The 109,336-nt window shown below is 67.7% G+C and carries 113 protein-coding genes and 1 pseudogene (1 of these 114 running past the window's edge); 46 read left to right on the forward strand and 68 right to left on the reverse strand.

Annotated features, from left to right (window positions below):
- Positions 1–226: the end of a LysR family transcriptional regulator gene (locus C1933_RS04860; RefSeq protein ID WP_108752363.1), read on the forward strand. It extends 647 nt beyond the left edge of the window; the window shows 226 of its 873 coding nt (coding positions 648–873); the start codon falls outside the window, past its left edge; the stop codon is at positions 224–226.
- A 93-nt stretch (positions 227–319) separates the two neighbouring features.
- Here C1933_RS04860 and proC read toward each other — a convergent pair whose 3' ends face one another.
- Together proC and C1933_RS04870 are read right to left on the reverse strand one after the other, a co-directional pair.
- Complete coding sequence (proC, locus tag C1933_RS04865; RefSeq protein ID WP_108752364.1) at positions 320–1,141, reverse strand: pyrroline-5-carboxylate reductase; 822 nt, start codon at positions 1,139–1,141, stop codon at positions 320–322.
- A gap of 20 nt (positions 1,142–1,161) precedes the next feature.
- A complete protein-coding gene (locus tag C1933_RS04870) occupies positions 1,162–1,839 on the reverse strand; it encodes a YggS family pyridoxal phosphate-dependent enzyme (protein ID WP_108752365.1) in 678 nt (225 codons plus the stop codon).
- An 87-nt stretch (positions 1,840–1,926) separates the two neighbouring features.
- Between C1933_RS04870 and C1933_RS04875 the strand changes: the two genes are divergently transcribed.
- The 5 genes from C1933_RS04875 to C1933_RS04895 all read left to right on the forward strand — a co-directional run bounded on the left by C1933_RS04875 (position 1,927) and on the right by C1933_RS04895 (position 6,809).
- Positions 1,927–2,964 carry a type IV pilus twitching motility protein PilT gene (locus C1933_RS04875; protein ID WP_108748780.1) on the forward strand — a complete coding sequence of 346 codons (1,038 nt, stop codon included), beginning with the start codon at positions 1,927–1,929 and terminating at the stop codon, positions 2,962–2,964.
- Between the two features lie 95 nt (positions 2,965–3,059).
- On the forward strand, positions 3,060–4,202 hold the full coding sequence (locus C1933_RS04880) for a PilT/PilU family type 4a pilus ATPase (protein ID WP_108748781.1): 1,143 nt from the start codon (positions 3,060–3,062) through the stop codon (positions 4,200–4,202).
- Positions 4,203–4,270: 68 nt separating this feature from the next.
- Positions 4,271–4,918: a PIN domain-containing protein gene (locus C1933_RS04885; RefSeq protein ID WP_159093943.1), complete on the forward strand. Its 648-nt coding sequence runs from the start codon at positions 4,271–4,273 to the stop codon at positions 4,916–4,918.
- Between the two features lie 198 nt (positions 4,919–5,116).
- A complete protein-coding gene (locus C1933_RS04890) occupies positions 5,117–5,722 on the forward strand; it encodes a hypothetical protein (protein WP_108752367.1) in 606 nt (201 codons plus the stop codon).
- Positions 5,723–5,825: 103 nt separating this feature from the next.
- On the forward strand, positions 5,826–6,809 hold the full coding sequence (locus C1933_RS04895; protein WP_108752368.1) for an aldo/keto reductase: 984 nt from the start codon (positions 5,826–5,828) through the stop codon (positions 6,807–6,809).
- A gap of 67 nt (positions 6,810–6,876) precedes the next feature.
- On the opposite strand, the gene C1933_RS04900 is transcribed toward C1933_RS04895, so the two are convergent.
- Complete coding sequence (locus C1933_RS04900; RefSeq protein WP_108748785.1) at positions 6,877–7,773, reverse strand: LysR family transcriptional regulator; 897 nt, start codon at positions 7,771–7,773, stop codon at positions 6,877–6,879.
- A 332-nt stretch (positions 7,774–8,105) separates the two neighbouring features.
- Here C1933_RS04900 and C1933_RS04905 point away from each other — a divergent pair, with 332 nt between their 5' ends.
- Positions 8,106–8,318, forward strand: a complete 213-nt coding sequence (locus C1933_RS04905; RefSeq protein ID WP_108752369.1) for a DUF4287 domain-containing protein — start codon at positions 8,106–8,108, stop codon at positions 8,316–8,318.
- A 360-nt stretch (positions 8,319–8,678) separates the two neighbouring features.
- On the forward strand, positions 8,679–9,386 hold the full coding sequence (locus C1933_RS04910) for a YitT family protein (RefSeq protein WP_108748787.1): 708 nt from the start codon (positions 8,679–8,681) through the stop codon (positions 9,384–9,386).
- A 43-nt stretch (positions 9,387–9,429) separates the two neighbouring features.
- On the opposite strand, the gene C1933_RS04915 is transcribed toward C1933_RS04910, so the two are convergent.
- Both C1933_RS04915 and C1933_RS04920 read right to left on the reverse strand, forming a co-directional pair.
- Positions 9,430–9,975 (reverse strand): DNA-3-methyladenine glycosylase I, encoded by a 546-nt coding sequence (locus C1933_RS04915; protein WP_108752370.1) that lies wholly within the window; start codon positions 9,973–9,975, stop codon positions 9,430–9,432.
- Positions 9,972–11,747, reverse strand: a complete 1,776-nt coding sequence (locus tag C1933_RS04920; RefSeq protein WP_108752371.1) for a DUF4153 domain-containing protein — start codon at positions 11,745–11,747, stop codon at positions 9,972–9,974. Before C1933_RS04920 ends, C1933_RS04915 begins: the two co-directional genes overlap by 4 nt.
- 79 nt (positions 11,748–11,826) lie before the next feature.
- Here C1933_RS04920 and C1933_RS04925 point away from each other — a divergent pair, with 79 nt between their 5' ends.
- The 3 genes from C1933_RS04925 to C1933_RS04935 are packed head-to-tail and all read left to right on the forward strand — an operon-like array spanning position 11,827 to position 13,820.
- Positions 11,827–12,393 carry a YqgE/AlgH family protein gene (locus C1933_RS04925; protein ID WP_108748790.1) on the forward strand — a complete coding sequence of 189 codons (567 nt, stop codon included), beginning with the start codon at positions 11,827–11,829 and terminating at the stop codon, positions 12,391–12,393.
- Entirely contained in the window at positions 12,386–12,853 is a 468-nt protein-coding gene (gene ruvX / locus C1933_RS04930) for a Holliday junction resolvase RuvX (protein ID WP_108748791.1), read from the forward strand. Before C1933_RS04925 ends, ruvX begins: the two co-directional genes overlap by 8 nt.
- Positions 12,854–12,869: 16 nt before the next feature.
- Positions 12,870–13,820, forward strand: coding sequence for an aspartate carbamoyltransferase catalytic subunit (locus C1933_RS04935; protein WP_108752372.1), 951 nt, complete (start codon positions 12,870–12,872; stop codon positions 13,818–13,820).
- A gap of 109 nt (positions 13,821–13,929) precedes the next feature.
- Here C1933_RS04935 and C1933_RS04940 read toward each other — a convergent pair whose 3' ends face one another.
- The 17 genes from C1933_RS04940 to C1933_RS05020 all read right to left on the reverse strand — a co-directional run bounded on the left by C1933_RS04940 (position 13,930) and on the right by C1933_RS05020 (position 27,845).
- Positions 13,930–14,421 carry a transposase gene (locus C1933_RS04940; protein WP_108754740.1) on the reverse strand — a complete coding sequence of 164 codons (492 nt, stop codon included), beginning with the start codon at positions 14,419–14,421 and terminating at the stop codon, positions 13,930–13,932.
- Positions 14,422–14,703: 282 nt separating this feature from the next.
- Positions 14,704–15,501, reverse strand: coding sequence for a prolyl oligopeptidase family serine peptidase (locus C1933_RS04945; protein WP_108752373.1), 798 nt, complete (start codon positions 15,499–15,501; stop codon positions 14,704–14,706).
- Between the two features lie 70 nt (positions 15,502–15,571).
- On the reverse strand, positions 15,572–15,838 hold the full coding sequence (locus C1933_RS04950; RefSeq protein WP_108752374.1) for a hypothetical protein: 267 nt from the start codon (positions 15,836–15,838) through the stop codon (positions 15,572–15,574).
- Positions 15,839–15,922: 84 nt separating this feature from the next.
- Positions 15,923–17,284 carry a magnesium transporter gene (mgtE, locus tag C1933_RS04955; protein ID WP_108748796.1) on the reverse strand — a complete coding sequence of 454 codons (1,362 nt, stop codon included), beginning with the start codon at positions 17,282–17,284 and terminating at the stop codon, positions 15,923–15,925.
- A 163-nt stretch (positions 17,285–17,447) separates the two neighbouring features.
- Positions 17,448–19,217, reverse strand: a complete 1,770-nt coding sequence (gene ptsP, locus C1933_RS04960; RefSeq protein WP_108752375.1) for a phosphoenolpyruvate--protein phosphotransferase — start codon at positions 19,215–19,217, stop codon at positions 17,448–17,450.
- Positions 19,218–19,219: 2 nt separating this feature from the next.
- Positions 19,220–19,489, reverse strand: coding sequence for an HPr family phosphocarrier protein (locus C1933_RS04965; RefSeq protein WP_108748798.1), 270 nt, complete (start codon positions 19,487–19,489; stop codon positions 19,220–19,222).
- The gene (locus tag C1933_RS04970) at positions 19,482–19,874 is read right to left on the reverse strand and encodes a PTS fructose IIA subunit family protein (protein WP_108748799.1); all 393 of its coding nucleotides are present in this window, start codon (positions 19,872–19,874) and stop codon (positions 19,482–19,484) included. Before C1933_RS04970 ends, C1933_RS04965 begins: the two co-directional genes overlap by 8 nt.
- Positions 19,875–20,157: 283 nt before the next feature.
- Positions 20,158–21,042 (reverse strand): RNase adapter RapZ, encoded by an 885-nt coding sequence (rapZ, locus tag C1933_RS04975; RefSeq protein WP_164274231.1) that lies wholly within the window; start codon positions 21,040–21,042, stop codon positions 20,158–20,160.
- Positions 21,043–21,064: 22 nt separating this feature from the next.
- Complete coding sequence (hprK, locus tag C1933_RS04980) at positions 21,065–22,015, reverse strand: HPr(Ser) kinase/phosphatase (RefSeq protein WP_108748800.1); 951 nt, start codon at positions 22,013–22,015, stop codon at positions 21,065–21,067.
- Positions 22,012–22,464, reverse strand: a complete 453-nt coding sequence (locus C1933_RS04985; RefSeq protein ID WP_108752376.1) for a PTS sugar transporter subunit IIA — start codon at positions 22,462–22,464, stop codon at positions 22,012–22,014. The genes hprK and C1933_RS04985 overlap by 4 nt, the downstream gene beginning before the upstream one ends.
- 21 nt (positions 22,465–22,485) lie before the next feature.
- A complete protein-coding gene (gene raiA, locus C1933_RS04990; RefSeq protein WP_108748802.1) occupies positions 22,486–22,803 on the reverse strand; it encodes a ribosome-associated translation inhibitor RaiA in 318 nt (105 codons plus the stop codon).
- 58 nt (positions 22,804–22,861) lie between these two features.
- Entirely contained in the window at positions 22,862–24,292 is a 1,431-nt protein-coding gene (locus C1933_RS04995; RefSeq protein ID WP_108752377.1) for an RNA polymerase factor sigma-54, read from the reverse strand.
- Between the two features lie 39 nt (positions 24,293–24,331).
- On the reverse strand, positions 24,332–25,051 hold the full coding sequence (gene lptB / locus C1933_RS05000) for an LPS export ABC transporter ATP-binding protein (protein ID WP_108748804.1): 720 nt from the start codon (positions 25,049–25,051) through the stop codon (positions 24,332–24,334).
- Positions 25,051–25,566 carry a lipopolysaccharide transport periplasmic protein LptA gene (gene lptA, locus C1933_RS05005; protein WP_108752378.1) on the reverse strand — a complete coding sequence of 172 codons (516 nt, stop codon included), beginning with the start codon at positions 25,564–25,566 and terminating at the stop codon, positions 25,051–25,053. Before lptA ends, lptB begins: the two co-directional genes overlap by 1 nt.
- A 105-nt stretch (positions 25,567–25,671) precedes the next feature.
- Positions 25,672–26,247, reverse strand: coding sequence for an LPS export ABC transporter periplasmic protein LptC (gene lptC, locus C1933_RS05010; protein WP_108752379.1), 576 nt, complete (start codon positions 26,245–26,247; stop codon positions 25,672–25,674).
- Positions 26,244–26,792, reverse strand: coding sequence for an HAD hydrolase family protein (locus tag C1933_RS05015; RefSeq protein ID WP_108752380.1), 549 nt, complete (start codon positions 26,790–26,792; stop codon positions 26,244–26,246). Before C1933_RS05015 ends, lptC begins: the two co-directional genes overlap by 4 nt.
- Before the next feature lie 51 nt (positions 26,793–26,843).
- Complete coding sequence (locus C1933_RS05020; protein ID WP_108752381.1) at positions 26,844–27,845, reverse strand: KpsF/GutQ family sugar-phosphate isomerase; 1,002 nt, start codon at positions 27,843–27,845, stop codon at positions 26,844–26,846.
- A 54-nt stretch (positions 27,846–27,899) separates the two neighbouring features.
- Between C1933_RS05020 and C1933_RS05025 the strand changes: the two genes are divergently transcribed.
- From C1933_RS05025 to C1933_RS05035, 3 genes are read left to right on the forward strand one after another with little or no spacing between them, the layout of a single operon-like run.
- On the forward strand, positions 27,900–28,130 hold the full coding sequence (locus C1933_RS05025) for a BolA family protein (protein WP_108748809.1): 231 nt from the start codon (positions 27,900–27,902) through the stop codon (positions 28,128–28,130).
- Between the two features lie 21 nt (positions 28,131–28,151).
- Entirely contained in the window at positions 28,152–29,426 is a 1,275-nt protein-coding gene (gene murA / locus C1933_RS05030; RefSeq protein ID WP_108752382.1) for a UDP-N-acetylglucosamine 1-carboxyvinyltransferase, read from the forward strand.
- Entirely contained in the window at positions 29,423–29,740 is a 318-nt protein-coding gene (locus C1933_RS05035) for a hypothetical protein (protein ID WP_108748811.1), read from the forward strand. The genes murA and C1933_RS05035 overlap by 4 nt, the downstream gene beginning before the upstream one ends.
- Positions 29,741–29,826: 86 nt before the next feature.
- On the opposite strand, the gene C1933_RS05040 is transcribed toward C1933_RS05035, so the two are convergent.
- The 6 genes from C1933_RS05040 to purM form a co-directional block, all read right to left on the reverse strand.
- A complete protein-coding gene (locus C1933_RS05040; RefSeq protein ID WP_108748812.1) occupies positions 29,827–30,510 on the reverse strand; it encodes a DUF3108 domain-containing protein in 684 nt (227 codons plus the stop codon).
- Between the two features lie 2 nt (positions 30,511–30,512).
- Positions 30,513–31,316, reverse strand: a complete 804-nt coding sequence (locus tag C1933_RS05045; RefSeq protein WP_108752383.1) for a DUF3108 domain-containing protein — start codon at positions 31,314–31,316, stop codon at positions 30,513–30,515.
- A 67-nt stretch (positions 31,317–31,383) separates the two neighbouring features.
- On the reverse strand, positions 31,384–32,037 hold the full coding sequence (gene purN / locus C1933_RS05050; protein WP_108752384.1) for a phosphoribosylglycinamide formyltransferase: 654 nt from the start codon (positions 32,035–32,037) through the stop codon (positions 31,384–31,386).
- Complete coding sequence (locus C1933_RS05055) at positions 32,034–32,471, reverse strand: hypothetical protein (protein WP_108752385.1); 438 nt, start codon at positions 32,469–32,471, stop codon at positions 32,034–32,036. The genes purN and C1933_RS05055 overlap by 4 nt, the downstream gene beginning before the upstream one ends.
- A 7-nt stretch (positions 32,472–32,478) precedes the next feature.
- Positions 32,479–32,973: a hypothetical protein gene (locus C1933_RS05060; protein ID WP_108752386.1), complete on the reverse strand. Its 495-nt coding sequence runs from the start codon at positions 32,971–32,973 to the stop codon at positions 32,479–32,481.
- A 20-nt stretch (positions 32,974–32,993) separates the two neighbouring features.
- Positions 32,994–34,052: a phosphoribosylformylglycinamidine cyclo-ligase gene (purM, locus tag C1933_RS05065; RefSeq protein ID WP_108748817.1), complete on the reverse strand. Its 1,059-nt coding sequence runs from the start codon at positions 34,050–34,052 to the stop codon at positions 32,994–32,996.
- A gap of 112 nt (positions 34,053–34,164) precedes the next feature.
- Between purM and C1933_RS05070 the strand changes: the two genes are divergently transcribed.
- From C1933_RS05070 to hda, 3 genes are read left to right on the forward strand one after another with little or no spacing between them, the layout of a single operon-like run.
- Entirely contained in the window at positions 34,165–35,292 is a 1,128-nt protein-coding gene (locus tag C1933_RS05070) for a DUF2066 domain-containing protein (protein WP_234414654.1), read from the forward strand.
- Positions 35,289–36,461 (forward strand): AI-2E family transporter, encoded by a 1,173-nt coding sequence (locus C1933_RS05075; protein WP_108748819.1) that lies wholly within the window; start codon positions 35,289–35,291, stop codon positions 36,459–36,461. The genes C1933_RS05070 and C1933_RS05075 overlap by 4 nt, the downstream gene beginning before the upstream one ends.
- Positions 36,461–37,168 (forward strand): DnaA regulatory inactivator Hda, encoded by a 708-nt coding sequence (hda, locus tag C1933_RS05080; RefSeq protein ID WP_108754742.1) that lies wholly within the window; start codon positions 36,461–36,463, stop codon positions 37,166–37,168. The genes C1933_RS05075 and hda overlap by 1 nt, the downstream gene beginning before the upstream one ends.
- 476 nt (positions 37,169–37,644) lie before the next feature.
- Here the strand turns inward: hda and murU are convergent, their stop codons facing one another.
- The 4 genes from murU to C1933_RS05100 all read right to left on the reverse strand — a co-directional run bounded on the left by murU (position 37,645) and on the right by C1933_RS05100 (position 41,282).
- Entirely contained in the window at positions 37,645–38,355 is a 711-nt protein-coding gene (gene murU / locus C1933_RS05085; protein WP_108752388.1) for an N-acetylmuramate alpha-1-phosphate uridylyltransferase MurU, read from the reverse strand.
- Between the two features lie 10 nt (positions 38,356–38,365).
- Complete coding sequence (locus C1933_RS05090; protein ID WP_108752389.1) at positions 38,366–39,391, reverse strand: phosphotransferase; 1,026 nt, start codon at positions 39,389–39,391, stop codon at positions 38,366–38,368.
- A gap of 57 nt (positions 39,392–39,448) precedes the next feature.
- Positions 39,449–39,718: a GlsB/YeaQ/YmgE family stress response membrane protein gene (locus C1933_RS05095; RefSeq protein ID WP_108748822.1), complete on the reverse strand. Its 270-nt coding sequence runs from the start codon at positions 39,716–39,718 to the stop codon at positions 39,449–39,451.
- A 70-nt stretch (positions 39,719–39,788) separates the two neighbouring features.
- A complete protein-coding gene (locus tag C1933_RS05100) occupies positions 39,789–41,282 on the reverse strand; it encodes a M20 family metallopeptidase (protein WP_108748823.1) in 1,494 nt (497 codons plus the stop codon).
- Positions 41,283–41,408: 126 nt separating this feature from the next.
- Between C1933_RS05100 and C1933_RS05105 the strand changes: the two genes are divergently transcribed.
- The 4 genes from C1933_RS05105 (at position 41,409) to C1933_RS05120 (ending at position 44,578) form a co-directional block, all read left to right on the forward strand.
- Positions 41,409–41,807 (forward strand): helix-hairpin-helix domain-containing protein, encoded by a 399-nt coding sequence (locus C1933_RS05105; protein WP_108752390.1) that lies wholly within the window; start codon positions 41,409–41,411, stop codon positions 41,805–41,807.
- Positions 41,808–42,142: 335 nt separating this feature from the next.
- Positions 42,143–43,219, forward strand: a complete 1,077-nt coding sequence (locus tag C1933_RS05110; RefSeq protein ID WP_108752391.1) for a L,D-transpeptidase — start codon at positions 42,143–42,145, stop codon at positions 43,217–43,219.
- A gap of 17 nt (positions 43,220–43,236) precedes the next feature.
- A complete protein-coding gene (locus tag C1933_RS05115; RefSeq protein WP_108752392.1) occupies positions 43,237–43,950 on the forward strand; it encodes a murein L,D-transpeptidase catalytic domain family protein in 714 nt (237 codons plus the stop codon).
- A gap of 22 nt (positions 43,951–43,972) precedes the next feature.
- Positions 43,973–44,578, forward strand: coding sequence for a HutD family protein (locus C1933_RS05120; protein WP_108754743.1), 606 nt, complete (start codon positions 43,973–43,975; stop codon positions 44,576–44,578).
- A 58-nt stretch (positions 44,579–44,636) separates the two neighbouring features.
- Here the strand turns inward: C1933_RS05120 and C1933_RS05125 are convergent, their stop codons facing one another.
- The 12 genes from C1933_RS05125 to C1933_RS05180 all read right to left on the reverse strand — a co-directional run bounded on the left by C1933_RS05125 (position 44,637) and on the right by C1933_RS05180 (position 57,382).
- On the reverse strand, positions 44,637–46,241 hold the full coding sequence (locus C1933_RS05125) for a sulfite reductase subunit alpha (protein WP_108752393.1): 1,605 nt from the start codon (positions 46,239–46,241) through the stop codon (positions 44,637–44,639).
- Positions 46,238–47,209 carry an FAD:protein FMN transferase gene (locus tag C1933_RS05130; protein WP_108752394.1) on the reverse strand — a complete coding sequence of 324 codons (972 nt, stop codon included), beginning with the start codon at positions 47,207–47,209 and terminating at the stop codon, positions 46,238–46,240. The genes C1933_RS05125 and C1933_RS05130 overlap by 4 nt, the downstream gene beginning before the upstream one ends.
- A gap of 54 nt (positions 47,210–47,263) precedes the next feature.
- Positions 47,264–48,067, reverse strand: coding sequence for a DUF4198 domain-containing protein (locus C1933_RS05135; protein ID WP_108752395.1), 804 nt, complete (start codon positions 48,065–48,067; stop codon positions 47,264–47,266).
- Positions 48,068–48,183: 116 nt separating this feature from the next.
- The gene (locus C1933_RS05140; protein WP_108752396.1) at positions 48,184–48,702 is read right to left on the reverse strand and encodes a DUF2271 domain-containing protein; all 519 of its coding nucleotides are present in this window, start codon (positions 48,700–48,702) and stop codon (positions 48,184–48,186) included.
- 29 nt (positions 48,703–48,731) lie between these two features.
- Positions 48,732–49,370, reverse strand: a complete 639-nt coding sequence (locus tag C1933_RS05145; protein ID WP_108748831.1) for a PepSY-associated TM helix domain-containing protein — start codon at positions 49,368–49,370, stop codon at positions 48,732–48,734.
- 221 nt (positions 49,371–49,591) lie between these two features.
- A complete protein-coding gene (locus tag C1933_RS05150; RefSeq protein WP_108752397.1) occupies positions 49,592–52,018 on the reverse strand; it encodes a TonB-dependent receptor in 2,427 nt (808 codons plus the stop codon).
- A gap of 144 nt (positions 52,019–52,162) precedes the next feature.
- The gene (locus tag C1933_RS05155) at positions 52,163–52,555 is read right to left on the reverse strand and encodes a hypothetical protein (protein WP_108752398.1); all 393 of its coding nucleotides are present in this window, start codon (positions 52,553–52,555) and stop codon (positions 52,163–52,165) included.
- A 175-nt stretch (positions 52,556–52,730) separates the two neighbouring features.
- Complete coding sequence (locus tag C1933_RS05160; protein ID WP_108752399.1) at positions 52,731–53,408, reverse strand: Fe2+-dependent dioxygenase; 678 nt, start codon at positions 53,406–53,408, stop codon at positions 52,731–52,733.
- A 49-nt stretch (positions 53,409–53,457) separates the two neighbouring features.
- Positions 53,458–55,776 (reverse strand): catecholate siderophore receptor Fiu, encoded by a 2,319-nt coding sequence (locus tag C1933_RS05165; RefSeq protein ID WP_108752400.1) that lies wholly within the window; start codon positions 55,774–55,776, stop codon positions 53,458–53,460.
- A 140-nt stretch (positions 55,777–55,916) separates the two neighbouring features.
- Complete coding sequence (locus C1933_RS05170; RefSeq protein ID WP_108752401.1) at positions 55,917–56,318, reverse strand: hypothetical protein; 402 nt, start codon at positions 56,316–56,318, stop codon at positions 55,917–55,919.
- A 195-nt stretch (positions 56,319–56,513) separates the two neighbouring features.
- A complete protein-coding gene (locus C1933_RS05175) occupies positions 56,514–56,846 on the reverse strand; it encodes a non-heme iron oxygenase ferredoxin subunit (RefSeq protein WP_108752402.1) in 333 nt (110 codons plus the stop codon).
- On the reverse strand, positions 56,843–57,382 hold the full coding sequence (locus C1933_RS05180) for a GNAT family N-acetyltransferase (protein WP_108752403.1): 540 nt from the start codon (positions 57,380–57,382) through the stop codon (positions 56,843–56,845). The genes C1933_RS05175 and C1933_RS05180 overlap by 4 nt, the downstream gene beginning before the upstream one ends.
- A gap of 217 nt (positions 57,383–57,599) precedes the next feature.
- Here C1933_RS05180 and C1933_RS20315 point away from each other — a divergent pair.
- Positions 57,600–57,854 (forward strand): annotated as a pseudogene (locus C1933_RS20315) (transposase); the annotation flags it as partial.
- Positions 57,855–57,921: 67 nt separating this feature from the next.
- Complete coding sequence (locus C1933_RS20320) at positions 57,922–58,251, forward strand: hypothetical protein (RefSeq protein WP_234414658.1); 330 nt, start codon at positions 57,922–57,924, stop codon at positions 58,249–58,251.
- A gap of 26 nt (positions 58,252–58,277) precedes the next feature.
- Here the strand turns inward: C1933_RS20320 and C1933_RS05190 are convergent, their stop codons facing one another.
- From C1933_RS05190 to C1933_RS05210, 5 genes are all read right to left on the reverse strand, one after another.
- Positions 58,278–59,534 carry a cysteine desulfurase gene (locus C1933_RS05190; RefSeq protein ID WP_108752404.1) on the reverse strand — a complete coding sequence of 419 codons (1,257 nt, stop codon included), beginning with the start codon at positions 59,532–59,534 and terminating at the stop codon, positions 58,278–58,280.
- Positions 59,531–60,793, reverse strand: a complete 1,263-nt coding sequence (sufD, locus tag C1933_RS05195) for a Fe-S cluster assembly protein SufD (RefSeq protein ID WP_108752405.1) — start codon at positions 60,791–60,793, stop codon at positions 59,531–59,533. The genes C1933_RS05190 and sufD overlap by 4 nt, the downstream gene beginning before the upstream one ends.
- Entirely contained in the window at positions 60,793–61,557 is a 765-nt protein-coding gene (sufC, locus tag C1933_RS05200; protein WP_108748841.1) for a Fe-S cluster assembly ATPase SufC, read from the reverse strand. The genes sufD and sufC overlap by 1 nt, the downstream gene beginning before the upstream one ends.
- Positions 61,558–61,621: 64 nt before the next feature.
- The gene (gene sufB / locus C1933_RS05205) at positions 61,622–63,097 is read right to left on the reverse strand and encodes a Fe-S cluster assembly protein SufB (protein WP_108748842.1); all 1,476 of its coding nucleotides are present in this window, start codon (positions 63,095–63,097) and stop codon (positions 61,622–61,624) included.
- Between the two features lie 18 nt (positions 63,098–63,115).
- Positions 63,116–63,571: an SUF system Fe-S cluster assembly regulator gene (locus C1933_RS05210; RefSeq protein WP_108748843.1), complete on the reverse strand. Its 456-nt coding sequence runs from the start codon at positions 63,569–63,571 to the stop codon at positions 63,116–63,118.
- Positions 63,572–63,775: 204 nt separating this feature from the next.
- Here C1933_RS05210 and C1933_RS05215 point away from each other — a divergent pair, with 204 nt between their 5' ends.
- A complete protein-coding gene (locus C1933_RS05215) occupies positions 63,776–64,243 on the forward strand; it encodes an SET domain-containing protein-lysine N-methyltransferase (protein WP_108752406.1) in 468 nt (155 codons plus the stop codon).
- Between the two features lie 149 nt (positions 64,244–64,392).
- Here C1933_RS05215 and C1933_RS05220 read toward each other — a convergent pair whose 3' ends face one another.
- From C1933_RS05220 to C1933_RS05235, 4 genes are all read right to left on the reverse strand, one after another.
- Positions 64,393–64,989 (reverse strand): DUF1439 domain-containing protein, encoded by a 597-nt coding sequence (locus tag C1933_RS05220; RefSeq protein WP_108754744.1) that lies wholly within the window; start codon positions 64,987–64,989, stop codon positions 64,393–64,395.
- A gap of 80 nt (positions 64,990–65,069) precedes the next feature.
- A complete protein-coding gene (locus C1933_RS05225) occupies positions 65,070–65,612 on the reverse strand; it encodes a hypothetical protein (RefSeq protein WP_108752407.1) in 543 nt (180 codons plus the stop codon).
- A gap of 55 nt (positions 65,613–65,667) precedes the next feature.
- Positions 65,668–65,976, reverse strand: coding sequence for a DUF3861 family protein (locus C1933_RS05230; RefSeq protein ID WP_108752408.1), 309 nt, complete (start codon positions 65,974–65,976; stop codon positions 65,668–65,670).
- 319 nt (positions 65,977–66,295) lie between these two features.
- On the reverse strand, positions 66,296–66,694 hold the full coding sequence (locus C1933_RS05235) for an HU family DNA-binding protein (RefSeq protein WP_108748848.1): 399 nt from the start codon (positions 66,692–66,694) through the stop codon (positions 66,296–66,298).
- 359 nt (positions 66,695–67,053) lie between these two features.
- Between C1933_RS05235 and C1933_RS05240 the strand changes: the two genes are divergently transcribed.
- Entirely contained in the window at positions 67,054–67,485 is a 432-nt protein-coding gene (locus tag C1933_RS05240) for an OsmC family protein (protein ID WP_108748849.1), read from the forward strand.
- Between the two features lie 40 nt (positions 67,486–67,525).
- Here C1933_RS05240 and C1933_RS05245 read toward each other — a convergent pair whose 3' ends face one another.
- Positions 67,526–68,404, reverse strand: a complete 879-nt coding sequence (locus C1933_RS05245) for a PhzF family phenazine biosynthesis protein (RefSeq protein WP_108752409.1) — start codon at positions 68,402–68,404, stop codon at positions 67,526–67,528.
- Between the two features lie 97 nt (positions 68,405–68,501).
- A complete protein-coding gene (locus C1933_RS05250) occupies positions 68,502–69,374 on the reverse strand; it encodes a PhzF family phenazine biosynthesis protein (RefSeq protein ID WP_108752410.1) in 873 nt (290 codons plus the stop codon).
- A 75-nt stretch (positions 69,375–69,449) separates the two neighbouring features.
- Between C1933_RS05250 and C1933_RS05255 the strand changes: the two genes are divergently transcribed.
- The 4 genes from C1933_RS05255 (at position 69,450) to C1933_RS05270 (ending at position 75,547) form a co-directional block, all read left to right on the forward strand.
- Positions 69,450–72,044 carry a bifunctional aspartate kinase/diaminopimelate decarboxylase gene (locus tag C1933_RS05255; RefSeq protein WP_108752411.1) on the forward strand — a complete coding sequence of 865 codons (2,595 nt, stop codon included), beginning with the start codon at positions 69,450–69,452 and terminating at the stop codon, positions 72,042–72,044.
- 90 nt (positions 72,045–72,134) lie between these two features.
- Complete coding sequence (gene murL, locus C1933_RS05260) at positions 72,135–73,487, forward strand: UDP-N-acetyl-alpha-D-muramoyl-L-alanyl-L-glutamate epimerase (protein ID WP_108752412.1); 1,353 nt, start codon at positions 72,135–72,137, stop codon at positions 73,485–73,487.
- Positions 73,468–74,877, forward strand: a complete 1,410-nt coding sequence (murD, locus tag C1933_RS05265) for a UDP-N-acetylmuramoyl-L-alanine--D-glutamate ligase (RefSeq protein ID WP_108752413.1) — start codon at positions 73,468–73,470, stop codon at positions 74,875–74,877. Before murL ends, murD begins: the two co-directional genes overlap by 20 nt.
- A 136-nt stretch (positions 74,878–75,013) precedes the next feature.
- Positions 75,014–75,547 (forward strand): hypothetical protein, encoded by a 534-nt coding sequence (locus tag C1933_RS05270; protein ID WP_108752414.1) that lies wholly within the window; start codon positions 75,014–75,016, stop codon positions 75,545–75,547.
- A gap of 34 nt (positions 75,548–75,581) precedes the next feature.
- Here the strand turns inward: C1933_RS05270 and C1933_RS05275 are convergent, their stop codons facing one another.
- Positions 75,582–76,160: an SMI1/KNR4 family protein gene (locus C1933_RS05275; RefSeq protein ID WP_108752415.1), complete on the reverse strand. Its 579-nt coding sequence runs from the start codon at positions 76,158–76,160 to the stop codon at positions 75,582–75,584.
- A gap of 125 nt (positions 76,161–76,285) precedes the next feature.
- Here C1933_RS05275 and C1933_RS05280 point away from each other — a divergent pair, with 125 nt between their 5' ends.
- Positions 76,286–77,071, forward strand: a complete 786-nt coding sequence (locus C1933_RS05280; RefSeq protein ID WP_108752416.1) for a dienelactone hydrolase family protein — start codon at positions 76,286–76,288, stop codon at positions 77,069–77,071.
- A 180-nt stretch (positions 77,072–77,251) separates the two neighbouring features.
- Here the strand turns inward: C1933_RS05280 and C1933_RS05285 are convergent, their stop codons facing one another.
- On the reverse strand, positions 77,252–78,250 hold the full coding sequence (locus C1933_RS05285) for a polyprenyl synthetase family protein (RefSeq protein WP_108752417.1): 999 nt from the start codon (positions 78,248–78,250) through the stop codon (positions 77,252–77,254).
- Between the two features lie 214 nt (positions 78,251–78,464).
- Between C1933_RS05285 and C1933_RS05290 the strand changes: the two genes are divergently transcribed.
- The 3 genes from C1933_RS05290 (at position 78,465) to C1933_RS20415 (ending at position 81,188) form a co-directional block, all read left to right on the forward strand.
- Complete coding sequence (locus C1933_RS05290; protein ID WP_108752418.1) at positions 78,465–80,078, forward strand: alpha-glucosidase; 1,614 nt, start codon at positions 78,465–78,467, stop codon at positions 80,076–80,078.
- 153 nt (positions 80,079–80,231) lie between these two features.
- Positions 80,232–81,035 carry a hypothetical protein gene (locus C1933_RS20325; protein ID WP_234414660.1) on the forward strand — a complete coding sequence of 268 codons (804 nt, stop codon included), beginning with the start codon at positions 80,232–80,234 and terminating at the stop codon, positions 81,033–81,035.
- Positions 81,036–81,053: 18 nt separating this feature from the next.
- The gene (locus tag C1933_RS20415; protein WP_267896393.1) at positions 81,054–81,188 is read left to right on the forward strand and encodes a hypothetical protein; all 135 of its coding nucleotides are present in this window, start codon (positions 81,054–81,056) and stop codon (positions 81,186–81,188) included.
- A gap of 222 nt (positions 81,189–81,410) precedes the next feature.
- Here C1933_RS20415 and C1933_RS05300 read toward each other — a convergent pair whose 3' ends face one another.
- Together C1933_RS05300 and C1933_RS05305 are read right to left on the reverse strand one after the other, a co-directional pair.
- Complete coding sequence (locus C1933_RS05300) at positions 81,411–84,161, reverse strand: TonB-dependent receptor (protein WP_199911415.1); 2,751 nt, start codon at positions 84,159–84,161, stop codon at positions 81,411–81,413.
- Between the two features lie 222 nt (positions 84,162–84,383).
- The gene (locus C1933_RS05305) at positions 84,384–86,438 is read right to left on the reverse strand and encodes a glycoside hydrolase family 97 protein (protein WP_108752419.1); all 2,055 of its coding nucleotides are present in this window, start codon (positions 86,436–86,438) and stop codon (positions 84,384–84,386) included.
- Between the two features lie 235 nt (positions 86,439–86,673).
- On the opposite strand from C1933_RS05305, the gene C1933_RS05310 reads away from it, so the two are divergent.
- The 4 genes from C1933_RS05310 (at position 86,674) to C1933_RS05325 (ending at position 92,606) form a co-directional block, all read left to right on the forward strand.
- Complete coding sequence (locus C1933_RS05310; protein ID WP_108752420.1) at positions 86,674–88,866, forward strand: Six-hairpin glycosidase-like protein; 2,193 nt, start codon at positions 86,674–86,676, stop codon at positions 88,864–88,866.
- Positions 88,863–90,350: an MFS transporter gene (locus C1933_RS05315; RefSeq protein WP_108752421.1), complete on the forward strand. Its 1,488-nt coding sequence runs from the start codon at positions 88,863–88,865 to the stop codon at positions 90,348–90,350. Before C1933_RS05310 ends, C1933_RS05315 begins: the two co-directional genes overlap by 4 nt.
- The gene (locus tag C1933_RS05320; protein ID WP_108752422.1) at positions 90,350–92,065 is read left to right on the forward strand and encodes an alpha-amylase family glycosyl hydrolase; all 1,716 of its coding nucleotides are present in this window, start codon (positions 90,350–90,352) and stop codon (positions 92,063–92,065) included. The genes C1933_RS05315 and C1933_RS05320 overlap by 1 nt, the downstream gene beginning before the upstream one ends.
- 160 nt (positions 92,066–92,225) lie before the next feature.
- Entirely contained in the window at positions 92,226–92,606 is a 381-nt protein-coding gene (locus tag C1933_RS05325; RefSeq protein WP_108752423.1) for an SseB family protein, read from the forward strand.
- 190 nt (positions 92,607–92,796) lie between these two features.
- On the opposite strand, the gene C1933_RS05330 is transcribed toward C1933_RS05325, so the two are convergent.
- Positions 92,797–93,828: a LacI family DNA-binding transcriptional regulator gene (locus C1933_RS05330; RefSeq protein WP_108752424.1), complete on the reverse strand. Its 1,032-nt coding sequence runs from the start codon at positions 93,826–93,828 to the stop codon at positions 92,797–92,799.
- 408 nt (positions 93,829–94,236) lie between these two features.
- On the opposite strand from C1933_RS05330, the gene ssb reads away from it, so the two are divergent.
- From ssb to C1933_RS05355, 5 genes are all read left to right on the forward strand, one after another.
- Positions 94,237–94,842: a single-stranded DNA-binding protein gene (gene ssb / locus C1933_RS05335; protein ID WP_108752425.1), complete on the forward strand. Its 606-nt coding sequence runs from the start codon at positions 94,237–94,239 to the stop codon at positions 94,840–94,842.
- Positions 94,843–95,044: 202 nt separating this feature from the next.
- Positions 95,045–95,947, forward strand: coding sequence for a TIM barrel protein (locus tag C1933_RS05340; protein WP_108752426.1), 903 nt, complete (start codon positions 95,045–95,047; stop codon positions 95,945–95,947).
- 27 nt (positions 95,948–95,974) lie between these two features.
- Entirely contained in the window at positions 95,975–97,660 is a 1,686-nt protein-coding gene (locus tag C1933_RS05345) for a GMC family oxidoreductase (protein ID WP_108752427.1), read from the forward strand.
- The gene (locus C1933_RS05350; protein ID WP_108752428.1) at positions 97,660–98,235 is read left to right on the forward strand and encodes a gluconate 2-dehydrogenase subunit 3 family protein; all 576 of its coding nucleotides are present in this window, start codon (positions 97,660–97,662) and stop codon (positions 98,233–98,235) included. Before C1933_RS05345 ends, C1933_RS05350 begins: the two co-directional genes overlap by 1 nt.
- A gap of 14 nt (positions 98,236–98,249) precedes the next feature.
- Positions 98,250–98,984: a DUF1080 domain-containing protein gene (locus tag C1933_RS05355; RefSeq protein WP_234414662.1), complete on the forward strand. Its 735-nt coding sequence runs from the start codon at positions 98,250–98,252 to the stop codon at positions 98,982–98,984.
- A 9-nt stretch (positions 98,985–98,993) separates the two neighbouring features.
- Here C1933_RS05355 and C1933_RS05360 read toward each other — a convergent pair whose 3' ends face one another.
- Genes C1933_RS05360 through C1933_RS05380 form a run of 5 tightly spaced genes read right to left on the reverse strand, consistent with a single transcriptional unit; the run spans position 98,994 to position 103,629 of the window.
- Positions 98,994–99,272: a cytochrome c gene (locus tag C1933_RS05360; protein ID WP_108754747.1), complete on the reverse strand. Its 279-nt coding sequence runs from the start codon at positions 99,270–99,272 to the stop codon at positions 98,994–98,996.
- A 36-nt stretch (positions 99,273–99,308) separates the two neighbouring features.
- The gene (locus tag C1933_RS05365) at positions 99,309–100,175 is read right to left on the reverse strand and encodes a sugar phosphate isomerase/epimerase (RefSeq protein WP_108752430.1); all 867 of its coding nucleotides are present in this window, start codon (positions 100,173–100,175) and stop codon (positions 99,309–99,311) included.
- Positions 100,176–100,194: 19 nt separating this feature from the next.
- Positions 100,195–101,319, reverse strand: coding sequence for a Gfo/Idh/MocA family oxidoreductase (locus tag C1933_RS05370; RefSeq protein ID WP_108752431.1), 1,125 nt, complete (start codon positions 101,317–101,319; stop codon positions 100,195–100,197).
- Positions 101,320–101,331: 12 nt separating this feature from the next.
- Positions 101,332–102,549 (reverse strand): nucleoside permease, encoded by a 1,218-nt coding sequence (locus C1933_RS05375; RefSeq protein WP_108752432.1) that lies wholly within the window; start codon positions 102,547–102,549, stop codon positions 101,332–101,334.
- 27 nt (positions 102,550–102,576) lie between these two features.
- Complete coding sequence (locus C1933_RS05380; RefSeq protein ID WP_108752433.1) at positions 102,577–103,629, reverse strand: sugar phosphate isomerase/epimerase family protein; 1,053 nt, start codon at positions 103,627–103,629, stop codon at positions 102,577–102,579.
- A 95-nt stretch (positions 103,630–103,724) separates the two neighbouring features.
- On the opposite strand from C1933_RS05380, the gene C1933_RS05385 reads away from it, so the two are divergent.
- Positions 103,725–104,732: a LacI family DNA-binding transcriptional regulator gene (locus tag C1933_RS05385; RefSeq protein WP_108752434.1), complete on the forward strand. Its 1,008-nt coding sequence runs from the start codon at positions 103,725–103,727 to the stop codon at positions 104,730–104,732.
- A 27-nt stretch (positions 104,733–104,759) separates the two neighbouring features.
- Here the strand turns inward: C1933_RS05385 and C1933_RS05390 are convergent, their stop codons facing one another.
- Positions 104,760–105,161 carry a hypothetical protein gene (locus C1933_RS05390; RefSeq protein WP_108752435.1) on the reverse strand — a complete coding sequence of 134 codons (402 nt, stop codon included), beginning with the start codon at positions 105,159–105,161 and terminating at the stop codon, positions 104,760–104,762.
- 92 nt (positions 105,162–105,253) lie between these two features.
- Here C1933_RS05390 and C1933_RS05395 point away from each other — a divergent pair, with 92 nt between their 5' ends.
- Both C1933_RS05395 and C1933_RS05400 read left to right on the forward strand, forming a co-directional pair.
- A complete protein-coding gene (locus C1933_RS05395; RefSeq protein ID WP_108752436.1) occupies positions 105,254–106,279 on the forward strand; it encodes an AI-2E family transporter in 1,026 nt (341 codons plus the stop codon).
- Positions 106,280–106,378: 99 nt separating this feature from the next.
- Positions 106,379–106,810 (forward strand): pyridoxamine 5'-phosphate oxidase family protein, encoded by a 432-nt coding sequence (locus C1933_RS05400; RefSeq protein ID WP_108752437.1) that lies wholly within the window; start codon positions 106,379–106,381, stop codon positions 106,808–106,810.
- 35 nt (positions 106,811–106,845) lie between these two features.
- Here the strand turns inward: C1933_RS05400 and C1933_RS05405 are convergent, their stop codons facing one another.
- Both C1933_RS05405 and C1933_RS05410 read right to left on the reverse strand, forming a co-directional pair.
- On the reverse strand, positions 106,846–108,237 hold the full coding sequence (locus C1933_RS05405; protein WP_108752438.1) for a DUF2867 domain-containing protein: 1,392 nt from the start codon (positions 108,235–108,237) through the stop codon (positions 106,846–106,848).
- A 13-nt stretch (positions 108,238–108,250) separates the two neighbouring features.
- A complete protein-coding gene (locus C1933_RS05410) occupies positions 108,251–108,562 on the reverse strand; it encodes a metalloregulator ArsR/SmtB family transcription factor (RefSeq protein ID WP_108748880.1) in 312 nt (103 codons plus the stop codon).
- A 130-nt stretch (positions 108,563–108,692) separates the two neighbouring features.
- Between C1933_RS05410 and C1933_RS05415 the strand changes: the two genes are divergently transcribed.
- The gene (locus C1933_RS05415) at positions 108,693–109,286 is read left to right on the forward strand and encodes a hypothetical protein (RefSeq protein ID WP_108752439.1); all 594 of its coding nucleotides are present in this window, start codon (positions 108,693–108,695) and stop codon (positions 109,284–109,286) included.
- The last annotated feature ends 50 nt before the right edge of the window (positions 109,287–109,336 follow it).

Genomic DNA, 109,336 nt, shown 5'->3' on the forward strand with positions numbered 1-109,336 from the left:
CAGTAATGATGGCCTGGCCTTGCGCGAGGCCGCAGTGGCCGGCGCGGGCCTGGTGTTGCAGCCGACCGCCCTGCTGGCTGCGGAGATCGCCGCGGGGCGGCTGAAGCCGGTGCTGCGCGACTATCTTCCCGAGCCACGGCCGATGCACCTGATCTATCTGCCCGACCGCAGGCCCAGGCCGCGATTGCAGTGCTTCGTGGAGTACGTGATGGAACAGCTGGGGTAGTTCAGGGTCAGGTCAGAGCCCTTTGCTGGCGCAAAGGGATCTGACCCCAGATGGATGATCGGTGGGTGCCGACCGTTGGTCGGCACACCGGGCTCAATCATTGGCGGCAGACAATTCCTGTCCACGTTGCTGTGCGGCGCGCAGCGCCTTGCCGACCAGCCGTTCAAACCCATCGGCCTGGAAGCTTTCGATCGCGGCCTGGGTGGTGCCGTTGGGCGAGGTGACCCGGCGGCGCAGTTCGGCCGGGCTCTCGCCGGCTTCATCCAGCATGCGCGAGGCGCCCAGCAGGGTCTGCACCACCAGCGTGCGCGCGGCGTCGGCTGGCAGGCCCTGGGCAATACCGGCCGTTTCCATCGCTTCTGCAAGCAGGAACACATAGGCCGGGCCGCTGCCGGAGACGGCGGTGACCGAATCCATCAGCGCTTCATCGTCGATCCACACCGTGCGCCCGGCGCTGGCCAGGATCTGGTCGGCCTGGGCCTGCTGCTGCGCGCTGACCGCGGCGGTGGCATACAGGCCGGTCACGCCGGCGCCGAGCAGGGCCGGGGTGTTGGGCATCGCACGCACCACCGGCAGGGCGCCGCCCAGCCAGCGCTGCAGCTGCGTGCTGGTGATGCCGGCGGCGATCGATACGACCAACGGCGGGTGCTGCTGTGCCAGCCCCTGCAGGCTCTGGCAGACCCCGCGCAGTACCTGCGGCTTCACCGCCAGCAGCCACACGCTGCCCTGCGCGGCCGCATCGGCGGCGTTGTCATGGGTCTGCACGCCGAAATCATCGGCCAGCGCCTGCCGCAGTTCAGCGACCGGTTCGGCCACGTGAATGAGCGCAGGTGCCGTGCCCTGGCGGATCAGCCCGGCGATCAGGCTGCGCGCCATGTTGCCGCCGCCGATGAAGGTGATGGATGCCGCTGCCATGGAACAGTTCTCCTTGCGAATCAGGCCGGGCGCGGGCGCGCGCCGAACAGGGCGGTGCCGATGCGCACCAGGGTGGCGCCTTCGGCGATGGCTTCGGCGTAGTCGCCGCTCATGCCCATCGACAGGGTGTCCACGTGCGGGTGGCCGGCGGCCAGTGTCTCGAAAAGTGTGCGCATGCGCACGAAAGCTTCACGGCGCCGCGCGGCCTCGGGCCACGGCGCAGGAATGGCCATCAGCCCGCGCAGGCGCAGCGACGGTTCGGCGGCGATGGCCTGGGCCAGCGCATCCACCTGCTGCGGGCTGCAGCCGTGCTTGCTGCCTTCATCGTCGATGTTGACCTGGATGAGCACGTTCAGCGGCTCGCGCCCGGCCGGCCGATGGCGGGCCAGTGCGGTCACCAGCTTGGCCCGGTCCACGCTTTGTACCCAGTCGAAATGCGCCGCCACGGCCTCGGCCTTGTTCGACTGCAGGTGACCGATCAGGTGCCATTCCAGCCGCAGGTCCTGCAGCGCCTGCATCTTGGCCAGGGCTTCCTGCACGTAGTTCTCGCCGAAGGCCTGCTGGCCCTGCGCGGCCAGCGCGGCCACGGCCTGTGCCGGCTGGGTCTTGGAAACGGCCAGCAGGCGCGGGGGTGGCCGCCCGGCGGCCTCGGCGGCGTTGTGCAGGTTGCTCAGGATTTCGGGCAGGGGAGTGGGCACGTAACGCGTTCCGGTGTGACAGGAGGCTATACTGCCGCCCGGGGAAAGATCCTTCCAGTCGCAGCCGTTATTGGGGAGTAGCCGCTCATGGATATCGCCGAACTGTTGGCGTTTTCCGTAAAGAACAAAGCGTCCGACCTGCACCTGTCCGCAGGCCTGCCGCCGATGATCCGCGTGGACGGCGATGTTCGCCGGATCAACATTCCAGCCCTGGACCACAAGCAGGTCCACGCGCTGGTGTACGACATCATGTCCGACAAGCAGCGCCGCGATTACGAGGAATTCCTCGAAGTGGACTTCTCCTTCGAGATTCCGTCGCTGGCGCGCTTCCGTGTCAATGCCTTCAACCAGAACCGTGGTGCCGGTGCGGTGTTCCGTACCATTCCCTCGGAAGTGCTGACCCTGGAAGACCTGGCCTGCCCGCCGCTGTTCCGCGAAGTGATCCAGCAGCCGCAGGGCCTGATCCTGGTGACCGGGCCGACGGGTTCGGGCAAGTCGACCACGCTGGCGGCGATGATCGACCACATCAACAAGAACGAATACGGCCATATCCTCACCGTCGAGGATCCGATCGAATTCGTGCACACCTCGCAGAAGTGCCTGATCAACCAGCGCGAAGTGCACCGCGATACGCATGGCTTCAACGAAGCACTGCGCTCGGCGCTGCGTGAAGATCCGGACATCATCCTGGTGGGCGAACTTCGCGATCTGGAAACCATCCGCCTGGCGCTGACCGCCGCGGAAACCGGCCACCTGGTGTTCGGCACGCTGCATACCAGTTCGGCGGCCAAGACCATCGACCGTATCATCGACGTGTTCCCGGCCGGCGAAAAGCCGATGGTGCGCTCGATGCTGTCCGAGTCGCTGCGCGCGGTCATTTCGCAGGCGCTGCTGAAGAAAGTGGGCGGTGGCCGTACCGCGGCGTGGGAAATCATGGTCGGCACCCCGGCCATCCGCAACCTGATCCGCGAGGACAAGGTGGCGCAGATGTACTCGGCCATCCAGACCGGCCAGCAGTACGGCATGATGACCCTGGACCAGCATCTGCAGGACCTGGTCAAGCGCAGCCTGATCACCCGCAACCAGGCGCGCGAGTACGCCAAGGACAAGCGTCTGTTCGAGTAAGGACGGCTTCGGCGCGGCGGCCCGCACAGGCGTGGTCGCCGCATTGACGTTCCGCCATCGACCGATCTCTGGCACATGCCCATTGGGAGCCCGCCATGAACAGCACCGCCAGCACCATCGATTTCACTTCGTTCCTCAAGCTGATGGCGCACCAGCGCGCCTCCGACCTGTTCATCACCGCCGGCATGCCGCCGGCGATCAAGGTGAACGGCAAGATCTCGCCCATCACCCAGACACCGCTGACCCCGCAGCAGAGCCGCGACCTGGTGCTGAACGTGATGACCCCGGCGCAGCGCGAGGAGTTCGAAAAGACCCACGAGTGCAACTTCGCCATCGGCCTGGCCGGGGTGGGGCGCTTCCGCGTCAGCTGTTTCTACCAGCGCAACCAGGTGGGCATGGTGCTGCGTCGCATCGAGACGCGCATTCCCACCGTGGAAGAACTGAGCCTGCCGCCGATCATCAAGACGCTGGCGATGACCAAGCGCGGCATCATCCTGTTCGTGGGCGCCACCGGTACCGGTAAATCCACCTCGCTGGCGGCGATGATCGGCTACCGCAACCAGAACTCGACCGGCCACATCATCACCATCGAAGACCCGATCGAATTCGTGCACAAGCACGAAGGCTGCATCATCACCCAGCGTGAAGTGGGCATCGATACCGACAGCTGGGAAGCGGCGCTGAAGAACACCCTGCGCCAGGCGCCGGACGTGATCATGATCGGCGAAGTGCGCACCCGCGAAGGCATGGACCACGCCATCGCCTTCGCCGAAACCGGCCACCTGGTGCTGTGCACCCTGCACGCCAACAACGCCAACCAGGCGATGGACCGCATCATCAACTTCTTCCCGGAAGACCGCCGCAACCAGTTGCTGATGGACCTGTCGCTGAACCTGAAGGGCGTGGTTGCGCAGCAGCTGGTGCCGTCGCCGGACGGTCGCTCGCGCAAGGTCGCCATGGAAATCCTGCTGGGCACGCCGCTGGTGCAGGACTACATCCGCGATGGCGAGATCCACAAGCTGAAGGAACTGATGAAGGAATCGGTCCAGCTGGGCATGAAGACCTTCGACCAGAGCCTGTTCGAGCTGTACCAGGCCGGCGAGATCAGCTACGAGGATGCACTGCGCTACGCCGATTCGCAGAACGAAGTGCGCCTGCGCATCAAGCTGAGCCAGGGCGGCGACGCACGCACGCTGTCGCAGGGCCTTGATGGGGTGGAGATTTCCGAGGTGCGCTGAGCGCCCGGACAATGCCGGGGTGAACGCACCCCGGCGGCGGCTGCAACCTGACGGGGATGCATATGGACATGCCGGCGCAGCGCAACATTGTGCTGATCGATTACGAGAACGTGCAGCCCTGTTCTCTGAAGGGGCTGGTCGCGCCAGGCTTCAAGGTCATCGTGTTCGTGGGCAGTGCGCAGACGAAGATCCACATCGACGTGGCCGAGGCGATCCATGCTCTGGGCAGTCACGGGTGCTACGTGCGCTGCAAGGGGCAGGGACCCAATGCGCTCGACTTTCATATTGCCTTCCACGTCGGTGAACTGCTCAGCAGCGACTCGAAGGCGCGCATCCACATCATTTCCAAGGACACCGGCTACGATCCGCTGATCGCCTATCTGCGCGGGCGACAGTTCGCGGTGTCCCGCAGCGTGTCGATAGAGGCGCTGCCGATGTTCCGCAGTGCGGCCGCGAGCACGCCGGTTGCGGCCAAGCCCCAGGCAAAAACAACGGCCAAGCCGATGAGTGGGCAGGAGTGCCTGAAGTATGTTCATGGGTGGCTGGTCAAGGTGGGCAGCAAGCGCCCTGCGTCGATCAAGTCGTTGGGCAATGCATTGGCTGGGCATGTGCCGCAGGAGCGGATTCCCGGCGTGATTGCCGAGCTTCAGCACAGGAAGTGGATGGTGGTGGCGGGAGGCAAACTTCGTTACCAGCTGGGCAAGTTCAGCGCCTGAGGCGGCTGCAAAGGCGGGGTTTCGCCCGGTTGACCGCGCTTTCGTAGCGTCGAGCTTGCTCGACTGATGGCCCGCGTAGCGCAGGGCAGTCGAGCAAGCTCGACTCTACCGGGGGGTTCTGCGATAGTCGCGCCGTCACCGCGTTCGCGGGACAGGGGGAGCCGGCACCGCGCCGGCGCGACAACAACAGGTTTGCACATGGAATTGCACGACCCGTACCGTGCGCCGGCGGCTGCGCCTGCGCGCCCGCCGGTGCTGCCGGCCACGCCGGCGCCCGCGCCGACGCCGCTGGCCAGCCAGACCGCGTCCACCGCGGCGGTCTACTATTCGCCGCCCACCATGAAGATCGTCGCACTGTCCCTGTCCACCCTGGGCGTGTACCCGATGTACTGGTTCTGGCGGAACTGGCGGGCGATCAAGCGGGAGAGCGGGGGCGAACAATGGCCCTGGGCACGCGCGCTGTTCTCACCCATCTGGGCGTACTTCTGCTTCCGTGAACTGCAGGCCGTGGCCGAGAACCGGCGGCGCATCCTGGCGTTCACCCCGGGCATGCTGACGGTGTTCTACATCCTGCTGTGCCTGGTTGGCCAGGTACGCGGCGGGGTAGGGCTGCTCTCGGTGCTGGCGTTCATGCCGGTGCTGCCGATCAACAGCCTGCTGCGCCGCTACCACCAGGATGAGCGGGTGGACATGCAGCAGATGGACCGTTTCGGTGGTTGGCATGTCCTGCTGTTGATCGTTGGCGGCAGCGTGCTGCTGCTGGCACTGGTGTTCGGGGTGATGCTGGCCGGTCGTCGGTTCTGATACCGATTGATGAATTCCAGTCATGACTGACTGCCATCCAGGCCGTTCAATCCGGCGGCCTGGCAGGCGTATCGTCGTCGTTCCCCCTTTCAGGAACACGACGATGCAGACACGTGAACTCGGCCGCAGCGGATTGAAGGTTTCCACGCTGGGCCTGGGCTGCATGGGCCTGAGCCACAGCTACGGCACGCCGGTGGCGCAGGAGCAGGGCATTGCCCTGCTGCACGCGGCGGTCGAACGCGGCGTGACCTTCTTCGATACCGCCGAAGTCTATGGCCCGTACACCAACGAAGAACTGGTCGGGCAGGCGCTGGCGCCGTACCGCGACCAGCTGGTGATCGCCACCAAGTTCGGCTTCAAGCAGGCGCGCACCGATACCGGCCTGGACAGCCGACCGGAGAACATCCGCGCGGTGGCCGAAGCCAGTCTGAAGCGCCTGCGCACCGATCGCATCGACCTGTTCTACCAGCACCGCGTGGACCCGAACGTGCCGATCGAGGACGTGGCCGGTACCGTGGGCGAGCTGATTGCCGAAGGCAAGGTGCTGCACTTCGGCCTGTCCGAAGCCAGCGCGGCCACCGTGCGCCGTGCGCATGCGGTGCAGCCGGTGACGGCGGTGCAGAGCGAGTACTCGCTGTGGTGGCGTGAGCCCGAGCGCGAACTACTGCCCACGCTGCAGGAACTGGGCATCGGCTTCGTGCCGTTCAGCCCGCTCGGCCGTGGTTTCCTGACCGGTGCGATCACCGCCGACACCACCTTCGCCGAGAACGACTTCCGCAACACGGTGCCGCGTTTCGAGGTGGAAGCGCGCCGTGCGAACCAGGCCCTGGTGGACCGCATCAGCACCCTGACCGCGGCCCGTGGGGCAACGCCGGCCCAGGTGGCGCTGGCCTGGTTGCTGGCGCAGGCACCGTGGATCGTGCCGATTCCCGGCACCACCAAGGTGCACCGCCTGGAAGAGAACCTGGCCGCTGCGGACCTGCAGTTGTCGCCGCAGGAACTGCAGCACATCGCCCAGGTGTTGGACGAAGTGGCAATCGTCGGCGAGCGTTACAACGCGCAGCGCGCGGCGCAGGCCAAGGGCTGACCTGATCTGCGGTGGATGCGGAGCGGTGCTGGTGGGTGCGGACAGTTGGTCCGCACTCCTTGGCCGTTCACCCCATCGGCCCGCGCAGCGCGTCCAGCACGGTGCGCATGGCCACGCTGACGTGGCGGCGTGACGGGTAGTAGGCGTAATAGCCGTCGAAGGTGGGGCACCAGTCATCCAGCGTCGACTGCAGGCGCCCGTCGTCCAGCATGGCCTGCACCTGGTCTTCGGGCAGCCAGGCCAGGCCGCTGCCGGCCAGCGCGGCGGTGCGCGTCATGCCCATGGTGTTGAAGGTCCATTGTCCGGACACCCGCACGCTGAGCTCGCCGCCGTCGCGGCCGAAATCCCAGGGCATCAGCCCGCCATGGGTGGGCAGGCGCAGGGTGATGCAGTTGTGCGCGGCCAGATCGTGGGGGTGCACCGGCGCCACGTGCTGGCGGAAGTACGCCGGTGCGCCGACCACGCGCATGCGCAGCGGTGGGCTGATCGGCACCGCCACCATGTCGCGGGCCAGGCGTTCGCCCAGCCGGATGCCGATGTCGTAGCGCTCGGCGACGATGTCGGCCAGGCCGTAATCGGTGGTCAGTTCGACGTTCAGGTCCGGGTGCTGCTGCAGCAGCGGCGCCAGCCGTGGCCAGGCCAGGTATTCGGCGGCGTGGCCGGTGGCGTTGATGCGGATGGTGCCCGCCGGGCGCTCGCGGTACTGGGCCAGGGCGGCCAGTTCATCTTCGATTTCCGCCAGCCGTGGGGCCAGCGACTGCAGCAGGCGCGCGCCGGCTTCGGTGGTGGACACGCTGCGGGTGGTGCGGGTCAGCAGGCGCACGCCCAACCGTTCTTCCAGCCCGCGCATGGCATGGCTCAGTGCCGACTGGGACACGCCCAGCTGCGCGGCAGCGCGGGTGAAGCTGCCCTCGCGGGCGACGTGGACGAAGGCCTGCAGGTCATTGAGGTTTTCACGGGGCATGAGGGGATGATACGGCCGGGCTGCGCCCGGCACCTGCCGAATCAACGTCAACGTCAACAGCAACGTCAAAAGCTGGCTATCCGTGGGGTGGCGGGGTGGGTCCGGTTGAGGGGGACGCTGCAAGTACGTCCCTGTAAGCTCGGTCGCCGCATCCATGCGGCTCACGCCCCCTCAACCGGACCCACCCCGCCTTCGACAGGTTCCCGCGATCTGTCGGGCCTGGCGGGGTCGGATCCCGTTGCTGTGCAACGGGCTCCGACCCCTTGGTAGTGGGGTTGTCGAATTGTGATGGTGTGGTTCGTCTAATGAATGACGTTCAACAGGAGCTGCACATGAGTACTGACACCCCGCCGAAAGGCCCGGCCTCGTATTTCCCTTCCATCGAGAAAACCTACGGGCAGCCGGTGGCGCACTGGCTGGGACTGCTGGCCAAGCAGCCGGGCCTGAAGCACATGGAACTGGTCAGCTACCTGAAGGCCGAGCACGGCCTGGGCCACGGCCACGCCAACGCCCTGGTCGCCCACCATCTCAAAGCCGCGCGCTGACCCCCGCTCGGGAGCGAAGCGACCCGCTTCTGATTTTTCTTTTTTCTTCTCACGTGGCTGGACGGCGTCCGCGGCATGGATGCCGCGGCCAAGCCCCCATGGGTGAGGGCGCTTTGCTTGCGAAGCACTGCTTCGCAAGCGCCCGAACGCACAGCCGCCAGCGGCTGGGCTGGACCCCGGAGGGGGGGGTACGGCGTGTCCCGCGGTCCCACCCCGCCCGGCCAAGCCGACGAACCACCGCAATGCCGACCAGCCACGAGGGGCTGCGCCGTTCGCCGGCCACCCAACTGAATCGATTTCATCTGCAACTGTCATCGGGATCGTGTCTAATACGCGTCCCCACTGCTGCACCCCACACCCATGTCCCTGCATTCCCATGGCCCCGCGCCGTGCGACGACGCTGACGGCCACCTGGTCACCGCCGGTCCGCTGACCCCGCCGCCCGACAGCGCCGGCACCCCGGCCGACGACAAAGCACTTCGCCATTCCGTCGCCGAAGACGTGCAGGGCATGGTGCTGGCCATGCTGGTGGCGTCGCTGGGCCTGGCCATCTTCGCCAAGGGCGGGCTGATGATCGGCGGCATGGCCGGGGCAGCCTTCCTGCTGCACTACGCCATGGGCTGGAACTTCGGCCTGGTGTTCGTGCTGGTGAACCTGCCGTTCTACTGGGTGGCCGTGCGCCGCATGGGCTGGGAATTCACCTTGAAGACCTTCGCCGCGGTCACCGCCTGTGGCGTGCTGACCGACATCCTGCCGCGCTGGGCCGATTTCTCGCACATGGCACCGCTGTATTCGGCGCTGGTGGGCGGCGCGCTGTCCGGTCTGGGCATCCTGTTCTTCATCCGCCACCGGGCCAGCCTGGGCGGCATCGGCATCCTGGCGGTATACCTGCAGCGCACCCGCGGCTGGAGTGCCGGCAAGGTGCAGATGTCCTTCGACGCCTGCCTGATGGTGGCCGCGTTCTTCGTGCTGTCGCCGTCGAAGGTGATGTATTCGGCCATCGGCGCGGTGGTGCTCAGCCTGGTGCTGATGTTCAACCACCGCCCCGGCCGTTACATGGGAGTGTGACCGCACATACTGCGTTCGCCGGGTATGGCCCGGCGGATCTGCATCAGCGGCCGGCCGCCTGCAGCCACGGCGGGGCCAGCTTCACCAGCCGCGCATGCACCGGGCAATCCTCGGCGTGCGCACCGGGCAGGTAGCCCAGGCTCATCAGGAATTCGCCGGTGATCTCGCCGCCGGTGAAGCGGAACGTCTTCTTGAACAGCTTCACCCAGTCGGCCTTGCTGCGCGGGTGGTGCGCATCCAGCCACGCGGCGAAGCTGCCATGTTGCGCGCGCAGCTGCTGGATCACCTGGGCGTTGTGGATCGCGGCCTGCACCTTCAGCCGGTTGCGGATGATGCCGGTGTCCGACAGCAGGCGTTCGATGTCCTGCTCGGCATAGGCCGCCACGCGGTCCACGTCGAAGCCATCGTAGGCGGCACGGAAGCCCTCGCGCTTCTTCAGGATGGTTTCCCAGCTCAGCCCGGCCTGGTTGATTTCCAGCACAAGGCGTTCGAACAGTTCGCGTTCGTCGCGCTGCGGGAAGCCGTATTCATGGGCGTGGTAGTAATCGTGCACCGGATGGCCCGGGGCGATGAGGCAGTATCCGCTCATTTGCTGCGCCTTTTACCGAAGTCGTTGTTGTACTGCAGGGTGGACGCCTGGTCATCCAGCAGGAACTCCGGCCAGCGGCTGTCCCGCAGTTGTAGACGGCCTTCACGCAGCGCCTGGTTGGCGGCCTCTGCGCCGAAGTGGATCTGCCCCACGTCCGTCCATTGTCCCTCGTCCAGGGTGTGCAGGTCGCACTGCGGACCCCATGCCCTTCGGATCTGGCACAGCAGCACGTCCGGCTGCCCGTCGCCGTCCAGGTCGCGCTGCAGGGCGATGCAGCCCTCGTTGCTGGACAGGCACTCGGTGCTGTCCAGGTCATCCAGCACCGCCTGCCACCAACTGTCTGGCGGCGATGTGCTGCCCTTGGCCAAGTGGATGCGCGCCTTCAGCGTGGCCAGGTCGTAGACGCCGGCGTCCGCCAGGCTCTCCATTTGATAGCGGTGCAGCTTCTTGCCGCTCAGTTGCTGGGCAATGATGCTCGAGGCGCGGCGGTCGGCCTGGATGGCGGGGTCCTGCTGCAGCCTGCGCAGCGCTTCCACGCCCTTACGTCCGCTGTGTTCGCGCAGGTAATTGACGTCGCGCACCACCAGTTGCGCGGGGTTGCTGCGCAGCCGCTCGGCCACACTGGTCGCGGCGATGCGCGCCGGGTCCAGTACGGGGGAATTGCCCAGCACCGCCACAGCGACGACCACCCAGCTCATCACCCGGTTCACCGGTTCCACGCCCTGCAGCCAGCGCTGCCCGGGCCGGACCACGGCCAGCGCGTAGCCCAGGGCGTAGCCGGCGGTGATCAGCGCGGCGGCCGTGGCCCAGAAACGATCAATGGTCCAGCCGTACTGGCCGATGCGCAGCGCCAGTGCGTACAACGCCAGTCCGGCGTAGATCGGCAACGTCAGCAGGCTGGCTTCCACCGCACGCCGCAGCAGGCGCGGGTAGGGCAGTTCACTGTCGCTGCGCTGGTACACGGCATTGACCAGGCAGATCAGCAGCAGCGCCAGGGTCAGCAGCTCCTTGGCTGGCGAACGGTGACCTGCGCTGCTCATCAGCCCGGTGAAGGGCAGCGATACCACGAACAGCACGGCGATGAAGGCCAGCAATGGCAGCAACGCGCGGCAGATCGCGAACAGCACCTGGCGGGTGATCTGGATGGCGCGGTGCTGGGTGCGCCCGATCAGCACACCGAACCCGGCCAGGGTGCCGGTGGCCAGTGCCACGAAAGCGCGCTCGGCGAACAGTTGCTCGAAGAAGGTCACGCCTACCAGCGTGAACAGGGCGGCCCACAACCACAGCAGCATCCAGCCCAGGCCGGTGAACACCGCCGCCTGCAGCAGCACCAGCCCGTTCTGCCAGGCACGCTCGAACAGGGCGGCGTGGTCGGCGCGCCAGGACCCGTGCTGCAGCCGGAACTGCCACCAGGGCAGGGCCACGAAGGTCGCCACCGCCAGGCCCAATGCCAGCGGATCACGCAGCGCGGAAATCCAGATGCCTTCCATGCCGCGCAGGTTCCAGCCCACCCAGCCGGCCAGCGCCACCACCAGCAGCGATGCCAGCGCCGCATGCAGCCACAGCCGGCGGTCCTTCAGGTCGACCAGGGTCAGGCCGAGCGCCGTGGGCACGGTCAGCACCCAGGCATTCCAGCCGTAGCGGCAGGCAATCTCCTGGAAGGGCGTGGTGTCGTTCAGTTCCTGCGCGGCGTACAGCGCCAGACCCTGCAGCAGTGCGATCAGTACGATCATGCTGCGCGTCGGCCACGCCAGTGGTGCGTCCTGTTGCATGGGGTTTCCTCCTTGGATGCGGCCATCCTAGACCATGCCTTCGCGCCCGCGTGCGGCCCCAGCAGGTAGAATGGCCGCCATGCCTGTAACGCCTACTTCCCTTGCCGACCACCTGCTCGTCGCGCTGCCGTCGCTGACCGACGCCACCTTCGCCCGTACCGTCGCCCTGATCTGCCAGCACGACGAGAACGGCGCCATGGGCGTGCTGGTCAACCAGCCGTCGGAGTACACGCTGGGCGAGGTGCTGGCGCAGATGGACATCGCCACCGGCGATGGCGAGCTGCAGGCGCGCATGGTGCTCAACGGTGGGCCGGTACACCCTGAACGCGGCTTCGTCATTCATGACGATGCCCGCGCGTGGGATTCCAGCCTGGCAGTGGGCAATGGTCTGTTCCTGACCACCTCGCGCGACATCCTGGAAGCCATGGCCCGCGGCGAAGGCCCGGCCAATGCGCTGGTCACCCTGGGCTGCGCCGGCTGGGGGGCAGGGCAGCTGGAAAGCGAACTGGCCGAGAACAGCTGGCTGACCGTGCCGGCCGATGCCGAAGTGGTGTTCCAGCTGCCGCTGGAACAGCGCTGGCAGGGCGCCGCGGCGCGTATCGGCGTGGACCTGTTCCGCCTGACCGACTACAGCGGCCATGTCTGAGCCGGCCGTGATCCGCCGCGATGGCACCGTGCTCGGCTTCGATGTCGGCTCGCGGCGGATTGGCGTGGCCATCGGCAGCGCGTTCGCCGCGCATGCCCGCGCGGTGGCCGTGGTGGATGTGCACGGCAACGGCCCCGACTGGGCCGCCGTGGAGCGCCTGATCAAGGAATGGAAGCCCGACGGCCTGGTGGTGGGCGATCCGCTTACCCTGGATGGCCAGGACCAACCCAACCGCAAGCGCGCGCAGGGCTTCGCCCGCCAGCTGCGGGAACGTTTCAAGCTGCCGGTGGTGATGATCGACGAGCGTTCCAGCTCGGTCGAAGCCGCCCGCCGTTTCGCCGTCGAGCGCGCCGAAGGGCGCAAGCGCCGCCGTGATGCAGCCGCGCTGGACGCCGTGGCTGCGGCGGTGATCATCGACCGCTGGCTGTCGTCCCCCGACGACGCCATCCCCATTCCCTGACTGCACGACGCCTGCCATGACCGCCCAGCAACTCGATGCCTCCGGCCGCCTGCGCCACCTGTTGACCCTTGAAGGCCTTCCCCGCGAAACCCTGGTGCAGCTGCTCGACCGCGCGGGCCAGATCCGCGATGCGGCCGTTGGCCGGGTTGGCAACAAGCGCCAGGTGCTGGCCGGTTCGGCGGTGTGCACGCTGTTCTTCGAACCGTCCACCCGCACCCGCAGTTCGTTCCAGCTGGCGGCCCAGCGCCTGGGCGCCGACGTGCTGAATTTCGATGCCTCCACGTCTTCCACGCGCAAGGGCGAGACCGCCTGCGACACGTTGAAGAACCTGGAAGCGATGGGCGTGCGCGGCTTCGTGGTGCGCCACCCCGACGATGGCGCGGTGGCGGCACTGGCCGCCGCGGCCGGCGAGGGCACCGCACTGGTGAACGCCGGCGATGGCCGCAGCTCGCACCCGACCCAGGGCCTGCTGGACATGCTGACCCTGCGCCAGGCCAAGGGCCCGGACTTCTCGAAGCTGAAGGTGGTGATCGTCGGCGACGTGAAGCACTCGCGCGTGGCCCGTACCGACCTGCATGCGTTGCGCACGCTGGGCGTGGGCGAGATCCGCGTGTGCGGCCCGCAGTCGCTGCTGCCGGACGATGAAACCCTGAAGGGCTGCGTGGTCGGCGACGACTTCGACGCCATGCTGGAAGGTGCCGATGCGCTGATGATGCTGCGCCTGCAGCGCGAGCGCATGGAAGAAGGCCTGGTGCCGTCGCTGGAGCAGTATCACGCCCAGTACGGCCTGACCGCCGCACGCCTGGCCCGCGCCGGCAAGGACGCCGCCGTGCTGCACCCGGGCCCGATCAACCGCGGCGTGGAAGTGACCGACGAAGTGGCCGACGGCCCGCAGTCGTGGGTGCTGCGCCAGGTCGCCAACGGCGTGGCCGTACGCATGGCCGTGCTGGAAACCCTGCTGGGTTGACAGCTGTATTGGTGGGTGCCGACCGTTGGTCGGCACACACCCCGCCCAGGTAGGTGCCAACCTTGGTTGGCACACCCAGCGCTCTGGTAGGTGCCAACCTTGGTTGGCACTATTCGTCAGTGCCAGTGGATCCCAGACAACCACTTGGCGATTCCAGCTCCCATTCGCACCACGCGTGTCGATATTGCCCGACCTGTACCGCCAACCCAGCTCTGATCGGGTTACCCATCAGATACATCGCATGCCGGTACAGCGATTCATCTGATCGAATCGCGTGATCGTGATAGCCGCCCTGCCAAAAGCGCCCGATTCGCCCTGAGGATCGATTCACCTGCTGTGCCGTGCGCGACTTGAAACGCTTCATCACCGTTTCAAGTGTTCCTGCGCGCAGTTCGACCAGCCAATGAATGTGGTCGGGCATGACTACGTAGGCAATGGAACGGGTGAAGCCTTCCTGGTCGAGGCGCTGGAATTCGCGGATCGCCAGTTCTGCAGCAGCGTCGCCGGCAAGCAACGGAGCGCGGCCATGCACAACGGTGGTGAGGATGTAGCTGAGGCCGATGCTGGAGTGACGGCCGAGCAGAAGTCGAGGGCTGTTCATGGAAGCAAGCATGGGCGGGCCTGCCTGCGGTGAACATCGGGGAATGACTGGGCCTTGGGTAAGCGTGTGCCAACCAAGGTTGGCACCTACCAGAGCGGTGCGTGTGCCAACCAAGGTTGGCACCTACCGGAGCGGTGCGGGTGCCAACCAAGGTTGGCACCTACCGGAGCGGTGCGGGTGCCAACCAAGGTTGGCACCTACCGGAGCGGTGTGGGTGCCAACCAAGGTTGGCACCTACCAGGGCGGTGCGTGTGCCAACCAAGGTTGGCACCTACCGGTGCGTCAGCGCTTCTGCGCGAACAGCCAGGCCCACATGGCGGGGTCGGCGTAGGTGGCGTCCCAGGCGTTGTGGTTGCCGTCGGGGTACTCGGTGTAGCGCACGTCGCGCGCGCCGGCGGCCTGGAAGGCGGCGTGCAGTCTGCGGTCGTCGGCCGGGGGCACGACGTCGTCCAGCGCGCCGTGGAAAATCCAGATCGGGGTGCGCTGCAGGCGCTGGGCGATGGCTGTGTAGGGATCGGCTTCGTGTGCGACCTGTTCGACGAACAGGGTCGGGCGCACCGCGCGCGGGGCCAGCACGGCGCCGCACACCGGCACGATGGCGGCGAAGCGCTGCGGGTCGTCCAGGGCGATGTTCCAGCTGCCGTAGCCGCCCATCGACATGCCGGTGAGGTATTGGCGCGCGGGATCGGCGCCGAACTCGGCCACGGTCGCATCCAGTGCGGCGATGGCGACGCGGTTGTTGTGGCCGCTCCATTCCTGGTCTCCCGGCACCTGCGGGAACACGGCCAACGCCGGGAAATCCGCCGCATGGCGGCGCAGATGCGGGCCCAGCCCGGCGTGGGTCGGCTTCACCCCGTCGCCGCCGCGTTCGCCCGAGCCGTGCAGGAACAGCACCACCGGCAGCGGACCGGCGGCGCGTGCGCTGACGGCAGGAATGAACACCTGGTAGTAGGCGGTCTGCCCGTCGACCTTCACCGCGCGTGATTCAAAATGCCCGCGCGCGCTGTCCGGCGTGCTGGCGCAGGCGCCCAGCATCAGTACGGCCAGCAGCGGCAGCCAGCGCAGGAACGGACGAGCCATGACGTTTCCCCAAGGTTTGGAAGCGTTTTCATGGTAATCGGCCGCCCGGCGCCGGGCATCGTGCAGCGCATCACTGCGGGCGCGGCGCGCTGGCGATGATGGCCAGTTGTTCCTGCGCTTCGGCATTGCCGGCCGTGGCCGCGGCCTGTACCTGCGCCAGGTCGGGGTGCATCACCACCAGCAACGGGTTTTCGCACACCGGGCAGTCGTACTCGGTGGCGTCTTCGTCCAGTTCCATCACCATCGCGCGCGAGCTGCCTTTCCACTCGCATGCTGCGCAGGTGTGCATCTGTTCGCGCCAGCCGGGCTGGAAGTAGTTGTCGATCGTGGTGGCCATGCAGGCGTCCCGGATGTAATGCGGCTGGGGTAATGCAGCTGGGGTCAGAGCCCTGCTGCGCAGGGATCTGACCCCGCGTGCGGGTCAGTGCAGCAGGATGAGGGTGGCCAGGCCGAGGAAACTGAAGAAACCCATCACGTCGGTCACCGCGGTCACCACCACGGTGCCGGCCACGGCCGGGTCGACGTTCATGCGCTTGAGCAGCAGCGGCAGCAGCACCCCGGCCAGTGCGGCGGCCAGGAAGTTGATGATCAGCGCCAGGGTGATCACCAGCGACAGCAGCAGGCTGTGGAACCACAGGAAGGCGATGACGCCGACCAGCAGGCCGATCAGGGTGCCGTTGATCAACGCGACGCGCGCTTCCTTCCACAGCAGGATGCGGGCGTTGCTCTGGCCGACCTGGCCCAGGGCGATGCCGCGCACCATCAGGGTCAGCACCTGCACGGCGGCATTGCCGCCCACGCCGGCCACGATCGGCATCAGCACGGCCAGCGCCACGACCTTCTGCAGGGTCAGTTCGAACTGGCCGATCACGCTGGCAGCCAGGAAGGCCGTGCACAGGTTGATGCCCAGCCAGACCACGCGGCCGCGCACGGCACGCTTGATGGGCGAGAACAGATCCTCTTCCTCATCCAGACCGGCGGCGCCCAGCGCCTGGTGCTCGGCCTGCGAACGGATGATGTCCACCACGTCATCGATGGTGATGCGGCCGAGCAGGATGTTGTTGTCGTCCACCACCGGCGCGGAGACCCAGTCATGGTCGGAGAACTGCCGCGCCACTTCCTGGTCGCTTTCGCCAACATCGATGGCCGGCTGTTCGTCATCGATCAGGCGGTTGATGGGGGTGGTGTCTTCGTGGGTGACCAGCGCGGCCAGCGAGACGCGGCCCAGGTACTGGTGGCGGCGGCTGACCACGAACAGATGGTCGGTGTGGTCGGGCAGTTCGCCGCGCAGGCGCAGGTAGCGCAGCACCACGTCCACGTTGACGTCGGCGCGCACGGTCACCACGTCCGGGTTCATCAGGCGGCCGGCGCTGTCTTCGGGGTAGGACAGCACCTGTTCCAGGCGCTCGCGGTTCTCGCGGTCCATCGACTTGAGCACTTCGTCGATGACCGTATCGGGCAGATCCTCGACCAGGTCGGCCAGATCGTCGATGTCCAGGTCTTCGACCGCGGCGATGATTTCGTCCGGGTCCATGTCCGCGAGCAGGCTCTCGCGCACTTCCTCACCGACGTGGACCAGCACCTCGCCGTCGTCTTCCGGGTCGACCAGGCCCCACACCACTTCGCGCTTGCCCGGCGGCAGCGATTCCAGCAGGTTGCCGATCTCGGCCGGCGCCAGGGTGTTGACCAGGCGGCGCACCGGCCCCAGCCGGCCGCTGTCCAGCGCATCGGACAACAGGCGCAGTTGGCGCGCAGTCTTGTCGTGGCGTACAGCTTCGGCCATCGCAGCTCCCGCGGGAAGAGAAAAGCCGCGATCCCGGCAAGGATGCGGCAACAGGGGTGTTCAGCGCGTCATTATCGCAAGCCGATGTTGCAACGCCTACCCCGATCACGGAGACGGGGTCAGAGCCCTTTCCCGTGGGAAAGGGATCTGACCCCCACGGTGCTCAGACCGCGTCGGCCACCAGGGCCAGCCAGCGTTCGATGCCGCGGCGATCGCGTGCGGCCAGTAGCTTTGGTGCGCGTGCGCGCAGGGTGGCCAGGTCGCTTTCGCGGATCGCGCGGCGGACTTCCAACAGGGTGCCGGGGTGCAGGCTGAACTCGGTCAGGCCCAGTGCCAGCAGCAGCGGCGTCATGCGTGCGTCGCCGGCGATCTCGCCGCACACTGCCACCGGAATGCGATGGCGTGCGCCGGTGTCGATCACCAGCTGCAGCAGGCGTACCACCGCCGGATGCAGCGGCGAGTACAACTCGCCCAGCGCTTCATTGTTGCGGTCGGCGGCCAGCAGGTACTGGACCAGATCGTTGGTGCCGATCGACAGGAAATCCACCAGGTCGATGAAGCTTTCCAGCGCCAGCGCGGCGGCCGGCACTTCGATCATCGCCCCCAACGGCACATGGTCGGCCACCGCATGGCCTTCGGCGCGCAGTTGTTCGGCCAGCTTCAGCAGGCGCCGGCGCACCGCCAGCAGTTCCTCGCGGGTGCTGACCATGGGCACCAGCACGCGCAGCTTGCCGTAGGCCGAGGCGCGCAGGATCGCGCGCAGCTGGGTGTCGGATACCTTCGGCCGGGCCAGCGACAGGCGCACGCCACGCAGGCCCAGCGCTGGGTTCTCTTCGTTGCTGAGGGTCAGGCCGGTACGGTCGGCCTTGTCCGCGCCCAGGTCCAGGGTGCGGATGGTGACCGGACGCCCGCTCATGCCGAGGGCGGCATCGCGGTAGGTCTGGAACTGCTCTTCTTCGTCGGGCAGTTCGTTGCGCTGCAGGAACAGGAATTCGGTGCGGTACAGGCCCAGCCCCTGCGCGCCCAGCGCGTGTGCCTGGGTCACGTCCTCCAGCGATTCGGCATTGGCCAGCAGGGCGATATCGACCTGGTCACGGGTGCGGCTGGGCTTGCTGCGCAGGCGGCCGAGTTCGCGCTGCTCGCGCGCGTGTTCCTTCAGCCGTACGCGGTAATCGCGCAGGTTGTCGGCCTGCGGATTCACGGTGATGCTGCCGTCGGCGCCGTCGATGATCAGCACATCGCCGTCGGCCACCCGGCCCAGCACCTGCGGCACGTTCACGATCAGCGGCAGGTGCAGGCTGCGGGCCAGGATCGCGCTGTGCGACAGCGCGCTGCCGGCGGCGGTGACAATGCCGACCACGCCCTGGGCCTGCAGCTGGGCAAGTTCGGACGGTGCGATGTTGTCGCAGACCAGGATTTCCCCGGCCAGGCCTTTCACCACCGGCGCGCGGTCGGGTTGCAGGAAGGCGTGGATGCGGCCGATCACATGGTCCAGGTCGTCCATGCGGCTCTTCAGATAGGCATCGTCCATGCCATCGAAGACCTTGGCCAGGCGGTCGCGCTGCAGGCGCAGTGCGTAGCCGGCGCTGTAGGGACCGCTGCGGATCAGGTCGTCCAGCCCGAACAGCAGCTCCGGGTCATCCAGCAGCAAAGCATGCAGGTCCAGGAATTCGCCCACTTCCTGGTTCAGCGCACCGTGCAGGCGCTGGCGCAGGTCGTGCATCTCGGTGCGCGCCGCTTCCACGGCGCGGTGCAGGCGGGCCAGCTCGGCCGGTACCTGCTGCGGGGCCACGCGCTGTTCGGCGATTTCCAGCGCATGTGGCAGGCGCACGCGCGCGCGGCCCAGCGCGGTACCGCGTGCGGCGCCGTGGCCGGACAACAGCTGCACCGGCCGTTGGCCGGAAGGCAGTTGTCCGGCACGTGCGCGCGGCACGCTCAGCTGTCCTCGTCGAAGCGGCGCTCGAACAGGTCAACCACCGCGTCCATGGCAGCCGCCTCGTCTTCGCCGGTGATGCGGATGGTGACCGGCGTGCCCTGGCCGGCGGCCAGCAGCATGACGCCCATGATGCTCTTGGCGTTGATCTCACGGCCCTTGGCGGCCATGGTCACGTTGCAGCGGAAGGGCGCCAGGGTCTGCACCAGCTTGGCGGTGGCCCGGGCATGCAGGCCCAGGCGGTTGCTGACTGTGAGTTCTCGTTCAAGCATCGTCGACTATCGCTCCATTGCGGGTGCCCGCCGCCGCAGTGGCGGGCAGTTGATCCAGTGCCTGTTCCGGATAATTCATCACCCGCAGCAACATCGGCAGGCTCAGCGCCGACACCCGGCGGACCGGGGTTCCCAGCCGGGCCAGCTGCCCGGCAAGGTTGGCTGGGCTGGCGCCGTACAGGTCGGTCAGGATCAGCACGCCTTCGCCACCATCGACCCGGCGCAAGGCAGCCGAGGCGAGCGGGAGAAGGGCATCCAGGTCTGCGTCGAACGGTACTTCGAAAGCTTCGGTTTTCAGCGGCAATTGCCGCAGGAGCCGGGTCGCCACGTCAAGCAGGGCGGTCCCGACCCCGGGGTGTGTTACGAGGAGAATGCCACAGGTCATTACTGCACGTTAACAGGTCAGGGTGAACGGGCGATAGCAGCAGGAGAGGGGCACTGTGTCCCGTATTCAGTGTTGCCGGGGTCGGATCCCTTTTCCACGGGGAAAGGGCTCTGACCCCATCGTGTCGACCAAGGTCGACACCTACCAACAGCGCAGGACGTGTCGACCAAGGTCGACACCTACCAACAGCGCAGGACGTGTCGACCCAGGTCGACACCTACCAACAGCGTAGGACGTGTCGACCAAGGTCGACACCTACCAACAGCGCAGGGGCCCGCCCTCGTCAATCCTGTTCGCGGTGATAAGTCGCCACGTCGTCCCAGCCCATTTCGCGGGCGTGCCGGGCCATGCGCTCGGCCAGGAACACCGAGCGGTGCTTGCCGCCGGTGCAGCCGAAGGCCACGGTCACGTAGCTGCGCGTGCCATCGCCCAGCTTCGGCAGCCAGGTGTCCAGGAAATCCATCAGCTGGGTCAGGTAGCGCTGCACGTCCGGCTGCGCTTCCAGGTAATCACGTACGCCCGGTTCGCGGCCGCTCAGGGCGCGCAGGTCCGGGTCCCAGTGCGGGTTGGGCAGCACGCGCGCATCGAACACGAAGTCGGCCTCGGCCGGCACGCCGCGCTTGTAGGCGAACGATTCGAACAGCAGCGACAGGCGCGTGGCATGGCCCAGCGCGAATTCGGTGATGATGCGGCGGCGCAGCTGGTGCACGTTCAGGGCGCTGGTATCGACCACGGCATCGGCCTCGCGGCGCAGCGGCGCCACCAGTTCGCGTTCGCGGGCGATCGCTTCCGGCAGCGACAGGCCCAGCTGGCTCAGCGGATGGCGCCGGCGCGTGTCGGCGTAGCGCTTGAGCATGGTTTCATCGCTGGCCTCGAAGAACAGCACCTTCACCTGCACGCCCGCGTCGGTGGCCTGCTGGCGCCAATCGGACAGCTGGCTCAGGTCGCTCTGCCCGCGCACGTCGATGCCGACCGCCAGCCGCCGCGGCGCTGCGCCGTCGTGGTTGTCCAGCACGCTGCGTACGAAATCCGGCAGCAGCCGGATCGGCAGGTTGTCCGAACAGTAGTAGTCCTGGTCTTCGAAGGTCTTCAGGGCGACGGATTTACCCGAGCCGGACAGGCCGCTGACGATGATCAGGGTCGGGGCGGTGGGGGAGGCGGTGCTCATGGACAGGCTCTTTGCAGTGGGCTCAGGGTGTTCGCCGTTCCAGCAGGTTGCTGTGGCGGGCGATGAACATCGCCGCCGGGTCGATACCCTTGGTACGTAGAATGTGCAGCCGGGTGGCCGCCTCGGTCAGCACCGACAGATTGCGGCCGGGCATCACCGGCAGGGTGATCAGCGGCACGTCCAGGTCCAGCACATGGCGGGTACCGGAATCGCCGGTCAGGCGTTCGTAGCCATGCGGGGTGGGCTCGGTCATCGGCTTGGTCAGGTGCACGATCAGGCGAAGGTACTTGTTCTTCTTTACCGCCGTATCACCGAACATCTCGCGCACGTTCAGCACGCCCAGGCCGCGCACTTCCAGCAGGTCCTGCAGCAGCTCGGGGCAGGTGCCATCGAGCACGTCGGGGGCGATCTGGGTGAACTCGGGGGCATCGTCGGCCACCAGGCGGTGGCCACGGCTGAGCAGTTCCAGCGCCAGTTCACTCTTGCCCGACCCGGCCTCGCCGGTGATCAGCACGCCGATCGAATAGATTTCCATGAACACGCCGTGCAGGATCACCCGCGGTGCCAGCGTGCGTGCCAGGTGGTAGGACAGGTGGTTCAGCAGTTCATGGCCGCGCTTGGGCGACACCCACAGCGGGGTGCCGGATTCATCGGCGGCCGCGCGCAGGTCTTCCGGGCAGGGCTGGTTGCGGGTGATGACCAGCGCCAGCGGGTGCGAATGCATGATCTTTTCGATCGTTTCCCAGCGCTGCCGCGGTTCCAGCGCGTCCAGCCAAGACAGTTCCTCGGTGCCCAGGATCTGCACCTTGTTCGGGTAGATCGCATTGAGGTAACCGGCCAGCGAGGGGCGCCGGGACACCGTGTTGCCGGCTTCCAGTTCGCGCTTTTCACCGGACTGGCCGGCAACCCAGCGCAGTGCCAGCCGCTCGCGCTGCTGTTCGAACAGTTCACGTGCGGTGATGCTGGTATTCATGCGGCGCTCGCCGAAGGGGGAAGGTCCAGGGCCAGGCGCAGGCTGCGCGCGTCGCCGGCCTCACGCAGGGCCTGGCGGATGGCCGGCGAAGAGAACAGTTCGGCCAGCTCGGACAGCAGCATCAGGTGCTGGTGGGTGTAGTGGGCGGGCACGGCCATGGCGAACACCAGGTCCACCGGGGCGTCGCCGCCGAAATCGATGGGGGTGGCCAGCCGCAGCAGGGCGCCGCGGGGCCGGTCCAGCGCGGGCGCGCGCCCGTGCGGAATGGCGATGCCCTCGCCGATGCAGGTACTGCCCAGCGCTTCGCGCTGGCACAGGTTCTGGTAGATCTGCTCGGCATTGGCCTGGCGGCAGGCCAGCAGGCCGGCGGCGGTCTGCAGGACGCTGTCGCGGTCGGTGGCCGTGCAGAGTTGGGTCTGCACGGCCGCCAGAAGGTCAGTCAGGGGCATGTCTGCGGGGAACGGTGGCGATCAGCCGCCATTGTCGCCCACCGGCAGCGGTGCGTGCTGCTGTTTTTTCTCCTTGTGCTTGATCACCAGGCGGTCAAGCTTGTCCGCCAGCAGATCGATCGCGGCGTACATGGTCTGGCCGTTGGCCTCGGCATGCAGGGTCTGGCCGGGAATATTGAGGCTGGCGTCGACGTGGTGTTCGGTCTTCTGCAGCTTGAGGGTTACCCGCGCTTCGCAGTGCTGGTCGAAGTGCTTGCCGATCCGGGCCAGCTTGTCCTCCACATAGGACTGCAGGGCCGGGGTGACTTCGACATCTTTGCCAAACGTTTCGATGCGCATCGGGTTTCTCCTGTGTTCGGATGTGCCAATGAACCTCTCCGCCGGGCGCGGCGGCGCGTCAAGCGATTCTGACCCTTTCGTGCGAGGCGGAGATGTTCATGGCCTCACGATACTTCGCAACGGTGCGGCGCGCTACCGGGATTCCCGACGTTTTCAACAGGTCAGCCAGCTTGGCGTCAGAAAGCGGCTTGCGCGGGTTCTCGTCATCGATCAGGCGCCGGATCATGGCCTGGATGGCGGTGCTGGACGCTTCGCCACCGCCGTCGGTGTCGATGCCGGAGGCAAAGAAGGCACGCAGCGGCAGGGTGCCGCGCGGCGTGCGCACGTGCTTGCGGGCGATGGCACGCGAGACGGTGGATTCGTGCAGGCCGAGTTCGCCGGCGATCTCGCGCAGGGTCAGCGGCCGCAGGGCCTGTTCGCCGAATTCAAGGAAGCCGGCCTGCTGCTGGATCAGGCAGCGCACCACGCGCAGCAGGGTTTCGCCGCGGGCCTGCAGGCCCTTCAACAACCAGCGCGCTTCCTGCAGTTGGCTGCGCAGATAGCCGGCATCGGCATCGCCGCAGCGACGGATCATCTGTTCGTAGCCGCGGTGGATCATCACCTTGGGTCCGGCATGGGCGGCCAGCGCCGCGCGCCACGCACCGCCCTGCCGCCACACCACCACATCGGGCACCACGTAGGTGTCCTGCGAAAGCGGGGCGATCTGCGTGCCGGGGCGGGGGTCGAGCGAGCGCAGCAGGGCCACGGCGGTCTCGACCTCGGCCAGCGGTTGTTTCAGTTCCTGCGCGATGCCGGCCACGCCGCTGCGCGGCAGCCGTTCCAGCGGGCCGGCGGCAATCTGCCGGGCCAGCGCCTGGCCGGGCGTGTCGGCCGGCAGCACCGCAAGCTGCAGCTGCAGGCATTCGCCCAGCGAACGTGCGGCCACGCCCACCGGATCGAAGCGCTGGATCTGGTGCAGCACGGTGAGGATTTCGTCTTCGCCGGCATGGATGGCCGGCAACAGGGTTTCGGCGATGGTGGCCAGCGGTTCGCGCAGGTAGCCATCGTCTTCCAGTGCATCGATCAGGGCCGCGCCGATGCTGCGATCGCGCAGCGACAGGTGCGAAAGATGCAGTTGCCACAACAGGTGGTCGGCCAGCGTTTCGGTTTCGGCCACGCGCTCGGCGGCGCTGCCGGTGTCGTCATCGTCGTCGAAGCTGCCGCTGCTGCCGGCGCTGCTCCAGTCCAGTTCCGCCGGCGCCCAGTCGTCGCCGCCGTTCTCGCTGGCATCGGCGGTAGGCGGCGCGTCGTTGTCGGCGCCGCCGTCCTGTTCGCTGCCTGCGGCCGCATCATCGCCTTCGGCCCAGTCCAGCAACGGGTTGCTTTCCACCGCCTGGGCGATTTCCAGCTCCAGCTCGGTGCTGGACATCTGCAGCAGCTTGATCGCCTGCTGCAGCTGCGGTGTCAGCACCAGGTGCTGTCCCAACGATGTCTGCAGCCGAGTCTTCATGCCTGTGCCGAACGGAGGGGAGTGGGCCCGGCGGCCGCCTTACAGCTTGAAGGAATCTCCAAGGTAGACGCGACGCACGTCTGCGTTGTCCAGGATCGCCTCGGGCGAACCCTGGGCCAGCACGGTGCCCTCTGCGAGGATATACGCGCGGTCGCAGATTCCCAAGGTTTCGCGCACATTGTGGTCGGTGATGAGTACGCCGATGCCACGCTGCTTCAGGTGGGTGACGATGCGCTGGATTTCGCCCACCGAGATCGGGTCGACGCCGGCGAACGGTTCATCCAGCAGGATCAGGCGCGGCTTGGCGGCCAGCGCGCGGGCGATCTCGCAGCGGCGGCGCTCGCCGCCGGACAGGCTGGCGCCCAGCTGTTCGGACACATGGCCCAGCTGCAGTTCGTCCAGCAGGCTGTTCAGTTCGCGCTCGCGGCCGGCCGAATCCAGATCGTCGCGCAGCTCCAGCACCAGGCGCAGGTTGTCGGCCACGGTCAGCTTGCGGAACACCGACGGTTCCTGCGGCAGGTAGCCCACGCCCTGCTTGGCACGGGTATACATGGGGTCGTCGGTGATGTCCTGGCCGTCCAGCACGATGCTGCCGGCATCGGCCGCGACCAGGCCCACGATCATGTAGAAGCAGGTGGTCTTGCCGGCGCCGTTGGGGCCGAGCAGGCCCACCACTTCACCGGCGTCCAGGGTCAGGCCGAAATCCTTGACCACTTCGCGCTGCTTGTAGCGCTTGCGCAGGCCCTTGGCGACGAGCATTACTTCTTGCCCCCGGCCGGCGCAGCCGGCGTCTTGTTCTTGGGCGGAATGACCGTGCGCACGCGGCTGCCGTCGCCGCCGGAATTCATCTCGCCGCTCTTCATGTTGTAGACCATGCGCTGTCCGGCATTGGTGCCGCGCGCGCTGGTGACCTTGTAGTTGCCGGTCAAAGTGACGGTATCGCTCTTGACGTCGTAGTCGATGTTGTCGGCCACCGCATCGACCCAGGTGCCGTCATCCAGCTGCTGCTTCATCTTGGCCTGCTTGCCGGTGAACACGGCGCGGACCGCTTCGCCGTCCTTCATGTAGATCTCGGCCTGGGCCGAGCGCAGGTCCAGGGTGCCCTGGGTGATCACCACGCCCTGCGACAGGGTGGTCTTGCCGTCGCCGGTGAGCGAACCGGACTGCGCACCGGCGTCGATGTGCATGTCTTCGTTGCGGTCGCTGGATTTGGCGAAGGCGGCGCTGGGGACAAGAAGACCAAGCGCGAGCACGGCTGCAAAGGGAATCTTCATCGGGGTCCGTTCTACCGGTGGGAGGCGCCCGCGGGTAAGCGGGCGGCCGGGTGGGTGCTGCTGGCGCTGCGCCTGTCGGGAAGACGTCGCGGGCCGGCGGCGGAATCAGCGCTTGGGCGTGTAGCGGCCCTTGGACTGGCTGAGGAAATGATACGTGTTGTTCTTCGAATCCACTTCAAAGCCCACGCCGGACTGTTCCATGCCCGGTCGGGTCATGGTGACCAGCGCGTCGGTGCGCGCACGGTTCTCTTTCGGGAACACGTCCAGGTGGTCGGTGCGGAAGGTGGTGGGCACCACGCCGGGGGCGACCGGGCTGTCGCCGGCCACGTTGCCGCGCAGCTTCATCTCATCGCCCTTGGCGCTGAGCCAGCCGGTCTCGGCGCGCAGCGTCCAGTGCCGGCCCTCGGCATCGGGCATTTCAAACAGCGGCGTGGCGATGTTGATGGTCTGGTCGCCGCGCTGGCGTTCCAGCAGGGGCGCGCGCAGGGTGGTCGATTCCTTGCCCTGGTCGTCCAGGGCCACGATCTGGAAATCGTGCAGGATGTAATCCACGCCAGCGTCCTGGCCTTCGCTCACCGGGCCCTTGTCGCGGTTGCGCAGGGCGGCCCAGCTGCTCAGCAGCGCCGCCAGCAGCAGGCCGACGCCAAGCACGGTACGCCAGTTCACGCGTGCGATATTCATGCGCCGAACCTTGCCAGCACGGCGTCCACATGGCCCTGCGCGGCCAGAAGCACATCGCACAGCTCGCGCGCGGCACCACGGCCGCCCTCGCTGCGGGTCTGCCAGTGGGCGCGTTCGGCGATCCAGGGGTGCGCGTTGGCCGGGGCCACGGCCAGGCCGACCGCGCCGATCGGGGCCAGGTCGGGCAGGTCGTCGCCCATGAAGGCCACCTGGTCCAGGCCGATGCCATGCTGGGCGCACAAGGCCTGCACGCTGGCCAGCTTGTCGCCCACGGCGATCTGGGTGTCGATGCCCAGATCGGCGCCGCGCTTGAGCGCGGACTGGCTGTTGCGCGCGGTGATGAGCACGGGGTGGATACCGTGCTGCTGCAGCAGTTTCAGGCCCAGACCATCCTGCACGAAGTACGCCTTGCTCTCGTTGCCGTCCTTGTCGTAGTACAGCCGACCGTCGGTGAGGGTACCGTCCACGTCGAAGCAGGCCAGGCGGATGCGGGCCGCGGTGGCAAGCAGATGGGCGGGGAAGGCGGGCAGGGGGGACCAGGGCATCAGGGTGTCGGACTCGGTGTTGGTATCTGAATGGGGTCTACGGACTATTGGTTAAACCACCCGGGCCCGCAACAGGTCATGAATGTTCAGCGCGCCGACGGCCCGGCCCTGCTCATCGACCACGATCAGGCCGTTGATCTTGTGGGTTTCCATCAGGCGCGCCGCTTCCACGGCCAGCTGGTCGGCGCCGATGGTGCGCGGGCTGCGGGTCATGATGTCGGCGATGCGGGCGGTGCGCACGTCCAGCGCGCTGTCCAGTGCGCGGCGCAGGTCGCCGTCGGTGAACAGGCCGATCAGCACGCCCTGGGCATCGACCACGGCGGTCATCCCCAGCCGCTTGCGACTCATCTCCATCAGGGCTTCGCTCAGGCTGGCGCCGGCGTCCACCTTGGGCAGGTCCTCGCCGCTGTGCATCACATCGGTGATGTGCAGCAGCAGGCGGCGGCCCAGGCTGCCGGCCGGGTGCGAGCGGGCGAAGTCATCGGCGGTGAAGCCGCGCGCGTCAAGCAGCGCCACGGCCAGCGCATCGCCCATCACCAGCGAGGCGGTGGTGCTGGAGGTGGGGGCCAGGGCCAGCGGGCAGGCTTCGGCCGGCACGCTTACGTCCAGGTGGATGTCGGCGGCGCTGGCCAGGCTGGACTGGGCGCGGCCGGTCATGGCGATCAGGGTGTTGCCCTGGCGCTTGAGTACCGGCAGCAGCATCAGGATCTCGTCCGATTCGCCTGAATAGGACAGGGCCAGCACCACATCGTCCTGGGTGATCATGCCCAGGTCGCCGTGGCCGGCTTCACCCGGGTGCACGTAGAACGCGGGGGTGCCGGTGGAGGCCAGGGTGGCGGCGATCTTGCGGGCGATATGCCCGGATTTGCCCATGCCGGTGGCGACCACGCGCCCGCGGCTGCCCAGGATGGTCTGGCAGGCCTGCTGGAAGGCCTCGCCCAGGCGCCCGGCCACGGCCTGCAGGGCCTGCTGTTCGATCTCGAACACGCGCTGGCCACTGGCCACCAGGGCAGCGGGATCGACGGAACGGGAAGGCAGGGGGGACTCGGCCATGCGGACGCCACGCAGCGGAAGTAGAATGAGGGCTCATTTTATTAGGAAAGCCCGTTGGACGCCGACACCATCCGCAACCTGATCGAAACCGGCCTGCCCGGCGCCCGCGCCGACGTGCGTGGCGACGACGGCGTGCACTTCGAAGCGACCGTGGTCAGCGAGGCCTTCGCCGGCAAGATGCCGCTGGCCCGCCACCGGATGGTCTATGCCACCCTGGGCGACCTGATGGGCGGCGCGATCCACGCGCTGGCGCTGAAAACCGTGACCCCGGCCGAAGCCGGCTGAACCGCAGAAGATTCCCTATACATGGCCAAGATCGTTGTGACCGGCGGCGCTGCGCTGCACGGTGAAGTGAGCATCTCCGGCGCCAAGAACGCCGTCCTCCCCATCCTCTGTGCAACCCTGCTGGCCGACGAGCCGGTGGAGATCACCAACGTGCCGCACCTGCACGATGTGGTCACCACGGTGAAGCTGCTGGGCGAGCTGGGCGCCAAGGTCACCATCGACCAGGGCACGCTGTCGCGCGGCAGCGCGATCGTGGTCGACCCGCGTTCGGTGAACCAGCACGTGGCACCGTATGAGCTGGTCAAGACCATGCGCGCCTCGATCCTGGTGCTGGGCCCGCTGCTGGCCCGCTTCGGCGCTGCCGAAGTGTCGCTGCCGGGTGGCTGCGCGATCGGTTCGCGCCCGGTGGACCAGCACATCAAGGGCCTGCAGGCGCTGGGTGCGGACATCGTGGTGGAAAACGGCTTCATCAAGGCCGCCGCCAAGCGCCTGAAGGGCGGCCACTTCACCTTCGACATGGTCAGCGTGACCGGCACCGAGAACGTGCTGATGGCGGCCGTGCTGGCTGAAGGCACCACCATCCTGGACAACGCCGCGATGGAACCGGAAGTGACCGACCTGGCGCACTGCCTGATCGCGCTGGGCGCGAAGATCGAAGGCGTGGGCACCGCCCGCCTGGTGATCGAAGGCGTCGAGCGCCTGACCGGTGGCCGCCATGAAGTGCTGCCCGACCGCATCGAGACGGGCACCTTCCTGGTGGCCGCGGCGATGACCGGTGGCAAGGTGACGGTGAACCGTGCGCGCCCCAACACCATGGATGCGGTGCTGTCCAAGCTGGTGGAAGCCGGTGCGAAGATCGAGACCACTGAGGATTCGATCACCCTGGACATGCAGGGCAAGCGGCCGAAGGCAGTGAACCTGACCACCGCGCCGTACCCGGCGTTCCCGACCGACATGCAGGCCCAGTTCATGGCCTTGAACTGCGTGGCCGACGGCGTGGGCGTGATCAATGAAACGATCTTCGAAAACCGTTTCATGCACGTCAACGAACTGCTGCGCCTGGGTGCGGACATCCAGATCGAAGGCCACACCGCCATCGTGCGCGGTGCCGAGCGCCTGAGCGGTGCGCCGGTGATGGCCACCGACCTGCGTGCATCGGCGTCGCTGATCCTGGCCGGCCTGATGGCCGATGGCGATACCACCATCGACCGCATCTACCACCTGGACCGCGGCTACGAAAACATCGAAGAGAAGCTGTCTTCGCTGGGCGCCACCATCCGGCGCGTGACCGCATGATCCTGCGCGGCAGGTTCACCCGCCGCCGCAAGGCGCTGCTGGCCCTGGTGCTGCTGGCGCTGGCGTGGCTGGGCTATGCCTGGTACGCCAACCTGGCCATCACCAAGGGCATCGAGCAGAAGGACATGGACTGGAACGGTGACGGCACGGTGACCCGTGACGAGATCATCCAGTCGTTCTACGCGGTGGCGGTGAATGACAGCCAGGACGGCAACCGGCACTGCCGCACGTTCGTCTGGCGCGGCACCGGTGAGCAGATCCGCGTGGACTGCCGCACCGAGTTCAAGCCGGCCGCGGCCGAGGAAAAGAAATAAAGAAAACGCCCGCGCAAGCGGGCGTTTTTCTGTGTGGCGCCAGGGGTCGGATCCCTTTCCATCGGAAAGGGATCCGACCCCGGCGGTCAATTCATCGCCTTGATGGTCAGGTCCAGCGCGTCGCGGCCGCTTTCCTTCTGCAGCATGCGCGCCGGCACCGGGAATTCCGGCACGATCCAGGCGATCAGTTCCTTGTTGCCGTCCACGCGCGAGACCTTGGTGGCCTGGTAGCTCTTGCCGCCCACGGTCACCGCTTCCTTGCCCACGATCTTGTAGGTCATGTTCTTGATGCGGCCTTCGTCCACCATGCGGTAGGTCAGCGGCTTGCCGGCAGCCAGGTCGCGGGCGATGGCCAGGTTGATCAGCAGTGCATCCATGTCGCCGGCCTTCAGCGCGATGGGGCCGGCGCGGTCGGGCTTGATATCGCCGGTCCAGGTGGCCTGGTTGCTGCTCCAGTTGTAGTTGGCCTGCACGTTGCGCTTCTTCACCAGCAGCGCCGAACGGTCCTGGCTGCTGAGCGGACGCAGCTGCCCGCGCACTTCCTCGAACACCGTGCTCTGGCTCAGGTCGGCCAGCTGGTTCTTCACGTTCAGGCTGTAACGCCACTTGTTGGCGCCTTCGCTGGCCAGGGTCATGGTGCCGTTGGCCTGCATGCCCATGTAGCTGGCCAGGTAGTCGGCCTTGAACGGCTGCAGCGCCATGGCCGGCAGGCTGGCGACGGACAGCGCGGCCGCGGCGATCCAGGTCAGGGGGCGGGTCAGGGTCTTCATGCTCACACTCCTTGGTATTCGATCAGGCGCAGGTCCACGCGGTCCTCGCCATCTTCGCGTTGCAGGATGCGCACCGGCGTGGGGACACCGTTGGCGATCCAGAGAATGGTTTCGTTGCTGCCGCCGTTGGTGCGGAACACCCGCAGCGCGTTGTAGGACAGATCGCCGACGGCCACGTTCTCGGTTTCGGCGGCGGCCTGGTAGTCGTGCTGGCGCACCCGGCCCATGTCGACATAGCGGTAATGCATGGTCGCGCCCGGGCGGGCGTCACGCATGATCGCCAGGTTGATCAGCAGGGCACTCTGGTCACCGGCCTGCAGCGGAATGGGCTGGGCGCGGTCTTTCTTCACATCGCCGCTCCACTGCGCGGTGCCGGCCTGCCAGTTGTAGGTGCCCACCGCCTTCTTGCCCAGGAACAGGCCCTTGCGCACCGTGCTCTGGCTGAGCGGTGCATAGGCGCCGGCGCGTTCCTCGAACACGGTGCTCTGTTCGATGTTCAGCCCCAGCACGCTGGCAAAGCCGCGGCGGCCGACCACCTGCATGTCCACCCGCCACTGGTTGCCGCCGGTGTGGGTGACCTGCATGGTGGCATCGCCGGCCTCCTTGCCCTTGTAGAAGGCCTGGTAGGTGGCGCTGAACGGCTGCAGCGGCGGCGGTTCCCAGGCCAGTGCAGGCGGCATGGGCACCGCCGGCGCGGCGGGTACGGCGGCAGGCGCATCCGGGGGCGTGGCCTGTCCCCAGGCCGCACAGGCGAGCACAGCAATCGGCAGCAGCAGGAATTTGCGCAACAACGGCGTGGTCTTCATGGCGGGCAGGAACCGCAGGAGGGGGCAGGATGCCAGCCCCGCAGTCAGCAGGGCGTGTGCACGGGCGTTACCGGTTCAGGTTCCCGGCGGAATCTAGGGCCAGCGGGTTAAACAGGGGGTGACCGTCGAACTGCGGCTGCCCCTGCCGTTCAGCCAGGCGCCCCTGGCACAGCAGCGACAGGGTGGCGATCAGCAGCGGGTGCTCCACTGCCAGCACCCGCGTGGCCAGGGTCTGCGCGTCATCGCCGGCCAGCACCGGCACCCGTGCCTGGGCCAGCACTGCGCCGGCGTCCAGTTCGGGCACCACGAAGTGCACGCTGGCCCCGGCTTCGGCATCGCCCGCTTCCAGCGCGCGGGCATGGGTGTGCAGGCCCTTGTACAGCGGCAGCAGCGAGGGATGGATGTTGACCAGGCGGCCACTGAAGCGCTGTACGAAATCGGCGCCAAGGATGCGCATGTAGCCGGCGCAGACGATCCAGTCCGGTGCGAACCCGGCCAGGGCATCGCCCAGCGCGGCATCGAACGCGGCGCGGTCGCTGAAGTCCTTGGGCGAACGCGCCCAGCGCTGCGCCGGCGCCACGTTCAGCAGTGCGGCCGCGTCGGGCTTGTCCGACAGCACTGCCACCACCTGCGCGTCCAGCCGGCCCGCCGCGATGGCGTCCAGGATGGCCTGCAGGTTGCTGCCCCGGCCCGAGGCGAGTACGGCAATGCGTGCGGTCATGCGACGACGGCGCTACCGGGGGCGACGAACCGTGCAGTCACGTCCGGGCGCAGCAGCACCACCAGGGCGTACACGCCCAGGCCGATGCCGAGCGCACCGCCCAGGCAGGCGGCGCCGGAGGCGACCAGGCAGAGGGTGCGCCGCTGCCGGTCACCCAGTGCGCGCGCGGCCACCAGGCTGAGCACGGCGAACGCGCCGATGACCACCGCGAAACCGGCAAACACCACCGCCAGCAGCAGCGGCGAGGCATTCGGGTCGGTGCTGCGGCTTTCGCTTACGTAGCCGCCCACCGCGCCCAGCAGGAGCAGCAGGCACAGCAGCACCTGCACGCCGCCATAGACGTAGAACAGGATCTTCAGCGTATGCAGGTGGCCATTGATCTGGATGTCGGTCCAGCCACGGGGAGCGTTCAGCGGGGGCGGTACGGCGGCCATGGCGGTCTCAGCGGCGGGTGGGGGCGTTGGCTTCGAAGGCGGCCTTCACCTGCGGCCGCAGCAGCACGATCAGGGTGAACACGCCCAGCACGGTGCCGAACGGGGTGAACAGGCAGGACACGCCGGCCACCACCAGGCACAGCAGATAGCGGCGGCGCTGCTGCAGACAGCGCCCGGCCCAGGCGATGCACGCCGCCAGCGCAAGGCCGCAGGACACGATGCCGCCGCCCATGACGATGAACATCCAGCCCATGAAGCGCTGTTCCTGCAGCGAGGTGGGCTGGCCGTTGGAGTTCATCGGCAGGGTGCCGTTGAGCATCAGCACGCCCATCACGATGTGGAACACGAAGATCAGCGCGAACACTGCCGCCAGCCCCGCCACCACGTAGTGGAAGATCGACAGCAGCCGCAGGTGGTTGCTGTCCTCGGCGGTGAGCACCGGCGCCGCGGGGGCGGGCGCCGGCGGCGGCAGGTCGTTGGCGGTAGGGGGCAATGCGTCCATGCGGGCTCCTTTGTGCCGGATCAGCCGATGCGGACGCGTTCTGCGCCGGCAGCGGGGGTGACCTGGCCGATGGTCCAGTGCTGCAGGCCCTGTGCCTGCACGGCGGCGGACACGGCGGCGACCTGGTCGGGGGCAACGATCAGCACGAAGCCGATGCCGCAGTTGAAGGTGCGCCACATTTCGCTGTCCACCACGGCGCCTTCCTTCTGCAGCCACTGGAACACCGGCGGCAGGGTCCAGGACGAGGCCTGGATATCCAGGCCCAGGCCTTCGGGCACCACGCGGATGATGTTCTCGGTCAGGCCGCCACCGGTGATGTGGGCCATGCCGTGGATCGCCTCGCCGTGCGACTTCAGCAGCGACAGGATCGGCTTCACGTACAGGCGGGTCGGCGCCATCAGCGCATCGACCAGCTTCACCCCGTCTTCCAGCACCAGGTCGGCCGGCTGGCCGGCGCGGTCATAGATGCGGCGCACCAGCGAGTAACCGTTGGAGTGCGGACCGGAGGAGGCGATGCCGATCAGCACGTCGCCGGCGGCCACGCTGGCGCCATCCTTCAGTTCGCTCTTTTCCACGGCGGCCACGGTGAAGCCGGCCAGATCGTATTCGCCCGGGGCATACATATCGGGCATTTCAGCGGTTTCGCCGCCGATCAGCGCGCAGCCGGCCTCGGTGCAGCCGTTGGCAATGCCGCCCACCACCGCCGCAGCGGTGTCGATGTCCAGCTTGCCGGTGGCGAAATAGTCCAGGAAGAACAGCGGTTCGGCGCCCTGCACCAGCACGTCGTTCACGCACATGGCCACCAGGTCGATGCCGATCGTATCGTGGCGGTTCAACTGGTGGGCCAGCTTCAGCTTGGTGCCCACGCCGTCGGTGCCCGACACCAGTACCGGCTCGCGGTACTTGTTGGACAGGTCGAACAGGGCGCCGAAGCCGCCCAGGCCGCCCATCACTTCCGGGCGGAAGCTGCGCTTGACCAGGGGCTTGATCCGCTCGACCAGCTCGTTGCCGGCGTCGATGTCGACACCCGCATCACGGTAGGTGAGGGGGGAAGGGGCGGAAGACGGGGTGTTGGTCACGGGCGTCGGCGCTGGCAGGGGTTGAACGGGCGATTTTAACAGGCCGGATTGGCGCACAGGCCGTATTCGGGCAACAATTCCCCCCGGATACGTCGAGCCAATGGATGTCCTGATGCGCCGCAGCCTGTTTCTCCCCCTGCTTCTGGCCCTGAGCCTGCCGGTGGCCACGATGGCCCAGAGCGGCCTGCGAACCGAAGGCGATGTTGCTACCGCCAGCGGTGCCTATGAAGCCGAAGTCCCGGTCAACAGCCAGGCCGAGGGCGACCGCAATGGCGGCCTGGCCCGTGCCCTGGGCGTGGTGCTGGGCAAGCTGTCCGGCGACCGCAGCGCAATGAGCCGCCCGGGCGTGGCGCAGGCGCTGCGCAACGCCAAGGACTACGTGGCCAGCTACGACTACAAGCAGGACCAGAGCGTGGGTGCCAGCGGTGCCCCCAGCTACCGCACCCTGCTGGTCGCGCGCTTCCGCGAAGACGATGTGGATGCGCTGGTCTCGGCCCTGGGCCTGCCGCTGTGGCCGCAGCCGCGGCCCAAGCCGGTGGTCTGGATGGCCGTGGACGATGGCAGTGGCCCGCGCCTGGTCAGCGTGCAGCAGGCCAACGCCGCCCGCCCGCTGCTGAACCGCGCCATCGAGCGCGGCTACAAGCTGGGCCTGCCCAGCGGTGGCGCGGCCGAACAGGCGCTGGTGGGGGCCATCTGGCGCCAGGACAGTGCCGCGGTGGCCCGCGCTTCGTCGCGCTACGCCCCGCCCATGCAGCTGATCGGCAAGCTGTACCGCGCCAACGGCGGCTGGCAGGCCGACTGGGTGTTCGTGGACAACGGCCGTGAACTGAACAAGTGGACCAGCAAGGACGCCAACGCCATGCGCGCGATGGCCGCCGGTGCCGACGGCGCCGCCGATGCGCTGGTGAAGCGCTACGCCAAGGCGGGCGCGGCCACCGGCCAGGCTGGCAGTTACCGCGTGGTGGTGACCGGCATCAACGGCAGCGATGATTACCTGCGCCTGGCCGCGGGCCTGCGCGAAGTGCCGGTGGTGCGCAATGTCACCCCGCTGCGCGCCACGGCCGACCATCTGGAACTGAACCTGGAAATGACCACCGGCCTGGCCGGCTTCAACCGCATGCTGGGCGACAACGGCGTGCTGGTGCCCTCGGCCACGCTGCCGGCGCTGCCCACCCCGCTGGATGACAGCACCGGTGCGCCGGCGGCACCGCCGGTCAGCAACGAGTACCGCCTGCGATGATCCTGAGCCCGGAGGCGGAAATCGCGCAGTTCCTGCGGCGGCTGAAGTACGTGGCCGTGGCCCTGATGGTGGGCTGGGTGGTGTGGCTGCTGGCCCCCATCCTGACGCCGTTCGTGCTCGCCCTGGCGCTGGCCTGGCTGGGCGACCCGCTGGTGGACCGGCTGGAGGCCCGTGGCCTGTCGCGCAATACCGGCGTGGTGCTGGTGTTCGTGGCGATGGTCCTGCTGATCACCGGGCTGATGCTGGTGCTGGTGCCGATGATCGAGCGGCAGATCACCACCCTGGTGGCGGCCGTGCCGCAGGCGCAGGCGTGGCTGATGCAGAAGGGCATTCCGTGGTTCGAGCAGAAGACCGGCCTGGAAGTGATGCAGTGGATGGACCCGGACCGCCTGATCGAATGGGTGCGCAGCCACTGGCAGCAGGCCGGCGGCTTCGCCACCACGTTCATGGGCTATGTCTCGCGCTCGGGCTTCACCGTGGTGACCTGGGTGGTGAACCTGGCACTGCTGCCGATCCTGGCGTTCTACTTCCTGCGTGACTGGGACAAGCTGGTCGAGCGCGTTGCCTCGGTCATTCCGCGCAACCATATCGGCACCATCAGCAACCTGGCGCGCGAATCCAACGATGTGCTGGGGGCGTTCATCCGCGGCCAGTTCCTGGTGATGGTGGCGCTGGGGGTGATCTACGCCGCCGGCCTGTCGCTGGTCGGGCTGAAGCTGGGCCTGCTGATCGGCCTGGTGGCCGGTCTGATCAGCTTCATTCCCTACCTGGGCGCGACCACCGGCATCGTGATGGCGGTGGTGGCCGCGCTGGTGCAGGCGCAGGGCATAGACCTGAAGCTGCTGCTGCTGGTGGGCGTGGTGTTCACCGTGGGCCAGCTGCTGGAAAGCTACGTGCTGACCCCGCGCATCGTGGGCGACAAGATCGGCCTGCACCCGGTGGCGGTGATCTTCGCGGTGATGGCCGGTGGGCAGCTGTTCGGCTTCCTGGGCATGCTGCTGGCGCTGCCGGTGGCGGCGGTGAGCAACGTGCTGCTGCGCTATGCACACCAGCGTTACCGCCAGAGCGAGCTGTACGCGGGCGAGAAGCCGTCCATCGTGCTTGATGGCGTGGTCGATGCGCCCCATATCATCGTCACCCCTTACGAGAACGGCCCGGACCCCAGGTGATTGGTGTGCCGCAACTTCCGCTGGCCCTGCATTACCCGCGGGACCAGCGTCTGGAAACCTTCATCGGCGCGCCGGATGGCGCGCTGGCGCAGCTGCGTGCGATCGCGCTGGGCGCCAGCCACGATTGGGTGTACCTGGAAGGCGCGGCCGGCACCGGCAAGACCCACCAGGCGCTGGCGATGTGTTCGACCGCCGAACAGGCGGGCCGGCTGCCGACCTACGTGCCGCTGGCCAGCGTGGCGGGCCGGGTGCGGGTGGCACTGGAAGGGCTGGAACAGCGCGAGTTGATCGCTCTGGATGGCCTGGATGCCGTGGCCGGAAACCGCGAGGACGAGGTGGCGCTGTTCGACTTCCACAACCGCGCGCGCGCGGCCGGGGCGACGGTGCTGTACACCGCGCAGTCGGCGCCGGGCGAGCTGGGCCTGTTGCTGCCGGACCTGCGTTCGCGGCTGGGGCAGTGCGTGCGCGTGCTGCTGCAGCCGCTGGACGAAGAAGGCCGCGCGGCGGTGTTGCGCGAGCGTGCGCTGCGGCGTGGGCTGGCCATTGATGAGGCGGCCATCGAGTGGCTGCTGTCGCACACCGGGCGCGAGCTGGGTGGGCTGATTACCCTGCTGGACTGGCTGGACCGGGAATCGCTGGCGGCCAAACGCAGGATCACGGTGCCGTTCCTGCGCCAGGTGCTGGAAGAAGGCCGCCCGCGTTACTGAGGGTGGGGTTTTTTTGTTGCAGGGCTGCTGCCCTGCACCCGCTGAAGATCAAGTGCAACAGCTGGCTTCCTGGGGGGGGCGGGGCGCTGTGGGCTTGCAGGACACGCCGTAAACCCATCCATGGGGGCTCGTAGGCGCCATCCATGGCGCCTGCGGTCCTGCAAGCCCACACCGCCCCACCTCTGACAGCTCCCTGCGGCTGTTGGTAGGTGTCGACCTTGGTCGACACAGATGAGCGAGCGCAGCGAAGCGACCCGCTTCTGCTTTTCTTTTTCTTTTCCGTGGCTGGACGCCCACGGAAACTGTCAGAGGCCGGGCGGGGTGGGTTCGCGGGGGTGTCCGCGGCATGGATGCCGCGGCCAAGCCCCCATGGAAGGGTTTACGGCGTCCCCCGCGAACCCACCCCGCCCGGCCAGGCGCGGCTTTGTAGTCGAGCAAGCTCGACTCTACCGATCAGGCGCCCAGCCACGAGGGGCTCAGCCGTTGGCGGTCAACTCCGCGTCCAGCGCGCGCAGGCGATCGACCGTGCCGACGTCGGTCCAGCGCCCGCGATGGTGCTGTCCTGTCATCAATCCCTGGGCCATGAAATGCTTCTGCAGCGGGACCACCGAGAACTTCGGCGGCACCCGCTCGCTGCCCGCGGCATCGCCGATCACCGCGCGCCAGTCGGCCACGATCGATGGCCGGTACACGCCGATGCCGGCATAGGTCAGGCACGGCCCGGCACGGTCGTGGTGCAGCAGGCCCTGTGCATCCAGCCGGTAGTCGCCCTGCGGGTGCTGCGTGGGGTTGTCCACCAGCACCAGGTGCGCCTGGCCCTGCGGCTCGCGCGGCAGCGTGGCGAAATCGAAGTCGGTCCAGATATCCCCGTTCACCACCAGGAACGGTGCATCACCCAGCTGCGGCAGGGCATTGAGGATGCCGCCACCGGTTTCCAGCGGCGTAGCGCCTTCGTGTACGAAGTGCAGGCGCAGGCCCCATTGGCTGCCATCGCCCAGCGTGGCCGGGAACTGCTCGGCCAGCCAGGCGGTGTTGACCACCACCTCGCGTACGCCCAGCGCCGCCAGGCGTTCCAGGTGCCAGACGATCAGCGGTTTGCCGGCCACCGCCAGCAGCGGCTTGGGCGTGTGCAGGGTGAGCGGACGCATGCGCTCGCCCAGGCCGGCGGCAAAGATCAGGGCCTTCATCTCAGCGCCTTCAGCGGGCCACGCGCAGCGGCGCGGCGTGTTCGGCCAGTGCCGGCTTGATCCGCGTTTCCAGCAACTGCTGCAGCGGCGCCAGTTCGCGGTAGCGCGGCAGCACTTCATCCAGATAGCCGATGAAGCGCGGCACGTCGTCCAGGTAGTGGCCCTTGTTGTCGCGGTAGCGCAGGCGGCTGAAGATGCCCAAGCACTTCAAGTGGCGCTGCACGCCCATCCAGTCGGCGTCGCGCAGGAAGGTGGCGCGGTCGGGCACCGGCAGGCCGGCCGCCTGCGCGCGCTGGTGGTACAGCGCCAGCCAGCCGTCCACGCGCGGCAGCGGCCAGCTCAGGAAGGCATCCTTGAACAGACTGACCGCGTCGTAGGCGATCGGGCCCCGTACCAGATCCTGGAAGTCGAGAATGGCCGGGCCGTCGTCCACCGGCATCAGGTTGCGCGGCATGTAGTCGCGGTGGGTCATCAGCTGTGCCTGGCCCAGCGCGTTGTCCATCAGGCGGCGCTGCACCAGCTGCAGTGCTTCGGCTTCGCCACAGTCCAGGGTGATGCCCAGGTGGCGCTGCAGGAACCATTCTTCGAACAGGCCGGCATCGCGTTGCAGCAGGGCCTCACCGAAGTGGCCGAAATCCTCGGGTACGGCAATGGCCTGCAGGCGCAGCAGCTGGTCAATCGAGCGCTCGAACCAGGCATCGGCATTGCGTTCGTCCAGCACCTTGGCCAGGGTCGGCCCGCCCAGGTCTTCCAGCAGCAGGAAGCCGGCGTCCAGGTCCTGGGCCAGCAGCCCGGGCACGCGCAGGCCGTGGTCGTGCAGCAGCCCGCGCATGCGCAGCCAGGGCTGCGGATCTTCCAGGCCGGGCGGGGCATCCATCACGATGTGGCTGCCGCGCGTGCTGGTGGTGCGCCAGTAGCTGCGCAGGCCGGCATCGACCGAAGCGCGTTCGACCACCGCGTGGGCGTCGTCCAGCTGGGTGCGGGCCCACTGCAGGCGCTGCGCGCTGCGCTGGGGATCGGAAGCAGGTTCGGTCATGCAGGCGGTTCCGGGCGCGCCAGGCGCGCCACGCTCAGGAAAGAGGAGAGGGGGATGTCAGCGGCGTGGGCTGAACAGGCGCATCAGGGCCAGCACGGCCACCGCGCCGACCACGGCACCGAGGAAGCCGGCCGGCTCGCCGGGGCGGTACCAGCCCATGTACTGGCCGAACCACCCGGCCACCAGCGCACCGACAATGCCCAGCACGATGGTCAGCAGGCAGCCCATGCGGTTGTTGCCGGGCATGAAGAAGCGCCCGAGCAGGCCGACGAAGAAGCCGACCAGCAGGATGTACAACCAGCTGCTGCTGCCGAAAAGACCATTCATGCGCGTGGTTTCCGCTGGGGGTGGACGCAGCCTAGCAAGGCCGGGCTGCGTCCGTCACGGTGTGCCCGAATCAGCAGCAGCCGTGGTCGCCGTGGCGGGTGCCACTGTCGGCGGCCACCGGCGAACCGCTGGTCTCGCCGCGCAGGCTGGCAGCGTAGTGTTCGCTGATGACCTTGGACACGCAGGCGGTGACCTTCTTGCCCATCGGAATGTGCAGGAACTCGTTCGGGCCGTGGGCGTTGGAGTGCGGGCCGAGCACGCCGGTGATCATGAACTGCGCGCCCGGGAACTTCTCGCCCAGCATGCCCATGAACGGGATCGAGCCGCCTTCGCCCATGTACATGGCCGGCTTGCCGAAGAACGCCTGGCTGGCATCGTCGATGGCCTGGGTCAGCCACGGCGCCATGGCCGGGGCGTTCCAGCCGGTGGAGGCCTTTTCCAGGTCCAGGGTGACCTGTGCGCCGTTCGGCGGGTCGCGCAGCAGCGCTTCCTTCAGCAGTTCGCCGCAGGTCTTGCCGTCGGCGGTGGGCGGCAGGCGCAGCGACAGCTTCACCGAGGTCTGCGGACGCAGCACGTTGCCGGCCGATTCCAGCGGCGGCATGCCGCCGATGCCGGTGACCGACAGGGCCGGGCGCCAGGTGCGGTTGAGCACCAGCTCGGCCAGGTCGTCGTTCATCGGGCGCAGGCCGTCGACCATCGGGAATTTCTCGAAGATCTCGGTATCGACCACTTCAGCGGCGCGCTTGGCCTGTTCCTGGCGCTCGGCCGGGATCTCCACGTTCATGCCGTCGATCAGGATGCGACCGGTGTCCTGGTCCTCGATGCGCGACAGGATCTGGCGCAGCAGGCGGAAGCTGGACGGGATCACGCCGGAGGCATCGCCGGAATGCACGCCTTCGTTGAGCACCTTCACGGTGAAGTTGCCGCCGGTCAGGCCGCGCAGCGAGGTGGTGCACCACAGCTGGTCGTAGTTGGCGCAGCCCGAATCCAGGCAGACCACCAGCGACGGCTTGCCGATGCGGTCGGCCAGATGGTCGACGTAGGCCGGCAGATCGTAGCTGCCCGATTCTTCGCAGGCTTCGATCAGCACCACGCAACGCGCGTGCGGCAGGCCCTGGGCCTGCAGGGCCAGCACGGCGGCCAGCGAGCCGAAAATGGCGTAGCCGTCATCGGCGCCACCGCGGCCGTACAGCTTGTCGCCGCGCAGCACCGGGGTCCACGGGCCCAGGTCGTCGTCCCAGCCGGTCATTTCCGGCTGCTTGTCCAGGTGACCGTAGAGCAGGATGGTGTCGTCGCCGGTTTCCGCGCCGGTGGCTGGAATTTCCAGGAAAATCAGCGGGGTACGGCCTTCCAGGCGGACCACTTCGACCTTCAGGCCGGGCAGCTGCTGGGCCTTTGCCCAGTTTTCCATCAGGGTGACCGCCTGCTCCATGTAGCCGTTCTGCACCCAATTGGCGTCGAACATCGGCGACTTGTTGGGAATGCGGATGTAGTCGACCAACTGCGGGACGATTTCGCTGTCCCACTTTTCATTGACGAATTGGCCGAGCTTGGCGCTGTCCATCTGAAACTCCGGTTGCATGGCTGATCCGCGCATTCTACGCCTGTGATGGGGGTAGGGTTTTTCCTACACGACGTCGGGTAGTTGGCTGGCTTTTAGAAATCTGTGAAACCGATAGGCTGTGCACATGTGGTGACGGACACTGTTTCGGCCGACGGGATTGCCGGTCGGGACGGCCAGAACCACAAGGAGATACACGTCGTGCCTTGGAGTGTCGTGTTAAGGGCGCTGGTGCTGGGAATGTGGATGCTGGGGGCGCAAGCCGCCGAGCCCGTCGACATCAACCGGGCCGATGCCCAGGCGCTGCAGCAGGGACTGTCGATGGTCGGGGCCAGGAAGGCTGCGGCAATCGTCGAGCACCGGCGCACACACGGCCCGTTTCACCGCGTAGAGGATCTGGCGCAGGTGAAGGGGATAGGGACAGGAATCGTTGAACGGAATCGACAGCGGATCACCGTCGGCAACAGGCTGTTGCCCGCGGATCCGGTACCCGGATCGGTACCGGTGCGAACCGTACCCAGGCGATGACAACAGGATCGTCGGAACCGGCAGGAGGCTGGTTCACTGGTCGCGGACAGGAAGGCCGTGACCACCGACCGTCGCACGGAGGCGACACCAATCACCAGGATGGTGGCATCACAGACCTGTGGAAGGGGCTGAGATACAAACAGGACAGACGCGGCCGCGTGCAGGACGCAACATTCCCATACCGCAGGACGCGGGGAATGGCAGCAGGCCGACAGGGACGTGACGATTGCCCGGTACGACACATGGTGGTGTCGCCGGGCAATTTCTTTTTCTGCGCACGGCCACGACGTGGCGATGGTGTAGCGTGGAGGCTCCCCATGGAATGGAGCCACCGGATGTCCCTTCATCGTCTTGCGTTGCCGTTGCCGTTGGCGCTTGCCCTGGCCTGTGCCACCAGTGCGGTCAGCGCGGCCACGCCTGCCGCTGCAACGGCTACGGCCAGCGCCGAGGTGCGCGGGCCGACCGATCTGAAGCCCGGCGAATATCTGTGGCACCCGGAAATCTCGCCGTCCGGCCCGATCGTGCTGGTGGTCAGCCTGGATGAGCAGCGCGCCTATGTGTACCGCAACGGCATCGCGATCGGGCTGAGCACGATCAGCTCGGGCAAGACCGGGCACGAAACGCCCACCGGTGTGTTCACCATCCTGCAGAAGGACAAGGACCACCGCTCCAACCTCTACAACAGCGCGCCCATGCCCTACATGCAGCGGCTGACCTGGGACGGCATTGCCCTGCACGGCGGCAGCCTGCCCGGTCACCCGGCCTCGCACGGCTGCGTGCGCCTGCCGCAGGCCTTCGCGCAGAAACTGTTCAGTGCCACCCAGCGCGGCGACACGGTGGTGGTGGCCGATGCCAAGAGCGCGCCGATGACGTTGGCCTACCCGGCCGTGCTGGCGCCGGTGAATGCCAAGGGCCAGGCGCTGCCGGACGGCGAAGCAGGCAGCGCTGCCGCGGCGTGGTGGAACGATGCCGCCGCGCCTGCCGGCCAGGTCGGCATCCTGGTCAGCCTGCAGGACCAGCGCCTGTATGTGCTGCGCGATGGGGTGATGATCGGCGAATCGCCGCTGCGCGCCGACGCCTTGCCGGCGTTCCAGGGCACCACGCTGTTCGTGATGGGGCAGGGCTACAGCGATACGCCCAGCCCGCTGGATGCACAGCAGCGCTTGCACCAGTGGACGGCGTATCCGCTGCTGGGCCAGGACAGCGCGCGGGCCACGCCGGACCTGCTGGCCACGCCCTCGCTGCCGATGGCGCTGCCGGCCGATTTCGCCCACCAGCTGTACCAGGTGCTGGTGCCCGGCACGACCCTGCTGGTGACCTCGCTGCCGGCGGTACGCCCAAGCGCGGCTGAATCGGGCATGCAGCCGGTGTTGGAATCGGAACCGGCCGCGCCCACGTCGAAGAAGTCCTGAGCAGATTGCCGTCACCCATGAACGTTTCACGCACGTGCTGGCGGGCCGCTGGCGGCCTGCTGGCGATCCTGGCCGGTGCGGCCTCTGCCGCCGCACCGCCGGCGGCGGCCACCGCCAGCACCGAAGACCTGACCGCGCTGCTGGCACGCACCGCGCCCAATGCCGACCGCCAGGTACTGAAGCTGGCGGCAACGGCGTTGCGTTGTTCCCTGCGGCGACCAGAGCTGGGCGTCAGCGGCGAACGGCTGGCGGTGATTGATTACTCGCGGCCGTCCACCGAGCAGCGGCTGTGGGTGTTCGACCTGGCACGCCAGCGCCTGCTGTTCGAGGAGTGGGTGGCGCATGGGCGCAACAGCGGTGGCAACCGCACCGAGCATTTCTCCAACCGCGATGGCAGCTTCATGTCCAGCATCGGGGCCTTCACTGCGAAGGAAACCTACATGGGCGGCAACGGCTATTCGCTGCGCCTGGATGGGCTGGAGCCGGGCTACAACGACCTGGCGCGCGATCGCGCGATCGTGATCCACGGTGCGCCCTACGTGAACCCGACGGTGGCGCGGCTGCAGGGGCGGCTGGGCCGCAGCCTGGGCTGCCCGGCGGTGCGGCTGTCGGTGTCGCGGCCGCTGATCGATGCGCTGCGCGGTGGCGCCCTGGTGTTTGCCTACTACCCCGATCCGGACTGGCTGAAACATTCCAAGCTGCTGGACGGTGGCTGTGGCGGCGCGAGCTGACGCACGCACCTACAATGCGGGCATGGACACCGATTCCCTGCTGCACACCCCGAGCCAGGTGATTTCCAGCCTGGACTACCGCCGCGAACGCTGGCGCAATGGTCTGGGCTGGACCCGCGAGATCCTGCGCCTGCCGGCGCAGGGCGATGATTGGGCGCTGCGCCTGTCGGTGGCCGAGATCGAGCAGGATGCCGCGTTTTCGGCGTTTCCCGGGGTGGAGCGCGAGCTGGTGCTGCTGCATGGCAACGGCGTGCGCCTGCGCTTCGAAGATGGCCATGTGGCCGAGGTGCTGCCGCCGCACAGGCGCGTGCGTTTTGCGGGCGAGCAGACGCTGCAGGGGGAACTGGTGGATGGCCCCACCCACGATTTCAACCTGATGTGGAAGCGCGATGTGCTGCAGGCCGAGCTGCTGCACCGGCCGCTGGTGGGATCGATGTTCTTCTTCTGCGAACCGGGCGTGGCCTGGGCGCTGTACCTGCTGGCCGGGCATGCCGACTTCGGCGCCGACAGCAGGCTGCCGCCGCTGCAGGCCGGGGATACCGCATGGTTGGCCGCCGGTGAGCGCCAGCGCCACGCGTTGCAGGGCGGTGGTGAGTTGTTGGCGATACGGGTAACGAGCGTAGGGTAACGCCGGGCCATGTGTGGATGGGGTCAGAGCCCTTTCCTGCGGAAAGGGATCCGACCCCTCAGTACACGTCGCGGCGGTAGCGGCCGGCCAGCAGCAGTGCTTCCTTGCCCTCGGCACCCAGCACCTGCTCGATCACTGCATCCACTGCCGGGGCCATGCCCTGCAGGCTGCCGCAGACCAGGATCGTGGCGCCTTCATCGACCCACTGCCGCAGCGTTGCCGCTTCGGCCAGCAGCCGGTCCTGTACGTAGCGGTGCGCGCCGCCATCACGGCTGAACACCGTATCCAGCCGCTGCAGCGTGCCATTGCCCAGCAAGGCCTGCAGTTCCTCGCCGAAGTGGAAATCGTGGGCCGCCGAGCGTTCGCCGAACAGCAGCCAGGTGCGCTGCGCGCCGGCACGGGCACGTTCATGCAGGTGTGCGCGCAGGCCGGCGATGCCGGTGCCGTTGCCGATCAGCAGCAGGGGCACGTTGGCGGCCACGCCATGGAAGTTGTCGTTGCGGCGCAGGCGCAGTTGCACCGGTTCGCCGATGGCGGCGTGGTCGCACAGCCAGCCACTGCCGATGCCCGCTGTACCGTCGGCACGCAGCTGGCGGCGCAGCAGCAGTTCCAGCGCGCCATCGGCCATCACCGATGCGATGGAATACTCACGATGCGGCAGCGGCTGCAGTGCCGCCAGCAGGCCGGCAAGGTCGCCGCGTGCAACCAGGTTGGGCAGGTGCGAACGCGCAACCCGGTCGAGCAGGGTCTGTCCGTCGTCCAGCTCCAGCGCCGGATCGAAGCCGTTCGACTGCAGCCAGTCGCGCGTGCTGTGCGCGGCGTGCTGTGGCCCGACTTCGGCGATGTCGCCGGCCTGCCACGGCGCATCGCTGCCCGCCGGCGGCTGCAGGCGCAGCCAGTACACCGGCCCGCCCAGGCTGCCCGGATTGAGATGCGCGCGCTGCAGCAGCGTCCAAGGCTGATATTCGGCCGGGCTCCAGTCGGGCAGTTCGCTGGCACCACCGCCGATCTGCCCCAGCAACTGCTGCCAGTGGCGCAGTGCGGCCGGGTCGGCATTGTCGACCTCGACCACATCGAACATCGGATGGGCGCCGTGCTGGCGCAACCACGTATCGAGCTGGTGGCCGAAGGCGCAGAAGTGCCCATAGCTGCGGTCGCCCAGCGCCAGCACGCCGTAGTGCAGGTGGCCCAATGCAGGTGATGCGCTCATCGCGCCGCGCAGGAAGGGCAGGGCATGGTCGGGCGCATCGCCTTCGCCGGTGGTGCTGGCAATGAACAGCACACGGGTGCTGTCGGCCAGCAGGGTGGCATCCACTTCATGCAGGCCGCGCAGGCGCACTGGCAGCCCGGCCGCGCGCAGGGCCTCGGCGCTGCGTTCGGCCAGCTCGCGGGCGAAGCCGGTCTGGCTGGACCAGACCAGCAGCAAGGGTGCGGCACCATCGGCGCTGCGGTCGTCGCGGCGGCGGCCACGCCACCACACTGCCGTGCAGGCCAGCGCGTACAGCACCAGGGCGATCAGTGCGGCATGCCAATGGCGCGGCGTCGGTGCGCCCTGCCACCAGGTTTCCCCCTGGTGCAGGCGCAGCAGGGCGATGGCGGCCACGGCCAGCAGCGCCAGCACCAGCAGATTTCCCAGCAGTGCGCGCGAGGGACGGCGGCTCATGCGGCCTGCTCGTCCAGCAGGCGCTGGAAGGCGCTGCTCAGATGTTCCTGCGGGCCACCGGTACTGCGCTGCAGGTAGCGCACGGCCAGCCCCTCGCGCTCGGCCAGTGCCATGCCGGCGGTCTGGCCCAGCACGGTGAGCGCGGTGGCCCAGGCGTCGGCGTGCATGGCATCGTCGGCCACCACGGTCACGGCCGCGGCGACCTGGCGTACCGGCATGCCGGTGCGCGGGTCCAGGCTGTGGCTGTAGGCCTGGCCATCAGTGCTGTACTGGTGCCAGCGGTCGCCCGAGGTGGCCACCGCCTTGCCGTGCAGCGCCAGCACGCGCGGCGGAAGCTCGCTGGCGGCATCTTCTTCCGGCGCCGATTCCACCAGTACGCGCCATGGCTGGCCGTCGGGCTTGTGGCCATAGCCGGCCAGCTCGCCGCCCACTTCGATCAGCGCCGCATCGATCTGCTGGCTGCGCAGCCACGCTGCGACATGATCCACGCCGAAGCCTTTGGCAATTGCCGACAGGTCCAGTTCCAGCCCGCCCGGTTGCAGCAGCGCGTCGCCCTGCCACTGCAGGCGCTGCCAGCCGCAGCGCGCGCGCGTGGCCTGCAGCACATCGGTGCTGGGCAGGTTGCGTGGACCGGCATGCGCGCCGAAGCCCCACAGCGCCACCAGCGGGCCCACCGTGGGATCGAAGGCGCCGTCGCTGGCGGTGGCGATGGCCTGCGCACAGGCCAGCACGTGGCGGGTTTCAGCCGGCAGCACGCAGTACTGGCCCGCCGGCGCGCGGTTGTAGCGGCTCAGGTCGGAACCGGGTTCCCACGTGCTCATCTGCGCGACCACGTCGTCCAGGCGGGCCTGGATGCCCGCATGCAGCGGGTGCAGGTCACGCTGGCGCGGCGCCACCAGCGAAACGCTCCAGGTGGTGCCCATGGTGGTGCCACCCAGGCGGGCGATGTCGAGCGAGGTATCGGTCATGTCAGGCGGTGCAGGCGGCGGCACCGGAAGCGTCCCGGCACCGCCGCGATGTGGTTACTGCGGCAGGACTTCCAGCGTAGCGACGTAGCTCAGGCGGCGCTTGGCGGCCTGCTTCACCGAGGTCTTGTTGTCCTCGGTGCCGGTTTCCAGCCAGTACATGCCGGCTTCCGACCAGGTCACCTTGATCTCGCCCTTGGCGTCGCTGGTCACCTTCAGTTCGTCCTGCGCATTGCGGTAGCGGGTGGCGCCGCGCACGATCTCGAAGTCCAGGCCGGCAGCCGGCTTGCCATCGACCAGCACGCGGAAGGTCGATTGCTCACCGGCGAACAGATCGTTGGGGTGGCCGACGGCCACCAGTTCGATGCCGCGGTTGGTCGGCTTCAGCGCGGTGTCGTTCGGCGCGCCGTTGGTGACGAAGGTTTCCACCCGGCCCACCGACTGGCTTACTTCCAGCTTCTTCGCATCCTTGGGCAGTTCGCCGAAGGTGGCGGCGGTGCCGCGCCAGCGCTTGCGCTCGCCGTTCAGTTCGTAGGTGGCGAACAGGCCATCGTTCACCGAGGCGATGCGGTAGGTGCCCTGCTGCTTCAGTTCGATGTCGAACACGCTGCGGTACTTGCCGGTGGCCGCATTCTGCGGCTGCACGGTGCTGCCGTCCGGCGCGGTGATCACCAGCGATTCCAGGCGCAGCGGCACGTGGTTGAAATAGAACAGGTCGTTGGACACGGCGCCATCGACGGTGATCCACGGCGCGTTGCCGGCGATCACGGTCTGCGAGGGCAGCAGCCAGGCCTTGTGGGCCAGGGCGGAGAACGGAAGAGCAGCGGCCAGGGCGGCGGCTAGGACGAGCGTGCGCTTCATGCGGAAGACTCCAGGGACGTTGGGTGGGTGGGGTCAGAGCCCTTTCCGCTGGAAAGGGATCCGACCCCGGGGTCGGATCCCTTCCGCAGGAAGGGCTCTGACCCCGGAAAGGGGAATCAGGGCTTCACAGCCAGGGTGACCAGGCCCAGTTCGGTGGCGCCCTGCGCCTTGCCGTTCTGTGCGGCGGTGGCCGGCCAGGTGAAGGGGATCTTCAGCAGTTCGCGGCCGCCCACTTCGCGCACCGCTTCCACCACCAGGGTGTAGTTGCCGGGGGCCAGCTGCTTCAGCGCCGGCTGCTTGTCGGTGAACGACAGCGCGTGCTTGCCGGCCGGGCGGGTGGGGCCGGTCACGCCGTCCACCGGCACCTGCAGGGTGCGGCCGCTCTTGCGCCACCACTGGCGCAGGTCGGGCAGCCACTTGGTGCCGTGGCCTTCGCTGTTGCTGGTCTGCTGGTACCAGACCGACAGGTTGGCGGCGACCTTCTGGTCGGCCCCTTCCAGCCACACCGCCACGTACGGGCGGTGGTATTCGGCCACGTTGAGCTTGGGCACTTCAACGTTGATGTCCAGCGTGGTGGCGTAGGCGGGGCTGGTGGCCAGCAGGCCGCTGAGGGCGATGGTGAGGGTGACGCGCATGGGGCGGCTCCGAAGGGAATGGTTGGAAGTCAGTGGATCAGCAGCAGGGCGATCAGCAGCGGAATCATCAGGCCCAGGCCGACCAGCGGCCAGGTCATGCGCCGCTGCCGCGCATGCAGGTGCAGCAGGAACAGGCCGGTGATGCAGAACACCAGGCAGGCCACCGCGAACAGGTCCAGGAACCAGCCCCAGGCCGGGCCGGCATTGCGGCCCTTGTGCAGGTCGTTGAGGTAGGACACCACGCCGCGCGAGGTGGATTCGTATTCCACGGCGCCGGTCTCGCGGTCGATGCTCAACCAGGCATCGCCGCCGGGGCGCGGCAGCGACAGATAGATTTCTTCGGGCGACCATTCGGCCGGGCGGCCGCCGATGGCAATGCCCAGCTGCTGGTCCAGCCACTGCCGCGCCGGGCGCGGGATCGGCGCGTTGCCGTCTTCGCGCGTGCCCAGCTGGGCCAGCAGTGCCTGCGGCAGTTCCAGCTGCTGGTTCTGCACCTGCGGCTTGGCTTCGATCTTCGCCGCATGGTTCAGGGTCAGGCCGGTGGCCGCGAACAGCAGCATGCCGATCAGGCATACCGCCGAGCTGATCCAGTGCCACTGGTGCAGGGTACGCAGCCAGAAGCCACGGCTCTGTTGCTGCTGCACGGTGGACGAGGCAGGACGGCTCACGGTGTTTTTCGGGGCAGGTGAAGACCACCCATTACAGCATTAATGAGAATGGCTCGCAATTAGGTGTCGTTGTGTATCCCGCGCGGGTAGATCCACGCCATGCGTGGATGGAGCGGTGCCGACCAAGGTTGGCACCCACCAGAGCAGGGCGGTGCCGACCAAGGTTGGCACCCACCAGAGCAGGGCGGTGGGCACCCACCACATCAGGCCGGTGCCGCCACTCAGAAGCGGAAGTTCAGGCTGACCCAGACGCTGCGGGCCTTGTCCTTGTTGTTGTAGTCGTCCTCGAACAGCACTTCGTTGGTGTCATCGGTGTAGATGCCATCGCCGTCCAGATCGGTGAAGAAGGTCTGGTAGGTGGTGAAGTCGCGGTCCAGCAGGTTGTTGATGCGTGCGTTCACCGTCAGCCACTCGGTGGCCTCGAACGAGGCGCCCAGGTGCAGCACGGTGTAATCCTTGTAGTAGCGTTCCTGGCCGGTCACCGTGCTGATGCCGCCATAGCGCTTGGAGCGTGCTTCGGCAGTCAGGAACACGTTGAAGCGGTCGCTGGCGCGCCAGTCGAAGGTGGCGTTGGCCATGTGCCGCGCGCTGTTGCCCAGCGGCCGCCCCTTTTCGGCGCCGCTCTTCTGCTCGCTGTCGGTGAAGGTGTAGTTGGCGCGCAGGCTGAACTGATCGCTGATGTTCCAGCGTCCGGCCACTTCGGCACCCTGGATCACCACCTCGTCGATGTTCACCGTGCGGGTGCTGCTGGCATAGCCCAGATCGGCATATTCACCGGTGGAACTGCACGACAGGGTCAGCGCGGCGCCGCAGGGCTGCGAGGCGATCTTGTCGTCGAAGCGGTTGTGGAAGGCGGTGGCGTTGAAGCTGTGCCCGGCCGGGTGCTGCCAGTAGACGGCCAGTTCGGTGCTGGTGCTGGTTTCCGGCTTCAGGTCGGGGTTGCCGAACATGGGCGAGGTGCCCTGGCCACCGAAACCGATCACGCCGTCGTACAGCTGGGTGGTCTTGGGCGTCTTGAAGCCGGTGCTGATGCCACCCTTCACCGTCCAGGCTTCGTTGACGGTGTACACGCCGTACAGGCGCGGGCTGAGCTGGTCGCCGAACACTTCATGGTCGTCGTAGCGCAGGCCGTAGGTGATCGCCAACGGTGCCAGCACGGTCCAGGTGTCCTCGGCGAACAGCGAGTACATGTTGTGGTCCTGGCTCAGGCCCGGCGTACCGCGTTCGGTACCGAACACGCCGTCGGTCAGTTCACCGCGGATCACCTGCGCGCCGACCACGGCCACGTGCTGGCCGGCGGCCTGGAACGGAATGTCCAGCTTCGCATCCAGGGTGTACTGCTCGCTTTCCAGGGTGCGCGCCGGGCGCGGCAGGAAGGTCGATTCGGCCAGCGCGCGGCGCTCGGCCAGCGGCAGCCCGGCATACGGGCCGGTGGCATCGATCATCTGCAGCAGCTGCACGCGCTCGGCCACGGTGAAGGGCATGGTGCGCCCGTCGTTGTTGGTGGCCACGTGCGAAAGCAAAACCAGGCTGTTGCCAAAGCCCCAGCGGCCTTCATGGGTGATCGCCCAGGCATCGCGGGTGAATTCCTGGCTGGGGCTGTAGCCCACGCGCGGATCGGCGCGGCGCGACCAGGTGCCGCCGTTGTTGCGGCAGGCGTTGGCGTTGGCGCCGCTGGCACCGCGGCAGAAGTTGCTGCTGCGCCAGATGCTGCTGATGCTGTCCACGGTGCCGACCGGATATTCCTCTTCGCCGGCATCGTTGATCTTGATCGCGTTGTCGTACTCCTGGCGCGAGGTGTCGTAGTCCAGGGTCAGGCGCTGGGCATCGCTGATGTTCCAGTCCAGGCTGATGCCGCCGGCCTTGTTGGTGTTGTCCACGGTCTTGCCACCGCCACCGAAGCCCAGCGAGCGGTCATGGGCCACGCCGCTGGGGTCGAGCACCGGGCTGTACACCGGGTTGGAGGCATCGCGGTCGTACCAGCTGGCACGCGCCGACAGGTTCAGCACGTTGGGCACCAGCGGGCCGGTCACGTAGACATCGGCGGTGCGGTCGTCGCCGAACTGGTCGTCGGTTTCGAACGTGCCGCCCAGCGTGGCCGAACCGCTCCAGCGGTCCAGCGAACGCTTGGTGATGATGTTGATGACGCCGCCCATGGCATCGGCGCCGTACAGGGTGGAGGCCGGGCCGCGGATCACTTCGATGCGCTCGATCGCATCCAGCGGCGGGATGTGGTTGAACTGGTTGCCGCCGAAGTTGTTCGGATAGATGTCGCCATGGTTGTTCTGGCGGCGGCCGTTGACCAGGATCAGCGTGTAATCTGAGCCCATGCCACGCATGGAAATGGTGCCCTGGCCGGTCTTGTCACGGGTTTCGCCCACGTCCACGCCTTCGAGGTCGCGCACCGCGTCCAGCAGGGTCATGTAGGGGCGGGTGGTCAGCTCTTCCTGGGTGATGACGGAAATGCTGGCCGGGGCGTCGGTGATCTTCTGTTCGAAGCCCGAGGCGGTGACCACCACGGTATCCAGGGTCTGCGGTGCGCCGGCGGCGGCACCGTTGGCGTAGGCAGGGGCGGCGAAGGCCGCCAGCACGGCGCTGGTCAGCAGGTGGCGGGACAGGGACGAACGAACACGATGGCGCTGGGCCATGGCAGGAACCTCGAAGGATGCGAGCGCGCGCGGAACCGCGCGGCAGGCGCGGTGGCGGCAGGAATGCCCGGTCAGGGGCGGCAGGGAACGAACACGCAGCGGCGCGCTGGCTGTACCGCCGATGCGGTCAGCCAGGGCCGGGGATCAGGCCAGCGGCGGCGCCTGGCCGCGTTGCTGGCGACGCCCGGGCGCGTCGGCCCAGGGCGTGTCCGGAGCGGCCAGCGGCCAGTCCGGCTGCGCGACGGCATGCGCCGGCGCGGTGGGGATCAACTGCAGTTCGCTGTGCAGCCACTGGCGCGCCAGCAGCAGGGGCGGCGACGTGTCGGTTTTCTTCTGCGGGGTTGCAGCGCAACGGCGCAGCTTGGCCGGTGCCTCTTCGTGCGCGCCGCGCTCACCGCCACGCTCTTCCAGCGGCTGCTGCTGCGCCTGGGCCAGGCCCGCGTGGGCAACCGGCAACAGCGGCAGGGTGCCCAGCAGCAACGCCAGCATCGCGATCCACGCCAACAGACTGGCCAGTGCAGGCCGGCGGCCGCGCATGGCGGTACCAAGCTGCACGTGGCGAAGCGGGCGGGGGCGAAGCGGGCCAAGCAAGATCGGCAACCCTGGGAGCGGCCGGAACCGCCGGCGTCAACGGGGCGTGATTGTAATGAGAGCGGTTAGCAGTTGCAAATGAGAACGATTGTCAGGTTGCGTCGCGTGCCGGGTAGATCGCTCAGACCTCGCTCCAGCGCCGCAGCAGGTTGTGGTACACGCCGGTCAACTGCAGTACGGCACCGGGGTCGGCGCTGGTCTGCCGCAGGCGCTCGATGGAGGTGTCCATTTCCCACAGCAGGCGGCGCTGGGCATCGTCGCGGATCATGCTCTGCACCCAGAAGAACGAGGCCACGCGCGCGCCGCGGGTGACCGGAGTGACCTGGTGCAGGCTGCTGGACGGGTAGACGATCAGGTCACCGGCGGGCAGTTTCACTTCGTGTTCGCCGTAGGTATCGCTGATCACCAGCTCGCCGCCGTCGTATTCCTCCGGCGCGGACAGGAACAGGGTGCAGGAAATGTCCGAGCGCAGCTGTTCGCCCTGCGCCAGGTTCATCACTGCGCCGTCCACATGGAAACCGTAGGTGCCGCCGCCGGTGTAGCGGTTGAAACGTGGCGGCAGGATCTTCAGCGGCAGGGCCGCGGCGAAGAACAGCGGGTGGCGCTGCAGCGCGGCCAGCACGATGCTGCCCAGTTCGGCTTTCAACGGCGATGCATCGGGCAACTGCTGGTTGTGCTTCACCCGGGCACCCTGCACGCCCACCGTTTCGCGGCCATCGGCCCAGTCGGCCGCATCCAGGCGCTGCCGCAGCTGGGCGACATCGTCGGAAGACAGGACCTGCGGAATGTGCAGCAGCATGGCGGTTCCTTGAAAGGCGCGGGGGAGACGGGCTCCCCCGCGCGCTGCATCAGAAGCGGATGTCCGCGCTGAGCAGGAAGGTGCGCGGTGCACCCGGGGTGTAACGGTAGCCGCTCTTGTTGATGCTGGCCACGTACTGTTTGTCGAACAGGTTGTAGCCATTCAAGCGCAGCGACACGTGCTCGTTCACGTCCCACGAGACCATGGCGTCGTACACCGCATAGGACTTGGTGAACGACGGGGTGCCCACCGCGCCGTCGGTGCCGCGGTGCATGCCGGCGGCGTAGCGCACGCCACCGCCCACGGTGATGCCGTACGGCAGCACGTAGCTGGTCCAGCCGGTGAACGTATCGTCCGGGGTGTAGGTCAGGTTGGTGGTGCCGTCGGCGGCCACCTTCGCGCCTTCCTTCACTTCGGTATCCAGATGGCTGAAGCCGGCGCTGACCGACCAGTTCTCGGTCACCCGGCCGACCGCCGACAGTTCCACGCCCTTCACCCGCTTGCTGCCGGTCTGGGTGGGGTTGCCGGCATCGTCCAGCACGGTGGTGTTGATCTCGTTGTCCACGTCGGTCTGGAACAGCGCCAGGTTCACCGCCAGTGCGTCATCCATGAAGCCCCACTTGCTGCCCACTTCGAAGGTCTTGGCCTTCTGCGGGTCCAGCTTGGGGTTGTCGGCGCTGCTGGCCGAGCTGCTCAGCTGGAAGTTCGCGCCGCCCGGCGGCTGCTGGGAAATGGCGTAGTTGGCGTACAGGCTGACCGTGTCGCCCACCTTGTACAGCGCGCCCAGCTTCCAGTTCAGCAGGGTGTCGCTGGCTTCCAGGGTGGGGTTGCGCAGCACGGTGCCGGTGGGGTTGCTGCCGCACACCGGGCCGCCACGACCGCCACACACCGACGCGCTGGCGTACTCGGTCCTGTAGTGGTCGGCGCGCACGCCGGCGGTCAGCAGGAAGCTTTCACCGAAGGACAGGGTGTCGAACAGGTAGACCGAGGACGTGGTGGTCTTGCCGTGCGCGTCGGCACCGTTGTGCGCCCAGTTCAGACCGCTGACGTTCCAGTCCGGGTCGTACAGGTTGGCGGCCGGCCAGCTGGTGCCGGCAGCGGCGGCCTGGCCGTAGCTGTCCAGTTCTTCGCGGGTGAATTCCAGGCCGGCGCTGAGTGCGTGGCCGACCGCGCCGGTGGCGAAGTCCGCGCGCAGGTTCAGCTGATCGGTGAGGATCGTATTGCGCTGGTCCTTGAAGGTCGGCAGGCTGCGCGCGATGGCGTAGCTGGAGAGGTCGGCCGGGTTGGTGTAGGTGATGTTACCGGTCGGGCGGCCGCCCGCGCCGCGCACGCCGGTGCCCATGAAGGCGGTGAGCAGGTAGTCCTGTTCGGTGCGGCCCCAGCGCGCGGTGTTGGTCAGGCGCACGCTGTCGTTGAAGTCATGCTCGAAGCGGAACGTGGCCATCTTCGCGGTCACGTCGTCGTGGTCGGCACGGGTGCCGTAGAAGTTTTCCGGATCCACCGGATGCCCGGCCAGCGCTTCCAGCGTCGGCTGCGGCGTCCAGCCCGGCAGGCCGAGGGTCGGCACGCCGCCATCGGGCACGTTGTCCTGCTTCACATAGAGCAGGTTGAGGTAATAGCGGGTCTCGGTGCCCAGGCCGAAGGCCAGCGACGGCGCGATGCCCCAGCGCTTGTTCTGCACGTGGTCGCGGCCGGGCTGGTCGCTGTCCTGCCACATGCCGTTGATACGCAGTGCGCTGGTGGCGCCCAGCGACTGGTTCCAGTCGGCGGTGGTGCGGCGCTGCTGGTCGCTGCCCAGCGAAATGCTGGCCGAGGTGGCGTCCTGCAGGTTGGCCTGCTTGCTGACCAGGTTGATCGCACCGGTCGGTGCCGAACGGCCGTTGTCGGTGCCGGCCGGGCCCTTGGTCACTTCCACCTGTTCGATGTTGAAGACATCGCGCGAGATCGAGCCCAGGTCGCGCACACCGTCCACGTACAGGCTGTTGGAGGTGTCGAAGCCGCGCATGAACAGCGCATCGCCAGTGGTGGTGTTGCCGTTCTCGCCGGCATAGAAGGTGCCCACGCCGGGGCTGTTGCGCAGCGCCTCGGTCAGCGTGGTGGCGCCCTGCTGGTTGAACAGGTCGCTGGTGATGACCTGGATGGTCTGCGGGGTGTCCTGCAGGCGCTGGGTGAACTTCGGCGAGGCCACCTTGTCGGCCTTGTAGCCGCGCGTGGCGTGCACGTCGATCTTGTCCAAGGTGCGTGCGTTGTCGGCCGCTTCGGCGTGGGCCAGGGCGGGCAGGGTGGCCAGGCCGAGGCCGGCGGCCAGGGTGGCCAGCGGCAGGGAACGAAGCGGGGTGGCGTGCTTGCGGCTCTTGATGGGGCTCATGGGCATGGGAATGAAAGACAGGAATGGGCCGTCGGCGCGTGCGCGACAGGGGCGGGAACGAGGGCGGGAACAGGAACGCGCGCACCGCGGAGGCGGGCGGGAAACGAGGATGCGGCGAAGCGCGCGCAGGCGCGCCGCGATCAGGCCAGGGTGGCCGGAGGCGCGTGCGAGGGCGGCTGGCGCCGGTTGCCGGTGGCGACCGCCGTGGTGACTGCCGGGGCGACCGTGGTGTGCGGCGGCGCGACCGGCGGCGTGCTCTGGCAGAGCTGCGCAGGCGGCAGGGGTTCGTCTTCGGGCCCACCTTCGGCCGGCGCTTCGCTGCGCGGCAGGGGCTCGTCAGGGGGCAGGCCGCCGTCGGGCGCGTGCGGCGCGCTGTCCAGCACAGTGGCTGGGGAGGCCGCCATCATCGACGGTGCTGCCGCGCCCCGGCCCTCATGCAGGGCCGACCAGCCCAGCAACAGGGTCAGCAGCGCTGCGGCAAGCAGCGGCCACCCCTGACGGGCAAGCTGGCACAGCGTGGCGGTGGCCGCAGGCAAAGCCATGGCGCGGGAGCGTTACAAACCGTTACGAATGAGGCGCGCAGGATAACACCAACGATAATGATTCGCATCTGCGCAGTCGGCGGGCGTTCGTGAACGGGCCTGGGGCGGCCTAGCGGGCCGGTGGCGGCCAGTGCGGGTTCAATCCGCCCCTGGGGTGGACGGGCGCGCGCCGGGGCGCGCAACGCCCTTGCTGGGTCAATCGCGGTCGTCGCGGGTCCAGATTGCGTCGTGCTCGCGCTTCACCGGAAACTTCGGCACGGCGGTGTAGGCCGGGGCACAGAGGACGCGACCATCGCGCACGTCGAACCGCGCGCCATGCAGCACGCATTCGATGCTGCCTTCGCTGGTGTTGAACTCACCCGAGGACAGTTCGAATTCCTCGTGGGTGCACTGGTCTTCCAGCGCATACAGCTCGCCGTCCAGGTTGAACACGACGATGGGCGTGCCGGTCACCTCGTCGAACACGCTTTTCATTTCACCCGGCAGCAGTTCCGCGCCGGCGCAGACGAAGGTCCAGGCCTCGCTCATGCCGATGCCCCGGCCAGCGGCTTTTCCAGGATTTCAAAGCGCAGGTCGTCGCGCTTGGGAATGCCGAAGCGTTCGTCGCCATAGGGGAAGGGCTTCTTGATGCCGGTGCGCTGGTAGCCGCGGCGCTCGTAGAAGGCGATCAGTTCGTCGCGCACGTCGATCACCGTCATCTGCATGACCGGCAGCTGCCACTCGCGCGCGGCATGGGCTTCGGCCGCTTCCATCAGCTGCTTGCCGACGCCACCGCCCTGCTGGGCCGGGTCGACCGAGAACATGCCGAAGTAGCCCTTGCCGTCGACATCGGCGACGTGGGCGCAGGCCACCAGGTGGCCCTCGCGTTCGGCCAGCAGGATGGTCGAGCGCGGGCGGTCCAGGTCGGCCTGGATGCCTTCGGCGTCGATGCGGGCACCGTCCAGCAGGTCGGCTTCGGTGGTCCAGCCCACGCGGCTGGCATCGCCACGGTAGGCGGAGGTGACCAGGGTGATCAGGGCGGGGATGTCGGCCGGCGTGGCGGCGCGGAAAGTCAGGGTGCTCATGCCGCCATTCTAGGTGGGGTGGGCGCGCCCGCAAATGGTCCGGGGCAATGGGATGGGGTCAGATCCCTTTCGCAGCGCGAAAGGGCTCTGACCCCAATCGGACGACGCCATGGCGGGTAGTCGACCGACTGCCTTCGGAGCGGCAGCAGCAGATGCTGGGGGTCAGATCCCTTTGCCCGGCAAAGGGCTCTGACCCCCTTGGCAATCGGAGACGCCCATGCCCCGCCCGCGCCGCATTGATGCACCAGGTTTCCCGCAGCACATCGTCCAGCGCGGCAACAACCGGCAGACGGTGTTCTTCAGCGATGGCGACCGCGTTGCCTACCTGCGTCTGCTGTGCAGCCAGGCGGATCAGCAGGCATGCCGGGTCCACGCCTACGTCCTGATGCACAACCATGTCCATCTGCTGGTGACACCTGATTCGCCCGGTGGGCTCTCGAGGATGATGCAGGCGGTGAGCCGTGCCTATGTGCGCCGGGTGAACGAGCGGCAGGGCCGAAGCGGCACCCACTGGGAAGGGCGCTTTCACTCCACGCTGGGTGGATTCGGATCGGTACCTGCTCGCCTGCCAGCGCTACATCGAGCTCAATCCGGTGCGGGCGGAGATGGTGGCGCATCCCGGGGACTACCGCTGGTCGAGCTACGGGGCCAATGCATCGGGCAGGGTGAACGCGCTGTTGGTGCCGCATTCTGCGTTCGAGCTGATGGCTGCGGATGTGGAGGAGCGCCGCAGGCGCTACGCCGCGTTCATCGAACAGGGCATTCCTGCGGGGGATCTGGCTTCGATACGGAAGGCATTGCAGTCGCAGCGGCGGTTGGCTGGTGCATTGACGGGGTCAGAGCCCTTTCGCGCTGCGAAAGGGCTCTGACCCCTTGCTGGCCCCGCTCTGCGGGCTCAGCCCAGCAGTTTGCGCACCTTGTTCAGCGCCACGATGAAGCGCTCGATCTCGGCGTGGGTGTTGTAGAACGCCAGCGAGGCACGGCAGGTGGCGGCGACGCCGTAGTACTGCAGCAGCGGGTGCGCGCAGTGCTGGCCCGAGCGCACGGCCACGCCTTCCAGGTCGAGCAGGGTGGCCAGATCGTGGGAGTGCGCGCCGTCGATCAGGAACGAGACGACGGCTGCCTTGTCCGGCGTGGTGCCGAAGATGCGCAGACCATCGATCTTCTGCAGTTCCTCGGTGAAGTGCGCCAGCAGTTCCGCCTCCCGTGCTTCCACGTGCTCCAGCCCAAGGCCGTCCAGGTAATCGGCGGCCACGCCCAGGCCGATGAAGCCGGCGATGTTCGGGGTGCCGGCTTCAAACTTGTGCGGGGCGTCGTTGAACACGGTGCCGTCGAAGCTGACTTCCTTGATCATCTCGCCACCGCCGAGGAACGGCGGCATGGCGTCGAGATGTTCGCGGCGTGCCCACAGCGCGCCGGTGCCGGTCGGGCCGCACATCTTGTGCCCGGTGATGGCATAGAAGTCGCAGCCGATCGCGGCCACGTCCACCTTGCGATGCGGCACGGCCTGCGAACCATCGACCACGGTGACGATGCCGCGCTTGCGCGCTTCACGGCAGATCTCGCGCACCGGGTTGACCGTGCCCAGCACGTTGGAGACGTGGGCCACGGCCAGCAGCTTGACTTCGGGGGTCATGGCCTGGCGCAGTGCATCCAGGTCCAGCGCGCCCTCGGGGGTGATCTCGGCCACGCGGATGGTCGCGCCGGTGCGCTGGGCGACCAGCTGCCACGGCACGATGTTGGCATGGTGCTCCATGCGCGAGACCAGGATGACATCACCGGCCTTCAGCCGCGGCAGCGCCCACGAATACGCCACCAGGTTCAGTGCGAAGGTGGTGCCGCTGCACAGCACCAGCTCGCTGGCGCGGACGTTCAGGAAGCGCGCCAGCTTGTTGCGCGCACCTTCGTAGGCGTCGGTGGCTTCGGTGCCCAGCGCGTGCACCGCACGGCTGACATTGGCGTTGTAGCGGCGGTAGAACTCGTCCACCGCGCCGATCACCTGCACCGGCTTCTGGCCGGTGTTGGCGTTGTCGAAATAGACCAGCGGCTTGCCGTGCACTTCGCGCATCAGCAGCGGGAAGTCCAGGCGCACGCGGTCCCAGTCGGGGGCAGCGGCGCGTTCTTCGATCGGGCGCGGGGTGGACAGGTTCATGCCACGCCTGCCTCGGCCAGGGCCTTGTCCAGGCGCCGTGCCAGCTGCTCGCGCAGCGCGTCGGGCAGCACCTTCAGCGGTTCGTGGCAGAACGCGGCGCTCAGCAGCGCCTGCGCCTCGGCCTGCGGCAGGCCGCGCGAGCGCAGGTAGAACAGCGCGTTGGCATCGAGCTGGCCGACGGTGGCACCGTGTGCGGCCTTCACTTCGTCGGCGTCGATCACCAGCACCGGCTGGGTGTCGATCTCGGCATCGGCCGACAGCAGCAGGTTCTTGTTGGACAGGTTCGCGTCGGTGCCATCGGCGCCTTCGCGGATCTGGATGCCGCCATGGAACACCACGCGGCTGCGGTTGGCGGCCACGCCGCGCCACAGCAGCTCGCTGCGGGTATCGCGGGCAATGTGGTCGATGCCCAGGCGGGTGTCGACGTGGCGGCGGCCATTGCCCAGCAGCACGCCGTTGGCGGTCAGCTGTGCGTTGTCGCCTTCCAGGCGCACGTTCAGCTCGTGGCGGCTGAGTGCGGCGCCCAGTTCCAGATCCACGCGGTGGTACTGCGCATCGCGCGCCAGCACCGCATCGGTACGCAGGAAGCTGGTCTGGCGCGCGCTGCCGGCCTGCACGCGGGCGTGCGTGAGCACGGCATCGCGGGCGACGTGGGCGTGCAGCACGGTGTTGTCCAGGTGGGCCGAATCGCCCACGCTGAAGCGGTGCTCGACCACGCCCAGGCTGGCGCCGGCACGCAGTTCGATCAGGTGGCGGTGGTGCCAGGCCAGGTCGGTATCGCCGACCACGCTGGCGAACACCAGCTGCAGCGGCACTTCAACCTGCACGCCTTCATCCACGCGCAGCACCACGCCTTCATCGGCCAGGGCGGCGTTGAGGCGGGCAAACACTTCGTCGCTGCGCTCGTAGCGGCGGCCAAGGAAGCGCGCGGCATCCTCGCCGGCGGCCAGTGCGCTGGACAGCGCTTCCAGCTGCACGCCGGCCGGCAGGCCGTGGGTGTCGCTCAGGCCATCGTGCAGACGGCCGTTGACGAACACCAGGCGCGGTGCGGGAATGTCCGCCAGTGCCTCGGCATCCAGCGCGGCCGGGGCCTGCGGTGCGGGGGCGAAGGCGCGGCGCTCCAGCTGGCGCAGCGAGGTGTACTTCCAGGCTTCGCTGCGTGCAGCCGGCAGGCCGTCGCGCAGGGCGGCATCGAGCACGTCGCGGCGCGCATCGCTGCCGCAGAAGGCCTGGGCCATCGAGTCGAGCAGGGCGCTCATCAGACGGCCGCCTCGCGCACCACGCGATCCTTCAGGAAGTCGTAGCCGTGGGCTTCCAGTTCCAGCGCCAGTTCCGGGCCACCGGTCTTGACGATGCGGCCGTCGGCCAGCACGTGCACCACGTCCGGCTTGATGTAGTCCAGCAGGCGCTGGTAGTGGGTGATGACCAGGAACGAACGGTCGGCCGCGCGCAGCGCGTTCACGCCGTCGGCCACGCTCTTCAGCGCGTCGATGTCCAGGCCCGAATCGGTTTCGTCCAGGATCGCCAGCTTCGGCTCCAGCACGGCCAGCTGGAAGATCTCGTTGCGCTTCTTCTCACCACCGGAGAAGCCTTCGTTCACGCCACGGTGCAGCAGCTCGTCCTTCAGGTGAAGCACGGCCAGCTTCTGCCGCACCAGCTTGAGGAACTGCATGGAATCCAGCTCGTCCTGGCCGCGCGCCTTGCGCTGTGCATTCAGTGCGGCGCGCAGGAAGTAGGTGTTGTTCACGCCGGGGATTTCCACCGGGTACTGGAACGCCAGGAACAGGCCAGCGGCGGCGCGCGCTTCCGGGTCCTGGTCGAGCAGGTCCACACCGTCGAACTGCACGCTGCCTTCGGTGACTTCGTAGCCGTCGCGGCCGGCCAGGACATTGCCCAGGGTGGACTTGCCGGCGCCGTTGGGGCCCATGATGGCGTGCACCTGGCCGGGCTTCACGTCCAGCGACAGGCCCTTGAGGATTTCCTTGTCGCCGATGCGGGCGTGGAGGTTGTCGATCTTCAGCATGATACGAATCCAGTAGCGCCACGCCGTGCGTGGCTGAATAATCAGAACGAAGGCAGCAGGCGGGTCAACCCACCGACCCTTCCAGCGAGACTTCCAGCAGCTTCTTGGCTTCCACTGCGAATTCCATCGGCAGTTCGCGGAACACCTGCTTGCAGAAGCCGTCGACGATCATCGACACCGCGTCTTCCTGGCTGATGCCACGGGCGCGGCAGTAGAACAGCTGGTCGTCGGAAATCTTCGAGGTGGTGGCCTCGTGCTCGACGGTGGCGCCCGGGTTCTTCACCTCGATGTAGGGGAAGGTGTGGGCGCCGCACTGCTTGCCGATCAGCAGCGAATCGCACTGGGTGTAGTTGCGCGCGCCATCGGCGTTGCGGTCGACCTTGACCAGGCCGCGGTAGGTGTTCTGGCCGCGGCCGGCGCTGATGCCCTTGCTGACGATCTTGCTCTTGGTGCGCTTGCCGACGTGGATCATCTTGGTGCCGGTGTCGGCCTGCTGGCGGTGGTGGGTGAGCGCCACCGAATGGAACTCGCCCACCGAATCGTCGCCAAGCAGCACGCAGGAGGGGTACTTCCAGGTAATGGCCGAACCGGTCTCGACCTGGGTCCAGGTGACCTTGCTGCGCGCGCCACGGCATTCGGCACGCTTGGTGACGAAGTTGTAGATGCCGCCCACGCCGTTCTCGTCGCCCGGGTACCAGTTCTGCACCGTGGAATACTTGATCTCCGCGTCTTCCAGCGCCACCAGTTCCACCACCGCGGCGTGCAGCTGGTTCTCATCGCGCATCGGCGCGGTGCAGCCTTCCAGGTAGGACACGTAGGCCTTGTCCTCGCACACGATCAGGGTGCGCTCGAACTGGCCGGTGTGGCCGGCGTTGATGCGGAAGTAGGTGCTCAGTTCCATCGGGCAGCGCACGCCCTTGGGAATGAACACGAAGCTGCCATCGGAGAACACGGCCGAGTTCAGCGCGGCGAAGTAATTGTCGCCCACCGGCACCACGGTGCCCAGGTATTGGCGCACCAGCTCCGGGTGTTCCTTGATGGCCTCGGACATGGAACAGAAGATGATGCCCTTCTCGGCCAGTTCCTTGCGGAAGGTGGTACCGACGGACACCGAGTCGAACACGGCGTCCACCGCCACGCCGGCCAGCTTGGCGCGCTCGTGCAGCGGCACGCCCAGCTTGTCGTAGGTATCGAGCAGTTCCTTGGGCACGTCATCCAGCGAGGCGTACTTCGGGCCCTTCGGCGCGGAGTAGTAGCTGAGCGCCTGCAGGTCGATCGGGGCGATCTGCAGCTTGGCCCAGTTCGGCATCGGCATGGTCAGGAAGTGACGGTAGGCGTCCAGGCGCCACTGCGTCATCCATTCCGGCTCTTCCTTCTTGGCCGACAGGGCACGGATGGTGTCCTCGTCCAGGCCGGCAGGAAGCGAGTCCGATTCGATCTCGGTGATGAAGCCGGCCGAGTACTTGCGGCCGAGCTGCTCGTGGATCTCGCGGTTGGGGGTGTCGTCGTGGGCGACGGTTTCGATGGTTTCGGTGGCCATGGGGGGGCTGCCTACGGATCAGGAGACGACGTCGACAGCGATGGTGCGGCGCTGTTCGTCATCGACAAGGGGAAGAGGGGGCAGGATCTGGGCCAGGCTGACAGCGCGCAGGGCCTCGGACACCACATCGTTGATCAGCCGCCAGCTGCTGCGCGCGCCGCACTTGGGCGCCATGCCGCACTGGTGGTGGTCGTGGCTGCATTCGGTCAGGGCCAGCGGCCCTTCCATCGCTTCGACCACCTCGAACAGGGTGATCTGCCCGGGCGCGCGGGTCAGCCGGTAGCCGCCGCGCACGCCGCGCAGGCCTTCGACCAGACCGGCCTGGGCCAGCGGCTTGAGCACCTTGCTGACGGTGGGCGGTTCCAGACCAGTGAATTCAGCCAGTTCGGTGGCACTGAGCACCTCGCCCGGGCGGGCGGCGAGCACGGTCAGCACGACGGTGGCGTAATCGGTGAGCTTGGTGACGCGCAACATGGGGATGCGAGTGGTTCTTAAAGCGGACTGAAATTGTACGCTTTTCTTCGCCGGCATCCAACCCGGCCATTCAGCCGGCGCTGGGCCGGCGGCGGGGCACCCCGGCAGCGGGGTGGGGCGACATGCTGCGGCATGGGGGTGATTTTCGCAATCACTGTGAATGGGTGAGAATCGGGGTTCCTATTGCTGCCAACCCCCTTGCCGATGCCCAAGAAGATCCAAGCCCGCAAGTCCGCCATCCATGGCAACGGCGTGTTCGCCGTGGCCCCGATCAAGCAGGGCGAGCGCGTGATCCAGTACAAGGGCCTGCTGCGCAGCCATGGCGATGTCGATGCCGATGACAGCGGCGATGTGGAAAGCGGCCACACCTTCCTGTTCACCCTGAACGATGACTGGGTGATCGATGCCAACTACAAGGGTAACGACGCGCGCTGGATCAACCACAGCTGCGACCCGAACTGCGAAGCGGTGATCGAGGAAGACGAAGACGGTGACAGCCGCGGCGACAAGGTGTTCATCGAGGCGGTGCGCGATATCAAGGACGGCGAAGAGCTGACCTACAACTACGGCATCGTGCTGGCCGAGCGCCACACCGCCAAGCTGAAGAAGATCTGGGAGTGCCGCTGCGGTTCGCCCAAGTGCACCGGCACGATGCTGCAGCCCAAGCGCTGAGCGGTATCTGTAGCGTCGGGCCATGCTCGACTGCTTTGCTAAGGGCAGTCGAGCAAGCTCGACTCTACAAGGGCCGCCTGCACCTGGCGTGCCCGACGATATCCCGTTGGCGGCGTGAGCGGTAGCGCCGGGCCATGCCCGGCGCTACCTTATTTGCCCAGCAGGCCGGCGGGCACCAGGCTGCCCAGGTTCTGGTTGAAGGTGACCACCAGCTTGCCGTTCTTCACCTGCGCTGACTGCACCTGCAGGGCGCCCAGCACGCCGGCCACGGCCGGGTCCAGCTTGTAGATGGGTTCGCGGCGCGCGTAGTCGCTCAGGGCGGCGTTGAGCAGGGCGCGGGTGCGCGAATCCAGGCGCCCGCCCTGGCTGGCCGGGGTGAAATCGTCCACGGTCGGCTCCTGCAGGTGGAAGCCCTGGGTCTGTGCGTCGTAGCGCAGGCCGCTGCTCAGCTTCACCTTGCCCAGGTTGGTGGGGTTGCCGCCCGCGGTGGCCAAGGCCAGGTCCATGCCCAGGTTCAAGCGTTCGCCAGCCGGCAGGCTCAGCTGCGGGTGGCTCATGGTCAGGGCGATCAGTCCGCCCAGCGCGTCCTGGGTACGCGGGAAGCTGCCATCCAGGTACTGCTGGACGTCGCTGGCACCGACCGACAGTTCGCGGCCGGAAATCGAGGGGGCTGCCTGTGCGCCGATCGCCGCGGCGATCAGGACAGTGGATGCAGCAACACGGGTCAGCAGGGAACGCAGGCGCATGGCGGTGACCGGGCAGGTGGTGGGGTGGCTCACAGAGTAGCGGTGGCCGCTGAATCGCGGGTGCACGCTGCGAAAGGGATTCAGTCCAGCGTGGGTTCCAGCTTCGCCGACTGGATCTGCCAGCCCTGGCCGTCCGCGCGTGGCTGCACGCGGTACCAGCCGTGGAAGCGGAAGCTGCCCTGGCCGGTCGTGGCACGCACCCGTACCGGCACTTCCAGCAGTCGGCTGGGGCGTTCGTGGTCGCGGGGAACGGGCGGTTCGCTGTCCAGCCGCAGGCTGCGCAGGTCCGGCAGCTGCCGCAGCAGCGCGTCGTCGGCATGCCGCGGGTCGGCCGGGGCGAAGGTCCAGGCCGCATCACTGCTGCTGCGGTTGCCGTTGAGCAGGTCCAGCATGTAGCGGTTGAGCATATGGGCGGGTGCTTCGCTGCCGGCTGCGACTGCGCCGAACAGCGGGTCAACCGTCTGCGTTGCGAGGGCGCCTGGCGGGGCGTCGGCAGCAGGGGCCGTCGCGACAGCTGCGTCGGCCGCCGCGGCGGTGGTGGCGGCCGACGCGGGTGCGTCCACCGGGGCGCGCGAACACCCGATCAGGGCAAGGGCAAGGCACCCGCCCAACATACTGCGCATGTCTGCCTCCTCCCCGAGGCCAATGGGAGGCGGCAGTGTATCGGCTGGGCGGGAATCAGCGCGATGCGATGCGCTGGTCCAACGCCTGCAGCGCGGCCAGCAGGTCGGGCGCCACCGTCGCCAGGGCGTGGCCTTCGCTGTCGGCATGGCGCTGGACGATATCGCGCAGCAACTGCGCGGCGACCACCAGGGTGGCGCGCTCGTCACCGCTCAGGCCGGGCGTGCGCGGGGCGGCTTCCAGCAGGCGCATCAGGTCGCGGCTGGCGCGGTGTTCCAGTTCGATGGTGCAGCGCCCGGTGCACTGGTGCCCGTCCTTTTCGATGGGGGTCACCGAGATCCGGTAGCGGGTGGAGGGGCTGGCCATGAGAGGTGTGCTCGCCTGTAGGTGGGGGATGTGCCCACCATAGGCAAGGCGGTGACCGGCGGCGACGGCCCGCGCTGCACGCAGTGTTCCACCCGGTTCGTTCCCGAAGCGGAAAATGCCGGCTGCGGCCAATGCTGGCGCGGCTGTGGGCGGGCAGGGCACGCGCAGGGAAACGCTGTGTTGCGGACTGTCCTGGGGTGGCGCGCATCCACGCATGGCGTGGATCTACTGGCGGGTTGTCTGGGCGTGGGTACATTGCGCGCAAAAAAAACGGGACGGCCTGGGCCGTCCCGTCAGAAGATCGCCGTGGGGCGCGCGCTTACAGCGCAGCGTCCTTGAGCTTCTTCAGCGGGCGAACCTTGAGCTTGGTGGTGGCCGGCTTGGCGGCGAACCACTGTTCTTCCTTGGTGAACGGGTTGATGCCCTTGCGCTTCGGCTTGGCCGGCACATTGACGGTGGAGATCTTCAGCAGGCCCGGCAGGGTGAAGGAGCCAGCGCCCTTCTTGTGCACCGAGGAAGCGACAGCGCTTTCCAGCGAGGCCAGCACAGCGCGCACGTCCTTGGCGACAACGCCGGACGCTTCAGCGATGTGTGCAACCAGGCCCGACTTGGTCAGCACTTCCTTGATCGGCTTCGGAGCGGCCGGCTTGGCGGCTGCCTTCGTCGCGACTTTCTTCACTGCCTTTTTCGGGGCAGCCTTCTTAGCGGTCTTTGCCATGGTTTCCTGTTCCGTGAACGGTTGGTTGTTTGGTCGGCGCCGAACCCCGTCGGCAAGCGCAATGTAGGGCAACTCGTGGGCGCCGCCAATAGCCCGGAGTGCTGAAAGTGCAGGTTTTTTCATATCCAGACCGATTCAGTACATGGCGCGCGGCAGGGGATTGCGCGGCTCTGGTGCGCTGCGGGATGCGGGCGATCTGCGCGAAAGTACTGAAAACAAGGGAAAAATGCGCCATCGCCTGGCGAAGAAGTGTCCACGGCGCTGGCCCGGGACAGCGTTTGCCACTGCGGCGGAGCGACGCAGGGCTAACGCCGGCCGTGGCAGGGTAAGCGTTCACCAACGCCACGCAGGAGCAGCACATGGGAATCTCGCGACACGCCACCGCGCACTGGGAAGGGGATCTGAAGTCGGGCAAGGGCCAGTTGAGCACCCCGCAGAGTGGGCTGCTGGACAAGACCCGCTACGGTTTCAACAGCCGCTTCGGCGAGGAAAAGGGCACCAATCCGGAAGAGCTGATCGCCGCCGCGCACGCGGGCTGCTTCACCATGGCGCTGTCGGCCAAACTGGGCGAAGCAGGGTTTACACCGACCTCGCTGGACACCGAAGCCAAGGTGGATCTGTCGATGGAAGGCGGCCCGCAGCTTTCGCAGATCCGCCTGAAGGTGAAGGCCGTGGTGCCGGGCATCGATGCGACCCAGTTCCGCGCCATTGCCGATGACGCCAAGCAGAACTGCCCGGTGTCCAAGGCGTTGAGTGCGGTGCCGATCAGCCTGGATGCCGAACTGGGCTGAGGCCGGGTAGCGCCGGGCCATGCCCGGCGCCCCACAGCGATCACCAATCGAGGGTGCCGGCGATCACCGTCTGCACCTGGCCGCCGGACCACACTTCGCCGTCCGCATCGACCCGCAGGGTCAGGCGCGCATCGTGGCCGACCTCGCGGCCCTGGCTGACTTCATACGGTTCGCGGCCGCGCGGCAGCACCCCGCGCAGGTCCAGCCAGGCCGCCAGCACCGCATTCGCCGCGCCCGAAGCGGCATCTTCGAAGCGCCGCCCGTTGCCCACGAAGGCGCGCACGGCCAGATCGTAGCCCTCGTCGCCATCGCTGAAGGCGTAGGCGAACACGCCCATGCTGTCGGTGGATTCGGCCAGGGTGGCGATCGCGTCCCAGTCCGGCTGCAGTGCGCGCAGCTGTGCTTCATCGGCCACTTGGACCACCCACCAGCTGCGGCCGCCCTGCATGCGTGCCGGGGGCAGGGTGCCCAGCGGCCAGCCCTGCAGCGCAGCGGCCAGGCGCGGGTCATCGGCCGTCGCAGTCTCGGCCAGCTGCGCGCGCGGGGTGCGGATGGCGATGCGCTGCTGCGCGCCTTCGCCCATCACCTGCAGCGGCAGCGCGCCGGCAATGCCGTCCTGCACCAGCACGCCGTCCACCGGCGTGGCCAACCCGGCCAGCAGCACCGCATGGGCAGTGCCGACGCTGGGGTGGCCGGCGAACGGGACTTCCTTCTGCGGGCTGAACATGCGCAGGCGGTAGCTGCTGCCGGCCGTTTCGGGCGGGAACACGAAGGTGGTTTCCGGCAGGCGGGTCCAGCGCGCGATGGCCTGCATGGTGGTGTCGTCCAGGCCTTCGGCATCGAGCACCACGGCCAATGGATTGCCGGCACCGGCGCGCGGGGAAAACACATCCAACTGCAGGAAACGGCGTGCGGACATCAGGGGCAACTCCAACGAAATGGGGGATGGTAGCGCGGGGGCCATGCCCCGCGAGCGCGCAGCGCGGTGCGGTGATGCCGCCGGGCATGGCCCGGCGCTACCAGCTGATGTGGCCGTCGATCACGCACTGCACATGGCCGCCGATCCACACCGTGCCCTGGGCATCCACCCGCACATGGACGCGGCCATCGCGGCCGACCTCGCGGCCCTGGCTGGCCACGTAGCTGCCGCTGCCGCCGGGCAGCACGCCGCGCTCGCCCAGCCAGGCGCCGATCAGCGCGTTGGCGCTGCCGGTCACCGGGTCTTCGGGCACGTTCACCGCATCACCGGGGCAGAACGCGCGCACCACCCACTGGTGCTGCGCGGCGTCTTCGGCGGCAAACACCGCCACGCCCGTGGCGTCGGTGGCATTGCTCCAGTCGCGCAGGGCGGCCATGTCCGGCGCCAGCGTGCGTACTGCGGCGGCATCGCGCAGCGGCAGCAGCCACCAGCGCGGGCCGTTGTCCCACAGCTCGGGCGCCTGACCGTCGGCGGCCCGTGCCTGCAGCGCGTCCGGCACCGCGCCGGGGGCGGTCTGCAGGCGGCGGGCCGGCGGGCTGGCCAGTTCGATGTGCGGGGCATCGGCCGCGCCGCTCACCCGCACTGGCAGCAGCCCGGCCGCGCACTGCTGGACCAGCGCGCCGTCGCGCGGGTGCGCCAGGCACCGGGTGACCGCCGCCCAGGCCGCGCCCACGCTGGGATGGCCGGCAAACGGCAGTTCGCTGGCCGGGGTGAAAATGCGGATGTGGTAGTCGGCGCCGGGCGCGCTGGGGGGCAGGAAGAACACCGTCTCCGACAGGTTCAGCCAGGCGGCCAGGGCCTGCATGCGGGCCCCGGACAGGCCCTCGGCGCCCAGCACCACCCCCAGCGGGTTGCCGCGGCCGGGCTGGGCGGCGAAGACATCGAGCTGCAGGTAGCGGAAGGCGGGCATCGGCGGGTCCATTGGGCTTAGAATCGAAGGTTCCGCCCCCGTGGGCGGCTTCCCCACATTACACATAGCCTATCCATGTCAGCTTCCCCCCTTGTCGATCGTTGGATCGTACTGAAGTTCGGCGGCACCTCGGTGTCGCGTCGCCACCGTTGGGACACGATCGGGAAGCTGGCGAAAAAACGCGCGGAAGAAACCGGCTCGCGCGTGCTGGTGGTGGTTTCGGCGCTGTCCGGGGTGACCAATGAACTGACCGCCATTGCCGATGGCGCGGCCGACAGCCGTGACCGCGTGGCAGCGCTGGTCGAACGCCACCTGGGCTTCCTGGATGAACTGGGCCTGGGCCACGACGTGCTGGCCGAGCGCCTGGCCGTGCTGCAGGGTCTGCTGGACGATGCCCGCGCCGCCACCCGTACGCTGGACTGGCAGGCCGAAGTGCTGGGCCAGGGCGAGCTGCTGTCTTCCACCCTGGGCGCGGCCTACCTGCACGCCTCGGGCCTGGACATGGGCTGGATGGATGCCCGCCAGTGGCTGGACGCGATGCCGCCGCAGCCGAACCAGAGCGACTGGTCGCAGCGCCTGTCGGTGAACTGCCAGTGGCGTGCCGACGGCGAATGGGCGCAGCGCTTCCGTGCGCAGCCGACCCGCCTGCTGATCACCCAGGGCTTCATTTCCCGCCATGCCGACGGCGGTACCGCCATCCTCGGCCGCGGTGGTTCGGATACCTCGGCGGCGTACTTCGGTGCGCTGCTGGGCGCCAGCCGCGTGGAAATCTGGACCGACGTGCCGGGCATGTTCAGCGCCAATCCCAAGGACGTGCCCGACGCGCGCCTGCTGACCCGCCTGGACTATTACGAGGCGCAGGAAATCGCCACCACCGGCGCCAAGGTGCTGCACCCGCGCTCGATCAAGCCCTGCCGCGACGCCGGCGTGCCGATGGCCATCCTCGATACCGAGCGCCCGGAACTGCCGGGCACCAGCATCGACGGCAATGCCGCGCCGGTGCCGGGGGTGAAGGCGATCAGCCGCCGCAACGGCATCGTGCTGGTGTCGATGGAAGGCATCGGGATGTGGCAGCAGGTCGGCTTCCTGGCCGATGTGTTCGGCCTGTTCAAGAAGCACGGGCTGTCGGTGGACCTGATCGGTTCGGCCGAAACCAACGTCACCGTGTCGCTGGACCCGTCCGAGAACCTGGTCAACACCGATGTGCTGGCCGCGCTGTCGGCGGACCTGTCGCAGATCTGCAAGGTGAAGGTGATCGTGCCGTGCGCGGCCATCACCCTGGTCGGCCGTGGCATGCGTTCGCTGCTGCACAAGCTGTCGGACGTGTGGGCCACGTTCGGCCGCGAGCGCGTGCACATGATCTCGCAGTCGTCCAACGACCTGAACCTGACCTTCGTGATCGACGAGGCCGATGCCGATGGCCTGCTGCCGATCCTGCATGCCGAGCTGATCGACAGCGGCGCCATGCCGGTGGAAGAAACCGAAGTGTTCGGCCCGCGCTGGCGCGAGATTGCCGGCACCGTGCGCCCGCGCGGCACGCCGTGGTGGCGTGGCCAGCGTGCGCACCTGCTGCAGCTGGCCGACGCCGGCACGCCGCGCTACGTCTACCACCTGCCCACCGTGCGCGCCCGCGCCCGCGCGCTGGCCGCTATCAAGCCGATCGACCAGCGCTACTACGCGATCAAGGCCAACAGCCACCCGGCCATCCTGCAGCTGCTGGAAGCCGAAGGCTTCGGCCTGGAATGCGTATCGCACGGTGAACTGAAGCACGTGTTCCAGCACCTGCCGGAACTGTCGCCCAAGCGCGTGCTGTTCACCCCCAGCTTCTGCCCGCGCAGCGAATACGAAGCCGCGTTCGCCCTGGGCGTGACCGTGACCGTGGACAACGTGGAGGCGCTGCAGCGCTGGCCGGACCTGTTCCGCAACCGCGAACTGTGGCTGCGCGTGGACCTGGGCCGTGGCGAAGGCCACCACGCCAAGGTGCGCACCGGCGGCAAGGAGTCGAAGTTCGGCCTGCCGATTGCCCGCGTGGACGAATTCGTGCGCGCGGCCACCGAGCTGGGCACCCGCGTGGTCGGCCTGCACGCGCACCTGGGCAGCGGCGTGGAAACGGCGCAGCACTGGCGCCTGATGTGCGATGAACTGGCCGGTTTCGCCCGCCGGATCGGCAGCGTGCAGACCATCGATATCGGTGGCGGCCTGCCGATTCCGTACAGCGAAGAAGACGAGCCGTTCGACCTGGACGCCTGGGCCGAAGGCCTGGCCGAAGTGAAGGCGCTGCACCCGGCGTTCCGCCTGGCGATCGAGCCGGGCCGCTACCTGGTGGCCGAATCGGGCGTGCTGCTGACCCACGCCACCCAGGTGGTGGAAAAGGACGGCGTGCGCCGCGTCGGCCTGGATGCCGGCATGAACACGCTGATGCGCCCGGCCCTGTACGACGCCTGGCATGACATCGAGAACCTGAGCCGCCAGGGCGGCTATGCCGAGGCGGCATTCGATGTGGTCGGCCCGATCTGCGAATCCAGCGATGTGTTCGGCAAGCGCCGCAAGCTGCCGGTGTCCACCGCGCCGGACGATGTGATGCTGATCGCCGATGCCGGTGCCTACGGCTATGTGATGTCCAACACCTACAACCAGCGGGCGATGCCGCGCGAAGACGTGATCGAGTGATCGCCAGCCTTCGCACCCTGCACCCGCCCACCGACACGACCCGCGCACGCGCGCGGGCCCGTGCCTGACCGCGCTTGAACTGGATCCACCATGACTGCTTTCGATAAACACCAGGTTTCCCGCTTCCGCTTCGTCCGCTGCGAATTCGCCGCGGACACCGGCGTGGCCAAGCTGGTCTACGCTTTCGATGACGGCCCTGAGATGGTGGAAACCATCAGCGTGCCCGGTGCGCCGTTCGTACTGGACGACGCGCGCACCGCCGCCGTGCAGCGCGCACTGCAGCTGCTGCACCTGATCGCCGGCGTCAGTTACTACAAGGCGGGCGTGCCGGAGACGGTCAGCATCGACAGCTATGCGATCGATGCCGATACCGCTGCGCTGGTGGAAACGATCTACCTGAATGGTCTGGGCGAGTTCGCCTACCGCAACGGCCTGAACCTGCGCGGGCGCTTCCGCCTGCCGGTGCAGGGCGAGGCGGTGCAGGCGCCGGCACTGGGCCTGCAGCCGCACGCGCTGGTGGCCATCGGCGGCGGCAAGGATTCGCTGGTCAGCATTGAAGCGCTGCGCCGTGCCGGCGTGGACGAGACGGTGACCTGGATCGGCGGTTCGCAGCTGATCCGCGCCTGTGCCGAACGCACCGGCCTGCCGACCCTGAACCTGGGCCGCGCGCTGGCCCCGGAACTGTTCGAGCTGAACCGCCAGGGCGCGTGGAACGGGCACATTCCGGTCACCGCGGTGAACTCGGCGATCATGGTGCTGGCCGCGCTGCTGCAGGGCGTGGACCAGGTGGTGTTCTCCAACGAACGTTCGGCCAGCTACGGCAGCCAGATTCCCGGCACCGGTGAAGTGAACCACCAGTGGTCCAAGGGCTGGGCCTTCGAGCAGGCCTTCGGCAACCACGTGCAGCAGCAGGTGGCCGCCGATCTGCACTATTACTCGCTGCTGCGGCCGATGTCCGAGCTGGCAGTGGCCCGCCAGTTCGCCAAGACCGATTTCTACGACGCGCATTTCTCCAGCTGCAACCGCAATTTCCACATCCTGGGCGAGCGCCCGGTGAACCGCTGGTGCGGCGTCTGCCCGAAGTGCCATTTCGTGTTCCTGGCGCTGGCCCCGTTCATGCCCAAGACGCGCCTGGTGCGCATCTTCGGCCGCAACCTGCTGGACGATGCCGAGCAGGCCGCTGGCTTCGATGCGCTGCTGGAATTCCAGGACCACAAGCCGTTCGAATGCGTGGGCGAAGGCCGCGAATCGCGTGCGGCGATGGCGACCCTGGCGCAGCGCCCGGAATGGAAGGAAGACGTGCTGGTGAAGCGCTTCTGCAACGAGATCCAGCCGCAGCTGGACGCCGCCGAACTGGAACTGGCGCCGCTGCTGCTGTTGCAGGGCGAGCACCGCATTCCGGCCGCGTTGTGGGAACAGGTGCGTGAAGATTTCGCAGCTTGAAGGAAGGCGCGTCGCGCTGTGGGGCTGGGGACGTGAGGGCCGTGCGGCATTCGCGGTGCTGCGTGCGCGCCTGCCCGCGCTGGCCCTGAGCCTGTTCTGCCCTGCCGCCGAGGCCGAGGCGGCGCGTGCGGAAACGCAGGGGCGGCTGGACGTGCGCGGTGAACCCACCGCCGAGGCGCTGGCCGCGTTCGATGTGGTGATCAAGTCGCCCGGCATCAGCCCGTACCAGCCGATCGCGCTGGCGGCGGCCGCGCAGGGCACGGTCTTCATCGGCGGCACCGCGCTGTGGTTCGCCGAACATGCCGGTGCCGATGGCATCGTGCACGACACCGTGTGCGTGACCGGCACCAAGGGCAAGAGCACCACCACCGCGCTGGTTGCGCACCTGCTGCGTGCCGCCGGCCATCGCACCGGCCTGGTCGGCAACATCGGCCTGCCGCTGCTGGAGGTGCTGGACCCGCAGCCCGCGCCGGACTATTGGGCGGTGGAACTGTCCAGCTACCAGACCGGCGAAGTGGCGCGCAGTGGCGCACGGCCGCAGGTGGCGGTGGTGCTGAACCTGTTCCCCGAACACCTGGACTGGCACGGCAGCGAGCAGCGCTACATTGAAGACAAGCTGCGTCTGGTGACCGAAGCGGCGCCGCGCATCGCCGTGCTCAATGCCGCCGATCCGCATCTGGCCGCGCTGGTGCTGCCTGACAGCGAGGTGGTCTGGTTCAACCAGCCGCAGGGCTGGCACATGCGCGGCGACATCGTGCACCGTGGCGAGCAGGCGGTGTTCGATACCCGCAACACGCCGCTGCCCGGCCGCCACAACCGCGGCAACCTGTGCGCGGTGCTGGCCGCGCTGGAAGCGCTGGGGCTGGATGCGGTGGCGCTGGCACCGGCGGTGCAGGATTTCCGTCCGTTGCCGAACCGCCTGCAGCGCATTGGCGTGGCCGATGGCCTGACCTACATCAACGATTCGATCAGCACCACGCCGCACGCCAGCCTGGCGGCGCTGGAGTGCTTCGCCGGCCAGCGCATCGCGCTGCTGGTGGGCGGGCACGACCGTGGCCTGGACTGGACCGATTTCATGCAACACATGGCGCACGACGTGCCGCCCGTGGAGATCGTGACCATGGGCAGCAACGGCCCGCGCATCCACGCCATGCTGCAGCCGCTGGCCGATGCCGGCCGCTTCGGCCTGCATGCGGCCGGCGACCTGCCCGAGGCCATGGCGCTGGCACGTGCGGCGCTGGGCGCGCAGGGCGGGGTGGTGCTGCTGTCGCCGGGCGCGCCGAGTTTTGGCGCCTATCGGGATTACGTGGCGCGCGGTCGGCACTTCGCCGAACTGGCCGGGTTCAACCCGGACAGCATCAGCGCGATTCCGGGGCTGGGCATCGGATAGGGCAGGCCCAGGGGTCAGATCCCTTTCCGCAGGAAAGGGCTCTGACCCCATCCACGCATCCCATCCACGCATGGCGTGGATCTACTCCAGGGGCGCGTTACCATCGGCGCATTCCCGGACGGACCCGGACGCCCGCATGTGCACCTTCATTACCGTGTTCCTGCCCACCACGCTGTCCCACGACACGGCCGCCGCGGTCTTCACCCGCAGCGGCCGGCGGCTGTTCGCGCAGGCCTCGCCCAGCCTGCAGGCGGCGGTCGGGCCCGGTTGGCGGCCCTGGCTGAGTGCCGCGCACTGCGATTGCGGGACGGCGCTGGCTTCGCTGCGGGCCGAGCCGGCGTGGGCAGGCGATGCCGAGCGCTGGCGGAAGAAGGGCTGGAGCGAGGCGAAGATCGCCCGCGCGCTGGCCGAGCAGCTGGCGCGACACGAGCAGGATCAGCAGGTTCGCCGCGAAGAAGCGCTGGCCGATGCCGGGCAGTGGCTGCAGCGCATTGATGCGTTGCTGGGCGCAGGTGCAGCGCGTATTGGCCTGCTGGTGCGCGACTACGATGGTTCGGTGGGTGCCCGGCAGCCGAAGCCGCCGGAACGTCGCTGGTCGCGCGCGCAGCTGGCGGCGGCGGATCTGCTGGCGTTCGAACCGGGAACGTTGCAGTGGATCGAACGCGGGTGAGAGCGCCTGACCCCCATCCACGCATGGCGTGGATCTACTCGATGAAGCTGTAATCGCGATCGATCAAGTCCTGCAGGTAGGCATCGAAGCTGGGGGCGATCACCGCGTAGCTGTCCGGATCGTGCAGGTAGCGCACCACCTGGCCGACGGTGCCGCCGGGGGCGGGATCGAAATCCAGGTACAGCATCGAGGTGCCACCGTTGTTCATGCAGTGCGAGAAGCACAGGCGACGGTTCATCGGTAGATCGCCGTCGATGCCGGCGCCGAGGATGTCCGGCTCGTCGTCCAGCCATTCCTCGTAGATGGAACGGATGCTGTCGTGCCACTGCCGCTGGTCGTCGAAGATCTGTTCGACCGAGCGCAGGAAGTACGGGTAGTCCCCCACGTCCGAGCCCAGCACCAGCACGCAGACCTCGCCACCGGGGTACTCACGGTAGTGCGTCCCATCCACGCGCGACAGCAGCTGCAGCAGGCTGTCGGGCACCTGCGGCCACTGCGTGCGCAGGCGCTGCAGGTCGTCGGCGCTGGCGCCCCGCACGTAGGCCCATTGCGGGGCGTCATCTTCCGGCAGGCGGGCAACAAGGCCGGACAGGAAACGGTCTACCAGGTTCATTCAATTGCAGGGAAGCAGGAACAGGGGGTTATCCAACCACACCTGCGTCACGCCGCCAATGCAGAATGCGCACTGGCAGGCGTGGGCACCGTGCAGCCTGCTTCCCCAATCTCTGGAGCAGGCACATGAACAGCTGGCGGTATGGTGTGGCGATGGTGCTGGGGCTGGCGGCGATGCCGGCCTGGGCGGCGATGAAGACCCAGCCGGTGGAATGGACGCACCAGGGCACGACCTTCAGTGGTGTGCTGGTCTACGACGACGGCGACAATGACAAGCGCCCCGGCCTGGTGATGGTGCCCAACTGGAAGGGCGTGAACGCCTCGGCGATTGAAAAGGCCAAGCAGTTGGCCGGCGATGACTACGTGGTGCTGGTGGCCGATGTGTACGGCAAGGGCGTGCGGCCGAAGACCGATGCCGAGGCCGGCCCGGTGGCAACCAAGCTGCGCAACGACCGGCCGCTGCTGCGTGCACGCGCGCTGGAAGCGGTGAACGTGCTCAAGGCGCAGGCCGGCAAGGCACCGCTGGATGCCAGCCGGATCGGTGCGGTCGGTTTCTGTTTCGGTGGCACCACGGTGCTGGAACTGGCCCGTGCCGGTGCGCCGCTGGCCGCTGTGGTCAGTCTGCACGGCGGCCTGGGCTCACCGCTGCCGGCACAGGCCGGTGGCACGCATCCCTCGGTGCTGGTGCTCAATGGCGCCGACGACACCAGCGTGACGGCCGAGGATATCGGCAGTTTCCAGAAGGAAATGGACGCGGCCAAGGTCGACTGGGAATTCACCAACTACAGCGGCGCGGTGCACTGCTTTGCCGAGCGTGATGCCAACAGCCCGCCGGGGTGCCAGTACAACGAACGCGCGGCCAAGCGCGCGTGGAAGGCGCTGGATGAGTTCTTCGAGGAACGGTTCCGGTAATCAAAGGCGTGCCGACCAAGGTCGGCACCTACCGATGCTTCTGTGCCGACCAAGGTCGGCACCTACCGATGCTTCTGTGCCGACCAAGGTCGGCACCTACCGATGCTTCAGTGCCGACCAAGGTCGGCACCTACCGCCGCGTTGGGTGGGTGCCGACCTTGGTCGGCACGCCTTCACCTATCAATGCGAGCGCTGCACCGCGTAGCGGGCCAGGCCGCGCAGGGCGGCCACTGCATCGTTGTCGCCCAGGCCATCCAGCGCGCGCTCGGCGGCTTCGGCGTATTCCTCGGCGCGGCGGCGGCTGTAGTCCAGGCCACCGGTGGCGCGGATCGCGGCCAGCACTTCCGGCATGGCCGAGGCGTCGCCGTCCTGCACGATGCTGCGCAGGCGCTCGCGGGTGGCCGGGTCGGAGTGGGCCATGGCGTGGATCAGCGGCAGGGTGGCCTTGCCCTCGGCCAGGTCGTCGCCCAGGTTCTTGCCCAGTTCCTCGGCATTGGCCGAGTAATCGAGCACGTCATCGGCAATCTGGAAGGCGTAGCCCAGGTGCATGCCGTAGTCGTACAGGGCCTGCTGGGTGGCTTCGTCCTGGCCGCTGGCCAGCGCGCCCAGGCGGGTGCCGGCGGCGAACAGCACCGCGGTCTTGCGCTCGATCACGCGCAGGTAGGCCGCTTCGTCGGTGTCCGGGTTGTGTACGTGCAGCAGCTGCAGCACTTCGCCTTCGGCGATGCGGTTGGTGGTGTCGGCCAGGATCTGCATGACCGGCATGCGGTCCAGTTCCACCATCAGCTGGAAGCTGCGCGAGTACAGGAAATCGCCCACCAGCACGCTGGGTGCATTGCCCCACAGGGCGTTGGCGGTGCTGCGGCCACGGCGCAGGCTGGATTCATCCACCACATCGTCGTGCAGCAGGGTGGAGGTGTGGATGAACTCGATGATGGCCGCCAGCTGGTGGTGCTCCGGCCCGGCCTGACCGACCGCGTGGCCGGCCAGCATGACCAGCATCGGGCGCAGGCGCTTGCCGCCGGCGGAAATGATGTGGTCGGCGATCTGGTTGATCAGCACCACGTCCGAGGACAGCCGGCGCCGGATCAGGGCATCGACGGCGGCCATGTCGGCCGCAGCAAGCGACTGGATCTGGGGCAGGCCCAGGGCGGGACGGGTGTCTTCAGTGATGGTCATGCGATCAGGCTTTCAGGCTCCCCCCGATTATAGGCGCTGGCCGTGAATTCGGGCGGAAACCGACCCGACCGGTCTTTTCGCGGGCCGCTGGCCGGCCCTGCGGCGTGAATACGTATGCAGCCAGCGCCATCGCCGGGAGGCCGCCGCTAAGCTTGCCGGAGTTGCTTTTCGGCCCGCTTCCGGCGGGTCCCGCATGCCCGGAGGGGGGCTGTCGATGTCGCACAATCCATGGTGGCGCGGAGCCGTCATCTACCAGATCTACCCGCGCAGTTTCCTCGATGCCAACGGCGACGGGGTAGGCGACCTGCCGGGCATCATCGAGCGTCTGGACTACATTGCCGCGCTGGGCGCGGATGCGATCTGGATCTCGCCGTTCTTCAGATCGCCCATGGCCGATTTCGGCTATGACATCGCCGATTACCGCGATGTGGACCCGCTGTTCGGCAACCTGGACGACTTCGACCGCCTGCTGGCCAAGGCGCACGGCCTGGGCCTGAAGGTGATGATCGACCAGGTGCTGAGCCATACGTCGATCAAGCACGCCTGGTTCCGTGAAAGCCGCCAGGACCGCAGCAACCCGAAGGCGGACTGGTATGTCTGGGCCGACCCTCGCGAGGATGGCACCCCGCCCAACAACTGGCTGTCGCTGTTCGGCGGCGGCGCCTGGCAGTGGGAACCGCGCCGCGAGCAGTACTACCTGCACAACTTCCTGGTCGACCAGCCGGACCTGAACTTCCACAACCCGGCGGTGCAGCAGGCCACGCTGGACAACGTGCGCTTCTGGCTGGACCGCGGCGTGGATGGGTTCCGCCTGGATGCCATCAACTTCTGCTTCCACGACGCGCAGCTGCGCGACAACCCGCCCAAGCCGGCCGACAAGCGGGTGGGCCGTGGCTTCAGCCCGGACAATCCATACGCTTACCAGTACCACTACTACAACAACACCCAGCCGGAAAACCTGCCGTTCCTGGAACAGCTGCGCGCGCTGCTGGACCAGTACCCGGGCGCGGTGAGCCTGGGCGAGATCTCGTCGGAAGATTCGCTGGCCACCACCGCCGAGTACACTCAGGACGGCCGCCTGCACATGGGCTACAGCTTCGAGCTGCTGGTGGACGACTACAGCGTGGCCTACATCCGCGATACGGTCTCGCGCCTGGAAGCGGTAATGACCGAGGGCTGGCCGTGCTGGGCGGTGTCCAACCACGACGTGGAGCGGGCGGTCAGCCGCTGGGGCGGCCACCCGGCCGACCCGCGCCTGGCGCGCATGCTGGTGGCCATGCTGTGCTCGCTGCGCGGTTCGGTCTGCCTGTACCAGGGCGAGGAACTGGGCCTGGCCGAGGCCGAGGTGCCGTTCGAGGATCTGCAGGACCCGTATGGCATCACCTTCTGGCCCAACTTCAAGGGCCGTGATGGCTGCCGCACGCCGCTGCCGTGGACCGATGCCCCGCTGGCCGGCTTCACCACCGGCAAGCCGTGGCTGCCGATTCCGGCCGAGCACCGTGCCGCCGCGGTGGCGGTGCAGCAGGCCGACCCGTACTCGGTGCTGAGTGCCTTCGGCGATTTCCTGGCCTGGCGGCGTACCCAGCCGGCCCTGCTGCATGGCGACATCCAATTCCTGGACAGCGCCGAGCCGGTGCTGCTTTTCCAGCGTATGCTTGCAGATGAAACCCTTCTGCTGGCCTTCAACCTGTCGGCAGCGCCGGTCAGCCATCCGCTGCCGGCCGGCCGTTGGGAACAGGTGGCTGTGCCGGGCCCGGATGCGGGCACGGTGGAAGGCAACGAACTGCGGCTGCCGCCGCGCGCGGTGTATTGCGCCCGACGCAGCTGACCGATTTCTCCGGTGGCGGTACTTGCGGGGACGGGGCCGAAGCGCCCCGTCCCTTTTTTGTGGGTGGCTGTTGGCCGTCACTTTCCAACTATTGGAATGGAATCGGCCGGGGATGGGCGTGGACACTGGTGGCCCCTACATGGTGGACCTCCGATGCGTTCCTTTGCTTCCCTGACCCGAGTGTTGTTGCTGGCAGTGGCGCTTTCCGCTGCATGCCCCCTCTCCGCCACACCCATCGTGATCGTGGGGCCCGCGCTGGAGGATGCCTTTGAGGGGTCTGACGTGGTACCTGGCCTGAAGCAGTTGCTCGGACCGGAGTACCTGGCGTTCCGGCGCAATTTCGATGAGTCGGCGGTGCCGGTGCCGTTGAAGGATGGGGGGCTGCTGCTTGATGGGTGGCGATTGGGATTTCCCTCACATCACGCAGCTGCCGTGGTGGTCTACCCCGATGGCACGCTGCATGCGGCCTACTACAACGCTGAAGATCGAGCGGTGCGGTACTTCTCCACATCGGCTGGACTTCAGCACCGCGCACTGCTGGTCTGGGCAAAGCGATTTGACCTGCCACTGGATCAATCGCCTTCCCCTCACCGTTCTGTGGAAGAGACTCCCAGAGCATCCGTGCTGGCAGTGCCGAGCTTGGAAGAGCAGGCAGCCATGCGATCGGTGGCCGCCGCGATCTGGTCTGCCGAGCTGGCCTCGGGTTGGAACATGAATACCGAAGTGGGGCGCGTTCTCGGTGAGGCCACCAAGCAGATCATGGACTGCTCTGCCGCCTTCAGCCTCGTGCCAAAGCCTGCGGGCTGGGTGCCAGGTTGGGCGTATGTTGCGCAGACATCGGTCCAGATCGTCGCCTATGTCACGGGTGCGTCGGCGCATAGGGTCTACCGATCCTGTGTCATTGTTACCGCCAGTCGCCAGCGCTCGTTCATCGAGTTTGCCTCGGGCGAGTTCTGAGCACGGAGCGACGGCATCATGTGGGAACTGCTGGGCCAGATTGTTTCCGTTGTCCTCAACAATGTGGGCCACGCGCTTGGGCGGTTCAGTGGTCGTGTCTTGCTGGCGCTGATGCTGGCCATTGCGATCAGCTGCGCCTTTCTCATCCCCTGATCTTCTGGCGGGCGCATCCACGCCATGCGTGGATGCATTCAGTAGATCCACGCCATGCGTGGATGCGGTGGCTGGAGCGGTGTCGATGCGCAAAAGAAAACCCGCTGCCTGCGCAGCGGGTTTCCGGTCCTGCTCCCTGTGGTGCTGCCAGGCATGGCCTGGCACTACTGATCCCGCTCGCCGGGCATGGCCCGGCGCTACCGGTGCGTTGCCGGTCGGTCGTCAGAACTTGTAGTTCACGCCCAGCACGTAGGTGCGGCCCCACTCGATGTATTCCAGCGGGCGATCCTTGGTGCCGGCGTAGGTGCGGTACGGCTCGTTGGTCAGGTTGCTTCCCTGCAGCAGCAGGGTCAGGCCACGCAGGGCGCTGCTGTCGCTGAAGGTGTAGCTGACCTGGGCATCGGTCACGTTTTCGCCCACCACGTAACGCAGCGTGCGGTTGCCGTTGAAGTTGCCGATTTCACCGATGAAATCCGAACGGCGGCGCTGGCTCACGCGTGCTTCGAAACCGTTGCGCTCGAAGTAGGCGGTGAAGTTGTACACGCGGTCGGACAGGCCCGGCAGGCTGATCGGATCGGTACCCACGCTGGAGGCGCTTTCCGGGTCCAGGATCTCGATGTCGCTCTTGTTGAAGGTAGCGCTGGCCTGCACGCCGAAGCCGCGCAGGCTGTCGGTCAGCATGTCCAGCGGGAACGATGCGGTCAGTTCCAGGCCCTTCAGCGTGCCGCCCTTGCCGTTCTGCGGCGAGGAGAACGTACCGGTGGTCAGCACCGGCACGGTCATGCCCGGCGGCGGCACGTAGCTGCCCAGCAGGTCGGTGAAGTCGTAGTTGTCCACCGACTGGGTGTACACGTAGCTCTTCAGATCCTTGTAGAAGACGGCAGCGGCCACGTAGGCCTTTTCACCGAAGTACTTCTCGTAGGACAGATCGATGGCGGTGGCGCGCCACGGGTCCAGCAGCGGGTTGCCGCCGCTGCCGCCGGGCTTGCCGGTGGCCGTATCCACGCCGAATTCCAGGCCGGCGCGCATCTGGTCCACGCGCGGGCGGGCGACCTGCTTGGCCACGGCGAAGCGCAGGGTCTGCTCATGCGGGAACATGAAGGCCAGGTTCAAGCTGGGCAGCCAGTCGTTGTAGGTCTTGCCGTTGGAATACGGCTGGATGTTGCTGCCGGCCGGCTGCGAGCTGTCCCAGTAGCGCGAATCCGAACTCTGGTCGGTGTGCTGCATCTGCACGCCGATGTTGCCGCGCACGCCCACCACGCCGATGTCGGTGTTGATGTTCAGGCGCGCCCAGGCGGTGGTGATCTTCTCTTCCACCACCCACGACTTGGGAATCAGGTAATCCAGGTTGTCGACCGGATTGAAGGTCATGTAGCGGGCCACGGCGGCCGGCACGTTCCAGGCCGGAATGTTGCCGATGCCGGCAAAGCCCAGGTTCACCGGCGAATACTGCAGGTCCGAGGCGATGTTGGCATCGCCCTGGGCGCCCAGCAGGATGTTGCCTTCGGACTGCGTCTTGGTCTTGCGGCGGTCGGCGTAGTTCACGCCGATGTCCAGGTCCGGTGCCCACGACGCCATCGCTTCGGGCAGGCTGATGGTGGCCGCCAGCTTGCCGCCCTTCAGGCGGTCTTCCACCTGCGGCATCTTGCCGTAGCCGGAACCGTAGATGGTGTTGGTCAGGAACAGCGCATCGGGGTTGGAATAATCCAGGCCCGGCGAGATCTGCGAGAAGCCGTTCGGGTTCACCACCAGGCCGATGGTGTCCAGCTGCGGCATCGGGGTCAGCTGCAGGTTGTTTTCCAGGTTCAGTTCGTCACGGGTGGCCTTGGAGTAGTTCAGGTCGGCCACCAGCTTCACGCTGCCGAAGGTGAACTCGTTGTTCCAGCCAAACGCATCGATCTTGTCCTTGCGCTTGTTGTACATGCCGCGCACCAGCGGGTACACGCCGCTGGCGGTGCCCCCGGTGAAGGTGCCATCGGCATTGACCTGCGGGTTGCTGATCAGCAGGCCCGGGGTGTAACCGCCGTTGTAGTTGCTGAGGTTGACCTCGAACTGGTTGGCGGTGTCGATCTGTTCGGCTTCGGTGTGGAACGCATCGAAGGTGCTGGTCCAGGCGTTGTTCGGCCGGAACTGGATGGTGGCCATCACGCCGTCGCGCTTGTTGTTGCCGGTACGGCGCAGGGCCTTGATGCCATCGGAGAAGTAGGTGCCAGCGGCCAGACCCGGGCGGTTGCCGTTGGTGGTCTGCTCGGTGGTCCACGGCTCGTACAGGCCCACCTGGTTTTCCTGGATCGGGTTGTCGCTGTGCGCGTAACCGATCGAGATGCCCAGGGTCTTGTCGAAGAACTGGTCGATGTAGCTGGCGCTGAAGCGGTTGCCGAATTCATCGACGTTGGCCGCTTCACCCAGCGAGCTCTTCTGCAGGCGGCCGCTGACGGCGATCACGCGCTCGGGGAAGCTGAGCGGGCGCACGGTCTGCATGTCGATGGTGCCCGACAGACCCTGGCCGACCAGGGCCGCGTCCGGGGTCTTGTACACGGTCACGCCGTTCACCAGTTCCGACGGGTACTGGTCGAATTCAACGCTGCGGTTGTCGCCGGTGCTGACCACTTCGCGGCCGTTGAGCAGGGTGGTGGCGAAGTCGGGCGACAGGCCGCGCACGCTGATGACCTGGGCACGGCCGGCCACGCGCTGGGCGGCCAGGCCGGGCAGGCGGCCCAGCGATTCGGCGATGCTGACATCGGGCAGCTTGCCGATGTCTTCGGCGGAAATCGCTTCGACCACCGAAGTGGCGCTCTGCTTCACCGCAATGGCGTTTTCGATGCCGCGGCGGATGCCGGTTACCTGCACGGTGTCCAGGTTGGTGGCGGACGGATCGGTGGCGGTGGCTTCGGTGGACTGCGCCGATGCCAGCGACGGCACCAGTACGACGGCCAGCGCCAGACTCAGCGCGCTGCGCTTGTGGTTCAACATTTTCCCCTCCCAGGCAATGTTGTAGAGCATTTTGTGGTCGTCCCGGCGGGGCCGGAAACGTGCGACGCGGTGGCCGCTGTCGTCGCCGCTATGGTAGGCAGCGCGTTGTTCTGCGGAATCACCCTGCATACGTATTCAATGGCGTTTGCAGCGTTGTAAACGATTCCAGTCTCCGCTCCCGGTAGCGCCGGGCCATGCCCGGCGATGCAGACGTGCGGGTGTTCAGTGCACCGGCGTGAAGCGGATCGCCTGGCCACCGCCCGGTGCCAGCACCAGGGTCAGGGCGTCGGCGCTGGTCACTTCACGCGTCTCGCGCTTGAACGCAAACGGGTTGCTGCGGAAGTCCGCACCGTCGCCATCGCGGTAGATCTCGGCGCGGTAGCGCACGCCCGGTTCCAGGAAGCCCAGCGACACCGGCAGCACGCGGCCGTGTTCGTCGGTGATGCTGCCCAGGAACCAGTCGCGGCTGTTGCGGTCGCGGCGCACCAGGGTCACGTAGTCGCCCACCTCTCCATCCAGCACGCGGCTCTGTTCCCAGTCCACCGCCACGTCTTCGATGAAGCGGAACGCCTCGCGGTGCTGCAGATAATGCTCGGGCAGGTCGGCGGCCATCTGGATCGGGCTGTACAGCACCACGTACAGCGCCAGCTGGCGGGCCAGGGTGCTGGGAATGGCCTGGCCGTGGCGGCCCTTCAGGCTGAGGATGCCGGGGGTGTAATCCATCGGCCCGGACAGCATGCGGGTGAACACCAGGTTCACTTCATGCTCGGGTGGGTTCGGCGGCTGGCCCCAGGCGTTGTATTCCATGCCGCGCGCGCCTTCGCGCGAGATCCAGTTGGGGTAGGTGCGGCGCAGTCCGGTGTCCTTGATCGGCTCGTGCGGGTTCACCGACAGGTGCCGCTGTGCGGCCTCCTGCACCACCTTCAAGTGGTGGCGGGCCATGAACTGGCCGTCGTGCCACTCCCGCCACAGCGGGCCGCCGGCCGGATTGCGGCGGTCCACCTGGCCGTCATCGCAGACGTAGCCGGTCTTGAACTGATCCACGCCCAGGCGCGCATACAGGTCCAGCGCGGCGTCCAGCTGCTCTTCGTAGTGCTCGATGGCACAGCCGGTTTCGTGGTGGCCGATCAGGTGCACGCCCTTCTTCAGACCGTAGGCCGACAGCGCTTCGATATCGAAATCGGCGGTGGCGCGAGTGAAATCGAAGTCATAGCCATTGCCCACCCACATGCCGTCCCAGCCGGGGTTCCAGCCTTCCACCAGCACACCGCGGAAGCCGTGCGCGGCGGCGAAGTCGATCACCTTCTTCGTCTTTGCGGTGGTGGCCGCATGCTTCGGGCCGGTGGCCCAGCTTTCGTTGTCCAGGTGCATCGACCACCACACGCCCAGGTACTTGGCCGGCTTCACCCAGCTCACATCACCCAGCGCGTTGGGTTCGTTGAGGTTGAGGATCAGGTCCGACTCGACCAGGCCGCCGGCACGGTCGGCGATCTGCAGCGTGCGCCATGGGGTGCTGAAGGGCAGGGCGCGGCGCACCTTCCAGCCTTCGGCCGAAGGCGAAAGCTCGGCGCGCAGGCGCTGGCCCTCGGTGCGGCGCAGCCACATGCCGGCGTAGTCCACCAGCGCGGCCTCGTGGATGGCCACGTGCAGGCCATCCACGCTGCGCAGGGTCATCGGTGTGTGCACCAGCGGCACTTCGCGCAGCGGCGTGCGCTGGTACAGGTATTCGTAGTGGATCGGTTCGCCGGCCGGAATCCACCAGGCGGTCGAGTCGGGGGCGATGGCGAACTCGGTCAGCTCGTCATCGATGATCGCCTCGCGCAGGTTGGGCTGTTCGGGGAACGCATAGCGGAAGCCCAGGCCATCGTCGTAGACGCGGAACACCACGTCCACGCGGCGCTTGCTGCCGGTGCTTTCGGCCAGCTGCACGGTCAGTTCATTGAAGTGGTTGCGGGTGACGCGACGCTCGCCCCAGGGCTGTTCCCAGGTCTCGTCCACGCTGCGCCGCTGTTCGCCCAGCTGGACGAAATCACGGTCCAGGCGGCCGTCGCGCAGCACGAAGCCCAGCTTGGAATCGTCCACCACGGGCGCGCCCAGGCGTTCCACCCGGTAGCGCGCGGTACCGCCATCGAGCACCAGGCTGACCGCCAGCACCTTGCCCGGCGATTCCACCCGGGTAACCTGCGGCGCGGCCTGGGCCACCACCGCCAGACCCAGCAGGGCCATGCCGAACACCGGCGCGAACATCGCGCGGACTGCAACAGAAAAAGCCGGCATTTCCCCTCCCAAGGCGCCATTGGCAGACCCGGACCATAAGCCAGCACGGCGCCCGGTCTTCACGCGATGGCCATGAATACGTATGCAACTGGACGCAGGCCACGGCGCCGCGTCTACCATGGGGCAAGGCACCTTGAGGGAGGGGCCGCGCCCGCGCACCGGTTCCGGTGGCGCGGACCCACAACGGTGCAGAGAGGGAGGGAGGTCGACGGGCGCAAGCCGGTCTGCCGCTTCGATGCTGAAGATCATTTGCCTGACGGCTGCCCTGGCGGCAGCGCTGGGAACGACCGCGCACGCGGCCGACCTGGAATTCAACGGCCGCCACGCGCGTGCCGAAACCGCTGCCAAGGGCAGCTTCGTGCTGCACGCGCCCAAGGGCGAGGTGCGCATTGCCGCCGCGCCCATGCGCAGCCAGACCGGCAGCGTGATGTTCGATGCGCTGTTCGCCCTGGCCCAGCAGGAAATGGACCAGGACCGCGTGGACGCGATCCGCGATCCGGCCTTCGATGAAGGCCGCCCGGTGCCCTGCGACTGCTTCCAGACCGGCGCGCGCTGGCCGTACGTGTGGACCCGCGATGTCAGCTTCGCTGCCGACCTGGCGCTGGCGAAACTGGACCCGCAGCGCACCCGGCAGTCGCTGCAGTTCAAGCTGTCGGCCGCGCGCGATGGCCATACCCCCGGCCTGTTCGTGGCCCAGGATACCGGCTCGGGCGGCAGTTGGCCGATCAGCAGCGACCGCGTGGTGTGGTTCCTGGCCGCGCGCCATCTGCTGGATGATGCGGCCTTCGCCGACCAGGTCTGGCAGGCGCTGCAGGGCACGTTGGCGCAGGACCGGGCGATGGTGTTCGACCCGCAGATGGGCCTGTACCGCGGCGAGACTTCGTTCCTGGATTGGCGCGAGCAGACCTACCCGGACTGGACGCGCGAGAACGTGCGCTTCATCGGCGATTCCTACGCGCTGTCCACCAACGTGCTGCATTACCAGGCCCTGCGCCTGGGCCAGCAGATGGCCGCGCAGCTGGGCGACGAGCGCGCCGAGCAGTACAAGGCCTGGGCCGATGCGCTGGCGCTGCAGATCGATGCATGCTTCTGGCGCCAGGACATGGGCCAGTACATGAGCTACATCGGCGAAGCAGCGCACCCGGTGCCGTACGCCAAGGTGGATCTGCTGGGCCTGTCGCTGGGCATCCTGGCCGACGTGCTGCCCGCCGAGCGCGCACAGCGTGCGCTGGCCGCTTACCCGATGGGGCCGGCCGGCAGCCCGGTGGTGTGGCCGCAGGAAGCGCAGCAGCCGATCTACCACAACCGCGCGATCTGGCCGTTCGTCAGCGCCTATTCGCTGCGCGCCGCGCGCAAGCTGGACGACGCGCCGCGCATCGCCGCCGAGATCCGCTCGCTGATGCAGGGCGCGGCGCTGGCCGGTTCCAACATGGAAAACTATGAACTGGTCAGCCAGGCCGTGCATGTGGACGAAGGCGCGCTGAGCGGGCCGGTGGTCAATTCCGAGCGCCAGCTGTGGTCGGTGGCCGGCTACCTGGCCATGGTCACCGAAGGGGTGTTCGGCGTGCAGGATGATGGCAGCGTGCAGCCCAAGCTGCCGGCCAGCCTGGTGCCCGAACTGTTCGGCAAGCAGCGCCGCATCAGCCTGGACGCCAACGGCAAGCGCTACGTGCTGGAGCGGCCGAAGCAGGTGGGTGATGGCCTGCTGGTGGCCGGCAAGGTGAAGACGCGCGGCACCACCACCACGGTGCAGCTGGTGGCCGCGCCGTCGCGCGCGTTGCCGGCGAGCACCGCCGATGCCAATGCGCGCGCGCCGGCAACCCCGGCCGCACCGCAGGCGCGGCGCAGCGGCAAGGGCTGGACCGTGCCGGTGGCCGAAGGCCAGGTGCTGTGGCAGGACGGCCGCGCGGTGACGGCGATCAGCAAGGGCGTGGCACGCCTGGGCGATGACGGCCTGCAGCACTGCCTGAGCCTGACCCGCCGTGAGGGCGCGCTGGAATCGCTGCACAGCCCGATGCTGTGTGTCGGCCCGCAGCAGGTGCTGCGCGGCGCGCGCCAGTGGCAGTTCACTGCGGCCAAGGCCGGGCCGGTGCGGCTGCGGCTGCAGTACAACAACCCCAATGGCCCGATCAACACCGGGGTGACCGCCGCGGTGAAGCAGCTGGCGGTGCAGTGCGCCGGCCAGCCCGCGCAGCGCCTGACGGTGACGCTGCCGCACAGCGTGGCTGCGCAGGATTCCACCGCCGCAACCTTCAGCGTGCCCAAGGGACGATGCACGGTGAAGCTGGAAGAGGGCTTCAACATGAGCGCGCTGCAGCACTTCGCGCACTACACCGGCGGCAAGGGTGGGCGCGATGGCGTGCTCAACCAGGCCCAGGTGCAGGCGCTGAAGGTGGCGCCGGTGGCCGCAGTCGAGGGCAGCCGATGAGCCGTCCTGCCAAACCGCAGTTGTCGTTCTGGCAGATCTGGAACATGTGCTTCGGCTTTCTCGGCATCCAGTTCGGTTTTGCCCTGCAGAATGCCAACGCCAGCCGCATCTTCGAAACGCTGGGTGCGGACATGGAGTCGGTGCCGGGGCTGTGGATCGCCGCGCCGCTGACCGGTCTGCTGGTGCAGCCGGTGATCGGCTACCTGTCTGACCGCACGTGGACGCGCTGGGGGCGACGCCGGCCGTTCTTCATGATCGGCGCGGTGCTGACCACGCTGGCGCTGCTGGTGATGCCCAATTCGCCCACGCTGTGGATCGCTGCCGGCACGCTGTGGGTGCTCGATGCCTCCATCAACGTATCGATGGAACCGTTCCGCGCGTTCGTGGGCGACCAGTTGGCCCCGCGCCAGCGGCCCACCGGCTACGCCATGCAGAGCTTCTTCATCGGCGTGGGCGCGATCGTAGCCAGCTTCCTGCCGTTCATCCTGGCCCACTTCGGCGTGGCCAACACGGCCGCCGCCGGTGAAGTGCCGGACACCGTGCGCTATGCGTTCTACTTCGGTGCGGTGGTGCTGCTGGCGGCGATCACCTGGACCGTGGTCAGCACGCGTGAGTATTCGCCCGCCGAGCTGGCCGGCTTCGATGACGCCGAACCGCCGGCACACCATGCCGCTGCGGCCGTGAACGGCCCCGCGCCGTGGTCGCAGGTGGCGCTGTGGCTGGGCGTGGGCCTGCTGCTGGCGGTGCTGATCGCCTGGCGCCAGGGCGACAAGATGCTGTACGTGCTGGCCGGCCTGTGCGCGGGCTACGGCCTGTTGCTGGCGGTGTCCCGCTCGCTGCCGGGCACCCACATGCTGGCGGCGATCGTCGACGATCTGCGGGCGATGCCCATCACCATGCGGCGCCTGGCCTGGGTGCAGTTCTTCTCGTGGTTCGCCTTGTTTGCCATGTGGATCTACACCACGGCCGCGGTGGCCGGCACCCACTTCGGTTCCACCGATCCGCAGTCGGCCGCCTACAACGAAGGTGCCAACTGGGTGGGCGTGCTGTTCGGCGCGTACAACGGCTTTGCCGCGCTGGCCGCGCTGGTCATTCCGTTGATGGTGCGTGCCGTGGGCCTGCGCTGGAGCCACCTGGTGAACCTGTGGCTGGGCGGCGCCGGCCTGATCTCGCTGATGTTCATCCGCGATCCGCACTGGCTGCTGCTGTCGATGGTGGGCGTGGGTTTTGCCTGGGCGTCGATCCTGTCGCTGCCGTATGCCCTGCTGTCTGACAGCGTGCCGGCCAGGAAGATGGGTGTGTACATGGGCATCTTCAATTTCTTCATTGTGATCCCGCAGTTGGTCGCGGCCAGTGCGCTGGGCTTTGCCCTGCGCGCATGGCTGGGCGGCCAGCCGATGCACGTGCTGGTGCTGGGCGGCTGCAGCCTGCTGCTGGCCGGTGTGTGCGTGCTGCGGGTTCCGTCGCGTTCGGAGGTGGTTTGATGCGTGCTGTGTTGCCTGTTGCTGTCTGTGTAGCCCTGTTTGCCGGCCAGGCCCTGGCTGCGCCGCGCCCGGCGTATGTCGGCACCACCGAGCCGTTCGCCAGCGATGCGGTGTACTTCGTGGTGACCGATCGCTTCGTCAATGGCGATCCGTCCAACGACCATCGCGACCAGGGCGGCAAGCACCGTACCTTCGATATTCCGGTGCCGTGCCCGGACAAGGTGGACGGCAACATCGGCTATCTGGGCGGTGACTTCCGCGGCGTGCTGGACAATGCGCAGTACATCCGCAACCTGGGCTTCGGTGCGGTGTGGATCACTCCCATCGTCGACAACCCCGATGAAGCCTTTACCGGCAGCAAGGCGATCAGCTGCACCAGCACGCTGACCGACCGCGGCAAGACCGGCTACCACGGCTACTGGGGCATCAACTTCTACAAGCTTGACGAGCACCTGCCCAGCAAGGATCTGGATTTCGCCGGCCTGAACAAGGGCCTGCACGATGCCGGCCTGAAGGTGGTGCTGGACATCGTCGGCAACCATGGTTCGCCGGCATGGACCATGCCCAAGCGGCAGCCGCAGTTCGGCCAGATCTTCGACAAGGATGGGAAGCTGGTTGCCGACCACCAGAACCTGCCGCCGCAGAAGCTGGACCCGCAGCACAACCCGCTGCACGCCTTCTACAACAACATCGGCCCGGTGGACAGCAAGGACGGTTCGATCTTCGACGGCAACCTGGCCGAGCTGTCCGACTTCAACCAGAACAACCCGGCGGTGATGGACTATCTGGTGGGGGCGTACCTGCAGTGGACCGCGCAGGGCGTGGATGCGCTGCGCATTGACACCATCGGCTGGCTGCCGCATCCGTGGTGGCATGAATTCGTCAGCCGCATCCGGGCGCAGCACCCGGGCATGTTCATGTTCGGCGAAGCTTTTGACTACAACGCGGCCAGCATTGCCGAGCACACCTGGCCGGCCAATGCCAATGTCAGCGTGCTGGATTTCCCGCTGCGCGGCGCGATGGAGCAGACCTTCGGCACCGCTGGCAAGGGCTTTGAAACGCTGGCCGAACCGCTGCACCTGAGCGGTGGGCCGTATGCCAACCCGTACGAGCTGATGAGCTTCTACGACAACCACGACATGCCGCGCCTGCAGGCCAGCGACGATGGCTTCATCGACGCGCACAACTGGCTGTTCACCGCACGCGGCATTCCGGTGGTCTATTACGGTTCGGAAACCGGCTTCATGCGCGGCCGCGCGGAACATGCGGGCAACCGCGCCTACTTCGGCCAGCCGCGCGTGGACGCCGCGCCGCAGAGCCCGATCTTCGCGCCGCTGCAGCGCATCGCCAAGCTGCGCGAAGCCACCCCGGCCCTACAGCGCGGCTTGCAGGTGAACGAGCGCCTGCAGGGTGATGAAGCGGTGTTCCTGCGCGTGCTGCAGCACGGCGATGTGTCGCAGACGGCGCTGGTGCTGCTGAACAAGGGCGATGCGGCGAAGACCTTCAGCGTGGAGCGCTACCTGCAGGCCGGCACCTGGCGCGATGCGCTGGATGGCGGCGAGCTGAAGGTGAAGGGCCGACTGCAGACCGAGGTGCCCGCGCACGGGGTGAAGGTGTATGTGTTGGATGCGCAGGTGAAGCAGCCGGCGCTGCAGGCCGAACTGGACAAGGCCATGGCCGACCAGCAGGCGCGGGACCAGCGGCTGGGACGCTGAGGGTGCCGCCGGGCATGGCCCGGCGCTACCGCTCTGGGGGGTGCCAACCTTGGTTGGCACGCCCGCTCTGGTAGGTGCCAACCTTGGTTGGCACGCTCTTCGCGCAGTCGAGCAAGCTCGACTCTACAATGGGCCCCCCCTGATTGCCTGCCGTACTGCCATGACCGACCTCGCTCCGCAGACCCCGATCGAAACCCTGCTGAAGGCGGCCATGGACGGCGCCGTGCCGATCCGCGCCTTCATGGAAGCCTTCGTCGCCTCCGAGGTGGTGCTGCTGACCGGCAGCCTGGTCACCCCCGACGGCAGCGGCTTCGATCCGCTGCTGTTCGACAAGCAGGGCACCCTGCACGTGGCGGTATTCACCGATCCTGCGCGTGTGGGCATCTACAGCCAGCAGGCGCCGCACCAGATCCGCTGGCGGATGCTGGACGTGCTGCGCCGCGTACCCGGCGGCTACGGCGTGGTGATCAACCCCGGCACTCCGCTGGGCTTCGAAGTTTCCCCGAGCGGCGTGGGCGAGATCCTGAAGGACTTCGCGTAGCGTCGAGCTTGCTCGACTGCTCTGGCTTTGCTTCGTAGAGTCGAGCTTGCTCGACTGCTCTGTGCACAGCAGTCGAGCAAGCTCGACTCTACCAAGGGGGCAGTCGAGCAAGCTCGACTCTACCAAGGGGGCAGTCGAGCAAGCTCGACTCTACGGAGGGGCTTCAGTCGAGCAAGCTCGACTCTACGGGTTACCGGTGCAGCGAGGATTCGCGCGCGACCAGCTTCACCGGAATGCTCAGGCCGTCCACCGGCTGGCCGTTGATCAGCGCCAGCAGCTTCTCCACCAGCAACTGCCCGGCCTGCTTGGTGTCCTGCTGCACGGTGGTCAACGGCGGCGATACCGAGGCCGCCAGTGGAATATCGTCGAAGCCGGTTACCGCCACATCCTGCGGCACGCGCAGGCCGCGTTCGCGCAGGGCACGCAGCGCGCCAATGGCGATCAGGTCGCTGGCCGCGCAGATGGCATCGATCGGGCCGCCGCTGCCCAGCAGCTGCAGGCAGGCCTCGTAGCCGGAGGCTTCGGTGGTGATCGCATCGTGCTGCAGGGCCGGTTCGGCACGCAGCCCACGCGCATGCAGCGCTGCCACGTGGCCGCGATAGCGCTCTTCGAATTCGGGGTAATGGCTGGACGCATGGCCGAGGAAGGCGATGCGTCGGCAGCGCTGGTCCAGCAGATGGGCGGTGATGTCATGCCCGCCCTGGAAGTTGTCGCTGCCAATCGAGACGCCGGGCTGGCCGGGCAGGGCCGCGCCCCAGCGCACGAAATGGGTGCCTTGTTCCACCAGCCGCTGCAGGCGGTCGCGCGACTGGTGGTAATCGCCGTAGCCCAGCAGGATGATGCCGTCGGCCTTGTTGCTGTCCTCGTAGTCGGCCTGCCAGTCGGTGGACAGCTGCTGGAAGGACACCAGCAGGTCCTGCCCGTGCAGGGCGCAGGCGCGGGTGATCGAGCCCAGCATGGAATGGAAGAACGGGTTGATCAGCGAATCGTCGTTGGTGGGGTCTTCGAAGAACAGCAACGCCAGCGTGCCGGCATTGCGCAGGCGCAGGCTGGAGGCGTTCTTGTCGACCTTGTAATTCAGCTCGCGGGCGATGCGCAGGATGCGCTCGCGGGTTTCCGCATTCACCATCGGGCTGCCACGCAGGGCGCGCGACACCGTGGGCTGGGACACCCCGGCCAGGTGGGCGATGTCCAGGGAAGTGGCTTTGCCTTTGATCGTCATTGTCCGGGTGGGGAAGAACGGGCGGTGCAGGACGCATGATGCCATGCGGTGGGCCCGGCCGAGACAGGCGTTGGCCCGCTCGTGACCGTGCCGCATCTGCCATGGCCGTGGCGAAGGTCGCGTGCTGCGCCACTGTCTGCATCGAACCGGCCGGATTGCGCGCCGGGCGGCTCACGGCGGCCCGTAGAGCCCCGGTTCTTCAGCCGCAAATCATTGCCCTGCAACGGTTTTCCCGGGTTCCGCCCGGCCGCGCCGGTCGTCGCAGGGCAGGCGCTGGCCGGTGGCGATGTTAAGATGTACCGTTCTTGCATCCCCCAAATTTCACCAAGGGTGGCCCCGGCCACGGCATGCCCGGTCACGGCGTGCTATCACTGGCGGCCTGCCCTTGGACAACGGACGAAGGTACCTATGGCGCGCGGCATCAACAAAGTCATCCTGGTCGGCAATCTCGGCAACGACCCGGACGTGAAGTACACCCAGGGCGGCATGGCGATCACCCGCATCAGCCTGGCCACCACCAGCGTCCGCAAGGACAAGGACGGCAACCAGCAGGAACGCACCGAGTGGCACCGCGTGGTGTTCTTCGGCAAGCTGGGCGAGATCGCTGGCGAATACCTGCGCAAGGGCAGCTCGGTCTACGTCGAAGGCAGCCTGCGTTACGACAAGTACACCGGCCAGGATGGCGTGGAGAAGTACTCCACCGACATCATTGCCGATGAAATGCAGATGCTGGGCGGCCGCGGTGACGGCGGCGGCGGCGGTGGTGGCAACTACGGCGGCGACCGTCCGCAGCGCCAGCAGGCCCCGCGCCAGGAGTACGGCGGCGGCGGCGGCCAGCGTGGCGGCCAGGGCGGTGGTTACGGCAACCAGGGCGGTGGCAACCAGGGTGGCGGCTACGGCAACCAGGGCGGCAACCAGGGCGGCGGTTATGGCAACCAGGGTGGCAACCAGCGCCCGCAGCCGCAGCAGGCACCGCCGATGGACGACTTCGCTGACGACGATATTCCGTTCTGATCGAACGCGCGTCTGCAGCAGAAAAGAAAGCCCCGCTCATGCGGGGCTTTTCTTTTTCCACGATGTCATCGCAGTGGTGCCCCGCAGCATGCGTTTTCGTGCACCGCGTCTTGCAAAAAAAACAGTTCCTCCCGTATGGTGCAATCGATTGCATTGCAGTGAATCGTTTGCGTTTGCTACCGGTTGGGAGGCCGGTAAGTGGATGGCCATTCATTCAAGCGGACCGGCACCGGCGCCGGGCTTCACACGCCGGGACGCATTGCGTGTCGCACTTGCCGGGGGTGTGGGACTGGGTGTTGCCGCTGCAGGCGCGTTGCCAGTCCTCGCCGATGCTGCACCCCTCAAAGGCCGCCTGAAGCACGCTGTCGCCCGCTGGACCTTCCCGCAGTTGTCGGTCGCCCAGCTCTGCCAGACCGTGAAGGGTCTTGGCTTCGCCGCCATCGATCTGGTCGGCCCGGAGGACTGGCCCACCCTGAAGGCCCATGGCGTCTACAGCTCGATGTGCAACGGTGCCGAGCTGGGCCTGACCAAGGGCTTTGCCGGCCGCGAATTCCACGATGAACTGGTGGCGCGCTACACGCGGCACATCGACCTGGTGGCCGACGCCGGCTATCGCAACCTCATCTGCTTCTCCGGCAACCGCAACGGCATGGACCCCCAGCAGGGCATGGCCAACGCCGAAGCCGGCCTCAAGCGCATCCTCGGCCATGCCGAGAAACGCGGCGTCGTACTGGTGATGGAGCTGCTGAACTCACGGGTCGATCACGCCGACTATCTGTGCGACCACTCGGCCTGGGGCGTGGAGCTGTGCAATCGGCTGGGCTCGGACAATTTCGGCCTGCTGTACGACATCTACCACATGCAGATCATGGAGGGCGACATCATCGCCACCATCGGTCGGCACCACGCCCACTTCAAGCATTACCACACCGCAGGCGTGCCAGGCCGGCACGAGATCGGTGACCAGCAGGAACTGAACTATCCGGCCATCTGTCGCGCGATCGGCGACACCGGTTTTGAGGGGTATCTGGCACAGGAATTCATGCCTGCCGCGCCCGATCCCGTTGGCTCATTGCGCGAGGCGATCCGTCTCTGCGACGTCTGAAACGATATCCACCCAGGTGATAGACCCATGGCAGATAATCATTACGACGCCATCGTTGTTGGCTCGGGAATCAGTGGCGGTTGGGCAGCGAAGGAACTGACCGAGAAAGGTCTGAAAGTTCTGATGCTGGAACGCGGGCGCAACATCGAGCACGTGAAGGACTACGTCAATGCGATGAAGGAACCGTGGGATTTCCCGCATCGCAACCGGCCGACCCAGGCGATGAAGGCGGCGTTCCCGGTGCTGATGCGCGACTACGCGCTGGCCGAGAACCTGGAGGGCATGTGGGCCGACGAACAGGACTCGCCCTACATCGAAACGAAGCGCTTTGACTGGTTCCGCGGCTACCACGTGGGCGGGCGCTCGCTGATGTGGGGGCGGCAGAGCTATCGCTTTTCCGATCTGGATTTCGAGGCGAACCTCAAGGACGGCATCGCCACCGACTGGCCGATCCGCTATGCCGACATCGCGCCGTGGTACGACCACGTGGAGAAGTTCGCTGGCATCGCCGGCACGCGCGAAGGGCTGGACGTGCTGCCCGACGGTGAATTCCTGCCGCCGATCCCGCTGAACATCGTCGAAAAGGACGTGGCCGCGCGCATCCAGAAAGCCTTCGGCGGCACGCGCCACATGATCCATTCGCGCACCGCCAACATCACAAAGCCGATGCCCGAGCAGGGCCGGGTCAACTGCCAGTACCGCAACAAGTGCATCCTCGGCTGTCCGTTCGGCGCCTACTTTTCCACCCAGGCAGCGACGCTGCCGGCGGCGATGAAGACCGGCAACCTGACATTGCGACCGTTCTCGATCGTCAAGGAAGTGCTCTACGACAAGGACCGCAAGCGCGCGCGTGGCGTGCAGGTCCTCGACGCCGAGACCGGCCAGACCTACGAGTACACGGCCAAGGTCATCTTCCTCAATGCCTCGTCGTTCAATTCGACCTGGCTGCTGATGAATTCGGCAACCGATGTCTGGGAAGGGGGCTTGGGGTCCTCGTCCGGCGAGCTGGGGCACAACGTGATGGACCATCACTTCGGCGCGGGCGCCTCGGGGCGCGTTGAGGGCTACGACGACAAGTACTACTTCGGCCGCCGCCCCTGTGGCTTCTACATCCCGCGCTTCCGCAACGTGGCGGCGGACAAGCGCGGCTACCTGCGCGGCTTCGGTTACCAGGGCGGCGCCAGTCGCAACGGCTGGTCGCGCGAGATTGCCGAGCTGAACATCGGCGCCGACCTGAAGGAGGCGTTGAGCCTGCCGGGTGACTGGCGCATCGGCATGACCGGTTTCGGCGAAATGCTGCCGCACCACGACAACACGATCCGCCTGGACCACGACCGCAAGGACAAGTGGGGGCTGCCGGTGCTGTCGATGGACGTGGCGATGCGCGAGAACGAAAAGGCGATGCGCCGGGACATGGCCGCCGATGCCGCCGAGATGCTGGAAGCGGCCGGGGTCAAGGACGTGGAGATGCACGACAACGACTACGCCCCGGGCAAGGGCATCCACGAAATGGGCACCGCGCGCATGGGGCGCGACCGCAGGACGTCGGTACTGAACGCGCACAACCAGGTCTGGGATGCGCCCAACGTCTATGTCACCGACGGTGCCTGCATGACCTCCAGTGCCTGCGTGAACCCGTCGCTGACCTACATGGCGCTGACCGCGCGGGCGGCCGATCACGCGGTGCGCGAACTGAAAGCGGGGAATCTGTGATGGACCGCCGTGAACTACTGAAGATGATTGTCGCCGCCACCGGTGCGGCCATGGTCGGCCTGCCTGCGCTGGCCAGCGGCAAGCTGCCAGCGGCCGCGGCGGGCGTGTCCTTTACCGACGCCGAGATCGCTACGCTCGATGAGATCGCCGAGACCATCCTGCCGCGCACGCAGACACCCGGCGCGAAGGACGCGGCAACCGGCGCCTTCATGGCGCGGTTCGTGACCGACTGCTACACCGCCCTGCAGCAGGCGACGTTCCGTGCCGGCCTGGCCGACATCGACAAGCGCGCCGGCGGAAGCTTCGTCGCCCTTGCACCCGACGCGCGCAGCACGCTGCTGCGCACGCTGGATGCAGAAGCCCGCAAGCGTGCGGTAGAGGTGAGCGAGACCGGTACCGGGGAAACCGCGAAGGCGATGCCGCATCCGTTCACCATGATCAAGCAACTGGCCATCTTCGGCTTCTTCACATCCAAGCCGGGCGCGACCGAAGTACTGCACTACGTCGCCGTGCCGGGACGCTACGATGGCGACATGGCCTACGCGCCAGGCACGCCGGCCTGGGCCACCAGCTGATGGAGCATGACAGGATGATCAGATCTTTCTTGATGGCCGCAGGCGTGCTGGCGGCGGTGCCGGTGTTCGCGCAGGCCGGCGCCGAGCGCGACCCGACAAAGACCGAGGTATGGGCAGCGGTGCCTGCCGTCGCAACACCAATTGGCGCGGCGCCGTCCGATGCGATCGTGTTGTTCGATGGCAGGGATGTGTCCGCCTGGGAGGCCGAGCAGGGCGGCCGCGTGCCGTGGACAGTGGCCAACGGTGCGATGACCGTGGTGCCGGGCAGCAAGGGCATCCGCACCCGGCAGCGCTTCTGCGACATGCAGCTGCACGTCGAGTGGCGCAGCCCCACCGAAACCAAGGGTTTCGATGGCCAGGACCGCGGCAACAGCGGCATCTTCCTGCAGGAGCGGTACGAGCTGCAGGTGCTCGACAGCCACGACAATCCGACCTACGCCAACGGCCAGGCCGGGTCGATCTACAAGCAGGCCATGCCGCTGGTGAATGCCTCGCGCGCGCCGGGCCAGTGGCAGGCGTACGACATCATCTGGAAGGCGCCGCGCTTCTCGGCCGGTGGCGGGCTGACCTCACCGGCGCGCATCACCGTGCTGCATAACGGCGTGCTGGTGCAGAACGACACCGTGCTTGCGGGCCTGACCGAATACATCGGTGCGCCGTCGTATTCGCCACATGGATGCGCGCCGCTGTATCTGCAGGAACACGCATCCAAGGTCAGCTACCGCAACATCTGGGTGCGCGAGCTGTAACGCCCGCGCCTACTTCGCCAGGAAGCTGGCGATGTCATCGATCTCCTGCGCGGACAAGTGCGAGAAGGGCGGCATCAGCCCGCCGCCCTTGCTGATCTTTTCCTTGATCTGTGCAGGCGGCAGCCGCTTGCCGATGTCGGTCAGCGCAGGGAACGCGCCGGGCATGCCCGCACGATCCGCGCCGTGGCAGGCCACGCAGTTGGTCGCGTACAGCTTGGCACCGGCAGCGGGATCTTCCTTGCACCAGGCGGGGAGCACAGCGGTCGCCGTGCACAGGGTCAGGGCCAGGGTCAGGACGGTTTTCAAACGAAGCTCCTTGGCGGGCTAGCGCGAAGCGCGGGCGGGCAGGCTGACAGTGAGGTGTTTGCGCAGGTAGTCGGCGCCGGTCTGGATCACCTTGGCCGGGTCACGCGGCTGGTCGTGCTCGACGATGTACCACTTCACGCCCGCGTCGGCCGCGGCCGGCAGGATCGCGTTCCAGTCCAGCACGCCCTGGCCGACGGCGGCGAATCCGCCTTCGTCTTCGGCCTGGCCCTTGGCGGCGTTGTCCTTGGCATGCACCGCGAACACGCGGCCGCGGAACTTGCCCAGCATCTCCGCCGGGTCATGGCCCGAACGCGCCACCCAGGCCAGGTCCAGCTCGGTCTGCAGGTCGGGGCCGGCAGCATCGAACAGCAGTTCCAGTGCGGTGCGGCCGTCGACGTCGACCAGCTCGAAATCATGGTTGTGGTAGGCCAAGCGCATGCCCTGGGCCTGCACCTGTTTGGCGATGCGCCCCAGTTCCTGGCCCAGCGCGGTCCAGCCTGCGGCATCGCTCGGGCGGTCCTTGCTGTCCAGGTAGGGCACCACCAGCGTGGTGTTGCCGATGGCGCGGTTGAAGGCCACCACGTTGTCCAGGTGATTGCGCAGGTCGGCCAGTGCCGTGTGCGAGGAGATCGCCTTGATCCCGTACTTGTCGAGCAGCTGCTTGAGTTCGGCGGCGCTGACGTTCTGCGTGCCCACCGTTTCCACCGCCTGCACGCCCGCGTCGTGGACGATCTTCAGTTGCTGGTCGAGCGTGCCGGCGTTGCGCAGCGTGTACATCTGCACAGCGATGGGCTTTTCAGGGCTGCGGGTTTCCGCGGCGAACGCGGGCAGGGCCGTGAACAGCAGCAGTGCCAAGGTCGCGATCCTTCCTGTTGATGCCTTCATCGGTGCATGCTCCCGGGGTTCATTCAATGGTGGTCCAGGCGCGCGACCTGGCCGATGCGATGACGCGTTCGACGATCAGCGCCGAGCGCAGGCCGTCTTCGAAGGTGGGCAGGCCCTGCGGCCGCTCGCCATCAATGGCGCGATAGGTGTCGGCGACGAACGCCTCGAAGCACTGGGCGTAGCCCTGCGCATGGCCGGGCGGCAAGGCCGAGAGCCGGCGCTGCTCGGCGCTGCCGGCGCCGGGGCCGCGCACGAAGGTCTCCTCGCGCTGGTCGGGCCGGCCGATCCACAGGCGCTCGGGATCTTCCTGGTTGAAGGCCACGCTGGCGTTGGCGCCGTCGATCTCGAACCAGAGGCGGTTGTGGCGCCCCGCCGACACCTGGCTGACGGTCAGCGACGCCAGCGTGCCTGCACCGGTACGGAACATCGCCGTGGCCACGTCCTCGCTGGATACCGCCTGCGTGGCGCCGCCTGCCGCCGGGGTGCTGAAGCTCTGTGCGCCCCCGGCGCTGCGCTCGGCGATGACCGTCGCGAAGGCCGCGCTGACTTCGGCGAAGCGCTCGCCGCTGACCCACTCCACCAGATCGCACCAGTGCGAGCCGATGTCGGCGAATACGCGCGAGGTGCCGCCCAGCACCGGGTCGACGCGCCAGTTGTTGCTGGCAGGGTCCAGCAACCAGTCCTGCAGGTAGCTGCCGTGGATCAGATGCAGGGGGCCGATGTCGCCGGCGGCGATGCGCGCGCGCGCTTCCCGCACCACCGGGTGGTAGCGATAGACGAACGGCACCGTGGCCACCAGCCCGCTGGATGCGGCCTGCGCGGCCAGCGCCTGCGCATCGGCCAGGGTGGTGGCCAGCGGCTTTTCGCAGACCACGTGCTTGCCGGCGGCCAGTGCGGCCTGTGCCATGGGCCGGTGCAGGTGATTGGGCGTGCACACATGCACGACCTGCACCTGCGGATCGGCAACCACGTCCTCCATATCGCGGTAGGCGCGCGCAACGTTCCACGCCTGCGCGACATCGCGCGCGCGCTGCGGCGTGGATGCCGCTACGCCGCGCACTTCGGCACCTGCCAGCAGGGCGGCGCGGCGATGCACCGCTGCGATCATGCCGGTGCCGACGATGGCGATTCCAAGCTTGGGCATCGACAGCGGTCCTCAGTGCGTGGTGGGCGCCGCCGCAACGGCGGGGCGGTCGCGGAACAGCAGCAGGAAGGCAATCAGCACGACCAGTGCAACGCCGGCGGGGAACAGCCAGATCTGCTGCCAGTCGGGCCCTGCGGCCGTGGTGTAGTGCTCCACCACCGCGCCGGACAGGAAGGTGCCGATCAACATGCCCACGCCGTAGGTGGCCAGGGTGATGAAGCCCTGGGCGCTGCTGCGCGCGGCCGGGCCGGCGTGTGCATCGGTGTAGATCTGCCCGGTGACGAAGAAGAAGTCGTAGCAGATGCCGTGCAGCACGATGCCGATGACCAGCAGCGAGAAGCCGCTGCCGGCATCGCCGAAGGCAAACAGCGCATAGCGCAGCACCCAGGCGGCCATGCCCACCGCCAGCATGGTCTTCACCCCCAGCCGCACGAACAGGAACGGCATTGCCAGCATCAGCAGCACTTCGGACACCTGGCCCAGCGACTGCAGCCCAGCCGCGCCGTGCACGCCCAGATCGTTGAGATAGGGGTTGGTGAAGTTGTAGTAGAACGACAGCGGGATGCAGATGGCGATGGAGGCCAGGAAGAACACCAGGTAGGCGCGCGATTTCAGCAGGCGCAGCGAATCCAGGCCGAGGATCTGCCCGAGCCCGGCGTCGCGCTGCTGCGCCAGCGGCGGCGTGTGCGGCAGGGTGAAGGCGTACAGGCCCAGCACCAGCGATGCCACCGCCGCCATCCGGAACGTCAGTTCAAGCCGGTGCGCCTGTTCCCAGCCCAGCCAGCCGATCAGCACCCCGGCGATGATCCAGCCGATGCTGCCGGCCACCCGCACCAGCGGGAACTGCTTTTCCGGCGACTGCATGTGCCGCATCGCCACGCTGTTGGCCAGCGCCAGCGTGGGCATGAACAGCAGCATGTAACCCATCACGCAGGCGGAGAACATGCCGAAGCTGGTGGCCGTGGAGGCCAGCCACATCAGCACCGCGCCGGCCAGGTGCAGCACCGCCAGGATGCGCTGCGCGGCGAAGTAGCGGTCGGCGATCAGGCCGACCAGGAAGGGGGCGACGATCGCACCGATCGACTGGCTGAGAAATGCGGTGGCCACCTGGCTGGCGCTGGCCTGCAGCGGGCCCTGCACCAGGTAGGTGCCGAGGGTCACGAACCACGCTCCCCAGATGAAGAACTGCAGAAACATCATCGCGCCCAAGCGCGACATGGCGTGCGTCATGGCTTGCCCTCCCGGGGCGGTGTCGGCTCAGATTCCCAGCATGTGGTGCAGTGATGCGGCGTCGGTGCCACTGTCGGCGAAGTCATCGAAGGCGCGCTCGGTCACCCGGATGATGTGGTCGCGGATGAAGGCGGCGCCCTCCCGTGCGCCGTCCTCGGGGTGCTTCAGGCAGCACTCCCATTCCAGCACCGCCCAGCCGGGGAAGTCGTACTGCGCGAATTTGGAGAAGATGCCCTTGAAGTCCACCTGTCCATCGCCGAGCGAGCGGAACCGGCCCGGACGGTCGATCCAGTCCTGGTAGCCGCCATACACGCCGCTGCGGGCACTGGCGTGGTATTCGGCGTCTTTCACGTGGAAGATGCCGATGCGCGCGTGGTAGCGGTCGATGAAGCCCAGGTAGTCCATCTGCTGCAGCAGCAGGTGGCTGGGGTCGTAGAGGATCTTGGCGCGGGGGTGGTGGTCGACCACGTCGAGGAAGCGCTCGAAGGTTGCCCCGTCGTGCAGGTCTTCGCCCGGATGGATCTCGAAACACAGATCCACGCCGCAGGCATCGAAGGCATCCAGGATCGGGCGCCAGCGGCGGCCCAGTTCGGCGAAGGCTGCGTCTACCAGACCGGCGGGGCGCTGCGGCCAGGGATACAGGTAGGGCCAGGCCAGCGCGCCGGAGAAGGTGGCGTGTGCGGTCAGCCCCAGGCGCTGGCTGGCCTGTGCCGCCAGCAACAGCTGATCGACGGCCCAGGCCTGGCGGGCGGCAGGATCGCCGCGCTGCGCGGGCGGCGCGAACCCGTCAAACAGACTGTCATAGGCGGGGTGGACGGCGACCAGCTGGCCCTGCAGGTGGGTCGACAGTTCGGTGATCTGCAGACCGTGCCCGGCCAGCATGGCGGCGACATCGTCGCAGTAGGCCTGGCTGCGTGCCGCCTCGGCCAGATCGAACAGGTGGGGCGCGGTGGTGGGCACTTGTACGCCAGAATAGCCCAGGCCCGCGGCCCATCCGGCCAGCGTGTCCAGCCGATCAAAAGGAGCGTTGTCGCCGATGAACTGCGCCAGGAAAAGCGCCGGACCCTTGAGCGTCTTCAAGGTGATTCGCCCTAGATGCAATCGATTGCATTACCCTAGCATGGGCTTTCCGCAGACCCGTTGTGCAGTGCACAGCCGCAACCAGAGCTGACACCATGGCCACCATCTACGACATCGCAAAGCACGTGGGCGTGTCCGCCGGCACGGTGTCGCGGGCCTTGTCGCGGCCGGACAAAGTGCTGCCCGCCACCCGGGCGCGCATCGAGCAGGCCGCCGCCAAGCTGGGCTACGTGCCCAACACGGTGGCCCGAACGCTGAAGACCCAGCGCAGTGGCAAGATCCTGGTCACCGTGCCGGACATCGCCAATCCGTTCTTCGCGCAGATCCTGCAGGGTGCCGAAGATGCGGCGCAGGCCGCCGGCTACGCCGTGCTGCTGGGTGATACCCAGCACCAGCCCGATCGCGAGGAGCGCTACGCGCAGATGCTCCGGCGCAACGAGGCCGATGGCCTGATCGTGCTCGGCCATCGGCTGCCGCCCACCGCGCGCGAGATCGTGCAGGCGCTGGGCGTGGCCGCGCCGGTGGTCAATGGCTGCGAATTCGATCCCGCGCTGGGCATTCCCAGCGTGCATATCGACAATGCCGCCGCTGCGCGCACGGTGATGGAACACCTGTATGCCCTCGGCCATGAGCGCATTGCCGTGGTTGGCGGCCCGCCCGACAACCCGTTGCACCAGCAGCGGCTGGAAGGCGTGCGCGCGGCGGGCAAGGCGCGCGGCCGGCTGCGCGGCTTGAGCGTCGTACCCGGTGATTTCTCGCTGGAGTCCGGTCATGCGGCGGCCACGGCACTGCTCGCGCGTCCGCTCGCACCGACCGCGGTGTTCTGCTTCAGCGACCAGATGGCGCTGGGTGCGCTTTCTGCATGCCGCGATCTCGGCATCCGCGTACCGGACCAGGTGTCCATCGTCGGCTTCGACGACCTGGCATCGTCGCGCTTCCTGACCCCGCCGCTGACCACCATCCGCCAGCCGATGCGGGACATCGGGGCGCGCGCGGTCACCCTGCTGCTGGCCATCATCGATCGCGTCGATGTTCCCTTGCAGCAGACGCTGGATTTCAGGCTGATGCTACGGGGATCGACGGCCGCCCCGGCCAGCGGCTGAGCGGCGGCCGCAGGGCAGCGCGCGCGGTTACTTCAGGTGCGCCTGTGCGCAGGCCAGCACGTGGTTGTAGTCGCTGGACATGCACTGGTAGAAATCGCGCTGGCCACCGCTTGCAGCTTCGCAGTCGGCTTCGGTGATCTGCGGCAGCAGTTCGCGCATCGGCGCGGCCATGGCCTCGTACTTCGCCGCATCGATGTAGCCGCCGGCGGCGTTCTTTGCCCCCACCTCCAGCATGGTTTCCAGCCCGTAGCGCGCGTTCTCCACCGCCTTCGGGCAGGAGAGCTCGACGTCGCTGCGCTGCACCTTCAGCAGTTCGCGGGCGATGGCTTCCACGTCGGCCTGCACCTGCGGCGGCACGGGCGTGGTGTCGGCGGCGAAGCTGCTGCCGGCGGCGAGCGCAAGCAGGGGGATGCACAGCAGGCGGTACATGGGGCGTCCTTGCGGCAGGGTGGGGCGCCAGTGTGCGCCGGCCGTGCCTGCACAATCCACTACCATGGGCCACCCCGCCGGAATGCACCGCCATGAACGACGCCGTCCTTGCCCTGCCCAAGCCCCCCGCCGCGCGCATCGCCGCCTGGCTGTTGATGTTGCTGGGCATGTGGCTGGCCCTGAAGCTGGGCCTGGTGGTCACACTGCTGTCGGGCCTGCTGGTGTTCCAGCTGACCCACGTGCTGGCCAACACCGTGGAAGGCAAGCTGCCGCCGGGCCGCGCACGCGCCTTCGCGGTCATCCTGCTGTCGGCGGTCATCATCGGTGCGCTGGTGCTGGCCGGCATCGGCGTGGCCTCGTTCTTCCGCAACGAGACCGGTGGCCCGGACGTGCTGCTGGCGCGGCTGATGGACATCCTCAACACCTCGCGCCACCAGGTGCCGGCGCTGCTGCAGCCCTATATTCCCGAAGACCTGACCCGGCTGCGCGAGGCGCTGAACGAATGGGCCGCCGAACACCAGCGGCAGCTGGGCGTGGCCGGTACGTCGGTGGTGCAGGTGGGCGTGCGCGTGCTGATCGGCATGGTGCTGGGCGCGATGATCGCCCTGTACGACGAGCTGCCGCTGCCGAAGATGGGCCCGCTGGCGCAGGAACTGGTCGGCCGCACCACGCGGCTGGCGGTGGCCTTCCGCCAGGTGGTGTTCGCCCAGGTGAAGATTTCGCTGCTCAACACGGTGTTCACCGCGGTGTTCCTGCTGGGCGTGCTGCCGCTGTTCGGCGTGCACCTGCCGCTGTCGAAGACGCTGGTGCTGATCACCTTCCTGGCCGGCCTGCTGCCGGTGGTGGGCAACATCATTTCCAACACCGTCATCACCATCGTGGCGCTGTCGGTGTCGTTCTACGTGGCGGTGGCGGCGCTGCTGTACCTGATCGTCATCCACAAGCTGGAGTACTTCCTCAACGCGCGCATCGTCGGCGGTGAAATCCAGGCCCGTGCGTGGGAACTGCTGCTGGCGATGCTGGTGATGGAAGCGGCCTTCGGCCTGGCTGGGCTGGTGGCCGCACCGGTGTTCTATGCCTACGTGAAGCGGGAGCTGCTGGACCAGCGCTGGATCTGATTCTGGTCTGGCGGGCGCGTGAAATCCGCCGCGACGGACCTGCACGCCCGCCTTACCTGCGCGGGCGGACGCTGGCCCCAGACCCCAGGAGACCGAACCATGACCACGCTGACCCTGCCCGAACTGGCGAAGAAAATGGCTGGCATCGATTTTGCGATGCTGCAGACCCATGCCGCCGGCGAGATCGATGGCCGCCCGATGAGCAATAACGGCGACGTGGACTACGACGGCGACAGCTGGTTCTTCGCGCTGGAAAGCACGGACATGGTGCGCCAGATCGAATCCGACCCGAAGGTCGCGCTGGGTTTCACCGGCAGCAAGTCACTGCTGGGAAAGCCGCCGCTGTTCGTGCACGTGAAAGGCCGTGCCTCCATCATCCGCGAACGCGCGGTGCTGGCCGAACACTGGGTGAAAGACCTGGAGCGCTGGTTCGAGCAGGGCGTGGACACGCCGGGACTGGTGCTGATCCACGTGCATGCGCAGCGCATCCACTACTGGGACGGCGAAGACCAGGGCGAGCTGGTGGTCTGAACGCACGCGGGTAGCGCCGGGCCATGCCCGGCGGCTCAGCCCGCCACCGGCGCGCCCCCATCCACCCAGTCCGCCAGCTCCGGCGCCAGCGCATGTTCCACTGCACGGCGCAGCAGGGCCGGCGCGATGTAGTGGCGGTGCACGCTGTCGATCAGCGCCATGTACAGGCGCCCGAACCGGTTGTGGGTCTGCACGCGCGAGCCCAGGCTGACCTGCACGCTGCCATCGTCGGCCAGCTGCACGCGCACGCTGCTGCGGAAGCGCAGGTGACGATCATCGGCACCCAGCAGTACTTCGGCGCTGCGGTCCTGCGCATCCACCGTTGCATCCAGCACCGGGAAGCGGCCAGCGAACAGTCGGCTGCGATCGGTGGACAAGAGCGACGACACCGGGCAGCCCAGCGGCGAGGTACGCAGGCGCAGCGGCGTCACCAGGCGGTTGCGCAGGGCCATCAACTGGCCCACGCCGCCTGGAGGATTGCGCAGGAAACCGTCCAGTACATCGGCCAGCAGGGTCGATGCCGAGCGTCCCGCACATTGTTCGGGGCGCAGCTGCAGCACGGTCAGGTCGTGGTAATCGCTGTGGGGCAGGGCGCGGTACAGCATGCCCTGGCTGGCCGCCGCGGCATGCTGCACCGGATAGCGCGGCGTGCTGCGTTCGACGAACCCCCGCAGCGGGCGCAGGTTGATCCGACGCAGAGGCCCCAGCAGCGCACGGGTCTGCGCGCACAGCCGCGCACACACGCTGGGCGGCGCGGCCTGCAGTGACAACTGCAGCAGAGGCGCGCTGGCCAGTGTCGCGGCGCTGGGCCAGCAGGCCTGCGGCAATACGTCGGTCAGGCTGGGGATGTCGGCCTGGTTGGCCTGCACCTGGGCGCGGGTGGCATCGCTCATCGCGCCGGCCAGTTCATTGCTGTGGCACGACAGCGCGAACAGTGCCGGGTGTGCCCGGTGGCTGGACGCGAACTGATGCCAGGTGCCGCCACCGAAGCGCACGGTGAACAGGCAATCGGGTGGAATGCGGATACGCCGCAGGCTGCGCTGGAAGCTGGCCGGATCGGCGGCGATCTGCGCATCGCTGGCGGTGGCAAAGCGCAGCTCCGCGCCGGCGCTGCCGGCAATGGCGGTGAACATGCGCGGGCCGGCATGGCGGTGGAACGGGTGGCCGCCGGCACCCACGACGAAGCTGTACAGCGATGACGCATCGCCATGCTGCAGGTGCATGCCGCCCAGCCGTGCCGACGGTTCATCCAGCGCATCGATGAAGGCCGGATGGTGGCGCTGGCGTTGCCCGGCGTCGTTCACCAGCGCATCGCCGGCACCGATGCCGAGCTGGGCGATCAGCATCACCTCGATGGGTCCTGCGCCTTCCTGGGCGGGCAGCTGGACACCTGGAAACGAGCGGCTGTTGCGGGTCGAACCAGGCATCGTCGTGCTCCTATCAGCGGGCAGGGGACTTGCGGCGTGCGCGGGCTTCGCGCTTCAGCGGGCCACCGACCGGACACACTTCGGCCGCCCAGGAAAACAGGGTGTTGGCCAGGCGCTCGGGCACCTGGCGGAAGTACACGAACTGCCCGCGCTTCTCGCGTTCGATCAGGCCGGCGTCTTCCAGGATGCGCAGGTGGCTGGACAGCGCCGGCTTGCTGAAATCGAAGCGCTCGGCCAGCTCGCCCGCGCTCAGTTCGCCGGCACTGAGGTAGGCCAGGATCTGCCGGCGGGCGCCGGAGGCGAGGGCTTCGAAGATGCGGTCCATAGGGCGTTAATTAACTAATTCGTTAATTGATGATCCTGCGCGGCCGCGGCGGTGTCAAGCCTGCGCCGGCATTGCACTGCGCCCCCGGCTTTTGCCATCCTCCCCGCAGTTTTCCCATGATGGAGTTGCGATGCGCCCGGTGCCCTGGTTGATGGCGGGTCTGTTGCTGCCCGCGCTGGCCGCGGCGCAGCCGGCGCGCGCGCCGAAGGAGGCGGCGGCCACCCAGGACCCCTTCAGCGAACTGTTCGACACGGCCTGCATGCAGCACATCGGCGCGCCGGCCCGGCTGCAGGCGCTGATGGATGCCAACGGCCTGAGCCCGCTGCCGCCGGCCGAGGCCGCCACGCTGCTGCAGGGGCAGGGCGGGGTGGCCTGGATGGTGCCGCTGGCCAGTGGCCGCTACGCGGTCAGCTGGGCCGACGATGGCACCTGCACGGTGTATGCGGAGAAGGCCGAACCGGCGGTGGTGCAGAAGGGCTTCGCACGGCTGATGCAGGCCGCGCCAAAGCCGCTGCAGGTGCGCTCGCTGCCCGGCCGCGGGCCGCTGTCGGCCGACCAGGTGGCGATCCAGTACGGCTGGGCCACGCCCGGGGAAAGCGCGTTGCGCGTGCGCTTCCGCCTTGTCACCCGGCAGGCGGCCGAAGCCGGCGTGCAGGCCATGGCCTCGGCCACGCCGGGCGAGGCCATGCGCCAGGACGCAACGCCGCCAGCGGTCGCCAAGTAGCGGTTCAGCCACCTCGACCCGGATGTGGTATATCGTTTATCGATAAATCC

Source organism: Stenotrophomonas sp. ZAC14D2_NAIMI4_6, assembly GCF_003086875.1.
GTDB lineage: Bacteria > Pseudomonadota > Gammaproteobacteria > Xanthomonadales > Xanthomonadaceae > Stenotrophomonas.

Coding starts and splice junctions, on each gene's coding strand:
- murA (WP_108752382.1), top strand. CDS start 28,152: ATGGCCAAGATCGTTGTGACCGGCGGCGCTGCGCTGCACGGTGAAGTG.
- C1933_RS05235 (WP_108748848.1), bottom strand. CDS start 66,694: ATGGCAAAGACCGCTAAGAAGGCTGCCCCGAAAAAGGCAGTGAAGAAA.
- C1933_RS04970 (WP_108748799.1), bottom strand. CDS start 19,874: ATGACCTGTGGCATTCTCCTCGTAACACACCCCGGGGTCGGGACCGCC.
- C1933_RS05375 (WP_108752432.1), bottom strand. CDS start 102,549: ATGACGCACGCCATGTCGCGCTTGGGCGCGATGATGTTTCTGCAGTTC.
- C1933_RS05045 (WP_108752383.1), bottom strand. CDS start 31,316: ATGAAGACCACGCCGTTGTTGCGCAAATTCCTGCTGCTGCCGATTGCT.
- C1933_RS05310 (WP_108752420.1), top strand. CDS start 86,674: ATGCTGAAGATCATTTGCCTGACGGCTGCCCTGGCGGCAGCGCTGGGA.
- C1933_RS05405 (WP_108752438.1), bottom strand. CDS start 108,237: ATGCCTGGTTCGACCCGCAACAGCCGCTCGTTTCCAGGTGTCCAGCTG.
- C1933_RS05340 (WP_108752426.1), top strand. CDS start 95,045: ATGGCCATTCATTCAAGCGGACCGGCACCGGCGCCGGGCTTCACACGC.
- mgtE (WP_108748796.1), bottom strand. CDS start 17,284: ATGGCCGAAGCTGTACGCCACGACAAGACTGCGCGCCAACTGCGCCTG.
- C1933_RS05175 (WP_108752402.1), bottom strand. CDS start 56,846: ATGAGCGAGGCCTGGACCTTCGTCTGCGCCGGCGCGGAACTGCTGCCG.
- sufD (WP_108752405.1), bottom strand. CDS start 60,793: ATGAGCGCCCTGCTCGACTCGATGGCCCAGGCCTTCTGCGGCAGCGAT.
- C1933_RS05225 (WP_108752407.1), bottom strand. CDS start 65,612: ATGCGCAGTATGTTGGGCGGGTGCCTTGCCCTTGCCCTGATCGGGTGT.
- C1933_RS05155 (WP_108752398.1), bottom strand. CDS start 52,555: ATGCGCGGCCGCCGGCCTGCACTGGCCAGTCTGTTGGCGTGGATCGCG.
- C1933_RS20415 (WP_267896393.1), top strand. CDS start 81,054: ATGTGGGAACTGCTGGGCCAGATTGTTTCCGTTGTCCTCAACAATGTG.
- rapZ (WP_164274231.1), bottom strand. CDS start 21,042: ATGAGCACCGCCTCCCCCACCGCCCCGACCCTGATCATCGTCAGCGGC.
- hprK (WP_108748800.1), bottom strand. CDS start 22,015: ATGAATACCAGCATCACCGCACGTGAACTGTTCGAACAGCAGCGCGAG.
- C1933_RS05395 (WP_108752436.1), top strand. CDS start 105,254: ATGAACGACGCCGTCCTTGCCCTGCCCAAGCCCCCCGCCGCGCGCATC.
- C1933_RS05345 (WP_108752427.1), top strand. CDS start 95,975: ATGGCAGATAATCATTACGACGCCATCGTTGTTGGCTCGGGAATCAGT.
- C1933_RS05220 (WP_108754744.1), bottom strand. CDS start 64,989: ATGCGCCTGCGTTCCCTGCTGACCCGTGTTGCTGCATCCACTGTCCTG.
- C1933_RS04920 (WP_108752371.1), bottom strand. CDS start 11,747: ATGCAACAGGACGCACCACTGGCGTGGCCGACGCGCAGCATGATCGTA.
- C1933_RS05180 (WP_108752403.1), bottom strand. CDS start 57,382: ATGAGCACCCTGACTTTCCGCGCCGCCACGCCGGCCGACATCCCCGCC.
- C1933_RS05115 (WP_108752392.1), top strand. CDS start 43,237: ATGAACGTTTCACGCACGTGCTGGCGGGCCGCTGGCGGCCTGCTGGCG.
- C1933_RS05100 (WP_108748823.1), bottom strand. CDS start 41,282: ATGGACAGCGCCAAGCTCGGCCAATTCGTCAATGAAAAGTGGGACAGC.
- C1933_RS04885 (WP_159093943.1), top strand. CDS start 4,271: ATGCCGGCGCAGCGCAACATTGTGCTGATCGATTACGAGAACGTGCAG.
- C1933_RS04965 (WP_108748798.1), bottom strand. CDS start 19,489: ATGCTTGAACGAGAACTCACAGTCAGCAACCGCCTGGGCCTGCATGCC.
- sufB (WP_108748842.1), bottom strand. CDS start 63,097: ATGGCCACCGAAACCATCGAAACCGTCGCCCACGACGACACCCCCAAC.
- C1933_RS05160 (WP_108752399.1), bottom strand. CDS start 53,408: ATGCTGCTGCACATTCCGCAGGTCCTGTCTTCCGACGATGTCGCCCAG.
- C1933_RS05230 (WP_108752408.1), bottom strand. CDS start 65,976: ATGGCCAGCCCCTCCACCCGCTACCGGATCTCGGTGACCCCCATCGAA.
- C1933_RS05140 (WP_108752396.1), bottom strand. CDS start 48,702: ATGCGCGTCACCCTCACCATCGCCCTCAGCGGCCTGCTGGCCACCAGC.
- C1933_RS04910 (WP_108748787.1), top strand. CDS start 8,679: ATGTCCCTGCATTCCCATGGCCCCGCGCCGTGCGACGACGCTGACGGC.
- C1933_RS05305 (WP_108752419.1), bottom strand. CDS start 86,438: ATGCCGGCTTTTTCTGTTGCAGTCCGCGCGATGTTCGCGCCGGTGTTC.
- C1933_RS05125 (WP_108752393.1), bottom strand. CDS start 46,241: ATGAGCCGCCGTCCCTCGCGCGCACTGCTGGGAAATCTGCTGGTGCTG.
- C1933_RS05390 (WP_108752435.1), bottom strand. CDS start 105,161: ATGTACCGCCTGCTGTGCATCCCCCTGCTTGCGCTCGCCGCCGGCAGC.
- C1933_RS04985 (WP_108752376.1), bottom strand. CDS start 22,464: ATGCCCCTGACTGACCTTCTGGCGGCCGTGCAGACCCAACTCTGCACG.
- C1933_RS05370 (WP_108752431.1), bottom strand. CDS start 101,319: ATGCCCAAGCTTGGAATCGCCATCGTCGGCACCGGCATGATCGCAGCG.
- C1933_RS05090 (WP_108752389.1), bottom strand. CDS start 39,391: ATGACCGAACCTGCTTCCGATCCCCAGCGCAGCGCGCAGCGCCTGCAG.
- C1933_RS05170 (WP_108752401.1), bottom strand. CDS start 56,318: ATGGCTTTGCCTGCGGCCACCGCCACGCTGTGCCAGCTTGCCCGTCAG.
- C1933_RS05020 (WP_108752381.1), bottom strand. CDS start 27,845: ATGGCCGAGTCCCCCCTGCCTTCCCGTTCCGTCGATCCCGCTGCCCTG.
- C1933_RS05040 (WP_108748812.1), bottom strand. CDS start 30,510: ATGAAGACCCTGACCCGCCCCCTGACCTGGATCGCCGCGGCCGCGCTG.
- C1933_RS05330 (WP_108752424.1), bottom strand. CDS start 93,828: ATGACGATCAAAGGCAAAGCCACTTCCCTGGACATCGCCCACCTGGCC.
- C1933_RS05355 (WP_234414662.1), top strand. CDS start 98,250: ATGATCAGATCTTTCTTGATGGCCGCAGGCGTGCTGGCGGCGGTGCCG.
- C1933_RS05165 (WP_108752400.1), bottom strand. CDS start 55,776: ATGAGCCCCATCAAGAGCCGCAAGCACGCCACCCCGCTTCGTTCCCTG.
- C1933_RS05015 (WP_108752380.1), bottom strand. CDS start 26,792: ATGCCCTGGTCCCCCCTGCCCGCCTTCCCCGCCCATCTGCTTGCCACC.
- C1933_RS05070 (WP_234414654.1), top strand. CDS start 34,165: ATGCGCCGCAGCCTGTTTCTCCCCCTGCTTCTGGCCCTGAGCCTGCCG.
- C1933_RS04890 (WP_108752367.1), top strand. CDS start 5,117: ATGGAATTGCACGACCCGTACCGTGCGCCGGCGGCTGCGCCTGCGCGC.
- C1933_RS05415 (WP_108752439.1), top strand. CDS start 108,693: ATGCGCCCGGTGCCCTGGTTGATGGCGGGTCTGTTGCTGCCCGCGCTG.
- C1933_RS05060 (WP_108752386.1), bottom strand. CDS start 32,973: ATGGACGCATTGCCCCCTACCGCCAACGACCTGCCGCCGCCGGCGCCC.
- sufC (WP_108748841.1), bottom strand. CDS start 61,557: ATGCTGAAGATCGACAACCTCCACGCCCGCATCGGCGACAAGGAAATC.
- C1933_RS05075 (WP_108748819.1), top strand. CDS start 35,289: ATGATCCTGAGCCCGGAGGCGGAAATCGCGCAGTTCCTGCGGCGGCTG.
- C1933_RS05110 (WP_108752391.1), top strand. CDS start 42,143: ATGTCCCTTCATCGTCTTGCGTTGCCGTTGCCGTTGGCGCTTGCCCTG.
- proC (WP_108752364.1), bottom strand. CDS start 1,141: ATGGCAGCGGCATCCATCACCTTCATCGGCGGCGGCAACATGGCGCGC.
- C1933_RS05280 (WP_108752416.1), top strand. CDS start 76,286: ATGAACAGCTGGCGGTATGGTGTGGCGATGGTGCTGGGGCTGGCGGCG.
- C1933_RS05130 (WP_108752394.1), bottom strand. CDS start 47,209: ATGACCGATACCTCGCTCGACATCGCCCGCCTGGGTGGCACCACCATG.
- C1933_RS04925 (WP_108748790.1), top strand. CDS start 11,827: ATGCCTGTAACGCCTACTTCCCTTGCCGACCACCTGCTCGTCGCGCTG.
- C1933_RS05250 (WP_108752410.1), bottom strand. CDS start 69,374: ATGCCCGCCTTCCGCTACCTGCAGCTCGATGTCTTCGCCGCCCAGCCC.
- C1933_RS04950 (WP_108752374.1), bottom strand. CDS start 15,838: ATGGCCACCACGATCGACAACTACTTCCAGCCCGGCTGGCGCGAACAG.
- lptC (WP_108752379.1), bottom strand. CDS start 26,247: ATGAATATCGCACGCGTGAACTGGCGTACCGTGCTTGGCGTCGGCCTG.
- C1933_RS05215 (WP_108752406.1), top strand. CDS start 63,776: ATGCCCAAGAAGATCCAAGCCCGCAAGTCCGCCATCCATGGCAACGGC.
- C1933_RS05410 (WP_108748880.1), bottom strand. CDS start 108,562: ATGGACCGCATCTTCGAAGCCCTCGCCTCCGGCGCCCGCCGGCAGATC.
- lptA (WP_108752378.1), bottom strand. CDS start 25,566: ATGAAGATTCCCTTTGCAGCCGTGCTCGCGCTTGGTCTTCTTGTCCCC.
- C1933_RS05245 (WP_108752409.1), bottom strand. CDS start 68,404: ATGTCCGCACGCCGTTTCCTGCAGTTGGATGTGTTTTCCCCGCGCGCC.
- ssb (WP_108752425.1), top strand. CDS start 94,237: ATGGCGCGCGGCATCAACAAAGTCATCCTGGTCGGCAATCTCGGCAAC.
- raiA (WP_108748802.1), bottom strand. CDS start 22,803: ATGCGCATCGAAACGTTTGGCAAAGATGTCGAAGTCACCCCGGCCCTG.
- C1933_RS05190 (WP_108752404.1), bottom strand. CDS start 59,534: ATGAACCTGTCCACCCCGCGCCCGATCGAAGAACGCGCCGCTGCCCCC.
- C1933_RS05275 (WP_108752415.1), bottom strand. CDS start 76,160: ATGAACCTGGTAGACCGTTTCCTGTCCGGCCTTGTTGCCCGCCTGCCG.
- C1933_RS05285 (WP_108752417.1), bottom strand. CDS start 78,250: ATGACCATCACTGAAGACACCCGTCCCGCCCTGGGCCTGCCCCAGATC.
- C1933_RS05270 (WP_108752414.1), top strand. CDS start 75,014: ATGTGCACCTTCATTACCGTGTTCCTGCCCACCACGCTGTCCCACGAC.
- C1933_RS05095 (WP_108748822.1), bottom strand. CDS start 39,718: ATGAATGGTCTTTTCGGCAGCAGCAGCTGGTTGTACATCCTGCTGGTC.
- C1933_RS05315 (WP_108752421.1), top strand. CDS start 88,863: ATGAGCCGTCCTGCCAAACCGCAGTTGTCGTTCTGGCAGATCTGGAAC.
- C1933_RS04995 (WP_108752377.1), bottom strand. CDS start 24,292: ATGAAGACTCGGCTGCAGACATCGTTGGGACAGCACCTGGTGCTGACA.
- purN (WP_108752384.1), bottom strand. CDS start 32,037: ATGACCGCACGCATTGCCGTACTCGCCTCGGGCCGGGGCAGCAACCTG.
- C1933_RS05240 (WP_108748849.1), top strand. CDS start 67,054: ATGGGAATCTCGCGACACGCCACCGCGCACTGGGAAGGGGATCTGAAG.
- murL (WP_108752412.1), top strand. CDS start 72,135: ATGACTGCTTTCGATAAACACCAGGTTTCCCGCTTCCGCTTCGTCCGC.
- C1933_RS05290 (WP_108752418.1), top strand. CDS start 78,465: ATGTCGCACAATCCATGGTGGCGCGGAGCCGTCATCTACCAGATCTAC.
- murU (WP_108752388.1), bottom strand. CDS start 38,355: ATGAAGGCCCTGATCTTTGCCGCCGGCCTGGGCGAGCGCATGCGTCCG.
- C1933_RS05320 (WP_108752422.1), top strand. CDS start 90,350: ATGCGTGCTGTGTTGCCTGTTGCTGTCTGTGTAGCCCTGTTTGCCGGC.
- ruvX (WP_108748791.1), top strand. CDS start 12,386: ATGTCTGAGCCGGCCGTGATCCGCCGCGATGGCACCGTGCTCGGCTTC.
- C1933_RS04945 (WP_108752373.1), bottom strand. CDS start 15,501: ATGGCTCGTCCGTTCCTGCGCTGGCTGCCGCTGCTGGCCGTACTGATG.
- C1933_RS04915 (WP_108752370.1), bottom strand. CDS start 9,975: ATGAGCGGATACTGCCTCATCGCCCCGGGCCATCCGGTGCACGATTAC.
- C1933_RS05210 (WP_108748843.1), bottom strand. CDS start 63,571: ATGTTGCGCGTCACCAAGCTCACCGATTACGCCACCGTCGTGCTGACC.
- C1933_RS20325 (WP_234414660.1), top strand. CDS start 80,232: ATGCGTTCCTTTGCTTCCCTGACCCGAGTGTTGTTGCTGGCAGTGGCG.
- C1933_RS05325 (WP_108752423.1), top strand. CDS start 92,226: ATGACCGACCTCGCTCCGCAGACCCCGATCGAAACCCTGCTGAAGGCG.
- C1933_RS05135 (WP_108752395.1), bottom strand. CDS start 48,067: ATGAAGCGCACGCTCGTCCTAGCCGCCGCCCTGGCCGCTGCTCTTCCG.
- C1933_RS05255 (WP_108752411.1), top strand. CDS start 69,450: ATGTCAGCTTCCCCCCTTGTCGATCGTTGGATCGTACTGAAGTTCGGC.
- C1933_RS04880 (WP_108748781.1), top strand. CDS start 3,060: ATGAACAGCACCGCCAGCACCATCGATTTCACTTCGTTCCTCAAGCTG.
- C1933_RS04940 (WP_108754740.1), bottom strand. CDS start 14,421: ATGAACAGCCCTCGACTTCTGCTCGGCCGTCACTCCAGCATCGGCCTC.
- C1933_RS05120 (WP_108754743.1), top strand. CDS start 43,973: ATGGACACCGATTCCCTGCTGCACACCCCGAGCCAGGTGATTTCCAGC.
- C1933_RS05035 (WP_108748811.1), top strand. CDS start 29,423: ATGATCCTGCGCGGCAGGTTCACCCGCCGCCGCAAGGCGCTGCTGGCC.
- C1933_RS04900 (WP_108748785.1), bottom strand. CDS start 7,773: ATGCCCCGTGAAAACCTCAATGACCTGCAGGCCTTCGTCCACGTCGCC.
- C1933_RS05300 (WP_199911415.1), bottom strand. CDS start 84,161: ATGTTGAACCACAAGCGCAGCGCGCTGAGTCTGGCGCTGGCCGTCGTA.
- C1933_RS04895 (WP_108752368.1), top strand. CDS start 5,826: ATGCAGACACGTGAACTCGGCCGCAGCGGATTGAAGGTTTCCACGCTG.
- C1933_RS04935 (WP_108752372.1), top strand. CDS start 12,870: ATGACCGCCCAGCAACTCGATGCCTCCGGCCGCCTGCGCCACCTGTTG.
- C1933_RS04905 (WP_108752369.1), top strand. CDS start 8,106: ATGAGTACTGACACCCCGCCGAAAGGCCCGGCCTCGTATTTCCCTTCC.
- lptB (WP_108748804.1), bottom strand. CDS start 25,051: ATGCTCGTCGCCAAGGGCCTGCGCAAGCGCTACAAGCAGCGCGAAGTG.
- C1933_RS05150 (WP_108752397.1), bottom strand. CDS start 52,018: ATGGCCCAGCGCCATCGTGTTCGTTCGTCCCTGTCCCGCCACCTGCTG.
- C1933_RS05385 (WP_108752434.1), top strand. CDS start 103,725: ATGGCCACCATCTACGACATCGCAAAGCACGTGGGCGTGTCCGCCGGC.
- C1933_RS04875 (WP_108748780.1), top strand. CDS start 1,927: ATGGATATCGCCGAACTGTTGGCGTTTTCCGTAAAGAACAAAGCGTCC.
- C1933_RS05400 (WP_108752437.1), top strand. CDS start 106,379: ATGACCACGCTGACCCTGCCCGAACTGGCGAAGAAAATGGCTGGCATC.
- C1933_RS05350 (WP_108752428.1), top strand. CDS start 97,660: ATGGACCGCCGTGAACTACTGAAGATGATTGTCGCCGCCACCGGTGCG.
- C1933_RS05365 (WP_108752430.1), bottom strand. CDS start 100,175: ATGAAGGCATCAACAGGAAGGATCGCGACCTTGGCACTGCTGCTGTTC.
- C1933_RS05055 (WP_108752385.1), bottom strand. CDS start 32,471: ATGGCCGCCGTACCGCCCCCGCTGAACGCTCCCCGTGGCTGGACCGAC.